This is a genomic window from Agromyces sp. NPDC052230 (assembly GCF_040679595.1).
Classification (GTDB): Bacteria; Actinomycetota; Actinomycetes; order Actinomycetales; family Microbacteriaceae; genus Agromyces.
On sequence record NZ_JBFAVC010000009.1, the window covers coordinates 55,964 to 171,306 of the forward strand.

The 115,343-nt window shown below is 68.2% G+C and carries 98 protein-coding genes, 3 tRNA genes and 1 pseudogene (2 of these 102 running past the window's edge); 32 read left to right on the forward strand and 70 right to left on the reverse strand.

Features of this window, described 5'->3' with window-relative positions:
- Positions 1–1,047, forward strand: partial view of an FAD-binding protein gene (locus AB0K73_RS18435; RefSeq protein WP_360517983.1) — the 3' portion only. It extends 606 nt beyond the left edge of the window; 1,047 of the gene's 1,653 nt are visible here — the last part of the coding sequence; its start codon lies off the left edge, out of view; the stop codon is at positions 1,045–1,047.
- 61 nt (positions 1,048–1,108) lie between these two features.
- Here AB0K73_RS18435 and AB0K73_RS18440 read toward each other — a convergent pair whose 3' ends face one another.
- The gene (locus AB0K73_RS18440) at positions 1,109–2,821 is read right to left on the reverse strand and encodes a class I adenylate-forming enzyme family protein (protein WP_360517986.1); all 1,713 of its coding nucleotides are present in this window, start codon (positions 2,819–2,821) and stop codon (positions 1,109–1,111) included.
- Positions 2,822–2,990: 169 nt separating this feature from the next.
- Between AB0K73_RS18440 and AB0K73_RS18445 the strand changes: the two genes are divergently transcribed.
- Positions 2,991–4,376 (forward strand): MFS transporter, encoded by a 1,386-nt coding sequence (locus AB0K73_RS18445; RefSeq protein WP_360517989.1) that lies wholly within the window; start codon positions 2,991–2,993, stop codon positions 4,374–4,376.
- 1,098 nt (positions 4,377–5,474) lie between these two features.
- On the opposite strand, the gene AB0K73_RS18450 is transcribed toward AB0K73_RS18445, so the two are convergent.
- From AB0K73_RS18450 to AB0K73_RS18475, 6 genes are all read right to left on the reverse strand, one after another.
- Positions 5,475–6,158, reverse strand: coding sequence for an SDR family NAD(P)-dependent oxidoreductase (locus AB0K73_RS18450; protein ID WP_360517992.1), 684 nt, complete (start codon positions 6,156–6,158; stop codon positions 5,475–5,477).
- Positions 6,158–6,997: an ABC transporter ATP-binding protein gene (locus AB0K73_RS18455; protein WP_360517995.1), complete on the reverse strand. Its 840-nt coding sequence runs from the start codon at positions 6,995–6,997 to the stop codon at positions 6,158–6,160. The genes AB0K73_RS18450 and AB0K73_RS18455 overlap by 1 nt, the downstream gene beginning before the upstream one ends.
- Before the next feature lie 95 nt (positions 6,998–7,092).
- Complete coding sequence (locus AB0K73_RS18460; protein ID WP_360517998.1) at positions 7,093–8,121, reverse strand: ABC transporter substrate-binding protein; 1,029 nt, start codon at positions 8,119–8,121, stop codon at positions 7,093–7,095.
- Between the two features lie 56 nt (positions 8,122–8,177).
- Complete coding sequence (locus AB0K73_RS18465; protein ID WP_360518001.1) at positions 8,178–9,080, reverse strand: ABC transporter permease; 903 nt, start codon at positions 9,078–9,080, stop codon at positions 8,178–8,180.
- Between the two features lie 289 nt (positions 9,081–9,369).
- Positions 9,370–10,242: a crotonase/enoyl-CoA hydratase family protein gene (locus AB0K73_RS18470; protein WP_360518004.1), complete on the reverse strand. Its 873-nt coding sequence runs from the start codon at positions 10,240–10,242 to the stop codon at positions 9,370–9,372.
- Positions 10,243–10,259: 17 nt separating this feature from the next.
- The gene (locus AB0K73_RS18475; protein WP_360518007.1) at positions 10,260–11,990 is read right to left on the reverse strand and encodes an FAD-dependent oxidoreductase; all 1,731 of its coding nucleotides are present in this window, start codon (positions 11,988–11,990) and stop codon (positions 10,260–10,262) included.
- A 178-nt stretch (positions 11,991–12,168) separates the two neighbouring features.
- Here AB0K73_RS18475 and AB0K73_RS18480 point away from each other — a divergent pair, with 178 nt between their 5' ends.
- Complete coding sequence (locus AB0K73_RS18480; protein ID WP_360518010.1) at positions 12,169–13,425, forward strand: MFS transporter; 1,257 nt, start codon at positions 12,169–12,171, stop codon at positions 13,423–13,425.
- Between the two features lie 5 nt (positions 13,426–13,430).
- On the opposite strand, the gene AB0K73_RS18485 is transcribed toward AB0K73_RS18480, so the two are convergent.
- From AB0K73_RS18485 to AB0K73_RS18505, 5 genes are all read right to left on the reverse strand, one after another.
- Positions 13,431–13,871, reverse strand: coding sequence for a MaoC family dehydratase (locus tag AB0K73_RS18485; protein ID WP_360518013.1), 441 nt, complete (start codon positions 13,869–13,871; stop codon positions 13,431–13,433).
- Positions 13,872–13,948: 77 nt separating this feature from the next.
- Positions 13,949–14,809 (reverse strand): 3-hydroxyacyl-CoA dehydrogenase family protein, encoded by an 861-nt coding sequence (locus tag AB0K73_RS18490; RefSeq protein ID WP_360518016.1) that lies wholly within the window; start codon positions 14,807–14,809, stop codon positions 13,949–13,951.
- Positions 14,806–15,993, reverse strand: a complete 1,188-nt coding sequence (locus tag AB0K73_RS18495) for a thiolase family protein (protein WP_360518019.1) — start codon at positions 15,991–15,993, stop codon at positions 14,806–14,808. Before AB0K73_RS18495 ends, AB0K73_RS18490 begins: the two co-directional genes overlap by 4 nt.
- Before the next feature lie 14 nt (positions 15,994–16,007).
- Positions 16,008–16,844, reverse strand: coding sequence for an enoyl-CoA hydratase-related protein (locus AB0K73_RS18500; RefSeq protein WP_360518022.1), 837 nt, complete (start codon positions 16,842–16,844; stop codon positions 16,008–16,010).
- Positions 16,841–17,818 carry a nitronate monooxygenase gene (locus AB0K73_RS18505; protein WP_360518025.1) on the reverse strand — a complete coding sequence of 326 codons (978 nt, stop codon included), beginning with the start codon at positions 17,816–17,818 and terminating at the stop codon, positions 16,841–16,843. The genes AB0K73_RS18500 and AB0K73_RS18505 overlap by 4 nt, the downstream gene beginning before the upstream one ends.
- Positions 17,819–18,163: 345 nt before the next feature.
- Between AB0K73_RS18505 and AB0K73_RS18510 the strand changes: the two genes are divergently transcribed.
- Positions 18,164–18,448, forward strand: a complete 285-nt coding sequence (locus AB0K73_RS18510; RefSeq protein WP_360518028.1) for a metalloregulator ArsR/SmtB family transcription factor — start codon at positions 18,164–18,166, stop codon at positions 18,446–18,448.
- 213 nt (positions 18,449–18,661) lie between these two features.
- Here AB0K73_RS18510 and AB0K73_RS18515 read toward each other — a convergent pair whose 3' ends face one another.
- A complete protein-coding gene (locus AB0K73_RS18515; RefSeq protein WP_360518031.1) occupies positions 18,662–19,435 on the reverse strand; it encodes an SDR family oxidoreductase in 774 nt (257 codons plus the stop codon).
- Positions 19,432–20,751 carry a histidinol dehydrogenase gene (gene hisD / locus AB0K73_RS18520; protein ID WP_360518034.1) on the reverse strand — a complete coding sequence of 440 codons (1,320 nt, stop codon included), beginning with the start codon at positions 20,749–20,751 and terminating at the stop codon, positions 19,432–19,434. The genes AB0K73_RS18515 and hisD overlap by 4 nt, the downstream gene beginning before the upstream one ends.
- A 129-nt stretch (positions 20,752–20,880) precedes the next feature.
- Between hisD and AB0K73_RS18525 the strand changes: the two genes are divergently transcribed.
- Entirely contained in the window at positions 20,881–21,897 is a 1,017-nt protein-coding gene (locus AB0K73_RS18525; protein ID WP_360518037.1) for a LacI family DNA-binding transcriptional regulator, read from the forward strand.
- On the opposite strand, the gene AB0K73_RS18530 is transcribed toward AB0K73_RS18525, so the two are convergent.
- From AB0K73_RS18530 to AB0K73_RS18560, 7 genes and pseudogenes are all read right to left on the reverse strand, one after another.
- The gene (locus AB0K73_RS18530) at positions 21,889–22,566 is read right to left on the reverse strand and encodes a TetR/AcrR family transcriptional regulator (protein WP_360518040.1); all 678 of its coding nucleotides are present in this window, start codon (positions 22,564–22,566) and stop codon (positions 21,889–21,891) included. The genes AB0K73_RS18525 and AB0K73_RS18530 overlap by 9 nt on opposite strands.
- 447 nt (positions 22,567–23,013) lie before the next feature.
- Positions 23,014–23,973 (reverse strand): alpha/beta hydrolase, encoded by a 960-nt coding sequence (locus AB0K73_RS18535; protein ID WP_360518043.1) that lies wholly within the window; start codon positions 23,971–23,973, stop codon positions 23,014–23,016.
- A 277-nt stretch (positions 23,974–24,250) separates the two neighbouring features.
- A pseudogene (locus tag AB0K73_RS18540) lies at positions 24,251–24,771 on the reverse strand (helix-turn-helix domain-containing protein); the annotation flags it as partial.
- 418 nt (positions 24,772–25,189) lie between these two features.
- Positions 25,190–26,872 carry a fucose isomerase gene (locus AB0K73_RS18545; RefSeq protein ID WP_360518046.1) on the reverse strand — a complete coding sequence of 561 codons (1,683 nt, stop codon included), beginning with the start codon at positions 26,870–26,872 and terminating at the stop codon, positions 25,190–25,192.
- Positions 26,869–29,406, reverse strand: a complete 2,538-nt coding sequence (locus AB0K73_RS18550) for a GH116 family glycosyl-hydrolase (RefSeq protein ID WP_360518049.1) — start codon at positions 29,404–29,406, stop codon at positions 26,869–26,871. The genes AB0K73_RS18545 and AB0K73_RS18550 overlap by 4 nt, the downstream gene beginning before the upstream one ends.
- Entirely contained in the window at positions 29,403–30,923 is a 1,521-nt protein-coding gene (locus tag AB0K73_RS18555; RefSeq protein WP_360518052.1) for an FGGY family carbohydrate kinase, read from the reverse strand. The genes AB0K73_RS18550 and AB0K73_RS18555 overlap by 4 nt, the downstream gene beginning before the upstream one ends.
- Positions 30,924–31,034: 111 nt before the next feature.
- Positions 31,035–32,024 carry a LacI family DNA-binding transcriptional regulator gene (locus tag AB0K73_RS18560; RefSeq protein ID WP_360518055.1) on the reverse strand — a complete coding sequence of 330 codons (990 nt, stop codon included), beginning with the start codon at positions 32,022–32,024 and terminating at the stop codon, positions 31,035–31,037.
- A 117-nt stretch (positions 32,025–32,141) separates the two neighbouring features.
- Between AB0K73_RS18560 and AB0K73_RS18565 the strand changes: the two genes are divergently transcribed.
- Positions 32,142–33,284, forward strand: coding sequence for a glycoside hydrolase family 172 protein (locus AB0K73_RS18565; RefSeq protein WP_360518058.1), 1,143 nt, complete (start codon positions 32,142–32,144; stop codon positions 33,282–33,284).
- 122 nt (positions 33,285–33,406) lie between these two features.
- On the opposite strand, the gene AB0K73_RS18570 is transcribed toward AB0K73_RS18565, so the two are convergent.
- The 9 genes from AB0K73_RS18570 to AB0K73_RS18610 form a co-directional block, all read right to left on the reverse strand.
- Positions 33,407–35,443: a DUF4185 domain-containing protein gene (locus AB0K73_RS18570; RefSeq protein WP_360518061.1), complete on the reverse strand. Its 2,037-nt coding sequence runs from the start codon at positions 35,441–35,443 to the stop codon at positions 33,407–33,409.
- Between the two features lie 53 nt (positions 35,444–35,496).
- Positions 35,497–36,363: a carbohydrate ABC transporter permease gene (locus AB0K73_RS18575; RefSeq protein ID WP_360518064.1), complete on the reverse strand. Its 867-nt coding sequence runs from the start codon at positions 36,361–36,363 to the stop codon at positions 35,497–35,499.
- Between the two features lies 1 nt (position 36,364).
- Positions 36,365–37,330 (reverse strand): sugar ABC transporter permease, encoded by a 966-nt coding sequence (locus AB0K73_RS18580; RefSeq protein WP_360518067.1) that lies wholly within the window; start codon positions 37,328–37,330, stop codon positions 36,365–36,367.
- 76 nt (positions 37,331–37,406) lie between these two features.
- On the reverse strand, positions 37,407–38,747 hold the full coding sequence (locus AB0K73_RS18585; protein WP_360518070.1) for an extracellular solute-binding protein: 1,341 nt from the start codon (positions 38,745–38,747) through the stop codon (positions 37,407–37,409).
- A gap of 185 nt (positions 38,748–38,932) precedes the next feature.
- Positions 38,933–40,105: a DUF4185 domain-containing protein gene (locus AB0K73_RS18590; RefSeq protein ID WP_364775675.1), complete on the reverse strand. Its 1,173-nt coding sequence runs from the start codon at positions 40,103–40,105 to the stop codon at positions 38,933–38,935.
- Between the two features lie 191 nt (positions 40,106–40,296).
- Entirely contained in the window at positions 40,297–41,631 is a 1,335-nt protein-coding gene (locus AB0K73_RS18595; RefSeq protein ID WP_360518076.1) for a DUF4041 domain-containing protein, read from the reverse strand.
- On the reverse strand, positions 41,628–43,040 hold the full coding sequence (locus tag AB0K73_RS18600; protein WP_360518079.1) for a hypothetical protein: 1,413 nt from the start codon (positions 43,038–43,040) through the stop codon (positions 41,628–41,630). Before AB0K73_RS18600 ends, AB0K73_RS18595 begins: the two co-directional genes overlap by 4 nt.
- Positions 43,041–43,154: 114 nt before the next feature.
- Positions 43,155–43,228, reverse strand: a tRNA-Met gene (locus AB0K73_RS18605).
- 37 nt (positions 43,229–43,265) lie between these two features.
- A tRNA-Thr gene (locus AB0K73_RS18610) sits at positions 43,266–43,337 on the reverse strand.
- Between the two features lie 236 nt (positions 43,338–43,573).
- On the opposite strand from AB0K73_RS18610, the gene AB0K73_RS18615 reads away from it, so the two are divergent.
- Genes AB0K73_RS18615 through AB0K73_RS18625 form a run of 3 tightly spaced genes read left to right on the forward strand, consistent with a single transcriptional unit; the run spans position 43,574 to position 46,287 of the window.
- Positions 43,574–45,610 (forward strand): hypothetical protein, encoded by a 2,037-nt coding sequence (locus tag AB0K73_RS18615; protein WP_360518082.1) that lies wholly within the window; start codon positions 43,574–43,576, stop codon positions 45,608–45,610.
- A 39-nt stretch (positions 45,611–45,649) separates the two neighbouring features.
- Positions 45,650–45,901 carry a type II toxin-antitoxin system prevent-host-death family antitoxin gene (locus tag AB0K73_RS18620; RefSeq protein ID WP_360518085.1) on the forward strand — a complete coding sequence of 84 codons (252 nt, stop codon included), beginning with the start codon at positions 45,650–45,652 and terminating at the stop codon, positions 45,899–45,901.
- The gene (locus tag AB0K73_RS18625; protein WP_360518088.1) at positions 45,886–46,287 is read left to right on the forward strand and encodes a PIN domain-containing protein; all 402 of its coding nucleotides are present in this window, start codon (positions 45,886–45,888) and stop codon (positions 46,285–46,287) included. The genes AB0K73_RS18620 and AB0K73_RS18625 overlap by 16 nt, the downstream gene beginning before the upstream one ends.
- A 27-nt stretch (positions 46,288–46,314) precedes the next feature.
- Here the strand turns inward: AB0K73_RS18625 and AB0K73_RS18630 are convergent, their stop codons facing one another.
- The 4 genes from AB0K73_RS18630 to AB0K73_RS18645 all read right to left on the reverse strand — a co-directional run bounded on the left by AB0K73_RS18630 (position 46,315) and on the right by AB0K73_RS18645 (position 52,107).
- Positions 46,315–48,180 (reverse strand): glycoside hydrolase family 13 protein, encoded by a 1,866-nt coding sequence (locus tag AB0K73_RS18630; RefSeq protein WP_360518091.1) that lies wholly within the window; start codon positions 48,178–48,180, stop codon positions 46,315–46,317.
- 11 nt (positions 48,181–48,191) lie between these two features.
- Positions 48,192–49,175, reverse strand: a complete 984-nt coding sequence (locus AB0K73_RS18635; protein ID WP_360518094.1) for a sugar ABC transporter permease — start codon at positions 49,173–49,175, stop codon at positions 48,192–48,194.
- On the reverse strand, positions 49,175–50,794 hold the full coding sequence (locus AB0K73_RS18640) for an ABC transporter permease subunit (RefSeq protein ID WP_360518097.1): 1,620 nt from the start codon (positions 50,792–50,794) through the stop codon (positions 49,175–49,177). The genes AB0K73_RS18635 and AB0K73_RS18640 overlap by 1 nt, the downstream gene beginning before the upstream one ends.
- A gap of 77 nt (positions 50,795–50,871) precedes the next feature.
- The gene (locus AB0K73_RS18645; RefSeq protein ID WP_360518100.1) at positions 50,872–52,107 is read right to left on the reverse strand and encodes a maltose ABC transporter substrate-binding protein; all 1,236 of its coding nucleotides are present in this window, start codon (positions 52,105–52,107) and stop codon (positions 50,872–50,874) included.
- Positions 52,108–52,375: 268 nt separating this feature from the next.
- On the opposite strand from AB0K73_RS18645, the gene AB0K73_RS18650 reads away from it, so the two are divergent.
- Positions 52,376–54,061 carry a glycoside hydrolase family 13 protein gene (locus AB0K73_RS18650; RefSeq protein ID WP_360518103.1) on the forward strand — a complete coding sequence of 562 codons (1,686 nt, stop codon included), beginning with the start codon at positions 52,376–52,378 and terminating at the stop codon, positions 54,059–54,061.
- Positions 54,062–54,128: 67 nt separating this feature from the next.
- Here the strand turns inward: AB0K73_RS18650 and AB0K73_RS18655 are convergent, their stop codons facing one another.
- The 6 genes from AB0K73_RS18655 to AB0K73_RS18680 form a co-directional block, all read right to left on the reverse strand.
- Complete coding sequence (locus AB0K73_RS18655; protein WP_360518106.1) at positions 54,129–55,088, reverse strand: type IV toxin-antitoxin system AbiEi family antitoxin domain-containing protein; 960 nt, start codon at positions 55,086–55,088, stop codon at positions 54,129–54,131.
- A 235-nt stretch (positions 55,089–55,323) separates the two neighbouring features.
- Complete coding sequence (locus AB0K73_RS18660; protein WP_360518109.1) at positions 55,324–57,474, reverse strand: peptidoglycan DD-metalloendopeptidase family protein; 2,151 nt, start codon at positions 57,472–57,474, stop codon at positions 55,324–55,326.
- A gap of 223 nt (positions 57,475–57,697) precedes the next feature.
- On the reverse strand, positions 57,698–58,537 hold the full coding sequence (locus AB0K73_RS18665; RefSeq protein WP_360518112.1) for an inositol monophosphatase family protein: 840 nt from the start codon (positions 58,535–58,537) through the stop codon (positions 57,698–57,700).
- Positions 58,538–58,650: 113 nt separating this feature from the next.
- Positions 58,651–58,732: transfer RNA gene (locus tag AB0K73_RS18670), tRNA-Tyr, on the reverse strand.
- A gap of 152 nt (positions 58,733–58,884) precedes the next feature.
- Positions 58,885–59,715: a PH domain-containing protein gene (locus tag AB0K73_RS18675; protein WP_360518115.1), complete on the reverse strand. Its 831-nt coding sequence runs from the start codon at positions 59,713–59,715 to the stop codon at positions 58,885–58,887.
- Between the two features lie 2 nt (positions 59,716–59,717).
- Complete coding sequence (locus AB0K73_RS18680) at positions 59,718–59,882, reverse strand: hypothetical protein (protein ID WP_360518118.1); 165 nt, start codon at positions 59,880–59,882, stop codon at positions 59,718–59,720.
- 286 nt (positions 59,883–60,168) lie between these two features.
- On the opposite strand from AB0K73_RS18680, the gene AB0K73_RS18685 reads away from it, so the two are divergent.
- The 5 genes from AB0K73_RS18685 to AB0K73_RS18705 all read left to right on the forward strand — a co-directional run bounded on the left by AB0K73_RS18685 (position 60,169) and on the right by AB0K73_RS18705 (position 64,198).
- Positions 60,169–61,191: a LacI family DNA-binding transcriptional regulator gene (locus AB0K73_RS18685; protein ID WP_360518121.1), complete on the forward strand. Its 1,023-nt coding sequence runs from the start codon at positions 60,169–60,171 to the stop codon at positions 61,189–61,191.
- A gap of 201 nt (positions 61,192–61,392) precedes the next feature.
- Positions 61,393–61,881 carry a YajQ family cyclic di-GMP-binding protein gene (locus AB0K73_RS18690; protein ID WP_360518124.1) on the forward strand — a complete coding sequence of 163 codons (489 nt, stop codon included), beginning with the start codon at positions 61,393–61,395 and terminating at the stop codon, positions 61,879–61,881.
- Between the two features lie 8 nt (positions 61,882–61,889).
- Positions 61,890–62,624, forward strand: coding sequence for an NUDIX domain-containing protein (locus AB0K73_RS18695; protein WP_360518127.1), 735 nt, complete (start codon positions 61,890–61,892; stop codon positions 62,622–62,624).
- Positions 62,625–63,002: 378 nt separating this feature from the next.
- Positions 63,003–63,395 (forward strand): hypothetical protein, encoded by a 393-nt coding sequence (locus AB0K73_RS18700; protein WP_360518130.1) that lies wholly within the window; start codon positions 63,003–63,005, stop codon positions 63,393–63,395.
- A 74-nt stretch (positions 63,396–63,469) separates the two neighbouring features.
- On the forward strand, positions 63,470–64,198 hold the full coding sequence (locus tag AB0K73_RS18705; RefSeq protein ID WP_360518132.1) for an HTTM domain-containing protein: 729 nt from the start codon (positions 63,470–63,472) through the stop codon (positions 64,196–64,198).
- Here AB0K73_RS18705 and AB0K73_RS18710 read toward each other — a convergent pair.
- The 12 genes from AB0K73_RS18710 to AB0K73_RS18765 form a co-directional block, all read right to left on the reverse strand.
- Positions 64,161–65,210 (reverse strand): alpha/beta hydrolase, encoded by a 1,050-nt coding sequence (locus AB0K73_RS18710; protein WP_360518135.1) that lies wholly within the window; start codon positions 65,208–65,210, stop codon positions 64,161–64,163. The genes AB0K73_RS18705 and AB0K73_RS18710 overlap by 38 nt on opposite strands.
- Before the next feature lie 60 nt (positions 65,211–65,270).
- On the reverse strand, positions 65,271–66,143 hold the full coding sequence (locus tag AB0K73_RS18715) for a type II secretion system F family protein (protein WP_360518138.1): 873 nt from the start codon (positions 66,141–66,143) through the stop codon (positions 65,271–65,273).
- 8 nt (positions 66,144–66,151) lie between these two features.
- The gene (locus tag AB0K73_RS18720) at positions 66,152–67,105 is read right to left on the reverse strand and encodes a type II secretion system F family protein (protein WP_360518141.1); all 954 of its coding nucleotides are present in this window, start codon (positions 67,103–67,105) and stop codon (positions 66,152–66,154) included.
- Positions 67,102–68,613, reverse strand: a complete 1,512-nt coding sequence (locus AB0K73_RS18725) for a CpaF family protein (protein WP_360518144.1) — start codon at positions 68,611–68,613, stop codon at positions 67,102–67,104. The genes AB0K73_RS18720 and AB0K73_RS18725 overlap by 4 nt, the downstream gene beginning before the upstream one ends.
- Entirely contained in the window at positions 68,610–69,635 is a 1,026-nt protein-coding gene (locus tag AB0K73_RS18730; protein WP_360518147.1) for an AAA family ATPase, read from the reverse strand. The genes AB0K73_RS18725 and AB0K73_RS18730 overlap by 4 nt, the downstream gene beginning before the upstream one ends.
- A gap of 293 nt (positions 69,636–69,928) precedes the next feature.
- On the reverse strand, positions 69,929–70,681 hold the full coding sequence (locus AB0K73_RS18735) for an RcpC/CpaB family pilus assembly protein (protein ID WP_360518150.1): 753 nt from the start codon (positions 70,679–70,681) through the stop codon (positions 69,929–69,931).
- Positions 70,682–70,727: 46 nt separating this feature from the next.
- A complete protein-coding gene (locus tag AB0K73_RS18740; RefSeq protein WP_360518153.1) occupies positions 70,728–71,723 on the reverse strand; it encodes a TadE/TadG family type IV pilus assembly protein in 996 nt (331 codons plus the stop codon).
- Complete coding sequence (locus AB0K73_RS18745) at positions 71,711–72,109, reverse strand: TadE family protein (protein ID WP_360518156.1); 399 nt, start codon at positions 72,107–72,109, stop codon at positions 71,711–71,713. Before AB0K73_RS18745 ends, AB0K73_RS18740 begins: the two co-directional genes overlap by 13 nt.
- A 67-nt stretch (positions 72,110–72,176) precedes the next feature.
- Positions 72,177–72,374 (reverse strand): Flp family type IVb pilin, encoded by a 198-nt coding sequence (locus AB0K73_RS18750; protein WP_364775683.1) that lies wholly within the window; start codon positions 72,372–72,374, stop codon positions 72,177–72,179.
- 217 nt (positions 72,375–72,591) lie between these two features.
- Positions 72,592–73,242: an A24 family peptidase gene (locus AB0K73_RS18755; protein WP_360518162.1), complete on the reverse strand. Its 651-nt coding sequence runs from the start codon at positions 73,240–73,242 to the stop codon at positions 72,592–72,594.
- 27 nt (positions 73,243–73,269) lie between these two features.
- A complete protein-coding gene (locus AB0K73_RS18760; RefSeq protein WP_360518165.1) occupies positions 73,270–74,649 on the reverse strand; it encodes an FAD-dependent oxidoreductase in 1,380 nt (459 codons plus the stop codon).
- Positions 74,650–74,663: 14 nt separating this feature from the next.
- Positions 74,664–75,788: a polyprenyl synthetase family protein gene (locus AB0K73_RS18765; RefSeq protein ID WP_360518168.1), complete on the reverse strand. Its 1,125-nt coding sequence runs from the start codon at positions 75,786–75,788 to the stop codon at positions 74,664–74,666.
- A 109-nt stretch (positions 75,789–75,897) separates the two neighbouring features.
- On the opposite strand from AB0K73_RS18765, the gene AB0K73_RS18770 reads away from it, so the two are divergent.
- The 3 genes from AB0K73_RS18770 to AB0K73_RS18780 are packed head-to-tail and all read left to right on the forward strand — an operon-like array spanning position 75,898 to position 79,263.
- On the forward strand, positions 75,898–76,578 hold the full coding sequence (locus AB0K73_RS18770) for a TetR family transcriptional regulator (RefSeq protein ID WP_360518171.1): 681 nt from the start codon (positions 75,898–75,900) through the stop codon (positions 76,576–76,578).
- Positions 76,579–76,618: 40 nt separating this feature from the next.
- Positions 76,619–77,587: an ABC transporter ATP-binding protein gene (locus AB0K73_RS18775; RefSeq protein ID WP_360518174.1), complete on the forward strand. Its 969-nt coding sequence runs from the start codon at positions 76,619–76,621 to the stop codon at positions 77,585–77,587.
- Positions 77,584–79,263 (forward strand): ABC transporter permease, encoded by a 1,680-nt coding sequence (locus tag AB0K73_RS18780; protein ID WP_360518177.1) that lies wholly within the window; start codon positions 77,584–77,586, stop codon positions 79,261–79,263. The genes AB0K73_RS18775 and AB0K73_RS18780 overlap by 4 nt, the downstream gene beginning before the upstream one ends.
- A gap of 58 nt (positions 79,264–79,321) precedes the next feature.
- On the opposite strand, the gene AB0K73_RS18785 is transcribed toward AB0K73_RS18780, so the two are convergent.
- Positions 79,322–80,026 carry a class I SAM-dependent methyltransferase gene (locus AB0K73_RS18785; protein ID WP_360518180.1) on the reverse strand — a complete coding sequence of 235 codons (705 nt, stop codon included), beginning with the start codon at positions 80,024–80,026 and terminating at the stop codon, positions 79,322–79,324.
- Positions 80,027–80,181: 155 nt separating this feature from the next.
- Between AB0K73_RS18785 and AB0K73_RS18790 the strand changes: the two genes are divergently transcribed.
- Together AB0K73_RS18790 and AB0K73_RS18795 are read left to right on the forward strand one after the other, a co-directional pair.
- Complete coding sequence (locus tag AB0K73_RS18790) at positions 80,182–80,475, forward strand: DUF427 domain-containing protein (RefSeq protein WP_360518183.1); 294 nt, start codon at positions 80,182–80,184, stop codon at positions 80,473–80,475.
- A 132-nt stretch (positions 80,476–80,607) separates the two neighbouring features.
- Positions 80,608–81,900 carry a chorismate-binding protein gene (locus AB0K73_RS18795; RefSeq protein WP_360518186.1) on the forward strand — a complete coding sequence of 431 codons (1,293 nt, stop codon included), beginning with the start codon at positions 80,608–80,610 and terminating at the stop codon, positions 81,898–81,900.
- Positions 81,901–81,925: 25 nt separating this feature from the next.
- Here the strand turns inward: AB0K73_RS18795 and AB0K73_RS18800 are convergent, their stop codons facing one another.
- From AB0K73_RS18800 to AB0K73_RS18810, 3 genes are all read right to left on the reverse strand, one after another.
- A complete protein-coding gene (locus AB0K73_RS18800) occupies positions 81,926–82,720 on the reverse strand; it encodes a PPK2 family polyphosphate kinase (RefSeq protein WP_360518360.1) in 795 nt (264 codons plus the stop codon).
- Positions 82,721–82,940: 220 nt separating this feature from the next.
- Positions 82,941–84,698 carry a 2-succinyl-5-enolpyruvyl-6-hydroxy-3-cyclohexene-1-carboxylic-acid synthase gene (gene menD / locus AB0K73_RS18805; protein WP_360518189.1) on the reverse strand — a complete coding sequence of 586 codons (1,758 nt, stop codon included), beginning with the start codon at positions 84,696–84,698 and terminating at the stop codon, positions 82,941–82,943.
- A gap of 55 nt (positions 84,699–84,753) precedes the next feature.
- Positions 84,754–85,191, reverse strand: coding sequence for a PLDc N-terminal domain-containing protein (locus tag AB0K73_RS18810; protein WP_360518192.1), 438 nt, complete (start codon positions 85,189–85,191; stop codon positions 84,754–84,756).
- A gap of 73 nt (positions 85,192–85,264) precedes the next feature.
- Between AB0K73_RS18810 and AB0K73_RS18815 the strand changes: the two genes are divergently transcribed.
- Complete coding sequence (locus tag AB0K73_RS18815; RefSeq protein ID WP_360518195.1) at positions 85,265–85,555, forward strand: DUF4229 domain-containing protein; 291 nt, start codon at positions 85,265–85,267, stop codon at positions 85,553–85,555.
- Positions 85,556–85,671: 116 nt separating this feature from the next.
- On the opposite strand, the gene AB0K73_RS18820 is transcribed toward AB0K73_RS18815, so the two are convergent.
- Together AB0K73_RS18820 and AB0K73_RS18825 are read right to left on the reverse strand one after the other, a co-directional pair.
- Complete coding sequence (locus AB0K73_RS18820) at positions 85,672–86,637, reverse strand: 1,4-dihydroxy-2-naphthoate polyprenyltransferase (protein ID WP_360518363.1); 966 nt, start codon at positions 86,635–86,637, stop codon at positions 85,672–85,674.
- A gap of 46 nt (positions 86,638–86,683) precedes the next feature.
- Entirely contained in the window at positions 86,684–87,130 is a 447-nt protein-coding gene (locus tag AB0K73_RS18825) for a helix-turn-helix domain-containing protein (RefSeq protein ID WP_360518198.1), read from the reverse strand.
- A gap of 96 nt (positions 87,131–87,226) precedes the next feature.
- Here AB0K73_RS18825 and AB0K73_RS18830 point away from each other — a divergent pair, with 96 nt between their 5' ends.
- The 3 genes from AB0K73_RS18830 (at position 87,227) to AB0K73_RS18840 (ending at position 89,484) form a co-directional block, all read left to right on the forward strand.
- Entirely contained in the window at positions 87,227–88,717 is a 1,491-nt protein-coding gene (locus AB0K73_RS18830) for an MFS transporter (protein WP_360518201.1), read from the forward strand.
- 63 nt (positions 88,718–88,780) lie between these two features.
- A complete protein-coding gene (locus AB0K73_RS18835) occupies positions 88,781–89,050 on the forward strand; it encodes a type II toxin-antitoxin system prevent-host-death family antitoxin (protein WP_360518204.1) in 270 nt (89 codons plus the stop codon).
- Positions 89,047–89,484, forward strand: a complete 438-nt coding sequence (locus tag AB0K73_RS18840) for a type II toxin-antitoxin system VapC family toxin (protein ID WP_360518207.1) — start codon at positions 89,047–89,049, stop codon at positions 89,482–89,484. Before AB0K73_RS18835 ends, AB0K73_RS18840 begins: the two co-directional genes overlap by 4 nt.
- On the opposite strand, the gene AB0K73_RS18845 is transcribed toward AB0K73_RS18840, so the two are convergent.
- Both AB0K73_RS18845 and AB0K73_RS18850 read right to left on the reverse strand, forming a co-directional pair.
- Positions 89,481–90,635, reverse strand: coding sequence for an AMP-binding protein (locus tag AB0K73_RS18845; protein ID WP_360518210.1), 1,155 nt, complete (start codon positions 90,633–90,635; stop codon positions 89,481–89,483). The two genes, AB0K73_RS18840 and AB0K73_RS18845, sit on opposite strands and share 4 nt — an antisense overlap.
- Positions 90,636–90,651: 16 nt before the next feature.
- Positions 90,652–91,587, reverse strand: coding sequence for a 1,4-dihydroxy-2-naphthoyl-CoA synthase (locus AB0K73_RS18850; RefSeq protein ID WP_360518213.1), 936 nt, complete (start codon positions 91,585–91,587; stop codon positions 90,652–90,654).
- 136 nt (positions 91,588–91,723) lie between these two features.
- On the opposite strand from AB0K73_RS18850, the gene AB0K73_RS18855 reads away from it, so the two are divergent.
- Complete coding sequence (locus tag AB0K73_RS18855) at positions 91,724–92,632, forward strand: LLM class F420-dependent oxidoreductase (protein WP_360518216.1); 909 nt, start codon at positions 91,724–91,726, stop codon at positions 92,630–92,632.
- Positions 92,633–92,656: 24 nt separating this feature from the next.
- Here AB0K73_RS18855 and AB0K73_RS18860 read toward each other — a convergent pair whose 3' ends face one another.
- On the reverse strand, positions 92,657–92,881 hold the full coding sequence (locus AB0K73_RS18860) for a hypothetical protein (protein ID WP_360518219.1): 225 nt from the start codon (positions 92,879–92,881) through the stop codon (positions 92,657–92,659).
- Between the two features lie 74 nt (positions 92,882–92,955).
- On the opposite strand from AB0K73_RS18860, the gene AB0K73_RS18865 reads away from it, so the two are divergent.
- From AB0K73_RS18865 to AB0K73_RS18880, 4 genes are all read left to right on the forward strand, one after another.
- Entirely contained in the window at positions 92,956–93,957 is a 1,002-nt protein-coding gene (locus tag AB0K73_RS18865) for an o-succinylbenzoate synthase (protein ID WP_360518222.1), read from the forward strand.
- Positions 93,958–94,075: 118 nt separating this feature from the next.
- Positions 94,076–94,489, forward strand: coding sequence for a hypothetical protein (locus tag AB0K73_RS18870; protein ID WP_360518225.1), 414 nt, complete (start codon positions 94,076–94,078; stop codon positions 94,487–94,489).
- A gap of 131 nt (positions 94,490–94,620) precedes the next feature.
- Positions 94,621–94,869, forward strand: a complete 249-nt coding sequence (locus AB0K73_RS18875; RefSeq protein WP_360518227.1) for a DUF4242 domain-containing protein — start codon at positions 94,621–94,623, stop codon at positions 94,867–94,869.
- A 63-nt stretch (positions 94,870–94,932) separates the two neighbouring features.
- A complete protein-coding gene (locus AB0K73_RS18880; protein WP_360518230.1) occupies positions 94,933–97,917 on the forward strand; it encodes an AAA family ATPase in 2,985 nt (994 codons plus the stop codon).
- Between the two features lie 30 nt (positions 97,918–97,947).
- Here the strand turns inward: AB0K73_RS18880 and pulA are convergent, their stop codons facing one another.
- Complete coding sequence (gene pulA / locus AB0K73_RS18885; RefSeq protein WP_360518233.1) at positions 97,948–103,998, reverse strand: pullulanase-type alpha-1,6-glucosidase; 6,051 nt, start codon at positions 103,996–103,998, stop codon at positions 97,948–97,950.
- 199 nt (positions 103,999–104,197) lie between these two features.
- On the opposite strand from pulA, the gene AB0K73_RS18890 reads away from it, so the two are divergent.
- Together AB0K73_RS18890 and AB0K73_RS18895 are read left to right on the forward strand one after the other, a co-directional pair.
- Positions 104,198–105,337 (forward strand): epoxide hydrolase, encoded by a 1,140-nt coding sequence (locus AB0K73_RS18890; protein ID WP_360518236.1) that lies wholly within the window; start codon positions 104,198–104,200, stop codon positions 105,335–105,337.
- A gap of 60 nt (positions 105,338–105,397) precedes the next feature.
- On the forward strand, positions 105,398–105,919 hold the full coding sequence (locus AB0K73_RS18895; protein WP_360518239.1) for an ACT domain-containing protein: 522 nt from the start codon (positions 105,398–105,400) through the stop codon (positions 105,917–105,919).
- Positions 105,920–105,937: 18 nt separating this feature from the next.
- Here AB0K73_RS18895 and AB0K73_RS18900 read toward each other — a convergent pair whose 3' ends face one another.
- The 8 genes from AB0K73_RS18900 to AB0K73_RS18935 all read right to left on the reverse strand — a co-directional run bounded on the left by AB0K73_RS18900 (position 105,938) and on the right by AB0K73_RS18935 (position 114,556).
- On the reverse strand, positions 105,938–106,168 hold the full coding sequence (locus tag AB0K73_RS18900) for a hypothetical protein (protein ID WP_360518242.1): 231 nt from the start codon (positions 106,166–106,168) through the stop codon (positions 105,938–105,940).
- Positions 106,169–106,217: 49 nt separating this feature from the next.
- Entirely contained in the window at positions 106,218–106,460 is a 243-nt protein-coding gene (locus AB0K73_RS18905; protein WP_360518245.1) for a LuxR C-terminal-related transcriptional regulator, read from the reverse strand.
- A 593-nt stretch (positions 106,461–107,053) separates the two neighbouring features.
- Positions 107,054–109,624 (reverse strand): AAA family ATPase, encoded by a 2,571-nt coding sequence (locus tag AB0K73_RS18910; RefSeq protein WP_360518248.1) that lies wholly within the window; start codon positions 109,622–109,624, stop codon positions 107,054–107,056.
- Between the two features lie 156 nt (positions 109,625–109,780).
- Positions 109,781–110,761 carry a c-type cytochrome biogenesis protein CcsB gene (gene ccsB / locus AB0K73_RS18915; protein ID WP_360518366.1) on the reverse strand — a complete coding sequence of 327 codons (981 nt, stop codon included), beginning with the start codon at positions 110,759–110,761 and terminating at the stop codon, positions 109,781–109,783.
- A 51-nt stretch (positions 110,762–110,812) separates the two neighbouring features.
- Entirely contained in the window at positions 110,813–112,534 is a 1,722-nt protein-coding gene (locus AB0K73_RS18920) for a cytochrome c biogenesis protein ResB (RefSeq protein WP_360518369.1), read from the reverse strand.
- 10 nt (positions 112,535–112,544) lie between these two features.
- Positions 112,545–113,300, reverse strand: coding sequence for a cytochrome c biogenesis protein CcdA (locus AB0K73_RS18925; RefSeq protein ID WP_360518251.1), 756 nt, complete (start codon positions 113,298–113,300; stop codon positions 112,545–112,547).
- A gap of 24 nt (positions 113,301–113,324) precedes the next feature.
- Positions 113,325–113,912, reverse strand: a complete 588-nt coding sequence (locus AB0K73_RS18930) for a TlpA disulfide reductase family protein (protein WP_360518254.1) — start codon at positions 113,910–113,912, stop codon at positions 113,325–113,327.
- The gene (locus AB0K73_RS18935; protein WP_360518257.1) at positions 113,912–114,556 is read right to left on the reverse strand and encodes a histidine phosphatase family protein; all 645 of its coding nucleotides are present in this window, start codon (positions 114,554–114,556) and stop codon (positions 113,912–113,914) included. Before AB0K73_RS18935 ends, AB0K73_RS18930 begins: the two co-directional genes overlap by 1 nt.
- Before the next feature lie 99 nt (positions 114,557–114,655).
- Between AB0K73_RS18935 and aspS the strand changes: the two genes are divergently transcribed.
- On the forward strand, positions 114,656–115,343 hold the 5' portion of the coding sequence (gene aspS, locus AB0K73_RS18940; protein WP_360518260.1) for an aspartate--tRNA(Asn) ligase. Its footprint extends 656 nt past the window's final position; only the first 688 of its 1,344 coding nucleotides appear in the window; it begins with the start codon at positions 114,656–114,658; its stop codon lies off the right edge, out of view.

Genomic DNA, 115,343 nt, shown 5'->3' on the forward strand with positions numbered 1-115,343 from the left:
GGCGCCGGAATCATGGCGAACTTGATCGCGATGGCCCTCGAGCAGGGCATCGAGTTCCGGGTGAACACGGCCGCTGTCCAGCTCGTCGGCGCGGGCAGAGTCGAGGGCGTCATCGTCGAGACACCCGAGGGCCGTCGCGCGATCGGCGCACGCCGCGGCGTGGTGCTGGCGATGAGCGCCTACGACTGGGATCCGACGTTCCGCGAGACCTTCGAGCACATGCGGAACCTCTACAGCGTTACGCTGCCGACCGTTACGGGCGACCACTTCCGACTCGCGTCGCGGTTCCGCGCCGCGATCGCGACGACGCTTCCGGCGGCGAACCCCACGCATCTCGGCATCCACGTGCCCGGAGAGACGTGGGGCGGCCGCCCGATGTACCGACACATGATCCCGGCGCTCCCGCACAGTGTGGTCGTCAACCGGGCAGGCTCTCGTTTCGGCGACGAGTCATTCTTCCACAGCTACGTCGCGGCGATGTATCACTTCGACGGCGACCGACAGGACTTTCCCAACTGGCCGGCCTGGCTCGTCTTTGACGAGTCGTTCCGAACGAAATACTCGCTCGGTCCGATCGCGGCCGGGCAGGACCTTCCCGAGGGCATGGCGGTAAAGGCGGACTCACTCCGGGAGCTCGCGGCGATCTGCGGGATCGATCCGGAAGGTCTTGAACGGACCGCCGAGCGGATCGGCGAGTTCGCTCTCTCTGGCATCGACGAGGACTTCGGACGCGGCTCCCGCAGCTTCGTCCGCAAGGTTCTGGGCGATCCCGAGATGCAGCCGAACCCCAACATTGGGCCGATCGACCACCCACCGTACTACGCAATTAGCCTGGAGCGCGTGGGCACGGGCCTCGCCTCCGCCGGCCTCAAGACGAACGCTTCCGCACAGGTCATCGACGTCGAGGGCGAGCCGATCCCGGGACTCTTCGCGGTCGGAAACTCCGTCGCCCGCCTGGAGTTCGGCGCCGGCTACAACAGCGGCATGGCCGTCGGTCGCAGCCTGGTCTTCGGCTATGTGGCCGGGAAGATGCTCGCGACGGCTTGACCCACGCGAAACGAGAGGGGGCGGCCCGCACCGCGAACCTCCCCCTCCTTCCTGGCACGACCTAATCGGCGGAAGCGCGGATCGCGTCGTCGCGGAGGACCCGCTTGTTGACCTTGGTCGCCGACAGCGGCCAGCCGCCAGCCTCCACGAAGTGGACCCGCCTCGGGATCTTGAACGTCGCAAGTTCCCCAGCGCAGTAGTCCAACACGTCCTGCACCGACATCTCAGCCCCGTCGACCAGCTCGATGAATGCGACGGGCACCTCGTCGAGGCGCGGTTCGGGGACGCCCACGACCTCGGCCGTCAGGATGTCGGGGTGGCCACACAGGTACGCCTCGATCTCGATTGCGGGGACGTTCTCGCCACCGACCTTGAGCATGTCCTTGATCCGGCCCTCGTAGACATAGTGGCCGGACTCAAGCCGCGTGTAGAGGTCGCCAGTGTGCATCCAGCCGTCGGAGTCGATCACCTCAGCGGTGCGCTCCGGTTCGCGGAAATAGCCGTCCATCAGCGTGTAGGTGCGGACGAGCAGCTCTCCGCGCTCCCCCGCGGGACGCTCTTTCCCAGTCTCCGGGTCGACCACACGCAGTTCCGCACCCGCGACCGGCGTACCGGACGTCGTGCGCCGGTGCAGGGGCAAATCGCCACGCGGCGTGATGCAGAACCAGCCCGTAGTCTCGGACATCCCACCTCCGGAGACGAGCTCGGCCTGCGGAAACAGCTCCTGCAGCTCGATCATCTCCGCCTCGGGCCCGACCGTCCAGATCGAGTGAACCCAGCTCAACTCGGCAGCATCGAACCCGTTCGCCGTACGCAGCGTCCGCATCGGCGGCATGAACCCGCTCCATAGCGAGTTGGCTCGATGCCGGCGGATGAGGTCGAGGGCGCGGTCCGCGTCGAGGTGGACGTCGGTAACGAGGGTCGCCCCCGTCGCAACGACGTAGACGAAGGCCTGCAGGGCGGCGATGTGGAAGAGCGGGAGTGGATGCCACATCACCAGAGGTCCCGCGATCTCCGCAGGCGGCACCGCGGCCGAGATTCGTGCAACCGATCCACGGCTGATCGCCTCGTGGCTGATGACGCAGCCCTTCGGGTTCGAGGTCGTTCCCGACGTGTAGAGGATGAGGGATGCGTCGCGGATGCGAACGCGCGTTCGCACGCGCGCGACGTCCGCGGCGGTGACCAGTTCGACCGCCTCGTTGAATTGGGTGCGGCCCAGTGCACCGCCGCCTGCGTTCCCCCTCAGCATCACGACGTGCCTCAGGAGCGGCGCGCCCGAAAGGTCGAGCGGGCGCGACGCATCGCTCTCGGCGAGTCCACGTAGCGCGCCGTGCATCCGTTGGCGGAAATCCACGTGCTCCGAGATCCTGTCGGTCGTGAGGATGACCCTCAGCTCGGCGTGCGGGATGAGGTAGGCCAGCTCCCGACTGGTGGCACGGACGTGCAACGGCACCACGACGGCACCGATCAGGGATGCGCCGAACAGTGCGGCAACGTACTCGATGGAGTTCGGCGCGAGCACGCCGACGTGGTCGCCGCGCTCAACGCCGAGGCTGAGTAGTCCGCGCGCGACGTCGATGGACTCAGCGCGGAGTTCTGCGTACGTGAACTCCTCCGTCGGGATGACGAGCGCGGTAGCCTCCGGCGTTCGCTCGGCAGTCCTCAGCAGTAGGTCGGCGAGCGGAAGCGCCTCGCTCAACACGGTCCAGTCCGGCTCGTCGTGTGCCCACTGCGCGCGAAACCCTTCGCGTGCGTCGCTTACCACAGCAGTCACGGTACTCCTCTCATCCTCGGGTGAAGTAGCCCAAGTCTACGTGATTGTTGATACGCGTCAATATTCCTGTTGACGTAACCGCATCATGTTGAATAGACTCACGGACGGCATCGTCAACGCTGACGTAGAACGTACGGTGATCCTGAAGACGCCCGAAGGAGTGCGCCCCATGTCCACTGAATATCTGCCTACATCAAGCCTTCCGGCGACCGACCAGCGTAGGCGGGCCCGCCGTCGGCTGCTCGGCGGCGCCGTAGGAACCTTCGTCGAGTGGTATGACTTCCTGATTTACGGACTGACCGTCCCGATCTTCGCGTCACAGTTCTTCCCGGGAGGTGACCCCACTGTCGCCCTCCTCAGCACGTTCGCGATCTTCGGCGTCGGATTCGTCGTCCGACCGCTCGGCGGCATCCTCTTCGGCTACCTCGGAGACCGTATCGGACGCATCAAGGTCCTCGCGATCACGATCATCCTGATGGGTGCTGCGACCGGCCTCATCGGCCTGCTGCCCGTCTACGAGGCAGTCGGCGTCCTCGCGCCGCTCCTCCTTCTCTTGCTTCGCCTCGTGCAGGGATTCTCCACCGGGGGCGAGCATTCGGGAGCCTTGAGCTTCGTCGTCGAGTCCGCTCCGCAGCATCGCCGCGGCTTCTGGATCGCGATCGTCTACTCGGTCTCCATTCTCCCGGGCGTGCTCTTGGGCTTCGGCCTGATCGGACTCCGTGCGGCTCTCGGCGAGGCGGCCTACATGGAGTGGGGCTGGCGCCTCCCGTTCTTCCTCGGAGCAGTGCTCGCGGTCGTCGGCCTTTGGTTGCGACTCCGGCTCAGCGATCCAGAGGAGTTCACGCGTGCACGGGAGGAAGCAGGCTCCGAGAACCCGTTGAAGACCGCGGTGATGAAGGAGTGGAAGTCCCTCCTCGTCGTGCTGGTGATCATCATCCCGAATCTCGCCGGGTACTACTTCCTGGTCACCTACATGTACTCGTTCGCGATCACGACCGTCGGCGTTTCGCAGGAACTCGCTCTCCTGTCGAACACGATCGCGTCGGCTGTCATCATGCTCGGCTCGTTGGTCGGCGGCCGGCTCGCGGACCGAGTCGGGCGGAAGCCACTCATGATCGCGGGCGCGATCTGGATGGCGCTCTCCTCCTTCCCTGCCCTGATGCTTCTGAGCTCCGGCACGGCGATCGGCGTCATTACTGCCCAGCTGGTCGTGGCAGTCGGCGTCACACTCTACGTCTCGGGCGCCGTCGTCACGATGCTCGAGTTGTTCCGCACATCGTCGCGGTACTCCGCGCACGGTTTGTCCTACGGCGTCGGCACGGCGATCTTCGGCGGCGCGACCCCATTCGTCGCCACCTGGCTCGCTTCGAACATCGGCCCAGTTGCTCCGGCGATCATCTTGGTCATTGCGGGTCTACTGAGCGTCATCGTCCTCTTCTTCACGCCAGAGACACGTAACGTGAATCTCTCCTCAGGTGCGGTCGCGCTTAACGGCGACGACGAAGCCTCGGCCATGGCCGCAACTCCAGCGACGCAGGAGCGAGCGCGCGTCTGACACTGGCGCACACCGGGTACGGCGCCAGTGCGCCCGCGCGGCTCTTGATTCTCGGGGCCCTCGAGCCGCGTGGTTCCCGCCGGCTGCGGAAAATTGGTTTGAGCCGTGTTCGGCGCCCTGTTTCCGACGCTGTTCTGATTGCTCGCGGCGAGCGCAGAGCAGGATCGGAGGCTTGACGGCCGCCATTTCTTGTTCCTCATCAAGTGAGGCGTGTAAGGGGCGACGGCCTACCGGGCACGGCAGGACGCGACCGTGCGTTTGACGATCCGTGGCATGCTGCCACCGGTCTGGTTGGTGGTGTGGCGGACCGCCAATAGTTTGAAGGCCCGACTCATCCCGACCGCAATCTTCTGGAGTTACGAGGCTCACCCCGCCCCCGTGCGCGACCCGCTGGCGAGAGGCAGGCGCGAGCTGCGGGTCCTGGATCAGGCGGCGACGATCCGGCGTCCTATCCAGCCCAGGCGCGCACGCCGGAGGGAGCGCTTGTGACATACCTGCGTAGGTTCGGCGAGGACCGACGCGAGAAGCGTCGCGATCACCGGGGATACCGCCCAGGACGATGTCACACAGGTTCACTGCATGGGCCCCGACGAGCCGGTCGCGGAGCCGACAATGCCCGCCGGGTTCGACGACGATCTCCTCGCCCGGATCGCTGCTCGCCATCGGGATGAGAGGTTGCTCACCCAGAGCGTTCAGCTCCAGAACGGGTGTCGGGTCGTGTCGGGTCCTATTCAGCAGAAATGCCACTGCGACCGGCACAGACACGCTCACGCTCGCGCTGCCACGCGTCAAGGAGCGCCATGCCCCATTCTCTGCGACGCCGAATCAGGCGCCTAATAGTGCTAGGAATCCTTCAGGGAAATCGTCAGAGCGGAGCCCTCATCAGCCACGCCCATCCGAAGTTCCGTCCGCAGTGGTCCCTGACGGTACCCGAAGAAGTCCCGAGCGGTTCGAACGCCCTTGCCGCAGGGAGCCCTAGGCTTGGAGACGGTGTGCGCTAGAGAGATAGACGGGGCATGCCAGAGAAGGCAGCGTTTGCGACAGCCAGCCGCGATCCTTCGCGAGGACGACCCTGCGTCGGGCATGGGCGCGCTGACGTCAGTACGTCGCGCGGCCCCCGCTGATGTCGTAGACGGCGCCGGTCGAGAAGCTCAAGGCGTCGCTCGCGAGCCACGCCACGAGCTCGGCGACCTCTTTGGGCTGCCCGGTGCGTTTCATCGGGATGAGGCTCATAGTGTGCGCAATGACGCCCGCCTCCGTCGTACCCAACATCGGCGTCTGGATCGTGCCGGGCGCGATCGCATTGACCAGTACACCGGTTTCCGCCAGCTCCTTGCCGATGGACTTCGTCGCGGCGATGAGGGCTCCCTTGGAGGCCGAGTACGCCGCGAGTCCGGGAGTCCCCTCCTTGCCGGCCACGGATGCGATGTTCACGACGCGACCCCAGCCACGCTCCACCATCCCGGGGATGAACGCGTGCATGACATTCACCGCGCCGAACAGGTTGACCTCCATCGGAAGTCGCCACGCGGCCGAAGTCGTCTGGAGGAAGGGCGCGCTCAGACCAACGACTCCCGCCGAATTCACGATCACGTCGATATGCGGCGCCTCGCGGACGACGCCGGCAAGTGCCTCGAGATCCGTTACGTCGGCCACGAAGTCCGCCGACGGATCGCGGTCGAGCGTCACTACCTCGGTGCCAGCTGCGCGCAGGCGTTCGACACAGGCGAGGCCAATCCCGCTGGCCCCGCCAGTGACCAGTGCGGTGCGTCGCCCCGCCATCAGGTGGTCGGAGACCCGGCGTCGGCGCCGTGCAGCACACCCATGCGCTCGAAGTGGGTATAGATGCGATCGGCGTACTTCGCGAATTCGGCAGACTCGACGAGTGCGAGCGGGCGCGGGCGCGGGAGATCGACCACGATCTCGTCGACGACCTCGCCAGGGCTCGGACTCATGACGAAGATGCGGTCTGAGAGGCCGACGGCCTCCTCGACGCTGTGCGTGATGAACATCACGGTGGGACGGCGGCTGAGCCAGAGGGTTTCGAGGTCTGAACGAACCTGCAGGCGCGTCAGAGCGTCGAGGGCTCCGAACGGCTCATCCATCAGAAGCACGGCCGGGTCGTGGATGATTGAACGTATCAGCGACGCGCGCTGCCGCATTCCGCCCGACATCTGCCGCGGATACTTGTCGATCGCCTTCTCCATGTGGAGCTTCCCGAACAGCTCCCTGGCTCGCTCCCGCATCTCTCTCTTGTCGAGACCCCGAATGTCCGCCTGGAGGAGGACGTTGTCCATCGCTGTGCGGAATTCGAGGAGGAGATGGTCCTGGAATGCGATGCCGACGTCGGTGAATGGCTTGGTGATCGACTGGCCGCCGATCGAGATCTCCCCGCTGGACCTCGCGAGCAGGCCCGCCACCATCAGCATGAGCGTGCTCTTACCGCAGCCCGACGGCCCGACAACGGATACGAACTCGCCCGGTCGCACGTCCATGGTGATCGGGCGCAGGGCTTGGAAGGGCTTGGTTGTGTCCTCGCCGAACACCTTGGTCACGTTGTCGATGTGGATGCCGCTGCCAACCGAGGTCTCTGCGGCCGTCGAGCTCACCAATGAGTTCATGGTCTTCGCTTTCTGTCGTGTCTTGCCGGCGGCCGCGTCGCGGCCTTGGGTGACGCTGCGGAGCGGGAAATGGCCCGCTCCGCAGCGACCGACGATTAGCAGGCGTACCGGTCCGCCTCGGCGGGCAGGAACTCCCAGTTGGTGAAGGTCGTCGTGTCCTGCTTGGCCTTGATCAGACCGGCCTCGACGAGCAGCTCGTTCGATGACTCCATGTACTCCGTCGTGAGTTCGCCCATGAAGTCCAGGTGGCACATGAGGGTCTCGAGCGGCTCGAGTTCGCCCTTCGTGACGGACTCGACCGAGTCGGGGAGCAGCTTCTTCACGACCGCGGCGGCGTGGTCGGGGTCCTCCATGGCGGACTCCCAGCCCTTCAGCGTTGCAGCGACTACGGCTCGGACGCTCTCCGGGTTCTCCTTGAGGAAGTCCTGCGTCGTGAACATGGACTGCGAGGGCGTGGCGACACCGTAGTCGGCGAAGATGAATTGATCCCAGTCGGCACCTTGGTTGGTCAGGTTCATGGCGTTGACCTGGATGTCACCGACCATCGCGTCGACGTTGCCCTCGAGGAGGGACGGGACCATCGCCGTCGGCGCCATATTGACGACCTCGACGTCGGCCTCCGACAGTCCGTTGCGCTCGAGGAAGAGCGGGAAGAGGAATGCGCCGGAGCCTCCGCCCTGGGGAACCGCGATGCGCTTCCCCTTGAGGTCGTCGACCGACTTTATGCCGGACTCGTTCAGGTAATTGATGGAGATCACGGAGATCTGATTCTGACCGGCGACGATGACGAGCGGGGCGCCCGCCTCGACCTGTTGTGCGATCACGGTTGCGTCGGCGATGCCCATGTCGGCGCCACCTCCCGCGACGAGTTGCGCGGCCGGCCCGGAGCCCGTGCCCTGCTCGACCGTGACGTCGATTCCGGCGTCGTCGTATAGTCCATCCTCGAGGGCGATCGCCACGCCGGCCGTCGGGCCGGACCAGGTCCACTGCATCTGGAACTTGACGGGCGCGAGGGTGTCGTCGTCGGGGCCGGCCGCCGGCGCTGCCGAGGACGAGCATCCGGAGAGGGCGAGCGCGAGGACGGCGACTGACGTCATCGCGAGCTTGACCATCCGTCGTTGCATAGCTGTGCTCCTTGTTGTTGGGGTGTTTGGTGGGTGAAATGAGGTGGGAGTCGGTGTCAGCCGCGCTTGCCGTGGCGCTGCCATGGCGTGACGAACCATTCGACGGCCTCGATGATGTAGTTGAGGACGACGCCGACCACGGTCATGACGACGATGACGGCGAACATGTACTCCGTGTCGAGGACGCCGCTGGCCCGCAGCAGCGCGTAGCCGAGGCCATTGTTCGAGCCGAGGAACTCGGCCACGATGACGGCCGTCACGGCCATCGTCGCGGTGGTCTTGAGCCCGGAGAAGATGACGGGCATCGCCGCTGGCACGCGCAAAAACCAGAACGTTTGCCATCCGGTCGCGCCCATCGACTTGGTCAGATGGAGCAGACGGTCGTCCATGATCGAGAATCCGGTCATGCTTGCGAGCAGGAGTGGGAAGAACGAGATGAGGACAACGAGCATGACTTTTGTTTCAATGCCGAACCCGAGCCAGACGAGTAGCAGCGGCGCCATCGCGATCTTCGGGATGAGCTGCATCACGACGGTTGGCGGGTAGAGCACCTGGCGCGCCACGCGCGACAGTGAAAGCAGCAGGCCCAGCGGGATTCCGATGAGGACGCTCAGGATGAACCCGATGGCGAGTGCACCCAGGGTAGCCAGCGTGTGGTTCCACAGGCTCTCTGCGTCCGTGAACATGCGGGCGAACACGTCACCGGGCGCCGGGAGCAGGTAGGACGGGATATCAAAGAACTCGACGGCGCCTGCCCACGCGGCGATGAGAACCACGAACACGACGGGCGGGATGCACGTCCACAGGATCTGGCGGACGTGCCGCTTCGCGATGCGACCCCGGGTGCGTCCGGTGGTCATGGACGTCGCGAGATTCGTGGTCGAGATGTCCTCCATGGGAGCTCCAGCAGCAACGTCACGAGCCATGGTCTCGCGCTGGTCTTCGGTGGTCGCGCTCATGCCGGGCTCCTCCTCGAGTGAAATGAACGGCAGCGACTTCGGTGTCGCCTTATGCAAGCGAAGCAGAATGACACGACGGTGTCAACTTCTACGTTGACATTGATACAACCTTGTCGGTTGTGGGTCAGCCGGCCGAAGTGCCGAGGCAGGCTGTTTGACAGGACGACCGACGCCTGGGCCCGGCGTACCTGGATCCAGGCTGTTCGGATCGCACGCCAGGACGACTCCAGAGGCGCGCTCTTGTCGCTCACGCGGTCCATCGGGGCGTGATGACCCGCTGACTCAAACGTCAGTCGGCAAAGATGCGGGGAATGTCCGCCGTCGTGGCGGTGAACCTCGGATCGCGCTTCTCGAGGAACGCTGCAACGCCCTCCTTGCCGTCGCCGACGGACGTGTGGAACATCGCCAGGGAGTCCGCCAGGTGGGCGTTGAGCGGATCCGCGGCCGCAGCGTTGCGATAGATGAGCTGCTTCGCGAGGCCGAGCGCGACGGTCGAACGGTTTTTCACGAACGACCGGGCGAGCTCGGTCGCCACCGCCACGAGTTCGTCGGGCTCATGGACGGAGCGCACAAGACCGTACTCCTTCGCCTGATCCGCCGTGATGATGTCCGCGCTGTAGATGAGCTCGAGCGCGTTCGGCAGCCCCACGATGCGTGGCAGGAACCAGCTCGAACAGGCCTCGGGGACGATCCCGATTCGGCCGAACACGAAGCCGATCCGCGCGGACGTCGACGCGAGGCGGATATCCATCCCCAGTGTCATCGTGGCGCCGATTCCCACCGCCGGCCCGTTGATCGCGGCGATGACCGGCTTGGGGAGCGCATTGATCGCGAGGGTCACCTTGCCACCTGTGTCCCGGACGCCGGCCTGGAACGGATCCTGGTCGTATCTCGCGCGGAACTCTTCAGGTGTCGGAGCAAGCGACTCGTCGAGCCCGAAGACGTTGCCATCCACGGTCAGGTCCATGCCTGCACAGAAGGCCCGCCCCGTCCCCGTCACAACGACGGCGCGGACCCCTTCCTCGTGAGCTTCCACCGTGAAGACCCGTTCGAGTTCGCGCGCCATCGGCACGTTGAACGCGTTGAGCACTTCCGGACGGTTGAGCGTGAGCGTGGCCACCCCGTCCTCGTCGACGTCCCATGTCAGGGTCTCAAAATCCATGACTCCACGTCCTGCCGTCAGGCTGTCGCGCTCGCCAGCGCGTCCGAGCGGTCCATGGACTGGGCAGCAGATGCAGCGTCCGTGGCAGCGAGGTACCCGAACGTCAGGGCCGCACCGAGCGTCGCACCCGGGCCGGGGTAGCAAGACGTCGGACCGCCGCTTGAGCAGTTTCCGGCCGCATAGAGTCCGGGAATGGGCTGCTGGGTCGCCGCTGAGTAGACGCGGCCGCGGTCGTCGACGCGCAGGCCGCCGCGCGTGGAGAGAGCGCCCGCGTACATGCGGACGGCGTAGAACGGTCCCTCGGCGAGCTCACCCAGGCAGGGGTTCGGCGTGTTCGCGGGGTCGCCCCAGGCGCGGTCGTATGCGGTCTCGCCGCGCTGGTAGTCCGCGTCGATGCCCGTGCGCGCGAAGCCGTTGAACCGATCGACAGTGGCTTCGAATCGCTCGGGGTCGACCTCCATTGCGCGTGCGAGGTCCGCAAGGCTGTCGCCGATCCGCAAATATTCGGGCACCTCAGCCCCTTCATCGGGCACTTTCCACGCGAGCACCGCGTATCGCTTCGCCGCGTGGCTGTCGAAGACCAGCCAAGCGGGGAAGTTCTGTTCCCATCCGCCGACGACCGAGTCGAAGTACTTCCCGACGTCGTGGTAGTTGATGGACTCGTTCATGAAGCGCTTGCCTTGATCGTTCACGATGATGACGTGGGGCAGCGACCGGTCCTCGCGGCTGCCAGCCGTGTTCACGATCGAGTTGTCCGAGCCGAGCGGGACATGCGGCATCCACCATGCGTCGCCAATTCCAGCGGTCTGCGCGCCGATCGCCATGCCCATGCGGTGGCCGTCGCCGCTGTTCGACTCGAGCTCACACGAGTAGTCGATCCGCCGCGACAACCAAAGTCGCTTCAGTTCCTCGTCGTGCGAGTATCCTCCTGTCGCGACCAGGACACCCGCCGAGGCGCGGAGCACCTGCGACTCGCCGTCCGATCCCGTCACGCGGACGCCCACAGCTCGCCCGTCCTCGACGAGGATCTCCTCGGCACGCGTGTCGACGCGGTAGTCGACGCCGTGCGCGAGCCCGCCGCGCACCAGTTGCGCAACGAGCGCAGCACCGCGCGCGATGTCCTCCGGTATCGGCGCCTCCTCGCCGGTCGGCGGCACGAAGACGCTCGCACCCGGACGCTGCGTCCCCGGCGCGTCGAGGTGCATCGCCTCCGAGTTGTAGTCACGCGGATCGAAGGTCCAGGCGGAGGTGTGGCTGATACGTAACCTCTCGGCGAACTCGCCGAACGGCGCGGTCGACGTCTTGCCGACGATGAGCGCACGCCCGCCGACCTTCGCGCCGGGGAGCCACGAGCGGTAGTCCATACTGGATCCGCCCGGACGGGTCGCGAGGAACTCCATGCCTCCCTCGTCCTCGAGGAACCGAATCACCTCCGGGCCATAATCGACGAGCGCATTGATGTGCGTCGGATCTCCCGTGCCCACGATGCACGCCTGAAGATAGGCGAGCGCCTCCTCGCGGGAGTCGGGGACGCCGACCTCTTCCTCGTGATGGTTGTTGGGAATCCACGACGTGCCACCCGAGACAGCGGTCGTGCCGCCGATCAGGCCCGTCTTCTCAAGCACGACCACCCGCAGGCCCTTGATCGCAGCCGTCAGCGCACCGGTCAGACCAGCGCCGCCGCTGCCGATGACGATGAAATCGACATCCAGGCCATCACGGATAAAGCTCGCTCCGTCGGTTTCCATCTGACGCTTCCTTCCACGGGCGTTCGCGTAGTTGAGCCCCCCGTTGCGTCCGACGATATTCGGGTGTGCAAGTTTCGTCAACATTGACGTTGAAGTTGATGAATGCCAAGCTGATCTAGAGTCCGGTCCGTGGGCTCGCGCAAGGGAGCGATCATATGCACCGGCCGACGGCATCGTGATGACTGCACCGGAACCCACTCTCACCGACTCGACCAGCGCCCCGGCCCGGCGAGGGTGGATCATCGCCCTCCTCGGCATCGTGCTCTATGCGCTCTCACTGCGCACCGCTGTGGCCTCGTTCTCGCCGCTCATCTACTACGTGCGTGCGGACTTCCCACTGCCGGCCGTCCTCGTGGGAATGATCGGGACCGCGCCGCTCGTGTGCTTCGCCGTGTTCGGGATGCTGACCCCCGTGATCGAACGGCGGATGGGTCTGAATCGCCTCGCTGCGGCCGTGATGGCCGCCTGCAGCGTCGGGCTGATTGCGCGAGGTCTCGCCATCGACGGCGTGACGCTGCTGCTCGCGAACCTCCTCGTGTTCGCCGCAGTGGGCGTCGCCAACGTCCTGATCCCGGCACTGGTCAAAGCGCACTTCCCGAACCGCGTCGGACTGATGACCGCCGTCTACTCGACGCTGATGGCGGTCTCGGCGACGCTGCCCGCGGCGCTTGCAGTGCCGATCGCCGAAGCGGTGAATTGGCGGTTCTCGATCGGATTCTGGGCGGCCTTCGCCGTCGCCGCAATAGCCCCGTGGATCATCCTTGCAATGCGCGGCCACCGGCCTGACGACGCCGAGTTGCTGCCTGCGCCGGTCAACGGGCGTGTGTTCGGCCGATTGTGGCGGATGCCGCTCGCCTGGGCGCTGACCGTCACATTCGCGACGGCGGGCGGCGTCGCCTATGCCACCTTCGCCTGGCTGCCCGCCATCCTCGCAGACCTCGTGGGTCTCCCCCCTGCAGGCGGGGGCGCAATGCTCGCACTGTTCACCGTTGTGGCGGCCGGGACCGCGTTGCTGGCACCAGTCCTCGTGGCGCGGTTCAACCTCACCCTCCCGCTCGCCCTGCTCTCACTCGCGTGCGGCTTCGTTGCCGTGGCAGGCCTGATGTGGGCGCCCGGATGGAACACCTGGCTTTGGGTCGTGCTCCTCAACCTCAGCACCACGACGTTTCCCATCACGATGGTGCTGCTCGGACTGCGCACGAGGACAGCGGAGACGGCCGTCGCCCTGAGCGGGTTCGTCCAGAGCTTGGGCTACCTGATTGGCGCAGCCTTTCCACTCGTGTTCGGGATCCTGCACGAGGCGACCGGGTCATGGACCGTCCCCCTCCTACTGTGGGCGGCGCTCTTCATCGCGGGCATCCCGGCGGTGATCATCGCGTCGCGGCGCCGCACGATCGAGGATGATTGGGAACGAAGCGCAGGAGAGCCGTGGTAAGCGCCTCAGCCGTGGACGCGGGTCCGACTTCGCAGGACAAGCGCAGGTCTGTCTCCGCCCTCGATCTCCATGGAGGCGTCGACTGCGAGTTCCAGCCCACCGGGAACCCGGGTGACCGATGCGATCGAGCTCGTGAGACGCACCCGTGACCCTACTCGCACGGGCGAAAGGAACCGCACACGGTCGATGTCCCATTCACCGGAGCGTATCCCGGGCACCAGCTGGTCCCACAATGGGGCGACAAGTGAGAGCGTGAGATAGCCGTGCGCAATCGTCCCCCCATATGGACCCGTCGCCGCACGTTCAGGATCGACGTGAATCCACTGATGATCCGCGACCGCGTCAGCGAAGGTGTCGACGCGGGCCTGGTCGATCGTCACCCAATCGGTGTGCCCGAGCACCTGCCCCGCGAGCCGGGGCAGGTCCTCGTAGGCGATGGCTGTCATCTACGCGACCTTACTCATCAGGATGGAAAGCGTCTCCTTTGATCGTCACTGTCTTCGCTCAGGCTCGACGCCCGCCTTCACGAATGGTCGAAAAAGCCCTTGCCGGTCTTGCGGCCGAGATGGCCGGCGTCCACCAGTCGACGCACATTGTTCGGAACGATGAGGGCAGCGTCTTTCGTCTCCGCGTACATGGCGTCGCCGATGTCCCGCAGAACGTCGAGGCCGATGAGATCGCTGAGCGCGAGGGGGCCCATTGGATGTCCAGCACCGAGCTTCATTCCGTCATCGATCTGGGCGGACGTCGCGTAGCCGGCCTCGACCATTCGCGCCGCCGCGAGGAGCAGCGGCACGAGGAGCGCGTTGACGACGAACCCCGGCCGGTCATCGACCACGAGCGGGGACTTTCCCATCCCGGTGGCGAGGAAGCCGACCAGGCCACGTTCGAGTTCACGGTCGGAGAGCGGGCTGCGGATCACTTCGACGAGGCTCATCCTCGCCACGGGGTTGAAGAAGTGGACGCCGAAGAATCGCTGACGCCCGTCGACGCTCGTCGAGAGGCGCGTGATCGACATCGACGAGGTATTGCTTGCGATGATGGCGGACGGGGCGGCCGCTTCGGAGATGTTCCGCAAGGTGGCCTGTTTGACCTTGTCGAGCTCAGGTACGGCTTCGATGATGAGGTCGCACGTGGTGAGATCCTCGAAGGAGGTCGAGCAAAGGACTGCAGCTCCTCGACGCTCCCGCTCCCGTTCGTCGATCAGACCTTTCGCCTGCAGGCGGCTCAACTCTGACGACAGTTCGGCGCGGGCAGAGACGAGCGCCTCCGCCTTCGCATCGAGCAGGACGACCCGCGCGCCCGGCACGCCAGCAGCGACCTGGGCGATCCCTCGGCCCATGGTGCCCGCACCGACGACACCAATCGTGCCGATGTCGTTCACACATCCCACCGACGCAGGAGGGCGGCCAACGCCTGTCCGCCACCGATGCACATCGTGACGATCGCGAATTCGTGGTTGTTCCGCTGGAGTTCCATCGCGGCCCTGACCGTGAGAATCGCGCCGGTTGCACCGACCGGATGGCCGAGCGCGATCGCCCCTCCGTACGGGTTCGTGCGGTCCGGGTCGAGGTCGGCGTCGCGGATCACCGCAACTGCCTGAGCAGCGAATGCCTCATTGAGCTCAACAACCCCGATGTCATCGACGCTCAGGCCCGTGCGCGCGAGGAGCTTGGCGATCGCGGCCACCGGGGCATACCCCATCAGACCGGGCTCGAGCGCCGACGTAGCGACATCTTCGAGCGTCGCGAGCGCGGTCAACCCCTCTGCCCGGACGTCGCTCTCCCGCATGAGCACCACGGCGCCGGCGCCGTCATTGATGCCTGATGAGTTGCCGGCCGTCACGGAGCCGCCCTCACGGAACACGGGGCGCAGTCCCGCGAGCGTCTCGACTGTCGTCCCAGGGCGGGGATGCTCATCCTCTTGCACCAGGATGCCACCCTTCCCCTCCTGCATGACGGGCACGATCTCTTCAGCGAAGACCCCTCGCGCCACTGCGGATGTTGCTCGTCTCTGGCTCTCCGCGGCGAAGGCATCCTGCTCGGCGCGTGAGACGACATACTTCTCGGCGACGTTCTCGGCGGTTGCACCCATGTGCTGGCTGCTGAACGGATCGGTGAGCATGGCCACCGTGCCGTCGACCAGAACACGATCGCCGAGGCGATCGTTGAACCGCGCATTGAAATCCAGGAATGGCATCCGACTCATGCTCTCGTCGCCACCAGCCAGGATGACATCGGCGCCTCCCCAGAGCAGCTCCTGCGCGCCCGACCAGATCGCCTGCAGCCCGCTACCGCAGAGTCGGTTGACATTGAACGCCGGCGTCCGGTTCGGCATGCCGGCTTCGATGGCCACGCGGCGCGCGTTGTAGGCGTCGGGACCCACCTCGCCGATGCATCCCATAATCACTTCGTCCACCCGGTCTGCGCCGATTCCCGCACGTTCGAGGGCCGCCGATGCGGCGCGCGCACCGAGCACATGGGCGGGGACGGATCGCAGCGCGGAGCCGAACGAACCGATCGGGGTCCGGGCTCCTGCCACGATGGCGATGCGTTCTTTGGGTGCCATGATCCTTTTCCAGGTCAATCAGATGTCGTCGTTGAGAGATCGGTGGTCGCCGGGACTCGGTACTCCTCGATGACCGCCCGGAGGCCGCCATCGGCGATGCGCTCCTTAATCTCGGCCACCTCGGGAGTGGTGTGGGCGAGCGCATCGAATTCCGCGAGGGCGGAGAGCGCCTGACGATGACCCATCGCCTCGGCAGAACTGTTGATCGCAGCCTTCTTGATGGCCAGAAGGCTGGACGGAGTCATGGCGATGCGCTGAGCCAGCGAGCGCACGCTGTCGAGCAGGCGCTTTTCGGGGACGGCATGATTTGCCCAACCCCACTCCACTGCGGTGCGTCCGTCGATGCTGTTGCCGGGCACGAAGGCGAGTTCCTTGGCCCGCTTCGGTCCGATGAGTGTCGACCATACGGGCGACACATAGCCCGCACCAACCGGGACGGTCACGATGCCGATCTTCGCAGTTTCAGCCACGATCGTGATGTCCGTCAGTGTCACCAGCTGCGTCGCCCCAGCGATACAGTATCCGTGAACCGCCGCGATGATGGGTTTGGGGTGATCCCACATCGCAAGGTAGCGATCGAGGTTTCGTCGAAGGCGGGTGCGATCGGCGACCGGATCCACACGAGCATTCGGAGCCACCTGTCCGAGGTCGTATCCCGCACTGAACCCTTTGCCTTCACCTCGAATCGCGATGACCGGCTCGCCCTCGGTCCGAAGCTGCTCCAATGCTGCCGAAAACTCCTCGAGCAGTTCGTTGGACAGGGAGTTCGCCTTCTCGGGGCGATCGAGCACGATCCAGGAGATTGGCGATTCGTGCTCGATTCGGATGTGCTGATAGGCGCGGTCGATCACGAGACGAGGCTCCTCAGCCTCGTCCGGATGATCTCATCTGCCTCGGCGACGACGGTCTCGACGACTTCCTTGCACGTCAGGACCTCGGTGATGAGGCCCTGCGACTGCCCCGCCCACCAGAGACCGTCCTCCATGTGGCCCTCGGCGAGTACGCGCTGACGGCCCCGTGCCCCGGAAGCGAGATCTGCGATGTCGTCGAAGGTGGTTCCCTCATCGGACTCGATCTCGCGGATTCGATCGGACGTGGCATTCTTCGCGACGCGTGCGGAGTTCCGGAATTTCCTGAACACGATGTTCGTGTCGCGTTCTGTGTTGGCGACGATCTGGTCCTTTACGTTCTGGTGAACCGGGGCTTCCGCTGTTGCGACGAACCTGGTGCCCATGTTCACGGCATCCGCGCCGAGCGAAAGCGCCGCAGCGAGCCCTCGGCCTGTCGCGAATCCACCGGATGCGATGATCGGCAGCCCGACCTTCGCCGCCACGGCCGGGATCAGCACCAGGCTCGGAATGTCGTCCTCACCCGGATGCCCAGCGCACTCGAATCCGTCGACCGAAAGGGCGTCCACACCGATCCGCTCCGCCGTGAGCGAGTGGCGGACTGCGACGGTCTTGTGTACAACCTTGATGCCGGCGGCTTTGAGCGCGGGAAGGTAGGCTGCGGGGTTGGAGCCGGCCGTTTCGATGATGGGAATCCTGTTGTCGATGATCACCTGAATGTATTCGTCGTACGGCACGGGACGGATGGTCGGCAGCATGGTGAGGTTCACGCCGAACGGCCGGTCGGTGAGGCTCCGGGTCCGCTGGATCTCGGCGTCGAGATCCGACGGAGTCGGCTGGGTCAGCGCAGACAAGAACCCCAAGGCACCCGCATTCGCCACCGCAGCGATGAGCTCGGCCCGGCCGACGCCGGTCATGCCCCCGCACACCACCGGATGCTGAATCCCGAACTCGCGGGTGAACCTGGTTTCGATCACTTGCGTGCCTTCCTCGCCTCTAACTGGATCGCGCCGGCCGTTCGGACGCTCGCCTTCGCCGTGGGCCGCCGTCCTCGTCCGAGCTCTCTGCTTCGAGAGTGAACGGCGTTCGCAATCTTGCTGCGACGGCCTCTCCTTTCTGGAGCCTAGGTCGCCGTCGCAGCTTTGTCAACGCGCGCGTTGCCGAGGTATGCTGGACGTCAACAAAGATGTTGAACATGAGTCTTGCGTGATGGTTGCTAAGGCAACCAGATCGTCCCACCCCCTCTGGCTTGCCCGTCTGACGACTGCCAGCCGTGACGTCGGGCTGGTCTCTGGCGTTGGCATTGAATAGGAAACCTCGGCATGCTGAAACCCTCCGGCTCCGTCTTCGGCGCCATCGCCCATCCGGTGCGACGAGACTTGCTCGATGTGCTTCGGGAATCGTCGCGGCCATTGTCAGTCACCGATCTCGGGTTGCGATGCGAGGTGTCACGATCGACAGCCTCTCGTCACCTGGACGTGCTCAGGGGCGCTGGATTGGTTGTCGGCCGAAGGTCGGGGACCGCGATTCGACACGAACTCGATCGAAGCGCCTTCGCTCCGATCGAGGACTGGCTTTGGTCCTACCTCGAGAGTCAATGCCAGTGACACGTCGGGCGCCACGATAGATTGGTCGCCACCGCGCATGAAGCGAGGTCTCCCTGGTGGCACGCGGCGCACCGTCTTCAAACCGGCCCGTGGAGCCCCGTCAACGCGCTTCGCGAGCGTTTCCGTTACTCTCAACGCTCATGAACGTTAGTGGCGTCCAATAGCATGGACGCTCCTATTGTCGGAGCAGCCGACCGCGCAGGAACTGGCGGCTCAGCGGGCGATCATTCCGGCAGTGAGGTCAAGGTCGGCGCCGATCAAACCGCTCATTCCGAGCATCCCGACGACTGCCCGCCCGACCTCGCCTTCAGTGACCATTCGCTTGGATGCGGCGCGAGACACGTACTCCTCTTCAGCCTGCTCGATAGGAATGCCGCGACGGGCCGCCTCCAGCGCGAAGTTCCGGCTCATCCTCGGGCCCGCGATCGGTCCCGGAGAAATCGCGTTCACGCTGACGCCGAGCGGCGCGACCTCCACCGCCAGCGTCGCGGTCAATCCCAGTAACGCGGCCTTGGATGCGCCGTACGGCGTGCGAGCGGCCAGTGGCCGCTTTGCAGCAACGGAGGAGACGTTGATGATGTCACCCCGACCGCGCGCGATCATCTGCGGCAGGAATTCACGGCACATGAGGAAGACACCGCGAACGTTCACCGCGAACACGTCGTCCCAGTCGCTCGGATCGATGTCGACGAGCGGCGCCACGGGCCCGGCGACCCCGGCGTTGTTGATCAGGATGGAGACCTCCTCATCCGTGAGGGCGTCACGCGCGACATCGACGGAAACCGGATCCGACGTGTCACACTGAACGACGATGGCCCGAGCCCCCATCTGTTCGAGTTCGCGGGCAACCGACTCCAGCTTCGGGCGCTGCCGGCCGATCAGTGCCACGGTCGCCCCTTCGCGAGCGAGTTCGATGGAAATGGCTCGACCCAACCCGTTGCCCGCGCCGGTGACGATTGCGGTGCGTCCGGAGATTGAGAGCATCATGCAACCACTCGCACGGGCCAGCCATGCGCCCAGCTGAGTTCGGCTCCGGCGTACTTGGCGGCTCGCACGTCACCGGAGCGCGCGTGGCCCTCGAACGACTCCACCCGGGCCGCCCGCCCGAGGAGCTCGCCGAGCGCCGCACTCGATGCCCGGTCAGTGATCTCCTGATAGGTCACGGTCTTGAGGTACTTGCCGACCCAGAGCCCGCCGGTGTAATTTGCGGCTCCTCGAGTTGGGAGCGTGTGGTTGGTGCCGATCACCTTGTCGCCGTACGATACCGCAGTGCCCTCGCCGAGGAAGAGGGCTCCGTAGTTGCGCATCTTCTGCAACGCTTCGCGCGGGTTTTCGGTGAGGATCTGGACGTGCTCGCTCGCAAACCGATCCGCAATGGCGTACGCCTCGTCGAGGCTGTCAGCGATGACCACCTGTCCGTGGTCGCGCCACGCCGGCTCAGCGAAGTCTTTCGTCGACATGCCGGGCAGGAGATCATCGATGATTCGGATGACCTCGCGGGCAAGCGCCTCACTCGTGGAGATGAGCACAGCAGGCGAATCGGGGCCGTGCTCGGCTTGGGAAAGCAGGTCCACGGCCACGATGAAGGGGTCGGCGTGATCGTCCGCCACGATCAAGATCTCCGTCGGACCGGCGAGCAGGTCGATTCCGACCTCGCCGAAGAGCTGCCGCTTGGCCTCTGCGACGTAGGCGTTACCGGGGCCGGCGATCAGGTCCACCTTGCGGATCGTCTCGGTGCCGACAGACATCGCTGCGACAGCCTGGACACCGCCCAAGAGGAGGATCTCGTCGGCTCCGGCAATATGCATGGCGGCCACGGTGGCAGCAGGGACCTCTCCTCGGATCGGAGGAGTTGCCGCGGTGACCGAGTCGACACCTGCGACCTTCGCAGTGACGATCGTCATGTGCGCCGAAGCCACGAGTGGGTAGCGCCCTCCGGGGACGTACGCACCGGCTGCCGCGACGGGGATGTTCTTCTGCCCGAGGAAGACCCCGGGTTCCGTCTCCGCTTCGAAGTCGATCAGAGAATCGAGCTGAAGCTCGGCGAAGTTGCGCACCTTGGCCTGCACGGTCTTGATGTCTTCGATTGTCTGCGAGGGGACCCGGCTGACGATGTCCTCGATCGCGGCCCGGTCGAGGTGAAAGCTCTCTGGGGACCAGCTGTCGAATTTCTCGGAGTGCTCGCGGACCGCGACGTCTCCTCGCTCGCGGATATCGGCAATGACGTTCTCCACGGTTTCGCGAACCGCGCGGTCCTGCTGCGGGCTTTTAGCGGCCTCGATCGGCGCTTTGATTGTGAACATGGCCGGTTCCTCCCCGTTGCAGTCTGGCGGATCCTATGCTCATCCACATACGTATACTTTGTCAAATTCTGGACAGATGCAGGCGTAGGCTTGGATCAGCGCATACGTAAGCGGTTCCGAGAGGTCCGAATGGTCACCAGTCATGATGTCGCCCGGCTCGCCGGTGTCTCCCAACCGACCGTTTCGCGCGCACTTCGTGGGATGTCGGGCGCGTCGCCTGAGACAATCGCGCGCGTGCGTGCCGCTGCCGAAGCGCTGGGATACGTCCCGAGTGAGGCAGGACGCACTCTCTCGACTCGTCGAACGCGATGCATCGGAATCGTCGCGGGAGATCTCACCAACCCCTTTTACCCCGAGCTCATCGAGCCCATGCGCGCAGAGCTCGAGAATCAGGGCTATCGAGCGCTGCTCATTCCGGATGCGGACGAGTCCCCCGTCGAGATCGAGCGTCTTTCGGATGGAACACTGGACGGGGTGCTACTGACGACGTCCACCGTGCACTCGCAGATCCCACGCGAGCTCGCCAAGCGAGGTATTCCATTCGTCCTGGTGAACCGCACGGTCGATGGTGCGGAGTGCGACACGTGTGCCTTCGACAACGCGAGCGGCGCAGTAGCAGCGAGCCGCCTCCTCCTCGACCGCGGACACCGTGTCGTTGGAATGATCGGGGGCCCGTCAGACACCAGCACCGGGCGGGATCGGGCGCAGGCATTCCTCGACGAGATGAGCGCGAACGGCGCGTGGGTGGACCCCATGCTCGTTCATCGCGGACCATTCAGCTTCATGACCGGATATCGCGCTGCCCTTGAGCTGATGTCACATCCCGAGCCACCCACCGCCGTGTTCTGCGGCAACGATGTCATTGCTCTGGGGGCGAGTGACGCGATCCTCACTGCTCGACGTGACCGCGGCCGGGGTATGGAGGTCGTCGGCTTCGACGACATTGCCATGTCATCTTGGGATGTGTTCCGCATCACGACCGTTCACGGCGACCTCGGCCTAATGGCTCGAGAGAGCGTGAAGCTTGTTCTTCGCCGCATCGAGGACCCTGAGGCACCCTTCGTGCAGACGGTGCTTCCGACGACGCTTGTCGATCGCTTCCCCCCTGAGATCAGATCACCGCCTGGTGGCAGGGCATCAAGCTGAAGGTGTCTCGCTCCCGTCGATGTCGATTCCCTCGAAGAGCACGGCAGAGAACACCGCTATGAGGTCGTCGGCAGAGAAGCGGCTCGTTCCGGGAACGAACCAGCGGTGCGTCCACTGCGTCATCCCGAAGATGCTGTTTGCGATAAGGGTCGTCGACAAGTCCGTACGAAACTCCCCCTTGGCCTTTCCTTCCGCGATGGTGTCGATGAAGATCTGCTCGATTTGGCGTGTGATCTCGATCATGTCTCCAGCCCACTCCGCCTCGATGGATCGAATCCGCGCCATGTCCTCCCCGATGTAGAGATACATGTATGGATAGTGCTCGACCTGAGATTCGATGAGCATCCGGATGAGTGCCGCAATCCTGGCACGAGGCGAAGTCTCCCGTGCGGCAATGGCCTCCGCACGACGAAGATTCGTCTCAGTGAGCCCTCGGATACACGCCTGAAAGAGCTCTTCCTTGCTGGAGAAGTAGTAGTAGAGGGAGGCACGATCCGTCCCGAACGCCGCCGCAACATCGTTCAGCGTCGCGCCGGCGTAGCCCTTTTGACGGAATACATCTGCCGCCACTTTGATGAGTTCGTTGCGTTTCGCCGCGTAGTCAGCACTGCCGTCATGCAGAGCAGCGGCACGGCGCTTGCCGATCCCGCTCAGACTGCCATCCGCCATCCTGGGGCACCTCCGGTATGTGGGATTGTCATGCCGACGATAGCAGCGCCTCAAGAGCTCAAAGCGACGCTCGCCCAGCTCGGCGTCAGTGCGGGACATCCTCACGCGCAACAACCCTGGGAGGAGTCCACGCTGGGGATGCCCCTGGTTCGGCGACGTCTTTGGCGCCCTCAACCCGGTGGGAGGGATTACGAACCGACCGTTCATCACGCCTTGAACTGCGCGCCGGTAAGACACGCCGTGACAGCCCGCGGGCCCCAACGCATCGAGTGGTGGAGACGCGACTCGCGGTCGCACCTACCGACCAACGTCAATTGGGTAGCTCCCGCAGGTATGTTGCTGGCGGCCCAGGTCGAGTCCGACTCGGCTACACCCTCCCGCAGAATAGCGTCCACGGAAGTGCGCCAACTTCGGACCGGAACAGTATGTCAGGACGATGCTTGTCGACTACAGCCCTGCGATAACTCGGGCGCGATCCGCCTTCCACCGCTCTGCAAGCGGAGACGTCGGCGCGAGCCAATCATGGCCGTGCGGCGCACCGGGGTGTACGTGCAGCTCGGTTTGCACACCGGCTCGAAGCAAGTTGAGCGCATACAAGATGCTCTCGTCACGAAAGATGTCGAGTGTACCTACCTCGATGTATGCCGCGGGAAGGCCACCGAAGTCTTCAAGTCGGGCTGGCGCCGCGTACGGCGATACATCGTCTGTGCCCAGCTTCTCGCCCAGGACAGCGCTCCAGCAGGTGTGGTTCTTCTCGTATGTCCACATCGACCGCTCCAACAGCAGGGGGGCGATATGCGGGTCGGGCTCAGTATTCCGGTCGTCGAGCATGGGGAAGATGAGTATTTGTGCGGCGATCGTGATCCGTCTGTCGCGCGCGAGTATCGCAGCGCCGGCTCCGATTCCGCCGCCACCGGAATCGCCCATGATTGCGATCCGTTGGGGATCGATGTTCAAGGCGGCAGCGTGCAGAATGAGCCATTCGAGCGCGGCCATCACGTCACGCGCCGATGCGTCGCCAGTGACATCCGGTGCAAGTCGATATTCCACGGAGAGAAACGGAACGCCCGTCGATTGCACGTAGTGACGAACGATCGGATCGTAGAACTCAGTAGTGCCAGCGATCATCCCCCCGCCGTGCACGTAGACGACAGCTGATCCGGGGCTGTCGGTTGCCCTGGTGTACCACCGAAGCGGGATCCGCGCTCCGTCCTCTGCAGTTGCCTCGTACGATTCGTAGGTGACGTCAGGCGACACCCCTACCTGGCTGTATGCAGTGGGGAATCCCGCATTCAAGAACGACCGAAGTCCGCTGGCGTCGCCGCGAGAAGGGACATTCGCGTCCCGACTCGCGGCGAGGTCTTCCTTCTTCCTCAGCGCGGAGGCCAACACTGGATCGAGCTTCATGACAGTTTGCCTCCCGCAGCGTTCGGAGATCGACCGACAGCAATTCCCGACTCTGATTGCCGGCCCTCCGACGCCATCCTCAACTCTTCCCGAGTCGCGTACTGCTTTGCGTGGTGCCATGCGGTGATGGCTTCGACGGGCGCGAAGTCGGCGTGGCCCGTGTACTGACTCATAGCGTGTGTTGCCACCGCTCCACTATCCGCTCACTTCCGACAACAGGGGACCAACGACACCATGGAAGCCGCAGTCAACACCAACATTGATGAGACTCCAAGGATAGATGATTCACGCCGTGCTCACGCAGGATCCAATCGAACAGCATCTCCACCGGCGGCCGGTCGGACCGGCCCGTGAACTTCATCCCGTCGCGGTACCACAGCTCCATCGCCCGGCCCCGCTCCCACCGCTTCCACTTCCGATCCCGCGGCCGCCTCGCCGCCGGATCGATCAACCCGAACCGCAGCAACGCCCGATACGCCGCGGACTCACTCGGCACCGGCTCGACCCCGGCCCGGCGCAGCTCGTAGACCAGCCGCCGCGGCCCCCACGACGGATGCCGACGCCGCAGGCCCACGAGCGCGACCTCGACAACCGCGGGCATCTGCAACGGCGACGACCTCGGCCGATGCGAACGATCCGCCAACCCCTCGAGCCCATCGGCCTCATACCGGGACAACCACTGATGCACGGTCTTCCGCGACACGCCGAACCGGGCCGCGACCGCACCACCGTCTCACCGTCCTTGATCACGGCGAGCACGGCCTGATACCGCTGCTCTGACACGCTCAACTCCCGCATACTCGGGAGTGTCACCCATCAACCGAAACAGGTGTAACCCATCAACCGGAACACCGTCACCAATCACCCGAATGCCGAACGGCACCAACCAGGCGAAGTAACACAAATGTTCAGCAGCGAGGGCGGGACTCGAACCCGCGACACCACGATGGCGACGGGGCGATGTTCGAGTCTTTCCTCACGATCCGGAAACCTCGGATGGTCTCGGACTGGCCCGGGATTCCCTGCGAGAACGGATGTTGCGGCGTCGAGTCTATTCGAGACAGCTGGGAACGACTGCGGTCACCTCGGACCGATATCCGTTGAACATGCGTGCCCGCATCGAATGCCTTCGACCCGTCCAATCTGAATACCTAGATAGGCACCCTTCCATCACCTGAGTAATAACAGCGTTGCGTAGCCCAACTCTTGCGAAGCGCTACGCCTCGGAGTACGCGAGTTCGTCGGGTCGGGCGGTGACGTCGTCGACCCGCACGTCGCCGCACAGGTGCACCTGCACGCCGAGCCCGTCGAAGAAGGCGGCCTTGGCGATCAGTGCACGGTCGGCGGTCTCCGCGTCGCGCGCGTAGGCGACATTCAGGTGGTTCGCCTTATGCCGTGCCATGAACTGGTCGCGTGAGATGCCGTGCAGCACCGCGTGCATGATCGGCCACTCGGGATTCGTCGCCTGCCAGCGACGCTCGGTCTCCTCGGGTGGCAACGAGATGGCGCTCGCGCGTCCGAGATCGATGTGCAGGCGACCTTCGGCGATGTACACGCGGGACCAGACGACCTCACCTGGACGGGACACGCCCTTGATCGTTGATCCGCCGAGCGGGAAGTAGACGGGGTTCTGCCGCCAGCCGACGGCACCGGCGTACCCGCCCTCGAGGTGCGACGGCGGCACCGAGCCCGAGATCTCGAATACCCACACGAACTCACCGTCGTAGTCTTCGCCCCAGCGCACGTCGTGCAACGTCGTCGCCGGGTCGAGGCCCATCGCCGACCACAGCCGGTTCGTCACGAGCGCGTCGACCGCGACACCCTCGTCGGCCTCGTTGAAGTGCGGCATCGCCTGCCCCTCCCAGAGCACGCGGGAACCATCGCGGCTCGTCACAGGCGGGCGGTCGACGTTGTTGAGCAGGCCCTCGGCGAGATCCGACGCCGGCGAGAGGTCCTTCAGGCCCTGCTGGTACTGGATCCCGATGGCGTCGACCCCGAAGTCGTCGGCGATCCGCAACGCCGCGACATACATCTTGAACTGCCAGCGCAACTGCGCCTCGGTCAGCTCGGTCGCCTCGTCCGTGCCGAGCCGGAACGTCATACCGCGGTCGGTCAACCAGCTGCCGACGGCGTCGGCCTCCTGGTCGCTCACTCGCTGCATCTCCGCCCAGAGGGCGCTCTGCGACATCCGCTCCTTGTGGATGCCGATCGGGTTCAACAGCTCGTCGTCGATGATCGCGTTGTACATCCCCATGCAACCCTCATCGAAGACGCCGATGATCGCCTTGTCGGTCAGTAGCTTGGCGGCGAGCGCCTTGCCGAGCCGGGTCTCGTCGCTTGCGGGCAGCTTGGGCAGCGGGCGCACGTGCGAGGCGTCGTGGGTGATGCGTCCGGTCTCGACCCACTCGCGCAGTCCCGCTTGGAACCACTCGTCGGTGAAGTCGACCGACCAGATCGTCGAGTACTCCTTGCCCATCTTCGTCAGGCCGGCGTTGAGTCCGAGGAGGCCCACGAGTCCCGGCCAGTCGCCGGCGAAGTTCGCAACCGTGAGGATGGGGCCATGATGCGTGCGGAGCCCGATGAGCACATGGTGCGAGTACTGCCACACGGCCTCGGCGACGATGAGCGGCGCATCGACCGGGATGGACTTGAACACCTCGATGCCCATGCGCTGACTCGAAATGAATCCGTGCCCGGTGGCCTCGTCGACGGCGTTCGCGCGGACCACGCGCCATCCGAGTTCCTCGAACGCCGCGGTGATGTCGGCCTCCATCGCGGCCTGCGTCGCCCAGCCGGCGGTGTTGGCCGACTCGCGAAGGTCGCCGCTCGCGATGAGGTAGGCGGTCTTCGGCTCGGCTTTCGGTCGCTGGGCGACCGCGGGGAAGATGTAGCTCGTCATGGTGTCTCCTGGTGTGAGTGGTCGGCAGTCGCCGCGCGGGCGGTGTGGCGTGCACCTGAGGGCAGGTGCAGGGCAGCGGATGCCTCGCGTCCACGCAGCATGAGGCGGTCGAGGTCGAGGGTGCCGCCGGCGATCTGCAGCGTGAGGTCGACGCCGTTGATCTCGACGCGCCCCCACGCGTCGCCCGTCGTGAACAGGAAGCGCCCGTCTGCCCGTGGGTCGAACGAGAGCGTGCGGCTCGGGGCGTCCCATTGGGCACCGCTGAACGCGAGCAGCAATGCCCACGACGCGAGCGAGCGGGCGTAGTGGTTGCCGCACTCGATCTCGTTCCATGGGTTGCGGACGGTTCCGTCGTACCGAGCGCGAAGCGCGCGCTCGACGATCAGTGCCTCGTCGACGAGGCCGGCATAGACGAGGGATGCCGCGACCTGGTGCTCGATGCCGGTCCAGACCTCGTCGGAGTAGACGAACGGGATCGCGGGGCGCCCGCCGCGCGGCCAGGACGCGATCAGCAGGCCACCCTCGTCGTTCAGGGCGTAGACGCGCTGCGTGCTCTCATGGGGGGTGAGGTCGCCGCGGAAGTTGTGCGTGAAGATCGCGCGGAGCGCGGTGCGCACCTGGTCGGCGGGCAGGACGTCCCCGAGTCCGTTCACGTACGCGTGGAACTGACCGAGCAGCTGATCGGAAAGCACGCCGTCGCCGTACTGGTAACGGTGGCCGTCGATCTCGTCGATCACCTGCCGGTAGTACTCGCCGTTCCAGAGCACGTCCTCCATGCCGGCCGCGCACCGCTCCGCACGATCGAGCCAGTCGGCAGCGAGTCGCGTGTCGCCGAGGTGCGCGGCCATGCGGGCGCCCGCACGCAGCGCGGCGAGGAACACGCCGTTCGCGAGCGGCTCGATGCCGTGGAACTCGATGTCGTAGGTGTTGTGCAATTCGCCGTCGAGCAGACCGTCGCCGTCGCGGTCCCACTCGCGGATCGCGTACTCGAGCGAGCGTGCGGCTGCGGGCCAGAGCTCGCGCAGGAAGTCGTCGTCGCCGGAGAACCGCCACTCGCGGTGGAGCCGCAGGAAGGTGCCGAGCTGCCCGTCGACCGCGGGACCCATGAACCATGCCGGGCCGCCGAAGACCCGGTTGGAGCGGAACTTCTGCGCGCCCGAGGCATCCGTCTCGAGCAGGAACTCGACCCTGCGGGCGCTGCGTTCGAGCGACGGGAACAGCCATGCGGCGGTCTGCGCGTACGACCACACGTGCGTGCACGTACCCTCGCACGAGCCGCCGTGGTCGAACGAGCCCTCCCACGCGGCGAACACCGGTCCCTCGCCGAGCTCGGGGTTCGGGTTCTCGACGACGAAACACGTCGTCGAGCGAAGCGCCGCGATGTTCGCGCCGACCGCATCGGCGATCACCGGGTCGAGCGTGCCGCCGTAGAGCGCGTCGACGAAGGAACGGGTGGATGCCTCGAGCGCGGGCAGCGCGCGATGGAGATGGGATGCCGCGGCCCACGCGTCGGGCCACAACGTCGCGTAGTGGTTCGCCACGATCTCACCGGGGTGGTCGTCGCCGAAGACGATGTGGCCGTACCAGCCGCGTCGTCGGTTCGGGAAGCTCCACGCCAGCACGAACTCGAAGTCGCGCGACTCGCCCGGGGCGAGTTCGTGCACGATGCCGAGCGTTCCCGTGCGGAGCCGCGGGAGCTTCTCGAACAGCGCCTCCTCGGTCAGCGGCGCGCCGTCGTCGGATTCGGCGAAGAGCCCGCGTGGGCGGTCTTCTAGCGTCAGCCGCGGTTCGGGCTCGAGCAGGCCGTCGCCGAGGTCGTTCCAGAACAGGCGCGGGCCGTCGGGCCAGAACCCGGTGACCCACTGCGGTTTCGCGGTGGTCGAGGCATCCGTCGTGGTGAGGCTCATCGTGCCGTAGCCGGGGTCGTCGCTCGGCAGTCCGATGCCGAAGTCGAGCCCGCGCACCTCGCCGTCGTCGCGCCAGCGCACGGACTGCGTGGCGCGCATGCCGAACGGACCGTCGCCGCGACCGGCGGTGTGGCTGAGCGAGCCAGCGACGGTGACGGCGACCGGCACGTCGCCCGGGTTCGTCACGCGGTAGCGCAGCACGGCCGCCGGGATGCCGGAAGCATCGACGTCGAGCGGCACGAGCGGGGTGAACGCGGTGAGCGAGACGTCGACGGGCAGCGCGTCGTCGGCGAAGTCGATGTCGACGATCGGGTACTCGCCGTGCATCGTGGCGCCCGCGAGGCGAGGCAGACCCGCGAGCCGATCGAAGCCGTAGCCCGCATCCCAGTCATGCCGCCCGGTGATGCGGGCCTCGAGCACGCGGGTGACGGCCGTGCGGCCCTCGGGCGCCGCATGGATCGCGAAGAAGGTGTTGGGGTTCTGTCGACCCTTGTCGGGCAGGTTCTCGAGCTCCCAGTCGCGAAGCTCGCCGCGGGCTCCGAGCGAGACGTTGCCTGTGCCGATGCCGCCGAGCGGGAAGGCAGCGCGCTCGGCGGTGTGCGGGATGCCCCGTGCACGGCGCGTCATCGAGCGACCTCTGGCGAGGCACCGCGCTGAGCGTCGGCCAACTCGTGCACGAGGTGCTTCGTCGACGCGTAGAGCTGCAGGTAGCGCTGGAAGAGCACGTCGTAATCGGCGGCGACCGCTGCGTCGGGCCGGATCGTCTCAGCAACCGGGTTCCAGTCGGTGATGCGCGGCGAGATGCCGTCCGCAGTCGCGACCGCCGCAAGGAACGCGGCCCCGTAACTCGCTCCGATCGTGGTCTGGGGCACCTCCTGCGCGAGCCCCGTGGCGTCGGACACGATCTGGAGCCAGAGCGAGCCCTGCGTGCCGCCGCCGACGGCTACGATGCGACGGATGTCGGCGCCGGCGGCGCGCATGGTCTCGATGTTGTGCCGCACGCCGAGGGCCGTGGCCTCCAGCGCCGCGCGGTAGAGGTCGCCGCGCGTGTGGCTGAGGGTGAGCCCCGCGACCACACCCCGTGCGTCGGGATCGAGGATCGGTGTGCGCTCCCCTGCGAAGTACGGCAGCATCACGAGCCCGCGTGCGCCGACGCCGGATTCGGCGGCCTCGGCGAGGAGGGTCGGATAGTCGGCGTCGGTGAGGTCCTTCAGCCATGCGGTGAGCGCGCCCGAGGTGGCAAGGCCGCCGGCGAGGTTGCGGGTGCCGGCGAAGGCGCCGACCGTCGTCCACATCGATGGCGTGCGCAGGGTCTCGTCGCCGGTCGCGATGAGGAACATGGTCGTGCCGTACATGAGCATGAGGTCACCGGCATCGTGTGCGCCGGCGCTCACGGCCTCGGTCCAGGCGTCGATGGTGCCCGCGATGACGGGCGTGCCCGCCGGAACGCCGGTGGCGGCGGCCGCGGCATCCGTCACCGTTCCGACGACGTCGCCGGCCCATGCCAGCTGCGGCGTCTCGATGCCGTCGGCGAAGCGGCTCCACCACGGCTCGTGCCACGCTTCGGCCTCGATGTCGTACAGCGGCGAGACCTGGCTGGCGGACTGGTGGTCGAGCACGTAGGCACCGGTGAGCTTGCGCGCGAGCCAGGATGCGGGCATGAAGAGCCGGCGGGCTCGCGCGTACGCCTCGGGCTCCTCCTCCGCGATCCAGCGGATCTTCGGCCCTCCGGCCTGCGAGGTGAGTATTGAGCCGCCGATCCGAGTGATCTCGTCGACGCCGAGCTCGTGCGTCATCCCATCGACCTGGGCCGACGCCCGGGTGTCGACCCCGTACAGGATCGCCGGGCGAACGGGCTCGTCATGCTCGTCGGCGAGCAGGATGCAGGGACCCATGCCGCTGACGCCGACCCCCGCCAGCTCGATCTCGATTCCCCGATCGGATGCGTCCGCCAGCAGTCGTCGCGAGAGCTCGACGAACTCGCTCCACCAGACACGACCGTCCATCTCGACCCAGCCGGAGCGGGGGCGACTGACGTCGTGGACGACCGTCGCGATCGCGAGGATCATGCCATCTGCGTCCACCAGCGTGCCCTTGCTGCTCGAGGTGCCGATGTCGACACCGAGCGTGCACCGCTGTGGCATGGCATTTCCTCCTCGATCGCCGCCGGCTGAACGTCCTCGGCCACTCTAAGCGAAATCGATTTCATGAGCAAACAACGCTGTCTGAGCCGCTTTCCGCACAGCAGCGTTCGACTAAGCGTCGGGCCGGTCTCGCGCGGGCAGTAACTCGCCCCGCAACACGACGGTGCGGGCCTGCTGGTCGTCACCGGAGATGCGCTCGAGCAGCATCTTCGCCGCCGTCACGCCCATGTGCCGGGCGGGTAGCTTGACGACCGTGACCGCGCTCGGCGACAACGTGGTGAACGGCAGCGAGCCGACGACCGCGACACCGAGCTTCGGCGGGGTGAGTCCGTGCTCGGTGAGCACCTGGATGGCGCCGACGCCGAGGAGGTTGTTGCCCGCGACGATCGCGTCGGGCGGCTCAGGCAGCGAGAGCAGCTCCTCCATTGCCTCGCGCCCGCCATCGACCCGGAACGTCGAGTACCGCAACAGCTCGTCGGGGTCGGCGTCGGGGAAGTGTCGCGCCACGACGGCGCGCCACCCCTGGGCACGCTCGTCGGCCGTCTCGATGTGCTGGGGGCCGGTGATGCACGCGATGCGCCGATACCCGGCCTGCACGAGGTGCTCGGTCGCGGCCTGGCCCGCCGTGCGGTTCGCCATGATGACCCCGTCGATGTCGTAGCCCGTGCCGCGGTCGACCGCGACCACGGGACGGCCCGCCGCCTGGATGTCATCGAGATTGGTTTGATCGGACGCCGCCGCGAGGATCACGCCCGCCATGTGCTCCGAGATCGCGATCTGGAGGTACGTAGCCTCCTTCTCGAGCTGGGCGTCGGTATTGCACAGCACGACGGAATAGCCCGCGCTCTGCGCGACATCCTCCACGCCCCTCGCGAGTTCGGTGAAGTAGGGGTTCTCGATATCGGGGATCACGAGGGCGATGACCTCGGACTCCTGCTTGCGCAGCGTTCTCGCGGTGCGGTTCGGCGTGAACCTGAGCTCGCGCGCGGCCTCGCGCACAGCGCTCACCTTCTCGTCGGAGACAGCCACGCCGTTGAACACCCGTGAAACCGTCGCCGGCGACACGCCGGCGAGCTTCGCCACCTCGTAGATCGTCGCCATGCGCCCTGCCCTTGCGCCGGCCCGCGTTGACATGCCGGTACGGCAACCTTACAGTGTTGAAATCGATTCCAAGCGGTGCGAGCACTGCGCCGCGCCGACACGAGGAAGTGGCCGAACGTGAACTCCCTGCCCCCATCGAGTCCCGATCTCTCATCGATCGCGACGATGCGAGCGCTGCAGACGCGGTCGATCTCCCCCGAGAACTTCGACGGCTCGAAAGGCGGCGGCGGCCGCGCGACCGAGGGCACCGGGGCATCCGCTGCCCGCGATCTCGGGCCCGGCTGGAAGATCTCGCCCAGCGTCGATGTCAAGGCCGGCGAGACCTTCGAGCTCGCGACGATCGAGGGCGCCGGCAAGATCACCCACATCTGGATCACGACGCACACCGACAACTGGCGCACCCTCGTGCTGCGCGCGTACTGGGATGGGGCCGACGAGCCCGCGGTGGAGGTGCCGTACGGTGACTTCTTCTGCAACGGTTGGGGCGTCTTCGCACAGGTGAACTCGCAGACGGTCGCCGCCAACCCGCACGGCGGCTTCAACTCGTACTGGCCCATGCCCTTCAAGGCTGGCGCCCGGCTCACGATCGAGAACACCTCGGTCGTCGACGTGCGGGTGTACTACCAGGTCACCTACGAGGCCGGCGGCAACTACTCCAACGACGGCTACTTCCATGCGCAGTGGCGGCGCTCGAACCCGCTCGAAGAGCAGGTACCGCACACCATCCTCGAAGGCATCGAGGGACAGGGCCAGTACGTCGGCACGTACCTCGCATGGGGCGTGAACACGAACGGTTGGTGGGGCGAGGGCGAGATCAAGTTCTACCTCGACGACGACACCGACTACCCGACGATCTGCGGTACCGGTACCGAAGATTACTTCGGGGGCGCGTGGAACTTCGACATCCCGGGCCAGGGCTACACCGAGTTCACGACGCCGTACCTCGGCATGCCCCAGGTGATCCGCCCCGACGGCCTCTACGTCAGCCAGCAGCGCTTCGGCATGTACCGGTGGCACCTGCTCGACCCGATCTACTTCGCCACGGGGATTCCGAAAGTCGACATTCAGGCGCTCGGCTGGCGCAGCGGATGGCGTTACCTGCCGCTGCGCGACGACATCGCCTCGACCGCGCTCTTCTACCTCGACCGGCCCACGGCGCGCCGCCCGAAGTCGCCGTCGGCCGACGACATGGAGGTGCACCTCGGCAGTGCCCCCGTGCCCGATATCGGGGCGACGCCGCCGCGCGCACCACGGGATTGACATGGCCGACGCGCACGCCGGATGCCTCGAAGGCAGATCCAGCGGAGCAACCCCGCCCCGCCCGGCGTCAGGCCGGGCGGGGCGGAGTGTAGGGCTCCGGGATGCTTCGCTTTCAACCCAGTTCAGGAGCGACCTGGTTTGTCGGGCTTGCCCGGCTTGTCGGGGAAGTCGGGACGCGGCGGCCTTGGGTCGTATGGCACCGCATCGAGGCTGAGGTCGCACCCGTCGCACGAGGTGAGGATCGCCCGTTCTGCCTCTGCCGTCGTCGTGACGACGAGTCCCGAGTCCCCACGGTACGCGTCGCGCCGCACGGTCGCGGCGAAGCCGAGCGTCAGCGTTTCACCCGGGGCGATCTGACCCGACCAGCGCAGCGTCGTGCCGTCGAGCACCGGTTCACCAGTCGAGGAGCGCACCGATGCGGCATCAAGGTCTGCATCGTCGAGGAGTCCACTGAGGTCGACCGCGAGGCTCACGGTCTCGGCGGTCGAGCTGTCGGTGGAAGCGGACATCTCGTACGAGACCACATCGTCGCGCACCACCTCGGAGCCCGCCGCCGGGTCGGACGAGACCGCGACGGTCAGCCCGGGAAGCTGCTCCCTCGCCTTCACGAGCGAGAGGTCGTCGATCTGCACCCAGCGGTCGCCGTTCAGGTTGGTGCCGACGAAGGCCTGCACCGCCGTGCGATCCCCGCTGTGGAAGGTCACGGTGAATCGCGTGTACGCCCCCACGGACTCGAAGGATGTCTCGGCGAGCGTCATGCCGCCGGCCCCGAGTTCGCGCACGCCGATGGATCCGGGCGCCGGGGTGCCGCCGGTCACGACGAAACCGGTGAAGGTGTACGTGGTGTTCGGCTCGACCGCGACGTCCTGGTGCACGTCGATCCACCCGGCGTTGTGGCGCATCCAGCCCTGCTTGATTCCGCCATGCGCCCAGGCGTGGTTGATGTCGATGCCGCAGTTGCCCGTGCACGCCCATGGCGCCGGCATGGTGCCGTCGACGGCACGTTCGAACCCGGGGTCCTCGATCAGGTTCGGGTTCACGACGGTGCCCGTCTCGTCGATCTCGGCGCGCATCAGGTACACGTTGTACGGATCCCATTGCGAGAGCGCGAAGTAGAGTTCGCCGTCCTCCGACGAGGGGTGCAGGTAGCCGCCGTACAGGCCAGGGTGGTCGGCGAAACTCGCAAGTCGTTGCGCTTCGCCCCACGGCCCCTCGGGGGCCGGCGCAGTGCGCAGGACCAGATCAAGGTCTTCGTTGAGGTAGGTCATCAGCCAGCCGCCCGTGTACTCGCTGTACTGCACCGAGAGCTCCGCCGTGTTCGGCGGCACGATCGGCGCGGCGACCGTGTCAGCACCGAGTACCCACGTCGTGCCGTCCCAGTACGAGTACGCCGTCTTGTCGAGCAGGGATGCCTCGGGCACTCGGGCGACGTGTGCCGCACCGAAGCGGCCGTTCGGCGTGCCGAACATGTAGACGTAGCCGTCGTGGCGCTCGAACGCGACCATCTGGAACGGATGCTGTCCGTCGGCGGTGTTGGCCCATTCCGGTCCATCCGTCGAGTTCCAGGTCTCGCCGTTGTCGTCCGAGAAGGCGATGCGGCTGAAGTTGGTGTCCCACGCGCCGGGCGCGCCCCACTGGCGCACCGACATGAAGGCGAGGTACTGCCGACTCCCGACGGCGATGCCCGCTGTCGGGATCGTCGTGATCTCGTCGCCGTTCACCTTCTTCGACGGGATGATCTCGGCGGCGTGGCCCGGCGCGTCCTCGACCGCCGAATCGAAGGTCATGCCGTCGGCGAGGTCGGTGTCGCTGCTGCGCAGCAGCACGTTCGACCGCCAGTCGCCGCCCCCGCCGCCCGGCCCGTTCCAGTCACCGAACGTATCGCCGAAGGCGGTGAGGATCTCGCCCGAGCCGTTGCCCCACATGATGCCGAGGTCGGTGCCGGTGACCGCCCAGCGCGTGTCGGTGGCGCTCAGCGACTTCGGCCCGGTCATCTTGCTGACGAGCACCGCCGGTGAATGGTCGGCGGATGCCTCAGCGACAGCGTTCTCCGCTGACGCGTCCGTCGTGGCGGATGCGCCGGTCGGCACGAGCACGCCGACGACGAGCGCGCCAACGGCGGCGAGGACTGCGGTGTTCCTTCGGATGGGTTGCATCATTGCATCTCCCTCTCGGTGGATATGGCTGATGAATCAGGTGCCGAGGGCAAGCGTCATTTCAGGCCGGCCATCTTGATGTTTCCGATGATCTGACGCTGGAAGATCAGGAACAGGATGATGACCGGCGCCGCCGCGAGCACCGACCCCGCCATCAGGAGACCGAGCTCGGTCGACCGCTCGGAGCGGAACGTGGCGAGGTACTGCTGCACCACGAACTGCTCTGGCGTCGTGATCGTCATGATCGGCCAGACGTAGGAGTTCCAATAGGCCAAGAACGCGGTGATCCCCATCACGACGAAGGGGGGCTTCGAGAGGGGAAGGAAGAGTCGGATGAAGATGGTGAACCGGTTGCAGCCATCGAGCATGGCGGCCTCTTCGAGACTCGACGGAATGCTCAGATAGAACTGCCGGATGAAGAACACCATCGCTGCGCTCGCCGCGCCGGGGATGACGAGCACCGCCAAGCTGTCGAGCATCTGGAGGTTCGTGACCACGATGAAGCTCGTGAGCAGGATGGTCATGCCTGGAATGAACAGCGTCGTGATCAGGATGACCCACAGCGTGCGTTTGAACCGGAAGTCCAGGCGCGCGAACGCGTAGGCGGCGAGCGAGTTGACCGTGAGGCTCAGCAGAGTGAACAGCACCGCACCGAGGAAGGTCCAGGCCATCGTTCGCAGGAACGTCGGGTCGCCGAGGATCTGGACGTAGTTCTCCCATTTCCACACCTCGGGGAAGAACTGGAACGGCGTCTTCAGCACCTCGGTCTTCGTCTTGAAGCCTGCGATGAGCATCCAGGCGAGGGGGAAGAGCGCGGTGACGACGAACAACACACCGACGATGCCCTTGCCGGTCGCGAAGAGCCACCACCTCGTGTCGCGCTGGGGTCGTCGGACGGAAGTGAGTACGGGGGTTGCAGCCACGTCAGTCCACGAGCCTTTCGGAGTTGACGAATCGGAACACGATCGCCGAGACGCTGCCCAGCACGACGAAGAGGAGCATGGCGGCCGCGATCGAGAAGCCGACATTGATGTCGTTGCGGAAGTGGATGAAGATGAACAGGTTCGGCAGGGTCGTGGAGTTGAGGGGTCCGCCGTTGGTCATGATCAGTGGCAGCTCGAACTGCTGGATCGCCGCGACGAATCCGGTGACGACGAGGTAGAGCAGCACGTTCTTCATCTGCGGCAGCGTGATGAAGAACGTCTTCTGCCACCAGTCGGCGCCTTCCATGGCCGCCGCCTCGTAGAACTCCGTCGGGATGTCGACCATGGCTGCGACCATGATGAGCGAGGTGAGCCCCATGCCGAGCCAGATGGCCGGCACCGCAATCGCGAGCAGCGCCAACGACGGGTCGCCGATCCAGGCGGCAGGGTCGATGCCGAACAGTCCCAAGAACCAATTGAGTAGTCCGCCCGAATAGTCGTAGATCAGCACGAAGATGATCGAGGTGATCACCGTGGAGATGATGGTGGGCACGTAGATGCTGACCTTCAGCAGGCTCGCGAACCGCCGCGAGATGCTCACGACGAGCGAGGCGAAGAGGAACGCGAGCACGAGCATCGGCGGCACGGTGAGCAGCACGAAGAGGAAGCCGCGAGCGATCGCCTCGAGGAAGAGCGGGTCGCCCAGGACATCGACGTAGTTCTTCAACCCGACGAATGCCGGGTCCTTGTAGAAGCTCCAATCCTGGAATGACAGGTAGGCGGCGTAGATCGCCGGCCAGATGACGAAGATGCCCAGCAGCACCATCGCCGGCAGGATCAGCCAATAGGCGAGCTTGCCGTCTCGATATCGATAGCGGTCGCGTCGGAGCCGCTGTTCCCGGCGGCCATCGCTGTCCTCTCGGGTCTCCGCGACCCCGACTCCCGCGCGCACCAATTCGGTGACCATGATCCGTCCTGTCGTTCCGTGCCGGGCTCGACTGGTCGGAAGCCGGTTCACCCGCCTCCGACCAGTCGAATTCCGATCAGTTCTGCGGCGCCTTGCTCGGCAGATCGTTCTTCTCGATCACCTTCTGGATCGCATCGGATGCGGTCTTCAGTGCGTCGTCGATCGATGCCGCGCCCTTCATGCCCGCCTCCACCGCAGTGCCGACCGCGAGCGAGACATCCCACGGGTAGGTCGGCTCGGGGATCGCGGTGGGGGCGATGTCGTTCACGATGATGCTCGACCATGGGGCATCCCCTGCTGCATCGCTTGCGGCGACCGCCTCTTGCACCGCGTCACGCACGGGGACCTTCGTGAATTGCGTGTCGACGAAGAACGGAACGAGGTTCTCGGGGTCGCCGGCAAGGGCCCATTCGAGGAAGGCTCCCGCTGCTTCGGCGTTCTTCGTCTTCGCGTCGATGACCCACTTGAAGTTGCCGAGGGTCGTTGCGGTACGGTCATCGGACCCGGAGGCCGAAGGGAAGGCGCCGATGCCGGTCTTGGCAAGCAGGTCGGGGTAGTCGGAACCGATCTCCGACATCATCCACGAGCCCGAGACCTTGAACGCCGTCTTCTGCTCGCCGAAGTCCTTGCCCTCGACATAGGCGGCGAGGGGCTGCTTGGGCATGTATCCCTTGTCCCACAGTTCCTTGTAATTGCCGATCAGGGCTTTGTACTCATCATTCTCGACGTCAGGGGCGGTCCAGTCGTCGGTCAGGGCCGTGTGGCCGGCGAAGTTGAACTGCTGGCCAACCGACGACCAGGCGAAGGTGATCGCGTCCTGCGCGGGCGAGATGCAGTACTGGCCGTCCTGAAGTGTCGGCTGGATCTTCGCGCACGCGGCAAGCAGGTCGTCCCATGTCTTCGGTCCCTGCTCTGCGTCCACACCTGCCGCGGTGAGCATGTCCGTGTTCCAGAACAGCACGGACTGGGGCTCGAGTAGCAGCGGGTAGGCGTAGTACTTGCCGTCGAGCTGCGAGACGGGCTTGGCCGCGTCGATGATCTCGCCGAGCGCGTCCGCGGATACCACCTGGTCGAGTTCGTAGAGCTGACCGGCGTTGACCGCATCCTGGATGCTGCCGGGATGGGTGTAGATGTCCGGCGCCTTGCCCGCGGCCTGCGCGGACTTCATTTTCTGATCCCATGCGTCGGCCGGCACTTCGGTGTCGACCACCTTGACCTCGTCCTGGGCCGCGTTGAACTTCTTCACGATGTCCGCATACCACTCGTTCTCGACGGGCGTGAATGTGCGGTGCCAGAACTCGATGGTGGTGGTGCCGTCGGCAGCTTCGCCGCTCGATGGCGCACACCCGGCGAGCATTGCCCCGACGGCCGCGGCAGCGATGCCGACGGTGGCGAGCCTCGTGATTCTCTTGTGCATTCGTCCCTCCTCAGGAACTCGACTCATCGGTGAGTCGTTGCTGTGGCCGGTCAGGAAGCCCGGTCCGATTCGATCAGACCCGCGCGTCCGCACACTGCGGATCGCCGCCGATCTCGTCTCGGCGCCAGCGTACGCGAAATCGATTTCATGCGCAACGATGTCGGATGCCCTCGAGGCGACGCACCTCACTCGACGCGCTCGAGGTCGACCGAGAACCAGAACACGTTGTAGGGCCCCCACAGCGAGAGCGTGAAGTAGATACGCTTGCCGCCGTCAGCGACGTACCGGGGGTTCAGGTACGGCGAGTAGAGCCCCGGATAGTCGGCCGCGGAGACCATCTCAATGGCCTCGCCCCATGGGCCCCAGGGAGTGATGCCCTCCCGGATGTACGCATTGCCGCGGTCGGAGTAGGTCAAGATCCAGCGATCGAGGTAGTCCGACCACATGACCGAGAGCTCGCCGATCGTGCCATCGACGATCGTCGTCGCGGCATTCATATCGGAGCTCCACTCTGGCGTTCCGTCGACGGCCGCACCCGCGAAGTACGTGTACGCCGAGGCATCCTCGACCGCTTCGACTGTCGCCGGCACCCGCATGAGCTGCACACCGCCGAACCGCCCCGCCCGGATCGACCAGAAGTACACGTAGTCGACCCCGGCGTCGCGCACCGTCGCGGTCGCCACCTGGATGAAGTTCGAATCGCCCGGCCACCGTGGCGAGTCGAGCGCAGCCCAGGTCTCGCCCTCGTCGGTCGACCTCGCGAGACCCCCGTAGTTCGCGTCCCACGCGCCCGGTTCGCCCCAGAACTTCACCGACATGTACGAGAGGTAGAGCGTGCCGTCGATCGCGAACCCGTGCGTCGGGATCTTCGTCACCTCCCCCGTTCCGTCGTTCGCATCGTGCTCGCCCTCGACGAGGGCGGTGGCCCAGCCGAGTTCGTCGGCCGGTGTCCAGCCGTCGAATGTGATGCCGTCGCTCGGGTCGTCATCGGTCGTCCAAGCCGAGACGTTCGAACGCCAGACGCCGCCCTGCCCGCCGTACGATTCGGGCGCGCGGTCGCCGAAGGTGTCGCCGAAAAGGAAGAACGTCTTGTCGCCGAGGTTGACCATCGACCCGAGGTCGGTGCCGGCGACCGCGGCGAGCTCGGTGTCGTTGATCGAGTCGGGGCCAGTGAGCTTCGCGATCTCGGTCAGTTCGTCGACTCCCTCGAGCACGAAGGGCTTGTCGGGGTCGGCGTCGACGGCGACCGGGTTCATCGGGCTGCCTCCGGCTCCCCCTGTGCAGGCGCAGAGTGCAAGGGCAGCGGATGCCGCGACCGCGGCGATTCGCAGAATTCGTGTGGTGGGGGCATGACGCATGATACTCCTCGATCATCACCGCAACGATACGGGGGCGCGGGCGAAAACGAAATCGATTTCACACATACCCGACGTGTCTCTACGACGGCTTCGTCCCCATCGAAATGGACTACGCGACCAAGACCAGCGTCCTCGTCATCGATGACTGAACCATCAGGTGAACCGCCCGCGAACCGGATTCAGGGACGTGGCTACCACTCTTGAGGGCGGGTTGGCCAGAGCCCCACCGACTGCCGGTACTCGGTCGCTTCAGCTTCCTCGGTGAACTCGAGCATGTTTCCGACCTTGTCGAGAAGCACCGCACGTACTTCTGCTGGTGTGGCGAAGAAGAATTCTTTACGCGAGTTCGCTCGATTGAGGGCGCGATCGGAGAAGTGGCGATGCAACTCGGCTTCGAGTGTCACCGCGTTTTCAGAGAAGAAGAGCGTGTGGGTGTCGAAGCGGAACGGAACCGACGCGCCACCCAGTTCGAAAATTCGCTCGCGTGGCTCAAGTCGACGGGTCAGGCCGATCTTCACGACATTCGGACCGAACGCTCCCGGGTTCGAGATCACGTACACATATCCTGCACGGATGTTCGCTGCCCGGAAGTCGTTCTGTGCGATCGCGTCATTGACTTGGTTGAGTCGTTCCAACAGGTCACGGTCGTTTTCGCCCCTCTCCCGCAAGGCGGAGAGCATGTTCTCGAGGTGTGCGCGTTCCTTGTCTAGCCGAGCTCGCTCTTCGGCGAGTTCACGCTCGACGCGGCGCTCCTCCCGCAAGCGGGCGCGTTCCTCTCGCTCGGCTTCACGTTCCTCTTGCTTCTTCATGAGCCAGTCGGCGGTGAGTTCGATCTCCTCAATGCGGAGACCGTGGAATTCGTCGCTGATGCGCATCTCCATGAGGGACCCGAGCTTCGCAATTGCGATTTGGGACCCCTCTAGTCGCTTCTTGGCGATGACCACGTTCCCGACCCGCAGGGTGCGGATCGCGTTGTCGGCTTCGGCGTTGTACGCACGCAGCATGAGTTTCGCGAGATCGTCGGTCATCCTGCGACCTTGAGCGAGCGAGTTGTTGAAGGTGAACAGTTCCGACTTGACAATCGCTCGCCCGGATCTGATTATTTCAGCGATCCGCGACTGCAGGTCGGACAGGGCGCCCTGATAGGCAGCTGCGGTCTCCAACGGATGGTGGTATCTGTAGATGCCGACATCTTGCAGAATGCGGGCATCGTTCAGCTCGACGAAGTCATCAGTTTGGGCTTCGGCGAGTTGGGCCTTCAAGGCGGCGTTTTCCGCCTCGAGATACGCAACCCGACCCCCGTCCTCTGATTGCGGCCGTTCGGCTGCGACTGTCGTGGCCGCAGGCGTCGGCGGCCTCGTCGTTTCACCTTCCAGGGATGGTCCTCCGGGTTGTAGCCAGAGTTGCCAGCCCACCGGGGGTTCAGGCCAGTTCGGATCCGGCGTCCAGCCGGCCGGAGGAACCCATCCCGCGGGCGGCTTGGGCCAACCAGGTGGGGGGTTGAAGACCAGGGACGGGTCGCTCATCGTGCTCGCCTGACGCCGCCCGCAGCAACTGGTGCAAGCCCCTGCGGGTTCTTCGAAACGGCGGCGCCCAAGTGATCCAGCGTGGCGGCAGGAACGACGGCAGATAGGTCGAGCTTGTCGAACTCCGAACGGCTAGACGCGACCGCGACGAACGGGACGTAGGTAGGTTGCCCCGTCGCAGGGCTGATCGTCTCAGTGCCCAACTCGAGAGAGATGGTCTTTATCAAGGCCCTGCGGTCAGCTTCGAATACCTCGTGAAGCGATCGGAGCGCGACGTTGGTGACGATGCTGGAGTATCGCTCCTTTGCGTCCTTCTGGGTGGCAGCGACCGGCGCGATCTCGTCACTCGACCTCGTGTACTTGTAGTGCTTAATGGATGGGACTTTGTCGGGCGCAGGAATGAGGACTCGAAGTTGAAGCTCAGCCGTGCTCGGCTCGAATGTCGCCGCATGGGTCACTGGGAACCACTCTGGGTACACCGAGTTCGCCAGCACGATCGACACGTACTCTTGGACGGCTTCAACGGTGCCGTACCCCAGCCCTGCGATTAACCCGTCGAGTTCCTCGTTCTGCTCTGCGACCTCTTTCTCACGAACCGCGCACTCCGACTGGTACTTCTGCGTTTCGGCAGCGAGCAGCGCTTCGCGACGCGCCGCTGCGGCTTGGTATTCGGCAGCTTGCGCGTCACGACGTGCAGGGAGCGCGTCCGCCGCTTCTTTCCACGCCCAGTAGTCCCGGGCGTACTGCTGTTCAGCAGCTGCGACCGCATCGGCCTCCTTCTGCTTGCGACCGAACAGCGCCTTGACGGGGGCCGGCTCTCGCTTGACGGGGAGCGGCGGATCAGGAATGGGCGCCGGCGCAGGAAGCGGTGAGCGCAGGTCCTCGCGCGGGAACGGCGGATGCTCCACCGTTACGCGCAGTGATTCGAGGTCAACGAAATCATCGACGTCGAGCGTGTCGCTGAGCAATGCGTCCAACTCGGCATACTGGTCCTGCAATATCGCGCTCAGCTCGTCCGCTTCAGCTTGACGTGCTTCAGCGTGAGCCTGCGCAGCCTCTCGCTCGAGTCGCTTACGGTCCTGTTCGGATGCTCGTGCAGCGGCAGCCTGCGCCCGATCAGCTGCGCGCTGCGCCTGCTCAGCCCGCTTGATCGCCGCAAACTGCTGCCGTTGATCTGCCAGCCTCTTTTGTTCAGCCAGCTTCGCCTGATGTTGCATCTCCGCGAAAAATCCCCGACGCTTTGCCATGAGTAGCCCTCCCTGACCCACTCCGAAGTGTATTGATGCCCCGCCGACACCTCGACAGGGCGACACACCGAACCGGGCCGCGACCGACACCACCGTCTCACCGTCCTTGATCACGGCGAGCACGGCCTGATACCGCTGCTCTGACACGCTCAACTCCCGCATACTCGGGAGTGTCACCCATCAACCGAAACAGGTGTAACCCATCAACCGGAACACCGTTACCGATCACCCGAATGCCGAACGGCACCAATCAGGCGAAGTAACACACATTTCCAGTAGCGAGGGCGGGACTCGAACCCGCGACACCACGATTATGAGCCGTGTGCTCTAACCACCTGAGCTACCCCGCCGGGAAGGTTGTTCGAGCATACGCCCCGAACGAACCAGAGCCCCGAGTCAGGATTGAACTGACGACCCCTTCCTTACCATGGAAGTGCTCTACCACTGAGCTATCGGGGCATGTGCCGCACTCGGCAACCGTACGAGGATATCATCTCGACACACGTGCTTCGAACCGGCGCCGGACCGGCGTCCGACCTGTGTGAACCCGCCCAGCATCGCCATCCAAGCGGCCGCCAGACATCCGGAAAAGGGCCTGGGAACGACGCCCAGCGCACCGCCATGCGCATCTTCACCTTCCCGGCTGTCGGAACGGCGCACTCGCCGATGCGCACCGGCCGACGTACCTTCGAACTATGGACACGGTCGTGGACATCGAGCCCGCGTCGTTCGCGGTGACCCCGGGTCGGGCTGAAACCGTCACCCTGACCGTCCACAACCATGGCGAGGACGTGGAGGCGTACCACCTCTCGGCCGCGGGTGAGGCGGCCGACCAGATCGTCATCGAACCCGAGACGCTGCTTCTCCACCCTGGCAAGTCGGGCACCGCGGTCGCGACGATCGCCCTCCCGGCCGAGGCGCGGTGGCCCGTCGGGCACCTCCTCCTCCGGTTCGAGATCGCGCCTGCGGTGCACCCCGACGATCTCGTGGCCGTCGAGGCCATCGCCTCGGTACGGCCGTTCAGCGAGGTGGACGCGGCGCTGTCATCGCCGGACCTCGACGGACGCCGCGGCGATACGACGGGCATCCTGATCGCGAACTCCGGCAATGCGCACGTCTATGCGGGTCTCGCGGTCGCGGCCGGCGAGCTCGCGGTGGCGGTGGAGCGGAGCCGTGTGACGATCCCGGCCGGCAGCACCGAGAGCGTCGAGCTCGGTCTCCGCGTCCGCAGGCTCCTCTGGCGCGGCGACCCGGTGGAGCATCCGTTCGCCGTCACGGTCGCACCCGAGACTGCGCCGGCAGTCCGCCTCGAGGGCACCTTCACCCAGCTGCCGGTGTTCTCGCCACGAGGCTTCACGGCGGCGCTCGCGGTCGCCGGTGCGCTCATCGTGCTCGTCGTCGTCTGGCTCGCCGCGCTCGCCTGGAACGTGTTCAGCCCGGTTGGCGCGAGCCCGTCCCAGACCACCGCAGCCGAGACATCCGAACCCGTGAACGTCGCCGTTGCACTCGCCGCCGGCGACCTCGGTCAGGCCGGGGATGCCGCGGTCGCGACGCTCAGCGCTGAGGTCGCGAACGCCCCCGACGGCGCGTTGGTCGCCATCGCGGTGCAGTGGCCCGCAGAGCTCGCCCTTTCCGACTCGACGTGCGAGCGCTGGGTCGGCCCCGAGATCGACCGTGAACTGCAGGGGCCGCCGCGCTCGGGCGACGAGTGCCTCATCGACCCGTCCGGCAGCGACGGCAGCGCCCAGCTGACCTTCGCGACGCCGCCCCCGGGCTTCAACGGCCAGGTCGACGCCACCGCGACCCGACTTCTCACGCTCGAAGACGGCGAGGTGCAGGAGCTCGAGACCGCAGACGGATCGAGCTTCGGCCAGGCAGGCCTGCCCATCGAGCTGCGACCGTATCCGTTCTGGCTCGACCTCGCCATCACCGAGCCGTCGGACGCCGACCAAGGTGAGCGCCAGGCGACGATCGGCGTGCACCGGACCCTCTCGGGCGACGGCTCCGACGAGTCGGCGCGCATGGCCTTCGAGCTCCTGTTGCCCGGCTTCGCCGAGCTGGACTTCTTCGACGGCTGCGACGCCCTCGGCGACAACGACGCGACGTGCGTGGTGTACTTCGGTGCCGACCTCGATTACTGGGAGGTCACGGCGACGTTCGAGACGGACGTCGATCCGCCCCGAGCCGGACCGGTGTCCGTACAGGGCGTGGAACTCTCGGTCGACGACGTGGAGGTGCCGCCCGCGCAGATCGGCCCGCAGATCCGGGGCGCGGAGCAGCTCCTGATCGCGGTCGACGACCTGTTCCCCGTTGACGTCGAACTGGATTCCGAGGAGGCCGAAGCCGGCGAGACGGTGACGGCGAACGTCGAGATCACGCATACGCCATTGCCGAGCGACGTCCAGACCCTGCGCACAGGCTCGTGGGCGCTCGCCGTCGAGCTCACGTGGCCCGAGTCGCTCATCCTGAACGGGGGGCCTCGCGGTTGCATCTCGTTCGATCGTGGGATCTGCGGGCTACCCGGTCCGGCCGAGGGCGGCCGCGCGGTCATCACGCTCCAGTTCACCGTCGCCGACGACGCCTTCGACAGCGGTGATGTGGCCGCGAACGGCGCAAGGCTCCTCTACGACCCGACGACCGAGGCCGACGAGCGCGACGATCGCGAGCAACCCCCCGTCGAGCTGCCGGCCGAGTGGATCGGCAGCGACACCGCCGAGTTCTTCCCCTTCTGAATGCTGGCCTTCGTCACCTATCTCAGATAATCTGATTCCATGCGCACGATGACCGCCACCGAGGCCAGCAGGTCGTTCGCGGCGCTGCTCGACGAGGCCGAGCGGGGCGAGACCATCATCATCACCCGCGCCGGCAGACGCATCGCCACCGTCGGTCCGGTGGACCTCAGCAACGGCTCCGACGTCGTGGCGCTCCTCCGGTACAGCCCGCTCGATGACGACTTCGCGCACGATGTCGCCGCCGCACGGGGGGCGGTCGAACTCACCGAGCCGGCATGGCCCGCCGACTGATCCTCGACACCGGCGTGCTGGTCGCCGCTGAACGCCAGCGGCGGAATCTGGCCGCCGCCGTCGAACCCGACGACGACATCGTCATCAGCGCGGTCACCCTCGCCGAACTCCGAACCGGCATCGAGCTCGCCTCTCCCGAACATCGCGAGCGACGCACCGAGTTCCTGGTTCGCGTACTCGAGACGCTGCCGGTCGAACCCTACGACCTCGCAACAGCAGAAGCGCACGGGCGTCTTCTGGCGCATGTCTCACGAACCGGCACGAAGCGCGGAGCACACGACCTCATCATCGCCGCAACCGCCGTGGCGACGAAGCGCATCGTGTTGACGACCGATCGCGCCGCCCGCTTCGACGAACTGCCTGGCGTCGACTGCATCGTCGTCTGATGGGTGACCGGCCGCTCGCGCGATGCCTCACCAGGCGGGCGCGCCGACCCCCGGCAGCCGCCACGCGGTGAAGCACGGCCCCTCGGCGATGAGGTGCACGAGACCGTCGGATGCCTCGAGCCGGGCATCGCCGTACGCCCGCGCCGCGGCATCCGTACCCCCGATCGCACTCGCCGCAATCTCGAGCGTGGCAGCGTCGCGCGCCGCGAGCACAAGGACGCTCTCGGAAGCCGACTCCCGCACGAACGCGACCGCGGCCTCCCCAACCGCGAGCCAGCGGATGCCGCCCGTCGCGAGCACCGGATGCGCCCGCCGCAGCGCGATGAGTGAGGCGTACGTGTCGAGCACCGGCGCGACCGCGGCATCCGTCTCGCTCCCCCACGGAATCGGGGTGCGGGATGCCTCGCCGTCGACGCCCGTGAGTCCGAACTCGTCGCCCGCCCACACCACCGGAATGCCGGGCAGCGTGACCGCGAGGCCGAACGCGACGGGCACCGTGCCAGGCCGGGCCGACGTGGCGAAGCGGGGCGTGTCGTGCGTGTCGAGCGCGTTCATGGTCGCGAGCCGCGTGCGCCACGGGAAGCCCGCCGCGAACCGCGTGTGCGCGGCGTGGAAGTCGTGGCCGTCGTACGTCGGCACGCGGTGCAGCGCGAAGCCGATGCCGCCGGCCGCTGCGCTACCCGGCTGCTGCAGCCAGCTCCACAACGGGCGCGTGAACGGCGTGTACGTCATGGCGCCGTGCCACGCGTCACCCTGGAAGTCGGATGCCGCGTCGTTCGTCGACTCCCCCAGCAGGATGGTGTCGGGGTTCACCTCGAGCATCGTGCGGCGGATCGTCTGTCGCACCTCGGCGTTGAGGTCGATGCCGCCGAGGCGGCCGGTCATGTTCGCCACGTCGATGCGCCAGCCATCGAGGGAGAACGGCGGCTTCAGGTAGCGGGCGACCACCGAGTCGGGGCCCTCGATGAAGCGCCGGCGCAGCTCGGCCGAGCTCCAGTCGAACTTCGGCAGGCTCGGCACTCCCAGCCACGACTCGTAGCCGCCGCCCCGCTCCTCGCCGTGGAAGTAATAGAAGGAACGCTCGGGCGCCGCCGGGTCGGCCCGTGCCGCGCGGAACCACTCGTGCGCGTCGCCCGAGTGGTTCGACGTGAGGTCGCCGATGACGCGGATGCCACGCCCATGCGCCGCCTCGACGAGCCGCACGAGCGCTTCGTCACCGCCGAGCAGCTCGTCGACGTGGTCGAAGGTCGACGCGTCGTAGCGGTGGTTCGACCGCGCCGGGAACACCGGCGTGAGGTACAGCAGGTTCACGCCGAGCCGCTCGAGGTGGTCGAGCTTCTCGCGCACGCCGTCGAGGTCGCCGCCGTAGATCTGCGCAGAACGCGCGGGCGGCACGGGGTCGAGTGGGTCGCCCCACTCGGCCGGGATCGCCCACTCGGGCAGCGGGCGCGCGGCCGCGCCTGACCCAATCGACCCTGTCGACCTCGCGAACCGGTCGGGAAACACCTGGTACAGCACGCTGCCTGCCGCCCACTCGGGTGCGGGCTCGTGGGCGACGAGCCTGAAGTCGTCGTGGTCGCGCGTCTCGATCGTCGAGAGCCCGAGCTGGTTCAGCCAGTACTGGCGCCCGTCCGCGCCGACGAGCAGCCACCGGTAACCGTGCACGAGGTTCTCGACCTCGACGGGCGCCTCCCACCAATCCCACCCGTCAGCGGAGTCGACGACGGATGCCTCGCTGAACCGCGGTTCCCGGTTCGGGTTCGACCGCGTGCCGACCCACGCGAGCGGGCCGAATGCCGCGGGCACACGAAGGCGCACCCGCACGACCTCGCCGAGCGCGGGTGCCGGCGTCGAGACGTGCAGGGGCGAGCCGTCGTGGTGCGGGGTGAGCATGGTGTTCGAGGCTACTTGACCGCGCCCGCCGTGAGCCCGCCCACGATGTACTTCTGCAGGAACAGGAACAGCGCGACCACCGGCAGCGCCGCCATCACGGCGCCGGCCGAGAACGCGCTCCAGTCGGCGTAGCGCGGGTTCGACACGAGCTTCGTGAGGCCGACTGCGAGCGTCTGCTTCTCGGTGTCGATGAGCAGCACGGATGCCACGACGAACTCGTTCACCGAGAAGATGAACGACAGCAGCGCGACGACCGCGAGGATCGGCGCCGTGAGCCGCAGGATGATCGTGAAGAAGATGCGCGCGTGTCCGGCGCCGTCGATCTTCGCCGCCTCGTCGATCGACGCGGGCACGGTGTTGAAGAAGCCGTACATGAGGTACGTGTTCACGCCGAGCGCTCCGCCGAGGTAGACCATGATGAGGCCGATGTGCGAGTTCAGGCCGATCGCCGGGAACCAGTCGCCGATCGCACTCATGAGCAGGAAGATCGCCACGACCGCGAGCAGCTGCGGGAACATCTGTACGACGACGATCGTGATGAGGCCGACGCGGCGCCCCGTGAAGCGCATGCGCGAGAACGAGTACGCGGCGAGCGCCCCGAGGAAGACCGTGCCGACCGCCGTGATGCTCGCGATGATGAGCGTGTTCGCGAACCAGGCGGGGTACGGCACCTGCGGGTCGGTGAGAATCCGGATGTAGCTGTCGAGGCCGATCGCCGAGAACAGCGCGTTCGATCCGGTCAGTGTGCCCCGCGGGTTCAGCGACGAGGAGATCACGAACACGATCGGCATCAGCGCGAACGCCACCATGACGACGCCCACGATGTGTCGCCATCCGGTTGCGCGGAACCAGCGGCCGAAGTTGAAGGGGCGGCGCTCGAAGGAGCGCGGCGCGTCGCCGCCTGCGTTGCTCGGCCGCGACGAGGCATTCGCTCGCTCGTCGATCGCACCGGCGACGATGCCGGCGCCGCTTCCGGGTACGGGCTGCGTGGCCATCAGTTCAGCTCCTCGAGGGACTTGGTACGACGGAAGGCGATGATCGAGATCACCGCGACCACGATGAAGATGATGATCGAGTACGCGCTCGCGAGGCCATAGTCACGGGACTGGCCGGTGAACGCCACCTTGTAGACCATCGAGATCAGGATGTCGGTGAACCCGACGGGGATCGGGGCGCTCGAGTCACGCGGGCCGCCGTCGGTCAACATGTAGATGACGTTGAAGTTGTTGAAGTTGAACGCGAACGACGCGATGAGCAGCGGCGCGACGCTCACGAGCAGGAGCGGCAGCTTGATGAGCCGGAACACCGCCCACGGCTTCGCGCCGTCGACCGTGGCCGCCTCCTGCAGCTCGTCGGGGATCGACTGCAGCGCCCCGGTGGTCACGAGGAACATGTACGGGAAGCCGAGCCAGAGGTTCACCAGGAGCACTGAGAGCTTGGCCACCCATGGATCGGTGAGCCAGGGAACGGATGCCCCGCCGAGCAGCACCTGGTTGATGAATCCGAAGCTCTCGTTCATCATGCCGGCCCAGATCAGCGCCGAGAGGAACGACGGGATCGCGTACGGCAGGATCATGAGCACGCGGTAGTACCGGCGGCCCTTCATGCGCATGTCGTTGAAGACGATGGCGAGGAAGAGGCCGAGGAAGAAGGTCGACGCCACCGAGATGAGCGCGAACGCGAAGGTCCACAGCGTGACGTAGATGAGCGGCTCGGCGAGGCGCTGGTCGGTCACCGCGCGCACGAAGTTGTCGAAGCCGACCACGATCTGCCAGCCGGGCAGCAGCTCGTCGCCATCCTCGGAGGTGAAGGCGCCCGTGCCGACGTCGGAGTACACGGTGCCGGTGTCGAAGTCGGTCATCGTGCCGGCGACCTCGTCGTACTCGAGCGTCGAGATGTAGAGGTACGCGTTCGAGCCGTCGGGCGTGCGGATCGCGCCCTCGTTCGGATCGTCGGAGAACGGCACCGCGAGTTCGGTGATCTCGTCGGTGCGGGCGAGCACGTCGGCGAAGCTGAGGCTCGTCCAGCCCTCGATGGCGACGGCCTTGCCGCCCTCCATGTCGGCGTCGACCTCCTGCAGGGGCTGGTCGTTCGTGCCGACGAGCGCCTCGCCGTCGGGATCGGTGACGAGCAGGCCGAGCGTGCCGAACTGGTCGACGACCGTGACGGGGTAGGTCGGCGAGTCCTCGACGCGCTGGAGCGACGAGGCCATGAGCGACGACACCGCCTGCTCCTTGGAGCCGTTGTGGCCGGTGCCGTAGTTGGTGAAGGCGATGTACCCGGTGTAGACGAGCACGAACACCTGGAAGAGGACGAGGAAGATGATGCCGGGCGTGAGGTACTTCGCCGGCAGCTTGCGACGCGAGAAGTAGATCCAGTTCACGACCGCGGCCACGATGGCGACGATCGCGGCGATCAGCCACTGGCCGCCCATCACGAGGACGAAGGCCGCGTACAGCGCGATCGCGTCGAGGATGCCGAGCAGCAGCAGCTTGACGAGGAGCATCTTGATGCCACCGGATGCCGCGTCCGCGATGTTCGCGGCCTGTCGCTGCCGCTTGGTCGGCCGCTTCGGCGATGCCGTGCCGACCTCGTCGTCGATCATGGTGCTCATCTTGCCCGCTGTCCCGTCGAACGTGAGGGAACCGGGCCGGAGCCTGTTGGGGCATCCGGCCCGGTTTCGCTCAGTGCCTACTTGGTGATCGCAGCCTGCACGTCAGCGGTCAGCTTCTGCCAGGTCGCGACGGGGTCGGCACCGTTGATGATGTCGGCCTCGGCGATGCCCCAGTACTGCCACACCGAGCCCATGGCCGGGATCGCCGGCATCGGCACGGCCTCGGCACCGACGGCCGCGAAGCCCTCGATGATCGGGTCCTCGGAGGCGGTCTCGGCGGCGGCCTCGAGCGCGGGCAGCACGTTGCCGGCCTCGAACAGCTCGAGCTGCACGTCCTCGGTGCCCAGGTAGTTCACGAGGAAGTCGTTCGCGGCGACCTTGTTCTTCGACTCGGCCGAGACGAAGAAGCCCTTGACGCCGGCGAACGGCGAGGCGGGGTCGGCCGTGGGGCTGGGAACGGTGTCGATGGCGACGTTGATGCCGCCGTCGATCGCAGCGCCGACGTTCCACGGACCGGTGAGCCAGAAGGCCGCCGTGCCGTCGAGGAAGGCCTGCTTGGCGATGTCACCGTCGACGTCGGTGTTGAAGACGCCGGCGCCGTTCTTGCCCTGGGTGCCGAGCCACGTGGCGAACTGCTCGCCGCCGGCGCTGCCGAGCTGCAGGTCCTCGGGGTTGTAACCCTCGTCGTCGGTGCCGAAGACGGGAGCGCCGAATGCGGTCTGGAACGGGTACAGGTGGTACGGGTTGCCCTCGGCACCCTGCTCCACGACGAAGGGCTGCGCGAGGCCGGCGGCCGTGCCCTTGGCGATCATGTCGTCGAAGTTCGCGGCGGCCTCGGGGATGAGGTCGGCGTTGCGGAGCACCGCGATGTTCTCCACCGCGTACGGCAGCATGTAGACGGTGCCCTCGTAGGTGGACGCGTCGATGGCGACGTCGAGGTAGTCGCCGGCGGAGTCGCCGAGCTCGATCGGGGCGACAACGCCGTTCGTCGACAGCTCGCCGAGCCAGTCGTGCGCACCCATGGTGATGTCGGGGCCCTTGCCCGTCGGGACCTGCTGGATGAAGTCGTCCTTGATGTCGGCGTTGTCCTTGCCGACGAGCTCGACCTCGACCCCGGTCTTCTCCGTGTACGCCTCGGCTGCGCCCTTGAGCGCGTCGACGCGCTCGGCGTCGACCCAGACGGTCAGCGTGCCGCTCGACGAGGCGTCCCCGTCGGAGCCGCTGTCGCCGCCGCTCGCGCAGCTCGCGAGACCGAGCGTCGCGACGACCGCGACCGCTCCGGCGGCGAGGAGGCTCTTCCTGTTCACCCTCATTGGTGTGCCCTTCCCAGTGTGTGAGATCGGCGCCTTCGCCAGGTGTGGGAGCTGTGGTCCCCGTTCCGGATCGCGGAACCGAGCACCGTGCCCGAAAGGCCGTTCTTCCGTGAGTGCTGGCAGTTGTGCAAGCGATTACAGGTATACCCTGCGCACATGCTATTACCAAACCGGATGTTTCGTATCGATACCGGTTTGTGATCATCCTGTTGTTCGGCGCTTCTGCAAGCGTTTCCATGTCCTCGCCAGATGACGTACAGTTCTCCACATGACCTCCGAGTGGTGGCGCACTGCCGCGATCTACCAGATCTACCCCCGGTCCTTCGCCGATGCGAACGGCGACGGCATGGGCGACCTCGCCGGCATCGCCGCTCGTTTGAGCGACCTGCAGGAGCTCGGTATCGACGCGATCTGGCTCTCCCCGTTCTTCACCTCCCCGCAGCGCGATGCCGGGTACGACGTTGCCGACTACTGCGACGTCGACCCGCGGTTCGGCACGCTCGCCGACTTCGAGGCCATGCTCGCCGAGGCGCACGCCCGCGGCATCCGCGTCATCATCGACCTCGTGCCGAATCACTCGTCCGACCGGCACGAGTGGTTCCAGGCGGCCCTCGCGGCCGGGCCCGAAAGCGCCGAGCGCGCCCGCTACCTGTTCCGCGACGGACTCGGGCCGTTCGGCGACCTGCCCCCGAACAACTGGGAATCGGTCTTCGGCGGTCCGGCGTGGACGCGCGTCACCGAGGCCGACGGCACCCCCGGCCAGTGGTACCTGCACCTCTTCGACAGCTCGCAGCCCGACTTCGACTGGACGAACGAGGAGGTGCGCGAGGAGTTCCGGCGCATCCTGCGCTTCTGGCTCGACCGCGGGGTCGACGGGTTCCGCGTCGACGTGGCCCACGGCCTCGTCAAGGAGGAGGGCCTGCCCGACTGGACGCCCCCTGCCGACGCGGGCAGCATGGGCGGTGCCGGTGGCACCGCGGCATCCGGAGTCACCCTCGAACCCGAGATCAGTGACGAGCCCGACGACCACGCGCCGTACTGGGGCCAGGACGGCGTGCACGAGATCTACCGCGACTGGCGGGCGGTCCTCGACGAGTACCCCGGTGAGCGCATCCTGGCGGCCGAGGCGTGGGTCGACCCGCTCCCCCGCGTGGCCAAGTGGGTGCGGCCCGACGAGATGCACCAGGCGTTCAACTTCGCCTACCTCGAGACGCCGTGGGATGCTGCGGCGTTGCGCCAGGTGATCGATGCCTCGCTCGACGCATTCGGCGAGGTCGGCGCGCCCTCGACGTGGGTGCTCTCGAACCACGACGTCGTGCGCCACGCGACCCGACTCTCGGTGACGGAGCCGAACCCGCAGGGCCACGGCCTCGGGCCGCGCTCGAACGGCCTGCCGTCGTACGAGGCGGGGCTGCGGCGCGCGCGGGCGGCGACCGCCCTCATGCTCGCGCTGCCCGGTTCGGCGTACCTCTACCAGGGCGAGGAGCTCGGCCTGCCCGAGGTCATCCACCTCCCTGACTCCGCCCGTCAGGACCCCACGTGGTTCCGCACCGGCGGCGAGCGCTACGGACGTGACGGATGCCGCGTGCCGCTGCCGTGGGAGGCCGACGCGCCGAACTACGGCTTCGGCCCGGCGGGCGACCCGTGGCTGCCGCAGCCCTCGCAGTGGCGCGAGCTCGCGCGCGACCGCCAGCGCGGCGTGCCCGATTCGACCCTCTCGATGTACCGCTCGGGGCTTGCCCTGCGCCGGGAGCACGCGCTCGGCGCCGGCACGCTCGAGTGGCTGCCCGGATTCGGCGACGACGTGGTGGCGTTCCGCAACGGGTCGGTCGTCGTGGTGGCGAACGCGGGAGCGGCGGCGGTGGAGCTGCCTGCTGGCGACGTGCTCCTCGCGAGCTCCGAGCTCGACGGGCGCTCGCTTCCCGCCGACACGGCGGTCTGGCTCCGCGCGTAACGCGTGCAGCTAGTGCAGGAGAATTGCGGCGAGACCTCTCCTGGGCGGGGATAGCGCCCATTCTCCTTCACGAGCTGTGGGGCTCGAGCTGGGATGCCTCGAACGCGGGCAGTTCGCGTGCGGCGCGCCCCCAGCGATGCAGGCCGCGACGCACGAGTTCGAGCAATCGTCGGTGCGTGTCATCCCACTCGGCGGTGAGCATGCGATAGGACAGGCGCACGACGAGGTAGCCCCGCATCGCCAACTCGAGGTCCTGCGTGCGGTCGCGCTCGAAGTACTCGTCGGAGTGGAACGCCCGCCCGTCCAGTTCGACGATCAATCGATCGCCGACCAGGAGGTCGACATGCCGCACCCCCTCGATCAGCACCTGGGCTCGCACGGACACCCGGACACGATGGAACAGCAATCGCGCGATCGTCTCGAGGCCCGAGTCGCTGAGCGGCGACACGTGCGCCAGCTCGAACCGCACCCAGTCGGGCGCCAGCTTCCTGATCGACTCGAGCGCCTGCATCGGGAGGACACCTCGGTTCAGGGCCGACTCGAGCGCGATCATCGCCGGCACGGTGCCGACGCATCGGAACATCTCCGCAATGCTCCGCGGCAGGCCGTCCTGACCGAGACGGTCACCGAGGTCGGTGTCGCGGGAGGCATCCCGGTAGTGCACGCACACGCCGTGTGCCTCGCGATCGAGGCGGGTGCCGGCCTCGTCGGGCGACCGCAGCCGCGCCGCGGTCGCCGGGACCCGCACATGTAGACGCGAATCGTGGAGCAGCCAGAGCCCGCGCGCGGCGGCGACCGATCCGGCCGTGAGGGACCCGCCGACGCGAACCGCGCGGACGACTTGGGCATCGACGGGCGGCACGCCGTACCAGCCGCGCCGGATCCGGATGAGACCACCGAGCCGCACCGCATTCCGGATCTGCGCCTCCGTGAGGCCGGTCGACATGAGCCCCGACGCACGCAACACCCCGCCGTGACGCATCGTGAGTTCGGCCGGTGTCGGGTTCGAGGCATCCGATTCGCTCATGGGTCGACGATGGGACGGCTGACGCACTCTGCAGAGCGCGACCATGCCGCCGGTGCGAACCGATGACCCAGCGCCAGCTGTGGAGGACGAGTGCGCCAGCCTGCCTCAAGCTCGTGAAGGAGAATGGGCACCATAGTGCGCTGTCAGCGCCCCTCAGTGCACTTCTCCTGCACAAGCTCAGCGTGTAGCGCTGAGGGCCGCGGCAGCGACGTGCCGTCGCGCCCCCCTCCCGACGTCAGTTCGTGTTGGCGTAGAGCCACTCGAGCGGGTCGACCTTGGTGCCGTTGATGCCGCCGATGCGGATCTCGAAGTGGAGGTGCGGGCCGGTCGACATGCCGGTGTCACCCGTGGTGCCGATGGGGTCACCGACCTGCACGGTGTCGCCCACCTCGAAGCGCCGCGAGTCGTACTCCATGTGCGCGTACACGCTCGTGATGAGTTCCCCGTCGATGACGTGGTCGATCATGATGACGACCCCGAGCGAGCCGCCCGAGTCGGTCGAGTTGGAGACGACACCGTCGGCGATCGCCTGGATCTCGGCACCGAGACCGGGGTTGAAGTCCTGGCCGCCGTGGTTCGACGAGCATCCCCAGCAGTCGCGGTAGCCGAACCGGTCGCCGATGTGCACGCCGACCGCGAACGGCCACTGGATGGTGCCTGAAGGGTTGTTCGTGAAGGTCGCTTCGGGGCGGATGCCGGCGGCCCGCGCGTACTCCTCGATGGTCTGCGTCTCGTAGCCCTCGCGCTGCACGCTCTGCGCGACGATGTCGCCGTTCAACACCACGCGCTGGCCGTCGAGGGTCGGCCCGCCGGGGCTCGAGAGCGCGAGCGCCTGCACGTCGGAGGGCGTCAGCAGCGACAATGACGGGATCGTCGTGGCGACGGCGAGCAGGGCGGCGAAGCTCATCGCGACCAGGCTGGCCCCGAAGCGGCGGCCACCACGGCCGCGAGGGCTGGCGGATGCCACGGGGCGCGACTGGGGACGCGCCGGCACTCGCACCTGCACCTTCGCGGTGCGTGGCGCCGGCCCGGTGGTTGCGCGCGCAGCGTGCGGCCTGCGTCGGTCATCGCGGGGACGCTCGGCCCGGGTCGCGGGTGGCGGCGCCGACGCGACGGGCGGCTCGGCGGTGAGCCCGAACAGGTCGGTGGCGACATCCGTCGACAGGTCGAACGAGTCATCGCCGATCGGGCGAACCCTGCGGTCGAAGGTCAGCGGGGTCGCCGGCGTTGCAGAGGCCGTCGGGGTCGCCGCCGCAGGATGGGCGGGCTCGCTCGCAGGCGTGGCGGACGCATCCGTCGCGGACCACCGCGGATCGCCCGGGAGCGCGGAGGTCGACGCGGGCGGCGTGGGCACTGCGGTATGCGGCGCCGGGACAGCCGCCGCAGCGGAGAGGGCCGCGGCGAAGCCAGCGCTCGACCCGGCCGCTGGCTGAGCCGTCACCGACGTGGGGCCACCGGATGCCGCGGTTCCGCCGACGAGGGCGGCGAGATCAGCCGCGGTCGCAACAGGCGCGACCGGCATGTCCCCGCTCCGCCGGGGTCCGGCCGGAGCGGTCTTGCGGAACTTCATGGCCTTCTTCGACGAGGCGCCCTTCGCGCCCTTGGCAGCCTTGGCCGCCTTCCGGTCGGCGCGACTCCGGCGTTCGGAGCGTGACGAGGTCCCGCTGTCTGTGAGTTCGTCGTCGTCATCGCCGATGCCGGCGAAGAGCGCGTCGAAGCCGCTGTCCCGTTCGCGGCGCGGAGAAACGGAAGGAGCAATGGGAGAGGCCGAGCTGCGGCCGTTGGGGCGGTCGGCCTGCTCGGCCTCGGGAGTGCTGAATGGGGACTGGGTCTGCTGGTCGACGCGGCGCCGGGGAGCCGGCGCGGCCGGGGTGGCGGGTGCGGCGGTGAAAGCCGGATGCGACCCGGCAGGAGACGGATACGACGCGGCGGGAGTCGGAGGTGACCCGGCGGGGGTCGGACGCGACGCCGCGGGAGTCGGATGCGACCCGGCGGGAGTCGGATGCGACCCGGCGGGGGTCGGACGCGACGCCGCGGGAGTCGGATGCGACCCGGCGGGGGCCGCTCCGAAGAGCTCATCGAACCCGGGGCGCTGAGCCCGGGGCTGGGCCGCCCCGAACAGGTCTCGTCCCTCGGTGCGGGGCGTCTCGACCGGGCGTGCGACCTTCGAGGCGAACGCCTGCGGGGGCGCCGCCGACCACGCAGCCGACGGCGAGATCTGGACCGGGGCCGGGACGACGCCCCGTGAATCCTCCGCGGCACCAGCGTCGTGTCGCGCCGCCGCCTCTCGATCTCGGATCTCGCGTCGGGTCAGGGGTCGTTCAGGCCGCGGTGGGACCTGGGTGCCTGGCGCGAAATCGTCGGGCACGAGGGGGGACTCGGGCACGTAGGGGGCTTTCGGCGTTCGGGGACGGACGTGCGGAAGGAGGTGAGCATCACAGCCCTATGGCCGGGATAACGGATTGGTAAAGAGTAGCCGTTCTCAACAGAGTTCGCCATGCTCCGCGGCGTATTTCAGCGGTGGCCGGGCATTCCGGGTGCGGCATCCGTACTCGCACGGCTCCGTGGAGGGCCCGCAGAGGACTTAAGCCGCGCGCGTCAGCGGCCGTTCACGCGTCGACTCCGGCCGCCCGCAGCGCGGCCGAGAGCTCCTCATAGAGGCCCGGCGCCGCGCCGACGATCAACTCGGCGTTCTCCCGCCCTCCGCGGGGACCGCCGATGCGAGCACCCGCCTCTCGGGCGATGAGAGCCCCGGCGGCGTGGTCCCACGCGTTGAGGCCGCGCTCGTAGTACGCGTCGAGACGGCCGGCGGCCAGGGCGCACAGGTCGAGGGCAGCCGAACCGATCCGGCGGATGTCGCGGATGTGCGGCATCAGTTCGAGCAGCACGGCCGCCTGCTCGCGTCGCCGTTCGGCCGAGTACCCGAATCCGGTGCCGACGAGTGCCGAAGCCAGCGTTACGCCGGTGTTGACCGCCAGTTCGCGACCGGCGAGGCGCGCCCCTCCCCCGATGCTCGCCTCGAACAGCTCCCCGTTGACCGGGTTCACGACCACCCCGGCCAGCGTGGTGCCGCCCACGTCGCCGGCCGCCGCGCCCTCGACCACCGCGATGCTCACCGCCCACGCCGGAATGCCGTAGAGGAAGTTCACCGTGCCGTCGATCGGATCGACGACCCAGTCGAGGCCGCTGGTGCCGATGTGGGCCACGTCTTCCTCGCCGACGATCCCGTCGTCGGGCCGCGCCTCGAGGATCAACGAACGGATCAGCGTCTCGGTGTCGCGGTCGACGGCGGTCACGACGTCGGTCGGTGTCGACTTGGTGTCGGCGACACTCACGCCCGCGCGCCGGGCCTCCAGCGCGAACTCCGCGGCCCGTACGGAGATATCTCGGGCGAGGTCGAGTAGGGCGACTGATGCGGCGGATGCGGCGGATGCCTCGTGCTGGGTCATGCTTTCACGCTACCCTCGCCGCGGTCGACGACGAGCCCCCGCGCTGAGCCGCGGCAACGACATCCGAACCGCACGAACGACAACGGCCCCGGCGTGAACCGGGGCCGAAAACGTGGCGAGTGAGGGATTCGAACCCCCGAAGTCGTAGACAGCTGATTTACAGTCAGATCCCTTTGGCCGCTTGGGTAACTCGCCAGTCGCACCCGACCGCGTTCCTCACACAACCGGGGGCCTGTCAAGAATACCCGCGTTGCGGCGTGTCGAGAAATCGCCGCGGGAACGGCCGCGTCGCGGCATCCGCTCGCCTTTCGTGAACGCTGAGCGGATGCCTCGAGCCGCCGTGCGGGCTACGTTCCGTCGGGGTCCTCGGGCGGATGTGGGACGTCGCGGCGACCCCACGGCCAGACCCGGTTCGCGTGGAACGACGCCGGCGGGATGCCGTCGGACTCGGCTCCCGGCCACGTCTCGCTCCGTTCGGGCGGCGCCGGGGTCACCAGGATCGGACGGGTGCTGAGATCGTCCTGGTCGGCCGCCGGCCGGTGCGTCGCGGCGCCCGGCGACGGGGAACCGGGAGACGCCGCGTCGGATGCGGGTGGTGGCGGCGGCAGCGTGACCGACGCAACCACCGCCGGCTGGGCGGCCGGCAGGAACGTCGGCCGCGTGGGCTCGCGCACGGTCGTTCCGCGCACACCCGACCGCTGGATGACCCGCTGGATGGTGAGGCCGCGCCCGTTCGGGTCGCCGACGAACCGGATCTCCTTCAGGCCCTGGTCCTGCGCGGCGGACTCGAACACGAAGTGCCCGTACCCGAGGATCCGGCCGACGAAGGGCTTCAGCACCGACACGTCGAGGATCCGCGAGATCGGCATGGTCGCGATGTGCTGCGACAGGATGCCGTGCACGCGGAACACGCGCATGTTCGTGATGACGAAGCGATCCATGCGGACGCCGAGGATGCGCCAGAGCGCATGCAGGATGAGCGCCGGCGCTCCGAGCAGCGGGATCCAGTACAGCGCCTGCGGCAACCAGATGAGCAGCGACAGCAGCGGCAGCACGACCAGGAGTTCGAGGATCGGCTTGACGATCGCCGCCCAGTGCTTCATGACCTCGTCGATCACGACCTCGCCCTCATCGGAGATGAGGAACCGCTCGACCCGCGGATCGAACAGGCGTGCCATGGCTACGCGGCGAGCGACGTGAAGAAGCGTCCCACCGATTCGGCCGCGTTCCACACGGCGCCGAGCGCTCCCTGCACGGCGTTCGCCGCATCCTCAGGCCTGGTGACCATATAGAAGAGGGCGAACACCACCACGAGGCCGATTGCGATTCGCTTGACCCACTTCACGCGAACGTTCCTTTCGAGACGGCGATGGGGGCAGCCTGCCCCCATGGGCCAACCCTGAGCAACCTTTCTACCGCACGGATGCCCCGTCCGGGTGTCAACGCGCCGAATCGGCGGATGCCGCATCCGCGCGCTCGGCGGTGCCCTCGCCCGTGCCATGCCCGTGCCCTCGCCCGTGCCCCGGCCGTGCCATGCCCGTGCCCTGCCCGCCCTGCGAACGCCCGAACGGTAGGATCGAACGACGCCCACGCCCGCATCCTCGCGGTGCGGTGCGGCCGATTGGGAGCGCATGGCCGGCATCGAAGAGGTGGCGAAACTCGCGGGGGTCTCCACCGCGACGGTCTCGCGCGCGCTCAGCGGGCGGGGCCATGTGTCGTCCGCGTCGAAGGCGAAGGTCGTCGAGGCGGCGGCGCAGCTGGGCTACGTGGTCTCCTCGAACGCGTCCAGCCTCGCGTCGGGTCGCACGCGCAACATCGGCGTCGTCATCCCGTTCCTCAACCGCTGGTTCTTCTCCTCGGTGCTCGAGGGAGCGCAGCAGTCGCTGCTCCGAAAGGGGTACGACCTCACGCTCTACAACCTCTCGGGCGACGGAAAGGAGCGCGTCAGCGTCTTCGAGCACTTCCTGCTGCGCCAGCGCGTGGACGCCGTCATCGCGGTGTCGCTCGAGCTCACCGAGCGAGAGGTCACGCGCCTGCATGACCTCGGCAAGCCGCTCGTCGGCGTCGGCGGACCCATCCCGGGCGTGCGCACCCTGACGATCGACGACGTGGCGGTGGCCCGGCTCGCGACCGAGCACCTCATCGGCCTCGGCCACTCGCGCATCGCGCACATCGGCGGGCAGCTCGAGTTCGACCTCGACTTCCACCTGCCCACGAACCGCCGCCTCGGCTACGAGGCCTCGCTGCGCGACGCCGGCATCGACGTCGATCCTCGGCTCTTCGCCCCGGCCGACTTCACGATCAAAGGCGGGTACCACGCCGCAAAACAGTTGCTGGGCGTGCCGCGCGATCGCCCCACCGCGATCTTCGCGGCATCCGACGAGATGGCGATCGGGTCCATCCTCGCCGCCCGCGACCTCGGCCTCGTGGTGCCGCGCGACGTCTCGATCATCGGCATCGACGATCACGACCTCGCCGACTTCTTCGGCCTCTCGACGGTCGCGCAGTTCCCGCGACTGCAAGGCGAGAAGGCCGTCGAAATCCTGATGGAGCAGTTGGAGCCCGAAGCGGATGCCCCTGCGCCCGCCGCGACCCCGCTGCCCTACGAGCTCATCGTGCGCTCGTCGACGGCGCGGCCCGCTGACGCCGGCTGAGCCGGCGCGCGCCGCGGCGCCGGATCGACAAGTCGCAGATGCACGGTGGCACCGTGCTAACGCGCCCGTTCGATCCACGGGCCGCCCGCAGGGTTGGGTTGAGGGGCCGCAGCGCCGTCTCGACACCCGCGCCACGAGGCATCCGCCGCGCCGTGAAAGCGGCCCAGCCGCGACATCCGACCCCTCGATAGACTGGCGCGCATGGCAGATGCAACCTTCGACATCGTGAGCAAGGTCGACAAGATGGAGGCCGACAACGCCGTCAACCAGGCGCGCAAGGAGGTCGAGCAGCGCTACGACTTCAAGAACGTGGGCGCGTCGGTCGAGTGGTCGGGCGAGAAGGTGCTCCTCAAGGCGAACACCGAGGAGCGGGTGAAGGCCGTGCTCGAGGTGCTCGAGTCGAAGTTCATCAAGCGCGGCATCACGCTGCGGTCGCTCGACGAGGGCGAGCCGTACGCGTCGGGCAAGGAGTTCCGCATCGAGGTGGGGCTCAAGAACGGCATCGACAGCGAGAACGCGAAGAAGATCTCGAAGATCATCCGCGACGAGGCGCCGAAGTCGGTGAAGTCGCAGATCCAGGGCGACGAGCTGCGCGTCTCCTCGAAGAGCCGCGACGACCTGCAGGCAACGATGGCGCTACTCAAGGGCAAGGACCTCGACGTCGCGCTCCAGTTCGTGAACTTCCGCTGAGCGACGGCGTGATCGACGTGCCCGAGCTCGGGCAGTCAGGCGAGCCGACGGGCGAGCGGATGCCGCAGCCGGCGCAGCCCGGCGTCGACGTGCCCGACCGGCGCGGCCGCACGGGCCTCGACCTCGTCGGACGCGACCTCGACCGCAACCCGCGTGTGCGGGTGCGCGACGTGCGCGTGCTGACGTCGAACTGGTACGTGACGCGCGCGACCACGTTCGACTTCCAGCACGCCGACGGCCGGTGGACGACCGAGGAGCGCGAGACCTACGACCGCGGCGACGGCGCCACGATCCTCCTCTACGACGTCGCCGCTCGCACGGTGCTGCTCACGCGGCAGTTCCGCTTCCCGGTGTACGTGAACGATCACCCCGACGGCATGTTCATCGAGACCGCCGCCGGGCTCCTCGACGAGGATGACCCCGAGACCGCGATCCGCCGTGAGGCCGAGGAGGAGACGGGGCATCCGGTCGGCGAGGTCGAGCATGTCTTCGACGTGTATATGAGCCCCGGCTCGGTCACCGAGAAGCTCCACTTCTTCGCCGCGCCGTACCTGCGCGGCACGGTCGAGCACGGCTCGCGCACCGGACTCGCCGACGAGGGCGAGGACATCGAGGTGCTCGAGGTGCCCTTCGACGAGGCGCTCGACCGCATCGGCGTCGACATCGTGGACGCGAAGACCATCATGCTGCTGCACTGGGCGGCGCTGCGAGGGCCGTTCTCGTCTCAGCGTCCCGGGGCATAGCCCCGGCTAACCTGGCCACCGTTAACCTCCGGCGCGAAACGGATGCATCAGTCCCATCCGATGATGTCGACGGCGAGTGGCCGATCTCGGTGATGCGCGAGCCACTGGGCATCAGTCAATATCGAATGCAGTCACGACCGGAGTACCGTCACGGCGCCGGCATTCGCTTGAACGGTCAGTACCGCATCTGCTCAAGGTGAAAAATGGCGAAGTCGCACGATCCCATTCGGGTTGCCCGGCCCGATCGCCTTCGGCCGTGGCAGGACATCTGGCCACACGCTCGCGCCGGTGGCTACGCGGCGCGACTGACCGGCGAGCCGCGCGGGGCCCTCAAATGCGGGCATTGGCCAGGCGTCGTATCAGACCTAGTGTTGGCTTGTGAAAGCGCGACCCGAGGACGCCGGTGCGGATGCGTTGCCGGATCCGGCAAGGTCAGTCACACCTCGTCATCCCGGCGCCCCCTGGGGTGGTCTCGCTCTGGCGCTCGTGATCGCACTTCAGATCGCCGTCCCGACCGTTGCGCTGCTGCTTCCACCGCCCCAACGGTTCGGATTCCAGATGTATTCGGGCCTCGGGGGTGTCACGCTCAGCGTGGTCGACAGCGATGGCGTCGAGACCACGTTCGATGATACCGACCAGCTCGTCGGGAAATTCCGCCCTGAGATCGACTGGCTACCGTCCCTCCCCGAGGCGGTGTGCTACGCCATCCCTCATGCGGTCCGGGTGCACGCGGTGCAGGCGGACAGGGAGAGGACCGTGGAATGCGACTGACAGAGGTCCGAACCGACCCGCGACCCGTCGCGATCGCACGCATTGGCGTGGGCATGGCCACGATTCTCAACTCGATGGAGGCCTACGACATTCTCGAGTCCATCTCCCGGGGCAAGGTAGCGATGCCGGTCATCGAAGGCTTCCCCGCGCCGACGCTGCCCTGGCTGATAACGCTCCTGATGCTCGCGCTCGGTGCCGGAGTCGCGGTGACGGTCGGATGGAATACCGATAAGGCGGCGCTCGTCTCTCTGATGCTCGGCGTTCTCGTCTTGCTCTGGGACCAGCAGACCTACAGCAGTCATCGCCTTCTCGCGACACTCCTCATGACCTACCTCATCTTCGCGAAGTCGGGTACCGCCTGGTCGGTCCGACCCGATCCCGGGCGGCCGTCAGTCCCGTGGTGGCCACAGCTCCTCATGATGAGTCAGATCTCGGTCGTCTACCTCTTCTCGGCGCTCAGCAAGATGAACGTGATCTTCATCTCGGGCGGACCGCTCGCCGCATGGGTGTGGATCGAGTTGCCATGGCAGTTCTACACGGTCGCCGCAGCGATGACGGTGTTCGTTGAACTGCTCATCGCGTGCGGCCTGTGGTTCCCTGCCAGCCGGCGAATTGCGGTCCTGCTCGGACTCGGACTGCATCTCTCCATCGTCACGCTGATGAATCATGAGACGTTCGCGCTCCTCACATTCTCACTCACGTGTATCTCCCTCTACCCGCTCTTCCTGTTTCGGCCACGGCTTCGGGAAGCGAGACTCGCCACCGTCAGCGGCCCGGAGCGTAGCCCCGCAACCAGCGCGTGATGGCCGCGTACGCGGCGGCACGCACGGGCGCGGGTGAGAGGAACACGTCGTGCAGCGCGCCGTCGATGCGCGCGACCGACACCTCCGGGCCCAGCTTCAGCACGCGCTCAGCGATGTCGTCGACGACGAGCACGATGTCGCTCGAGAACATCGCGTCATCCCACCGCGGCTGGATCGTCGACCGTGCCGAGAGCAGTGTGAGTACCGGCGCACCGACATCGATGCCGGCTGCCACGGTCGCGTGCCCGGTGAGCACCGCCGTGAGCCACGCCGGGTACACCCGGAAGCTCCGGTCAGGGCGCCACTCACGCGAGTACTCCCATTCGCCCTCGTACTCCTTCGAGATGGTGCGCGTATAGAAGCCGAGGTCGATGTTCGGCATGGGTCCCATCGGGTTCACCCGGGCGCCCCAACCGACGACCGGCGCCAGCGCCTCGCGGCCGATCCGGCTGCCCTGGAACTCCAGCCACGGGCTGTTGAGCACGAGCGCGGCGGCGCGTCCCGGGTTCCGGGCAGCCCAGAGGCTGATCGTGAGCCCGCCGGTCGAATGGCCGAGCAGGATGAGGGGCCGAGCGGATGCCGCCGCGGCATCCGTCACCGTCTGCTTGCCTTCTCGCCCGTGCCCTATCACTTCAAGCGCGGCCTCGATGTCCGCGTCGTAGTCGGCGAGGTTCGTGACGTACCCGGGGGTCTGCCCCGGGCGAAGGCTGCGACCGTACTTGCGCAGGTCGAGCGCGAAGAAGCGCGCTCCGGCGGCGGACCAGAACTCGGCGAGCTCGTGGTTGAAGAAGTAGTCGCTCCAGCCGTGCACGTAGAGGACGTCGGTTCCGGATGCCTCCCCCACGGACCGTGCCTTCCAGGGCCACGTGAACCATGGCGCGGGCTTGGGCCGGTACCTCACGAGTGTGGCGACGACTTCGCCTTCATCGTCACTGCTGAGGCGTAGCGTGAGCTGCTCGAATGGCTCGCCGAGCACGTCCGGGCGCCATCCGTCGACGCGCTCCTCGGCCACGGCACCTCCCCTGCTCGTGTCTTCAGCCTAGGGAAGGCGGCGGCACCCCGCGGGCCTGGTCTACTCGCTGAAGGTCTCGATGAGGCCGACAACTGCAGGGTAGAGCAGCACTATGAAGAGCACGGGCAAGATCGCGAAGACGAGCGGGAACACGACCTTGATCGGCACCTTCATCGCCTTCTCCTCGGCGCGCTGGCGGCGGCGCACCCGCATTTCGCTCGCCTGGACGCGGAGCACGTCGGCGATCGCGATGCCGTACCGGTCGGCCTGTTGCACGGCCCGGATGAAGCGCTTGAGGTCGTCACAGTCAGTGCGCGCTAGGAGGGCCGAGTACGCGTCAGACCGGGACCGTCCAATCGACATGTCCTGAAGCGTGCGGATCAGCTCCTCGGAAAGAGGTCCGCTGCCCCCCTGTGCGGCCTTGGCCATCGCGCCCTCGAACCCCAAGCCTGCCTCGACGGCGATGGTCATTTGATCGAGCGTGTCGGGCAGGGCGATGAGGATTGCCTGCTGGCGGTCGTCGGCACGGCTGCTCAGTATGACCTCGGGAACCACGAAGATCAGGAGCGCGAAAACCACACCGACGGCCTTCTGGAGCGGACCGTCGCCGATGACCAGCGCCGCGACGGCGATGACAACGGCAACGAAGGTCAGCACAAGCCGCACAATGAGGAATCCACCGACGCTCCAGGAGCCGGCGCGGCCCGCGTAGATGATCTTCTTCTGAATCCAGCCCGTGTAGCCCGTCGGCATCACGGCCTCGAGGGTCTGCGAGAACGTCGCACGCTCGACGCGCTCTCGCTCGGCCTCGCTTGGTGGAGCGATGGCGGCGACCACATCGGCCTTCACGGGGATGAGCGAGAAGATCACGAAGGCCAGTACACCGAGGCCGATGGCCACGGCGGCGATTGAAACGATCGCGACGACGTTCATCGCTCCCCCTAGAATTTCACTCGCACGGCGAACATCATCCATAGCGTGCCGATGATCATGAGGACAACCGCGACGAACATCGCGATCCAACCGGAGATCGACTCGAAGAACGGCGCAAGGTAGGACGGCTGGAGCACCAAGATTCCGAGGAAGACACCGATCGGAAGCGAAATGAGGATGATCGCCGACAGACGTCCCTCGGCACTCAGCGCCTTGACCTGGCGGCGGATCTGGTTTCGCTCCCGGATGGTGGCTGCGGTTCTCTGCAGCGTCTCAGACAGGTTCCCACCGGTTTCGCGATTGATCGCGATCGCCTGCGCCGCCCACTTGAAATCGTCCGAGTGCATCCGCTCGGAAGTGCTCGCAAGTGCATCGCCGAGGTCCCGACCGATGCGCGACTCGTTCACTACCCGCGAGAACTCCTCCGACGTGGGGGTATCGGCGTAGCGAGCGACCGAGTCGATCGCCTGCGCAAGCCCATGGCCCGCCCGGAGGTTGCCGGACACGAGCTGGAGCGTGTCGTCCAACTGGTCAGCGAAGGCTGCGCGGCGTCGGCTTGTGCGCAACGACAGGTAGAGGTGCGCGAGCAGTGGCGCAAGAGCCGCGAAGACGATCGCCCACACGAGCGACCACCAACTTCCGAGGCCGACCAGGACGCCGGCGAGGGCGAGCACGGTGCCGAGGGCGAAGACCACGAGGACGAACGCCGAGGGCGTCATCCGAAGTCCCGCTAGTTCGAGTCGCGTCTCGCTGAATGCTCCACCTTGCCGACGGGACAATTTTGATTCGATAGTCGCGACGGTCTTGTCGGTGGCTTTCGTCAACGCCGAGACATGCTCGGTACCCGGCGCCAGGCGCCGTTCCAGCGCGACACGGCGGGCGGGCGGGGCGATCACGAGGAACACCATCGCGAACAACGCGAGGAGGGCGAGGATAACGCCAAAGGCGAAGAGGCTGTTCACTGGATTTCCCCGAGCAGACGACTCACGCGCGGGCGGTACTGGAAGATGCTCGACGGCACGTCGATGCCGAGGTCGATGAATCGGTCGACGAATCGGGGTCGCACCCCTGTCGGCACGGCGTGACCGCGAAATCGCCCGTCGGCGTCGACGCCGGCGGCGAAGTCGAAGGCGAATGCATCCTGCAGCGCGATCACGTCGCCCTCCATCGCCTGCACCTCGGTGACGCTCACCACGCGTCGCGATCCATCACGGAGGCGGGAGATCTGCACGATGACATCGATCGCCGACGCGATCTGCTCCCGGATCGCCCGGAGGGGGAGGTCCATTCCCGCCATGAGCACCAGGGTTTCCAGACGTGCCAGCGCGTCACGCGGTGAGTTTGCGTGAATCGTCGAGATCGACCCCTCGTGTCCCGTGTTCATCGCCTGGAGCATGTCGAGGCTCTCACCGCCACGCACCTCGCCGATGACGATGCGGTCGGGACGCATGCGCAGCGAGTTGCGCACGAGATCGCGGATCGTGATCTCCCCGCGCCCCTCGATGTTCGCAGGACGCGACTCGAGCCGGACGACGTGCTCCTGCTGCAGTTGGAGCTCGACGGCGTCCTCGATGGTAATGATGCGCTCGTCGCTGGGGATGAACGCCGAGAGCACGTTGAGGAGCGTGGTCTTGCCTGTCCCAGTTCCACCGGAGACCAGGATGTTGAGCTTCGCCCGGACCGCGGCGTCGAGCAGGGTCGACATCTCGCGCGTGAGGGTGTCGAACCCGATGAGGTCGTCGACCGTGTAGGGAGTTCGCGAGAACTTACGGATAGTCAGCGACGAGCCGTCGACGGCCAGCGGCGGGATGATGGCATTGACACGCGATCCATCCTCGAGGCGGGCGTCGACAAGCGGTGACGACTCGTCGATGCGTCGCCCGACGCGCGAGACGATGCGTTCGATGACCCTGCGAAGCTGCGCCTCGCTCGTGAAGCGGCTCCGGGACTCGAACAACTTGCCGTCGCGCTCGACGTAGACCTGGTCGAAGCGGTTCACCATGATCTCGCTGACCTGCGGGTCGTCGAGCAGCGGCTCAAGCGGGCCGAAGCCTAGGACGTCGGCCCCGATCTCCGTGATGAGGCGATTCCGCTCGCTCACGGTTAGCGCGACCTGCTCCGATTCCACGATGTGGCTGAGTTCCTCCCGCGCTAAGGCGTGAAGCTTCTCTTCTGTGAGGCTGGGATCGTTAAGCCGCGCGCCGATCCGGCGGAAGAGCTCTTGTGCCGCCCGCTCCTTCAGGTCGGCGAGTGCATCGACGACGAACTCAGGCTCCGGATTCCCGGCGAGCGCCGTCCACGTGGTCGTGTGCTGCTGCGGTGCAGCCGCATCGGTGTCGGGTTGCGCCCGTTCGTCGGCGATGTCGTCCACCAACGGTTCATGGGTCAGAACGGCGTCGAGGTTGGGTTCGGGCACTATGGATGCCCGATGTGCGCCGCGCACACGCTCGAGCCGATCACTCAGGCTCATCTGTTCCTCGTCTTCCTGTGAATACGTCGCCGCGTGGGCACGGCACTTGGTTCGATGCGTTGGACGACACTGCGGAGTGCCTTCGCTGCGGAGTCGCGCACGTCATGATGGATCAGCGGGATCCCGGAATTCGAAGCAAGCACCACGCCGGTGGAGCGCGGCACCTCGACGTCGATACCCGTCCCGAGAATGGCCTCCGCGTCTTTGCGCAGCAATCCCGTGTTCTTCTCCACGAAGTTGAGGATCACGTGCCGGTTGGCCGGCACGAGCCCTAGTGCGAGGAGGAGTTCGAACTCCTTGCGCAGCGCCCGGAGACTCGTGACGGTGAGGCTCGTCACAAAGACTCCGTCGGTGGCGTGTTCCAGAGCGGTCAGGGTGTGGTCGCCAAGTCCGGGCGTCGTGTCCACGATGACGTACCGGAACATCGTCGCCAACCGATCGAGCAGAGCACCCAGTGCGTCGCTTGTGACACCGTCGGCAAGTTCGGGCGACAACGGCGCCGGGAGCACGAAGAAATCGTCGTCGTGATGAACGAGAAGCGCCTTGAGTGCCACCTCCTCGTTTCCCGCGTGCACTGCGTCGGCGAGCGAGTACTGGGAGGTGAGCTCCAACGCGTTGGCGATGTCCCCGAACTGCACATCGGCGTCGACGAGGACGACGGAGTTCGGTTCGACCTCGGCGAGCCCCGCCGCCAGATTGATGGCAGTGGTCGTCTTGCCCTGGCCACCCTTGGGTGCGGCGACCACGATGACCTCGGTACGAACGTTCTCGGCGATCGGCGGGAGCACCCATTCCTGGGCAGGAGCCGCCTCCATGACTTCCTCGCTCGCATCAGATGCCGCTTCCGACATCGTCAGCTGGTCGGCCGCGAGATTGACGAGCTCGACGGGCTCATCCGTCGCCGCATCCAGCTCTGTTTCGCCGGCGTCCAGGTCAGGAAGCCGCCCCGACGCGGTGAGCCACCCGTCGAGGCGGTCAATCAGGCTCTCGGTCGTCGCGTCACTCGCTTCGGGGCTCAGCACGGCATGGATCTCGATGCCGTCGACCCAGTCCTCGAGATCTGATCGTTGTTCGCGGACGACGATCAGGCCGATGCCCGGGTGCTTCTCGCTCAGCGCGGTGGTGAGCGACTTCGTCTCCTCGAAGCTGAGGAGCGGGCCGAGCAGGGCGACACGAGGCTGCCGCTTGATCCGATCAACGACTGCATCGGCACCGAAGGTGAGGTACTCGCCGGGCACCGACTGCAGTTTCGCGCGCAACAACCTGCGGAGTCGCGTCTCGTACTCCGCGCTGCGGCTGACCAGGAGAAACCGAGTCACCCGTAGATGTTCTCTCCGGTACGACGCGTCGACCCGGACTGGTCGGCAGTCTCGGGCTCGAGCGTAAGCCAGAGACCGCCATTGCCGTCCGCCTGCTGCTCGGCCGCGTAGGCCAGCTTCTCGATCTGAGGTGTGGTCGCGGCGAGCGTCACCATGAAGGCACTGACCACCGTGACATCAGGCTCGGACTCGCCGCTCCCAGCCGCAGCGGTCGTTCCTGGCGCCACCCGCGTGACGAGCATGCGATGGAACATGAACTGCGTCTCGGCAGTCTGCGTGTTGATGGCGTTGCTGTTGGTGTTCGACGTGTAAACCACACCGACCGTGCTCCCCGGGGTCACACCACCAGCCACGACGCGCTCGACCGAAAGCGCGATCGTGATTTCCTGCATGCCTCCCGGCACGAGGACCTCGCCGCCGGCCGCGAGTTCCTGCGGGTCCGAGAACCGAGCTTCGATGAGTTGTTCGCCGGGGAGGAGCGAAGCGTTGGCCACGAGCCCCTCGAGGTCGACGAGATTCGTGACGATGCCCGGCTGGATGGCTATCGCAGGAAGCTGATCGATCTCGATGAACTCGGTGATCGACTCGCCGGGCGTGCCGTGCGGAACCGCGGTCGTCACGACATAGACGTCGCGGAATTCGGCACCGTTGGCGGCGCGCTGGTCCGCTCCTTGGACGTAGAAGAACAGCGCCGCCGCCCCGGCGACTGCGAGGATGATCGAGACGATCGCACCGATGATCCGGGTCATCCGAGTGCCTTTCTGTAGGGAGGGTGGTCGGGCGCACGACCCGGGCTCACGAAGTGCGGAGGGTCAGCCTGACGATCGCTGCTCCGGTGCCGGGGCCGGAGCCGCTCCCGAGCGCAAAGGCGTCGCTGACGGAAACGAACTTCATGAAGTAGCCCTGAAGGCCGCGACAGGAACCGGCACAGCTCGGGGCATCGGGGTCGATGTACGCGTTCCCACCGCTGAGCTTGAATCCTGTGATCTTGAATGCCGCGAACTGCTGGATGTGGAACTCGACGTTCGAACCGCCCGCGCCCCTGAAGTCGTCGTAGATCGGGATGAAGACGGTATCGGCTCCCTCCTCCAGGTAGGACGCGAGGTATTCATCGCTGCATCCCGTGTTAGCTGTGCTGTTGCCCGGCTTGCTGAGAACCCACGGGTCCGCGACGTCGATCTCGATCGAGCAGTTCGTCGAGGGCAGCCAACCGAATCCGCCCGGGGCAAATGCGCCGGGGCAGTTACGCCTCGTATCGGTCTCGTACTGGACGAGGATCTTCGTAGGATTCAGAACACCCTCTTGAGGCGGGTGTTCGGCGAACTCGCAATAGCCGATCGCCAGAGCAAGCGTCGGACCGCGTACCGGCACGCCCCACTCCGCGGCTCCCTCGGCGTAGACCACGGTCGAATCACCGATGCCAGGAATCATGGAGGCCAGCGGATGCCGCACGCCGAGGTCTTCGGTCTTCGTCACAGCGGTGACGAGGTCTGTCGTCGTGTTCACCTGGACGTCATGAACCACGGCGATGCCGTCGTTCGAATCGTTGCCGCCCGCGATCGCGCTCGGATCCCCCGACAGGCAGGCGGCTGCCGCCTCGTCTGAGGCGCACGCGATGGCAATCTGGAGCGCCGCCGCATCGGCGCCGTTCTGGAGCTCCGCCTTCTCGGCGTATAAGGCACCGACGTCGACAGCGATGCCGCCGAAGCCAAGAATCGGGATCAGCAGCAGCCCGAACATCACGGCGCTGGCACCGCGCTCCTGACGCACCCATCGGATCATCCGCCGCATGGCATCGCTCCCTCGCCCGTAAGGGCGAATGTCGTTCCGAACCAGCCGGTCAACAGGCTCGCGTTGTAGTTGATCGTCACCGTCATCGTGGCTCCGACGGCGCACGCGGTAGGGCTGAACGCAATGTTCGCGGCCGTCAGCGCCGGATTCAGCGCCGGGGACGCGGCGATCGCGGCATCGACCGCGTCGGCTTGATCGTTGCTGATCGCCATCACGCGAACGGCCGACCGCGCGGCGTTGGTCAAGGAGATCTGCTCGTTGTAGAGCCGGCTGAATTCGATGATCCCGAACAGGATGAGCAGGAGCGCAGGCACGATGAGTGCGAACTCCACAGCGGCAGCGCCAGAGTCGCGGCTCGCGCGGAACGGTCGTCTCTTGTGCTTCATGCTCACTTCTCCGAACGGCGATGCGGACCCCGAATGCTCGGGGTCCGCTTCGACTCGCTTGATCTGATCAGGTAGCAGGAACGCCACCGAGCGAGGTGCCGACTCGTCCGAACATGCCGTTCAGCGCGGCCACGAGCACGCCGAGACCAACGATGATGCCGAGGGCCACAATCGCAATGATGAGTCCGTACTCAGCGGCGTTGCCGTCTTCCTCGGTACGCAGGGAGTTGATGAGCGCATGCATGCGCGAATATGCCTTGAGCATTTGCAGGTCCTTCGGGGGTTCGGGGGAAACGACGTGCCACCGGCGACCACCGGCGGCTGATTGAAGCTATCGGCGTGATCGCGTGCTGTACCACGCCCCCCTTCGGGGGACGAACGGGGAGATCTCTCCGCCTCCGGCCAGGATCCGCGGAAACTCGGGCCACAAGGGCCGTCATGTCACCCGCTCTGGGGGCAGGCCCATGTACCCCGAACGGTATCTATCCCCCGACGAAGAGGATCGCGATCAATGCCCCCATCAGCATCGACGGCCCGAAGGGGATCGACCCTCGAAGGGTGACCCGCCGCAGCAGCAGCGCCGCGATCGCGAGGACCCCACCCACCACGAATGCCGCGAGCAGGCCCACGAGCCACGCGCTCAGCCCGAACCACCCCAGCACGAGGCCGATCACGAGCGCGAGCTTCACGTCGCCCATGCCCATCCCCGATGGCGCAATGAGGGCGAGCAGGAAGTACAGCGCGAACATCCCCGCGGCGCCCGCCACCCCCCAGAGCAGCGGCCACCACGTGCCGGCCGCCCACGTCGCGGGCAGCAGCAGCACCCCCACAACGCCCAGAGTGGGGAACACGACCGCGTTCGGCAGCCGCTTCTCCGCGAGGTCGACGAGGGTGAGCACGGTGGCGGATCCTGCAAAGGCGAGCAGCGCGGGCAGGATCCACGAGACGCCGAAGCGCAACGCGAGCACGCCGAACGTGAGCGCGGTGAGCGCGGCGCCGGCGATGCGGATGGTGCGCAGGGGCATCCGCTCGCCCTTCATCGAACGTGCCGTCCATGCCGCGAGCGGCCACCAGCCGAGGAGACCACCGACGAGGGCCGCGCCCAGCGTGAAGAGAACGTGGGCCACGGGCATGAAGTGCAGCGTACTGGCCGAAGCCCCCTACGCCTCGCCGCGCGAAATCGTCACCATCTCGTCGCGGGGCACGACCTTGATGCGCTTGCGCCCCTCGGCCGACCCGAGGGCCTGCTCGTGCTCGTCGAGGCGGTGCCAGCCGTCGAGGTCGGTCCACGCGATGCCGCGCGACTCGAGCATCTCGATCACCGACTCCTCCGACGGCGCCTCGGGGCGCCACCAGTTGCCGAGGTCGTTGATGACGTGCTTGATGGTCTCCATCGCGTCGGACTTGGTGTGACCGATGAGGCCGACGGGGCCTCGCTTGATCCAGCCCGTGGCGTAGACGCCGTACATCTGCCGAGGCTCGCCGGTCTCCTTGTCGCGCGTGAGCACCTGGCCCTCGTGGTTCGGGATGACCCCGAACCTCTTGTCGAAGGGGATGCCGGGGAGGGGCGAACCGAAGTAGCCGACCGCGCGGTACACGGCCTGAACCGGCAGCTCGCGGATCTCGCCGGTGCCCACGACGCCGCCCTCACCGTCGGGCGCGGTGCGCTCCCAGCGGATGGCGCCCACGTGCCCGTTGCCGTCGTCGACGATCTCGAGCGGCTTGGCGAAGAAGTGCAGGTGCAGGCGTCGCGAGGCTTCCCCGACCGATCGCTGGCGCCACTGCTGCAGCACCTTGTCGATGACGAAGACCTGCTTGTTGCCCGCGACGGCCGCGCGAGCGGCCTCGTCGTAATCGAAGTCCTCGTCGTAGAGGATCATGTCGACGTCTCGCAGCTCGCCGAGCTCGCGCAGTTCGAGCGGCGTGAACTTGACGGAGGTCGGGCCGCGGCGTCCGAAGACATGCACGTCGGTCACGGGTGAGTTCTTGAGCACCTCGTAGACGTTCTGGGGGATCTCGGTCGGCAGCAGGTCATCGGCGTGCTTCGCGAGGATACGCGAGACGTCGAGTGCCACGTTTCCGTTGCCGATGACCGCCACTTCCCGCGCGTCGAGAGGCCAGTCGCGCGGGTAGTCGGGGTGTCCGTCGTACCAGCTCACGAAGTCGGCCGCGCCGTAGGATCCGTCGAGCTGAACGCCCGGCAGGCTGAGTGACGCATCGCGCACGGCGCCGGTGGAGAAGATCACGGCGTTGTAGTGCTTCTTCAGGTCGGCGAGCGTGATGTCGGTGCCGAAGCGCACATTGCCGAAGATCCGGATGTCGCCGCGGTCGAGCACCTCGCGGAGGGCCGAGATGATGCCCTTGATGCGCGGGTGGTCGGGGGCGACGCCGTATCGAACCAAGCCGTAGGGTGCGGGGAGCTGATCGAACAGGTCGATCGAGACGTCGAAGTTGCGTTCGGCTTTCAACAGGATGTCGGCGGCGTAGATTCCGGCGGGGCCGGCGCCCACGATCGCGAGCCGCAGTCTGTTCCTCGTCACGTTCCTGGTCTCCATCAGCTCTGTCGCTCCACGATCGTCTCAGCGAATCGTGTGAGCGCCTTCTTCACGCTTCCCTCGGGCAATGGGGCGAGCGCCGCGACGGCGTCGCGGGCCCAGCGGTGGGCCTCGGCGAGCGTAGCGCGAGTGGCTTCGTGTTCCCGCAATTCGGCCACGATCGCGTCGACCGTCGCGCGCGAGGGCACGATCCGCGAGGCGAGCGTGTTCGTGTCGTGCGGGTCGCCGGCGTCGGCGGGGTTCGCGGCCACGATGACGTCACGGCGGATGCGGGCGAGCAGGTCGGCGGATGCGGCATCCGTCTTCGCGAGCTCGGCGAGCCGCAGGATCGGCAGCGTGACGACGCCGGCGCGCAGGTCGGTGCCGGGCACCTTGCCGGTCTCCTCGGGCTGCGGCGACAGGTCGATGACGTCGTCGATGAGCTGGAAGGCCACGCCGATCTTCTCGCCGAACTCGACGATCGGGGCTTCGAACCCGGGGTCGGCGCCCGAGAACACAACACCCGACTGGGCCGCGGCGGCGATGAGCGATCCGGTCTTGTCGGCGAGCACCTGGATGTAGTGGGCGATCGGGTCTTCGCCGCCGGTCGGGCCGACCGTCTCGTGCAACTGCCCGAGCACGAGCCGTTCGAACGTGTTCGCCTGCAGGCGGATGGCCCGCTCGCCGAGGCTCGCCATGAGCTGGCTCGCCCGCGCGAACAGCAGGTCGCCCGTGAGGATCGCGACCGAGTTGCCCCACACCGTCTGCGCGCTCGGCACGCCACGGCGTCGCTCGGAGTCGTCCATCACGTCGTCGTGGTACAGCGAACCGAGATGCGTGATCTCGATCGCCTCAGCTGCCATCACGACGTCGTCGGTCACGCCGGCGCCGAGCTGCGCGGTGAGCAGCGTCAGCATCGGCCGCACCCGCTTGCCACCCGCCTCGAGCAGGTAGCGGGTCGAGACATCCGCGATCGAGTCCGCGAAGCTGACCTCGCGCATCAAGCCCTCTTCGACCCGTTCGATGCCGGCGTCGATCGCCTTCGCCATCGCCCGGTCGGCGGATGACGCGAAGACGCGTTCGCTCAGGCCCAGGTTGGCGGCGAGCGCGGAGCCTCGACGGGCGACCGGGTGGCTCGGTTTCACGCGGTCAAGCCTACCGGTGCCGACATGGCGGGTTTCGAGACGCTGCTGTGCACCTCCTGCGAGGAGTGGGTCTTGCGGCCAGAGTAAACATGCGTTTACTCTGGTGAACATGCGTTCGCAGCAGTTGCTCTCCGAGGGCGACCTCTCGACCCGGGCGAGGATCCGCCAGGCGGCCGTCGCCCGGTTCGGCCGCGACGGGTTCGATGCGAGCCTGCGCACGATCGCACGTGATGCCGGGGTGAGCGCCGCTTCGGTCGTGAAGACCTTCGGCTCGAAGGAGGCGCTGCGCGACGAGTGCGATGAGTACGTCTTCGCGGTCATCCGCGACGGCAAGCGCTCCGTGATCGCCGCACCGTCTGGTGCCCCCGGCGCGTTCATCGGCCAGTTGGCGCGCATGGACGAGTACCGGCCGCTCATCGCCTACGTGCTTCGCACCATCCAGTCGGGGGGCGACACGGCCCGATCCTTCATCGAGCACATGGTGGAAGACGCCCTCGGCTACGTTGCCGACGGCGTCGCTGCGGGCATGGTCGTGCCGAGCCGTGACGAAGAGGCACGCATCCGATTCCTCATCGGCGCCACCCTCGGCAACCTGCTTCTCGCGCTCGCCACAGAGCCCGACCCGAGCGCCATCGAGCGCGCCGAGTTCTGGGACCGTGCGCTCAACGCGCTCACGCTCCCGGCGCTCGAGGTCTACACCGAGGGCTTCCTCACCGACCGGGCGATGCTCGACGCCTACCTGCTCTACGTTCCCGATCCGCCGACGGATTCCTCAGGCGTCCCCGCCTGACCGTTATCCGACTCCGACACGATCGAAAGAGCGATTTCCCATGACCAACGCAACCCCGGGCACGGCTGTGCCCGCAATCCAGATCTCCGGCCTCCGCAAGCACTACGGCTCCGTGACCGCCCTCGACGGGCTCGACCTCCGCGTCGAGCGGGGCGAGGTGCACGGCTTCCTCGGCCCGAACGGCGCCGGAAAGTCCACCACCATCCGCATCCTCCTCGGCCTGCTGCGCGCCGACGGCGGGGAGGCCCGGGTGCTCGGCGCCGACCCGTGGTCGTCGGCGGTCGGGCTGCACCGCCGGCTCGCCTACGTACCCGGCGACGTCGAGTTGTGGCCGAACCTCACCGGTGGTGAGGCCATCGACCTGCTCGGCCGACTGCGCGGCGGCATCGATCGCGCCCGACGCGACGAGTTGTGCGACCGCTTCGACCTCGACCCGCGCAAGAAGGGCCGCACGTACTCGAAGGGCAACCGCCAGAAGGTCGCCCTGATCGCCGCTCTGGCCAGTGACGTCGAACTCCTGCTGCTCGACGAGCCGACGGCCGGGCTCGACCCGCTCATGGAGGCGGTCTTCCAATCCTGCATCCGGGAGGTGACCGCCGCCGGACGCACCGTGTTGCTCTCGAGCCACATCCTCGCTCAGGTGGAGGTGCTCGCCGACCGGATCTCGATCATCCGGAAGGGCGCCGTCGTCGAGAGCGGAAGCCTGCGCGAACTGCGGCACCTGACCCGGACGAGCGTGTCCGTGATCACCGAGCAACCCGCCGACCTGATCACGGCCCTGCCGGGCGTGCACGAGGCGCGCCACGACGGCGAGCAGCTGTCGTTCGACGTCGATGGCGACGCCATGCCCCAGGTCATGCGGGAGCTCGCGTCGCTCGGCGTCACCACCATCACGGCGACTCCGCCGACCCTCGAACAGCTCCTGCTGCGCCACTACGGCGACGAGCTGGCGGCCGGCGTCGGCAACGGCGGCGCGGGTTCGGTCGCAGCGGCGGGGGTGGCACGATGAGCACACCCACCACGACGGCCGCCGGCACGCGCCGGTCGTCGCCGTCGCCTGCCCCGGCCAAGCTCCCGGCGCGGCCACTTGCCGGGTTCCGCTCGCTGTTCCGGTTCATGCTGCGACGCGACCGCATCCGGTTCTTCGGCTGGACGCTGGGACTGACGCTCCTGCTCGCGTACTTCGCGAACGTGCTGCAGATCGTCTTCCCGACACCCGAGGACCTGCAGGCATTCGCGGCGTTCTCCTCGAACCCGGCCGCCACCCTGCTCATGGGCCCGGGGTTCGGCTCCGAGGCGATCACGCTCGAGCGATTCCTCGCCGGCACCTACGGAATGTACCTCATCATCGGCGCGTCGCTCATGAACATCCTCACGGTCACCCGGCATACGCGGGTCGAGGAGCAGTCGGGCCGAGCCGAGCTCGTGCGCGCCAACGTCGTCGGCCGCCACGCTCCACTCACGGCGGCCCTCGCCGTGGCCGTGCTGATGGACGTCGTGGTCGCGGTACTCATGGGCGGGATGCTCGCCGGCATGGGGTTCGACGCCGGCGGTTCGATCCTGTTCGGCGCGAGCGTCGGCGCGGCCGGCCTCGCGTTCGCCGGCATCGCCGCGACGTGCGTGCAGCTCACCGAGTTCTCGCGCACGGCGTCGGGCATCGCCGGCGCCATCATGGGCGGCGGGTTCCTGTTGCGCGGCCTCGGCGACATGTCGGCCGCACAGGGCGGTGGACTCGACTGGATCTCGTGGCTCACTCCGATCGGGTGGTCGCAGCAGACCGCACCGTACGTACATGACCGCTGGTGGCCGCTCGCGATCTCGATCGCCTGCTTCGTGGTGTTCACCGCGATCGGGTACGCGTTCTCGGCGCGCCGCGACCTCGCCGCGGGCCTCGTGCCCGCCCGTCGCGGATCGGCGTACGCCCCGGCCTGGCTGTCGAGCCCGTTCGCGCTCGCGTTCCGGCTGCAGCGGGCGAGCCTCATCGGCTGGAGCCTGTCGTTGTTCGCCGGCGGCCTCGCGTACGGAGCATTCACGCAGGCGATGATCGACGGATTCTCGGATGCCCCGCCGGAGCTCCTGGTGCTCTTCGGCGGCGAGGAAGACCTGCTCACGGGATACCTCGGGCTCATGGGCCTCATGTTCGCGATGTTCACGACCGTGTACGCGATCCTCGCCATGCAGTCGCTCCGCAGCGAGGAGTTCGACGGCCGCACCGAGCCGGTGCTCGCAACAGCGGTGAGCCGGCCGGCGTGGCTCGGCTCATGGACCGCAGTGACGGCGCTCGGCGTCGCCTGGCTGCTGTTCGCGGCGGGCCTCGGCGAGGCGATCGGCGCCGCGACGAGCACCGGCGAGGGCGCCCTGTTCGGAGACGTGCTGCTCGGACATGTGGCCCACGCGCCGGCGGTGTGGACGACGCTCGCGATCGCGGCGCTGCTCTACGCGGTCGCGCCGCGCCTCGTCCCGCTCACGTGGGCGGTGTTCGGATACGCGTTCCTTTTCGGGTTCTTCGGGCCGATGCTCGACGTTCCCGACGCCATGGTGCAGGCATCACCGTACGAGCACATCGGTGAGTACCCCGCCGAGGAGATCTCGGTGTCGGCGGTCCTCGTGCTCACGGCGATCGCCGCCGCGATCACGGCACTGGCGCTCGCCGCGTTCCGGCGCCGCGATCTCGTCACGGCCTGACCGGTCGGATGTCCCGACGGCATCGGCCGCGTCGCTTCGGCGGCGCGGCCGGTAAGTGTCAGGCCGGCTTGCGGCCGCGGTGCAGGGCCACGATGCCCAGGGCGAGGTTGCGCCACTCGACGTCGACCCATCCCGCCTCGCGCAGCCACCCGGCGAGCGTGCGCTGGTCGGGCCACGCCTCGATCGACTCATGGAGGTACTCGTAGGCGGTGTCGTTCGAGCTCGAGAGCTTCACGAGCGGCGGCATCACGTAGCGCTGGTACGCGTGGTATCCGGCGCGCACGAATCCGACCGGGGGGTGCGAGAACTCGCACACCACGAGCCGTCCGCCGGGCTTCGTGACCCGGAAGAACTCGGCGAGCGCTTTCTTCGGCTCGTTGACGTTGCGCAGTCCGAACGAGATCGTGACGGCGTCGAATTCGCCGTCGCCGAACGGCAGGTTCGTGGCATCCGCTTCGACGAAGACGAGGTTCGGCACGCCGGCCTGGCGGCGACGCCCGACCTCGATCATGCCGGGCGAGAAGTCGGCGGCGACCACGGATGCCCCGGACCGCGCGAGGCTGGCGCTCGAGGTGCCCGTGCCGGCCGCGACGTCGAGGATCCGCTCCCCCGGCTTCGGCGCGACGGCCCGGGTGGTGGCGACCCGCCAGAGCGGCGCGTTGCCCATCGAGAGCACGGTGTTGGTGCGGTCGTAGCGAGCGGCGACCCGATCGAACATGGCCGACACCTGGCTGGGATCCTTGCCGAGATCTGCGCGCGTCATCTTTCGAGTCTACGGTCGACACCCCACCGCCGACCGATGGAACCTGCGAGGGCCCTGTGACGTTCCATACGCAGGAATGCATCTCGTCGCCGGTGCGTTTGCCCTGACAGGCACGTATCGAGACGGGCGACCCCGCCCGCTGAGGAGGAAACCACATGCAGGCCATCTGGAACGGCGCGGTCATCGCAGAATCCGACGAGACGATCGTCGTCGAAGGCAACCACTACTTCCCGCGCGAGTCGATCGACCCGAGCTACTTCGTGTCGAGCGAGAACCACACCGTGTGCCCCTGGAAGGGCACGGCGAGCTACTTCCACGTCGAGGTCGACGGCAAGCGCAACCCGAACGCCGCCTGGTACTACCCGACCCCGTTGGCGGCCGCCTCCGAGATCACCGACTACGTCGCGTTCTGGCACGGCGTCGAGGTGCGCGAGGAACTCGCCGCCTGATCCCGAAAGTGCCCACGACGGTTTGACGGCTCACGACGTCATGCGCGCGTCCTCCAGGCGCCGAAAGGTCGTCACGATGTGGGCGAGGCCCGCACGTCCGGCCCCGCGGACGGCGCGACGTAGGCTGGTGCGGTGAACCACACGGATGCCTCGGCGTCGCACACTGCCGTCACCCGGCTCGTCGTGCGCACCGAACCGGTCGACGAACTCGCCCCGCTGATCCCACGCGCCGACCCGCGGCATCCGCTGCTCTGGATGCGACGTGGCGAGGGCATCGTGGGCCTCGGCGAGACGCTCCGCATCGAGACGAGCGGCCCGAGCCGCGTCGAGGACGCCGCCGCGGCGTGGACCTCGCTCGCATCCCACGCCGACGTCGACGACCGCGTCGGCCTGCCCGGCACGGGCCTCGTGGCGTTCGGCGCGTTCGCGTTCGCCGACGACTCGGCCTCGACGAGCGTGCTGGTGGTGCCCGAGCTTGTGCTCGGCCGGCGCGAGGGGCGCACGTGGGTGACGCGCATCTCGCTCGCGACGGGCGGCGACGGGGCAGCGGATGCCGCGGCATCCGTCGCCCTCGAGATCCCCGAGCCGACGCCCAAACGCCGGGTGCCGCGCGTGACATTCACGCCGGGCGCCCTGCCGCCCGACGCCTACGAGGCGGCCGTCGCCGAGGCCGTACGCCGCATCGACGCGGGCGAGCTCGCGAAGGTGGTGCTCGCGCGCCAGCTCGTGGGCGAGCTGCACGAGGAGGACGGCCTTCGCGCCGTCATCAACCGGCTCGCCGAGGACTACCCCGACACGTGGGTGTTCGCCGTCGACGGGCTCATCGGCGCGAGTCCCGAGACGCTCGTGCGCGTCGACCACGGCACCGTCTCGGCGCGGGTGCTGGCGGGAACGACCTCGCGGGGTGCGGGCGAGGCATCGGACCGCGAACGCGCGGCCACGCTCGCGGCCTCGCCGAAAGACCTGGCAGAGCATGCGCTCGCCGTCGCGAGCGCCGTCAAGCGGCTCGCGCCGCACACCGCACGTCTCGACGCGAGCCCCCAGCCGTTCACGTTGCAACTGCCCAACCTCTGGCACCTCGCCACCGACCTCAAGGGCACGCTGGGCGACGGGTCGAGCTCGCTCGATCTCGTGAAGGCGGTGCATCCGACCGCGGCCGTGGCCGGCACTCCCCGACGCATCGCGCTGCGCACGTTGGCCGAGCTCGAGGGCTTCGACCGCGGGCGGTACGCCGGCCCCGTGGGCTGGATCGACGGCGGCGGCGACGGCGAGTGGGCGATCGCGCTGCGATGCGCGCAGGTCGATGCCTTCGGCACCGTCTCGGCATATGCCGGATGCGGCATCGTGCATGACTCGCTGCCGGCCGACGAGCTCGCCGAGTCGGTCATCAAGTTCCGGCCCATCGTCGAGGCCTTCGGCGGCTGAGGCTCCGGGCCGCCGACGGAGCAGGTCAGCTCGCCTCGAGCCGGGCCTTCTCAGCCTCCACATCGAAGTCGGCCAGCGGCCAGTCGAGTCGCATCGCCTCGAGCGCCTCGATGAGCAGGTGCTGCACCGCGAGGCGCGCGTACCACTTTCGGTCGGCCGGCACGACGTACCACGGCGCGTGCGGCGTGGTCGTGCGCTCGAAGACGGTCTGGTACGCCTCCTGGTACATGGGCGCGTGCATGCGCTCGTCGATGTCGCCGGGATTGAACTTCCAGTGCTTGTCGGGACGCTCGAGCCGGTCGCGCAGGCGCTCCCGCTGCTCGTCCATCGAGATGTGCAGCATGACCTTGATGATGGTGGTGCCGGATGCCGCGAGCTCGGCCTCGAACTCGTTGATCGCGTCGTAGCGGCGCTCGATCTCCTCGGGCGGCGCGAGCTCGCGCACCTTGGCGACCAGCACGTCCTCGTAGTGGGAGCGGTCGAAGACGCCGATCATGCCGCCGTCGGGCACGCGCTTGCGGATGCGCCACAGGAAGTCCTGCGCGAGCTCCTCCTCGGTGGGCTTCTTGAAGGCCGCGAACTGCACACCCTGCGGGTCGACGGCGCTCATCACGTGCTTCACGATGCCGCCCTTGCCGGCGGTGTCCATCGCCTGCAACACCAACAGGATGCGGCGCGGGTCGTCGCCCATCTGGTTGCCGGCGAAGAGCTTCTCCTGCAGTTCGGCGAGGATCACCGCGCCATCGGCGAGTGAGGTCGTGGCATCGGACTTGTCGCCCTCGAACCCGGGTGTGGCTCGCGTGTCCACATCGGCGAGCATGAATCCCTGTCGCACCCGCAGCACGTCGGACGGATCAGTCGCCCAGTATGTCTCGAGACCCACGGTGTTCCCCTCGTCGCGGCGTCGTCGCCCCGTCTCCGCGACGATCACCGTCCCCTATCCTGACGGACCGCACCGGTCCGGCGTCAATGGCTTGCGCGCGTCTCGATACGCTCGCTGCGTTCGCCAATCGACCGTCGGAGGCATCCGACCACCGGGATCAGCGGGCGAGCGGCACCTCGACGATGCCCGGACCGGTTACCGCCGTGCCGAGCGCCTCGTCGAGTTCGCCGCGCGTCGCGGCGCGGGCGTAGCTCCATCCGTACGCCTGGGCGAGCGCGGCGAGGTCGACGTGCTGCGGCGTGAACTGCACCCGGTCGAACGCTTCGGTCGACGCCGACGCGGCCACCTCGAGTGCGTCGAAGATGGTGCCGCCGCCGTCGTTGCCGACGATGACCTGGATGCGCGGGCGCGGCTCACCGTCGCCGAGCAGGAGCGACCCGACGTCGTGCAGCAACGTCAGGTCGCCGACGATGGCCCGGGTCACGCCGACGGCGGCGGACTTCGCGCTTCGAGAAGGCGACTGGCTCGCGACTGCGATGCCGAGCGCCGTCGCGATCGTGCCGTCGATGCCCGCGAGCCCGCGGTTCGCGTGCGCCCGGATGCGCCGTCCGGGCACAGCGCGATCGGCGTCGCGGATGAGCCGGGATGCCCCGAACACGAGCCGGTCGTGGGGCCAGGTCGCCGCCCACACCGCGTCGACGAGCATGCGCCGCGTCACGGGCGCGCGCACCACCTCGAGTTGGGCGCGCATGTACTCGCGTTGCGCCACGAAGTCCGACACGTGGCCGGTCTCGTCGATGCCGCTCTGCACGGATGCCGCCTGCGGCAGCCCCTCGGCGACGAGCACGCGGCTGGCGCGCACCCATCGCCCGACCCAGGCTCGGTCTTCGGCTGACTGGGGCTGGGCCTGCGGGCGCCTGCGCACCGCGCGCTCGAAACGCTTCACCCGCCGCCCCGGGTTGAACCACTCGATGCCCGACGGGGCGACGGCGATGGTCTCGACGCCGTCGCGTTGCACGAGCGCCGGCACCTCCCGCGAGAGCGTCGGATGCCCGAACACGACGACGCGCTCGACGAGATCGCCGAAGCCCGGCTCGCGCAGGAGCTCGCGGTAGGCGACGACGAGGTTCGGTCCGAAGTGCGCGCCGCTCGTGACCTCGGCGATGAGCGGCCAGCCCCCGTCGCGCGCGAACTCCTCCGCAGCCGGTCCGGCACCGGCTCCGGCCACGACGATGGTGCGCGGACCCGGCTCGATGAGTGCCCCGGCCACGTGCGGAGCGTCCACGACTCCCGCGGATCGCGGAGCGGCCGAGGCATCCGGCCGCTCCTCGGAATCCTCCGCCACCAGGGCCGCGTCCAACGTGATCACGGCCGACAGCGGCTCGCGGTACTGAAGGTTGAGGTGCACGGGCCCCGGCCCCGGGTGCGGTACGAACTCGCCCGCCGAGTCGCGGCCGAGTGCCGCGGCGACGGCATCCCGCGCGAGGGCGGCCGCGGCATCCGTCTCGCCTGGCTCACCCTCGGGAGCGCCGACGTCGCGCTCCAGCCGCAGCGCTCCCGCGAAGATGCCTGGCTGCATGGTCGTCTGGTTCGAGCGGATGCCGCGGAGTTCCGCCGGGCGGTCGGCCGTGCACACGATGAGCGGTACGCCCGAGTGGTGCGCCTCGAGCACCGCAGGGTGCAGGTTCGCGACGGCGGTGCCCGAGGTGGTCACGACGACCGCCGGATGCCCCGACTCCACGGCGGTGCCGAGGGCGAAGAACGCCGCGCCTCGCTCGTCGATGCGCACGTGCAATCGGATGCCGCCGACGCGCTCGAGTTCGGCGGCCGCGAGCGCGAGGGCCTGCGAGCGGGAGCCGGGCGCGACCACGACGTCGCGCACACCGGCCTCGACGAGGGCGCGGAGGAGCGCCATGGCGGCATCACTCGCGGGGCTCCGTCGAACGCTCGGCGTCGTCGGAGCCTCGGGATCAACCATTCGGTCGTCCGGCAGGTCCCGTCTCGCCCGGGGCGTCGGGGGCGTCGGGCCGCTTGCGATCCTCACCCTTGGTCGTGCCTGCGGCATCGCCGAGATGCGGTTCGTCGTCGGCGTCGAGGTCGGCGAGCTCCTGCTCCATGCGGCGGATGCGCTCGTTCTGTGCGGCGTCTTCGCGGAGCTGACGGAGGAACTCGGCGTCGTCATCGGGAGCGAGCGTGCCGCCCGCCCGAGAACCGACCCGATCGATGCGGCCACGCCCGATGACGAACCAGAGCGCGCCGCCGATGATCGGCACGAAGATGATGACGACGATCCACCATCCGCGGCTGAGGCCGCGGATTCGCGTGCGGTCGAAGAAGGCGCAGTCGGCGATGGCATAGATCGTGAAGACCACGGCTGCAATGCCGAGCACGAAGAGCCACCGGACCATCTCCCCAGTCTAGGCGCGTCGGCCCGCTCGCGGCTGTGAGAGTACTCAGCGGAAGGCGACCTACACTGTGAGGGTGAAGTCCCTGCCCGTCTGGTTCTGGTACACCGTGCTGCGCATCGTGCTGTTCGCGGTGCCGCTCGCCGTGCTGCTCATCGCCGGCGTGGACCCGTGGGTCTCAGCCGCCGTCGCAGCCGTGTTCGGTTTCAGCGCATCGCTGATCTTCCTCCGGCGCCAGCGCGAGTCGATCGCGACCGACCTGTACGCGGCTCGCCACCGGGAGACCCCGGTCGTGCACGTCGACGACGAGGTGGAGGACGCCGTCGTCGACGCCGCCCCCACCGAGCGTCGCGACCCGGCGGCCTGACCGCCCGGCCCCCAACTCGTGCGTTAGCTTGTGCAGGAGAATTGCGGCGAGGGCTCCACTCAGGCAGGCACGGGGCCCATTTTCCTGCACGAGCTTCAGCCATCCGGCGCCAGCGGTCAGAGGGCGAAGACGAGCCCCATCCCGACCCCGTAGGCGAGTGACGTGATGCTCGCGAGTTGGAGCGCGAGGAGCAGTTCGCGAGGGGTCCGCCCCCAGAGCACGATGACGCACGCCGGCACCGCGATGAACAACGCGAACAGCACCAGCACCGCAGTGGGGTAGAGCAGGGCGAAGAACCCGGTGATCCCAAACGGCACGAGCATGAAGATCGTGAACAGGATGCGACCCGCGAGCGGCCCGACGAGCACCGCGAGGGTGCGCTTGCCGGCCGCGCGGTCCTGCTCGACGTCGCGGAGGTTGTTGGCCATGAGCACGGCGCACGCGATGAATCCGACGCCGGCCCCGCCCAGCCACGCCTCGGTGTTCACCGTGAGCGCCTGCACGTAGGCGCTGCCGATCGTCGCCACGAGTCCGAAGAACACGAACACGAAGAGCTCGCCGAGCCCGTAGTAGCCGTACGGCCGCTTGCCGCCCGTGTAGAACCAGGCCGCGACCATCGCCACGGCGCCGAGGGCCAGCATCCACCACTGCCCGGTCACGATGACGAGCGCGAGACCCGCGATGGCGGCGAGCGCGAAGAAGCTCAGCGCCACGGCGAGCACGTGCCGCGGCTTGGCCGCGCCCGAGCCGGTGAGCCGCGCCGGGCCGACCCGATGCTCGTCGGTGCCGCGCACGCCGTCGGAGTAGTCGTTGGCGTAGTTGACCGCGATCTGCAGCGCGAGGGCGACGACGAGGGCGAGCAGGGCGCGGGCCGGATGCCACGGCCCGTCGGGTATGGCCACGACACCCGCTCCCGTGCCGAGCGCGACGGGCGAGATCGCGAGCGGCAGCGTGCGGATGCGGGCGCCGGCCACCCAGTCGGCGACCGTCGCCGGGCCGCGTGCGGCCGTCGGAGCGGTCGTGCGCTTGGCGGGGTTGCCCGAGCGTCGGCGCGCGTTGGCGCGGACGTCGGCGGGATTCATGCGCTGCGGTTTCGGGCGTGCCACACCGACATGCTAGTTGCGCCGGTCAGCGCACGTCCTTCACGGCGTCGAGGTATCGGGCGACCACTTCGAGCTCGTCGACCGTGAACTGCTCATGCACGCGCTGCATGCCCTCGAGGATGGCGGCGTACGGGTCGTCGTCGCCGCCCCGACCCACGCCTTCGGCGAGCTCGGGACGAACCCGCACGACGACCCGCCTCCGATCGCTCGGGTCGGTCATGCGCTCGATGTAGCCGTGGCCCTCGAGCCGGTCGAGCACGCGCGTGGTCGTGCTGGTCGGCAGCTCCGTCTGCTGGCTGACCTCCCCCGCGGTCATCGGGGCGCCGTTGCGCGCGATGAACCCAAGCGCCTGCAGGTCGACGACGTTGATTCCCATCGCACGGGCGATGCGCTCGTTGGTCATCACCGACGACGCGATCACGAGCTGGAGAAGGCCGACGATGCGCCCGCTGACCTCGGCCTTGCTTGACATCGGTGCTCGCACTCCTTATCGTTCCCGTAGTGGGATAATCCCATCACGGAAGTTTTCCAGATCGGAATGAATTCAGCATACGAAAGGACGGCCGGAATGGCCACCACACCGCGCCGAGGCCTCGCCATCGGCGTCCTCCTGTTCGCCTCCTTCATGGACCTGCTCGACGTCACCATCGTGCAGGTCGCGCTCCCCTCCATCGGCGCCGACCTCGGGGCATCCGAGGCCCAACTCGAATGGATCGTGAGCGGCTACCTGCTCGCCTTCGCCGTGGCGCTCATCACCGGCGGTCGGCTCGGCGACCTGTTCGGGCGCCGTCGCATGTTCCTGATCGGAATCGGCGGGTTCACGCTCGCCTCTGCCGCGGCCTCGTTCGCGTGGTCGGGCGACGTGCTCGTCGTCACGCGCATCGCCCAGGGTCTCTTCGCGGCGCTCATGGTGCCGCAGCTCCTCGCCTCGGTGCAGGCGCTGTTCTCGCCGCGCGAGCGCGCTCCGATGTACGGCCTCATCGGCGGAGTGGCGGGCCTCGCCGCGGTCGCCGGGCCGGTGCTCGGCGGGTGGCTCGTCGACGCCGACCTGTGGGGCCTGGGATGGCGGACCGTGTTCCTCATCAACGTCCCGGTCGGGATCGTGATCATCGCGCTCGCTGCGCGGGTCGTGCCCGAGACGCGCTCGCCCCGGCCGATGCGACTCGACCTCGTGGGTGTCGTGCTGCTCAGCGCCGTGGTGCTGGCGTTCATGGTGCCACTCGTCGAGGGCCAGACGCTCGGCTGGCCCGCCTGGCTCTGGCTGCCGGTGGCCGCCGGCGCCGTGCTGCTCCTCGGGTTCATCGGCTACGAACGGCGGCGCATGCAGCGCGACGGCTCGGCGCTTCTGCCCATGCCGCTGTTCGCCGATCGCGGCTTCTCGGCGGGCATCGTCACGCAGGCCGCCTTCCAGGGCGCCCTGAACGCGTTCACGCTGCCGTTCATCATCTACCTGCAAGCCGCGCTCGGTTTCGATGCGCTCGCCGCCGGACTCAACCTGCTCGCCTTCAGCCTCGGGGCGCTCGTCGGCACGGGCGCGGTCATCCCGCTCGTCCCGCGCATCGGCAAGTGGCTCGTCACCGCGGGGTCCGCGCTGCTTGCGGCGGGTGTGCTCTGGGTGTTCACGATCGTCGCCGACACCGGAAGCACGTTCACCGGCTGGGCGGCGGTCTGGCCCATGCTCCTGGCCGGTTTCGGCCTGGCCCTGCTCATCATCCCGCTCATCGACGTCGCACTGGCCACCGTGCCGGTCACCGATGCGGGCGCGGCATCCGGTGCCTTCAGCACCTTCCAGCAGCTCGGCGCCGCGTCGGGCATCGCGGTCTCGACGACCGTGTTCTTCACCGTGGTCGGCGATGACTGGAGTCGGGCGCACGTGCTCGAGGCGCTGCAGGCATCGGTCTGGGTGTCGGTCGCGGGGTTCGGGATCGCCGCCCTCGCGAGCCTGCTGCTACCGAACCGCCGGCAGGTGCAGGCGCACCTCGATGAGGCGAAGCGCCTGGCCGAACTCGACGCCGAAGCGGATGCTGTGCAGACGGTGCGGGCGGCGCCTGTGGTGTGACCACCGCCGCCCGCCGCCGTCCCGCCGCCGCCCCGCCGCCACGCTTGTGGCTACAATGAGCACATGAATGTGGCCACATCGAAGATCGGGATCCGCGAGCTGCGCGACACGCTCAGTCGGCAGCTCGCACGGGTCCGGGAGGGCGAAACGGTCGTCGTGACCGATCACGGCAAGCCGATCGCTCGCATCGTCCCCATCGAAGCCGAGTCGCCGATCGAGCGGATGATCACCGAGGGGTTCGCCCGGCCGCCGTTGCGCCCGAAGGCAACGCTTCCGACTCCGATCACCGCAGCGGGCATCGTCTCCGATCTCATCGCCGAGCAACGGCGGTGATCGCGTACCTCGATACCTCGGCGATCATCCCGTTGATCATCGACGAACCCACCTCGGCGCGGTCTCGGCGGGTGTGGCTCTCGGCCGACGAGGTGGTCGTGAGCCTCCTGGCCTACGTCGAAGCAGCGGCCGCGCTCGCTCGCGCCGAACGGATGGGGCGCCTCGACGCAGACCAGCATCGGGCTTCGATGGTCACGCTCGAGAGCGTCTGGGGCTCTGTCGTCGTCGTCGAACCCCGCGAGGACACGGTGCTCCATGCGGCCGCACTCAGCCGGCGCTTCGGACTTCGAGGGTACGACGCCGTGCACTGCGCGACCGCGGTCGAGGCGTCGAGCGACGACTTCGTGGGCGTCTCCGGAGATCGCGACCTGATCGCGGCCTGGCAAGAGCTCGGCCTCGCGACCATCGATACCAACGGTGCCCGATCCCACTAACTCGAGAGCAGCGACTCGAGAGCGCGACGGTCTGGCTTGCCAGAGGCGAGCAGCGGCATTCGGTCGACGAGTTCGAGGCGCACCGGGCGGGCGGCGGGCGGGAGACCCGCGGCGTCGGTCGCGCCGGTGAGGGCGTCCAGTGAATCGGATGTCGCGGCGGCTTCCGTGCGCGACGCAACGACCGCCGGCCGCTCACCCCACTCGGCATCGACCACGCGCACGACGACGGCGTCGGCGAAGCCGGGCAGGGCTCGGACGGCCCGTTCCACCTCCCCGAGCCCGACCTTCACGCCGCCCGAGATGATCACGTCATCCGTGCGTCCGAGGATGCGGAGCGTGCCGTCGTGCTCGAGTCGGCCGAGGTCGCCCGTGCGGTACCAGCGCGTCCCGTCCGCTTCGGTCGCGAAGGCAGCCGCACTGCGGTCAGGATCACCGAGGTATCCGTCAGCGAGCATCGGCCCCGACAGCTCCACGGCGCCGTCGACGATGCGCACCACGACGCCGTCGAGAGGACGCCCGTCGTAGACGCATCCGCCCGACGTCTCGCTCGAACCATATGTGCGGGTTACCCGCGCGCCGAGCAGGTCGGCGGCGACGATGAGCGAGGGCGGTGCGGCCTGACCGCCGAGCAGGATGCGATCGAACGACCGCAGCGCCTCGGCGACCTTCGGATCCGTCTTCGCCGCGTCGACGAGGCGGCTGAGCTGCACCGGCACGAGCGACGTGTACCGCGGTTGCGCGTCATCGAGCCGAGCGGATGCCGCCGCGAACGCGATCGGGTCGAAGTGCTCGCCGTCGAGCACCACGGGTTCGGTGCCCGCGACGAGGGACCGAACGAGCACCTGCGCGCCGGCGATGTAGTGCGCCGGGAGCGCGAGCAGCCACTGCCCCCGGCCTTCGAGCGCCGCCTCGGTCGCCTCGGCGCTCGCGCGCAGCGCCGGCGCCGAGAGCAGCACGCGCTTCGGGGCATCCGTCGATCCGCTCGTCTCGACGACGAGGGCGATCGCGTCGTCGACCCCGGTACCGACGTCGGTCGAGGAGCGACCCCCGGGCGCGACCGGCCAGACGGCGGGTCCGCCGTCGAGCGCGGCGTGCAGCGCACTCGTCACCGCCGCGACATCCGACGCCAGAACCCGTCTGAGCGGTTTCATCGGGAGCCGCGTCCGATCAGAAGTGCCACGGGTACGGGCCCCAGTCGGGGTCGCGCTTCTCGAGGAACGCGTCGCGGCCCTCGACCGCCTCGTCGGTGCCGTACGCCAGGCGCGTCGCCTCGCCCGCGAAGACCTGCTGGCCGACCATGCCGTCGTCGACCGCGTTGAACGCGAACTTCAGCATGCGCACGGCCGTCGGGGACTTCGTGAGGATCGTGCGGGCCATCGCGATCGCCTCGCGCTCGAGGTCGGCGTGCGGCACGACCCGGTTGACCGCGCCCATCGCGTAGGCCCGGTCGGCCGAGTACTCCTCGGCGAGGAAGAACACCTCGCGCGCGAACTTCTGCCCGATCTGGCGTGCGAAGTAGGCCGAGCCGTAGCCGGCGTCGAAGCTGCCGACGTCGGCATCCGTCTGCTTGAACCGGCCGTGCTCGCGGCTCGCGATCGTGAGATCGCAGACCACGTGCAGGGAGTGCCCACCGCCCGCCGCCCAGCCCGGCACGACGGCGATGACGACCTTCGGCATGAACCGGATGAGCCGCTGCACCTCGAGGATGTGCAGTCGCCCGACCTGGGTGTGCCCGCCGTGCTCGCCCTCGACGATCGCCGTCTCGGCATCGGAGTACCTGTAGCCGTCGCGGCCGCGGATGCGCTGGTCGCCGCCGGAGCAGAACGCCCACCCGCCGTCCTTCTCGCTCGGCCCGTTGCCGGTGAGCAGCACGACGCCGATGCGGGGATTCGTGCGGGCGTCCTCGAGCGCGCGGTAGAGCTCGTCGACCGTGTGCGGCCGAAAGGCGTTGCGCACCTCGGGCCGGTCGAACGCGATGCGGGCGATGCGCCCGTCGACGGAGTGGTGGTACGTGATGTCGCTGAAACCATCCGAGCCGGTGACGGATGCCGCGGCATCCGCCCACTCGCTCGCGTCGAACAGTTCCGAGACCTCGCGTGACATGCCCACCAGCCTAGGCGTGCAGGATGCGCGGCCGGCGTCCCCGGCCGATGGTGCCGTGGGGCACGGACACCCCGCTGCCCGTGCCCGTCGCTCCGACCCGGTCACGGATCGAGTCACTTCGCGGCAGACTGTGGGAATGGATACCGCCGAGCCGGGCATCGCCCCCACCGGCACGCGAGACGTGTCGGCCACCGTCCACCAGCCCCGCGCCGACCGCCGCGCCCGCGTCGCCGTGCAGGTGAAGCCGCAGCACGCCACCTATCCCGAGCTGCGACGGGCGGCGCTCGCCGCGGAAGAGGCCGGCGCCGACGTCCTGTTCGGCTGGGACCACTTCTTCCCGCTCTCCGGCGACCCCGACGGGGCGCATCTCGAGGCGTGGACGCTCCTGGCCGCGTTCGCCGAGGTGACCGATCGCGTCGAGCTCGGCGTGCTCGTGTCATCCACCGGGTACCGCAACCCGCAACTGCTCGCCGACATGGCGCGCACCGTCGACCACATCAGCGCTCGCGACGGCCGTCCCGGACGGGTCATCCTCGGCATCGGCGCCGGCTGGTTCGAGCGCGACTACACCGAGTACGGATACGAGTTCGGCACGGCCCCCGACCGGTTGCGGGGATTGCGCCGCGATCTGCCGCTCATCCGCGACCGGTGGGCGAAGCTCAGCCCACCGCCGACGCGTGACATCCCCGTGCTCATCGGTGGCGGCGGCGAGCAGGTGACCCTGCGCATCGCCGCGCAGCACGCCGACATCTGGCACGGATTCGGCGACGCCGAGAAGATCTCGCACAAGCATGCGGTGCTGGATGACTGGTGCCGCCGCATCGGACGGGATCCCGCCGACATCGAGCGCAGCGCCGGCGTGAACCCGCTGCCCGGTCGCTACCCGGAGGGCGGCGTCGACTACGCCGCGAACGCCGAGGCGCTGCACGCCGTCGGCACGCGGCTCTTCACGGTCGGCTTCGAGGCCCCGGCGTGGGACCTCGGCCCGATCCGCGACCTCGTCGGATGGCGCGACGAGGTGAACACCGCGGGACGGTCCAGATGACGGATGCCGCGGCATCCGTGTCGTTCAGGTGGCGACCGACGACCCCTCGGGCGGCAGACCCGCCCCACCGGTCAGGAACCACACGGCCGCGGCGTACGCGAGCGAGCCCACCCAGATCGCGCCGTACGTGAGCGGGATCAATGCGCCCACGACGAGCACGAGTCCGATGACGGCGATCAGCACGTTCCGCCCGGCGGAATCGCGCACCTCGGTGGCTTCGACGCCGAGCGAGTCGTATCCGTCGGACATGTGCACCCCCAAGTCCGTCCACGCTAACAGACCGGCATGCACCGATGGGGCTCGCGCGGTGACACGATGGGAGGGTGACCGACGATGCCGCATCCGTGCCGCCCCTGTCCGACCTGCTCGCCACGGCACGGGTGGTCGCGCTCCCGCTCGTCACGCGGTTCCGCGGCATCGACGTGCGCGAGGCGCTGCTCCTCGAAGGACCGCAGGGATGGACCGAGTTCTCGCCCTTCGCCGAGTACGACGACGCCGAGGCATCCGCCTGGCTGGCCGCCGCGATCGACTACGGCTGGAACGCGCCGCCGCCCGCGCTGCGCGACCGGATCGCGGTGAACGCCACCGTACCCGCCGTCGACCCCGACAGCGTGCCCACGGTGCTCGAGCGATTCCCCGGATGCCGCACCGCGAAGGTGAAGGTCGCCGGCGGCGACGAGACCCTCGAGCAGGAGATCGCCCGCGTGCGCGCCGTGCGCGAGGCGCTCGGCCCGGAGGGACGCGTGCGCCTCGACGCGAACGGCGGCTGGAACGTCGACGAGGCCGAGCACGCCATCCACGCCATGGCGCCGTTCGACCTCGAGTACGTCGAGCAGCCGTGCCAGACCGTCGACGAGCTCGCCGAGATCCGCCGCCGCACGAAGTACATGGGCATCCCCATCGCTGCCGACGAGAGCGTGCGCCGCGCCGACGACCCGCTCGCGGTGGCCGCGGCCGGCGCCGCCGACCTCCTCGTCATCAAGGCGCAGCCGCTCGGGGGGATCCGCCGGGCGCTCGACGTCGTCGCGCGCGCCGGGCTGCCGGTGGTGGTGTCGAGCGCGCTCGACACGAGCGTCGGCCTCGCGATGGGCGCGCAGCTCGCGGCATCCGTGCCCGAACTCGACTACGATTGCGGACTCGGCACCGCGGCGCTGCTGGCGGCGGATGTCACGCGCGACCCGCTCGTGCCCCGCGACGGCGCCATCGACGTGCGCCGCATCGATCCCGATCCCGCGCTGCTCGAACGGTACGCCGCCGACGCCGAGCGTACCGCCTGGTGGCTGGCCAGGCTGGAACGATGCCACGCACAGCTCGCCGCCGGCTGATGCAGGGCTGACGCTGAACCGCGATGCGGGTCAGCACCGATGCCCGCCGCGTGGCGTCCCGGCACGGTTGGTGAGGTCGGCCCGTTTCCGCCGACCAAGCCGATCGAAAGGGACACCAATGTTCTCACGCACTCTCACCAACATCACCGCGGGCGTCGCGCTCGCCGCCGCCGGCGTGCTCGGCACGGGCGTCGCCGCCTACGCGCACGAGTGCTACAACCCCAACCGCTCCGAGCAGGGCAACGCCGGCGCGTCGCACTCGCAGGCGTGGTACACGCTCGACGTGGCCCAGGCGCTCACGGAGGAACTCCCGGCCGACCTGGCCGAGTGCGTGCTCACGGAGTACCAGGCGAGCGGCGCCCCCGCCACCTTCACCATCATGGTCAAGGGAGCCGTCGGCCAGGACGGCACCATCGCCTCGAACAACCCGCACGAGGAGAAGGCCGGCGATGGCAGCGGCATCGACGAGATCTTCGCCGCGTACGGTGCGGAGATCCTCGGTAGCTACGAGGCCTGCGGCCTGGAGTTCTGACACTCCCGGGATCCGACCTCCGATGAGGAATGCGTGGTCGCGGCATCCGGAACTGCGTGGTTCCCCGTAACCGGCTCGACGACCCGACCTCCACGCTGGTGGTACCACCACCCACCACGCAGGAGGATGAAATGGCACTCTTCATGGATGTCCACGACCGGGTCGAAGGACTCACCGCAGAGGCGGTGGCCGGCGCCCACGCGAAGGACCTCGAGGTCCAGGACCGCTACGGCGTCGACTACCGGCAGTACTGGTTCGACGAGGGCTCGGGCAAGGTGTTCTGCCTCGTCGATGCTCCCGACGCCGAGGCCGCGGCGCAGGTGCACCGCGAGGCGCACGGGCTGGTCGCCGATCAGCTCGTGCCGGTGCAGGAGGGATGAGGCTCCGGATGCTTCGTCCAGATTTCTGCCCGAGCATTCCTCGAATCGCGCGATAATCCCATTATGGCGATGACCGGCGAGGTCACGACGAATCGCGCGACAAGTCGACGCCTGGTCGGACGCGAGCGCGAGCTCGCCCGACTCGAGGCGCTGCTCGACGACGCGATCGCCGACCACGCGGTGCAGACCGTCTTCGTCGAGGGCGAGGCGGGAGTCGGCAAGACGCGTACCGCACAGGAGTTCGCGTCCCGGGCTGCGGCCCGGGGCGCGAATGTCCTCGTCGGGCGCTGTGTCGCGTTCGGGGAGCAGATCCTGCCGTACGCCCCGCTCGTCGAGCTGCTCACCGACCTCGTGCGGCGTCTCGGTGCCGCGGAGGTCATCCGGCTCGCCGGTCATGCCGCGCCCGAACTGACCAGGTGGATCCCGGCTCTGGCCGATTCCATCCCGGTCCCCGAACCCACGCGCGCGAGCGCGAGCCTGCTGTTCCAAGCGGTGAGCGCGATGATCGACGGGCTCAGCGCCGACGCCCCCGTGATCGTGATCGTCGAGGACCTGCACTGGGCCGACCGGTCAACGCTCGAGTTCATCACGCTCCTCGGCAGCCACCTGCGGGGCGACACGCTGCTGGTCTTCACCGTTCGCACCGACGAGCCCCCCGGTGATGCGGCCGTCGGGCGCTTCATCGCGGAGTCCGGCCGTCGGTCGGGCCAGCACGTCGTCATCGAGCGCTTGACCCGAGACGAGCAGGCCCTGCAGCTCAGCGACATCCTCGGCGTTCCTCCCCGCACGGCCCTGCTCGACGAGATCTACGAACGAGCCGAGGGCAACCCGTTCTTCGCCGAGGAACTGCTCGTGCTGGGTTCGAGCGGAGAGCTTCCCGCCACCATCCGCGACCTGCTGCTCGCGAGGCTCGAGGAGCTCGCACCCGCGACCCGGCAGGCGTTGCGCGCCGCGTCCGTCATCGGCCGCCGTGTGCCGCACCGCCTGCTCGAGCGGGTCGCCGACATCCCGGCCCCGGCGATCGACGCCGCGTTGCGCCCGGCGGTCGAACACCACGTGCTCCTCACCGAGGTCGCCGACGGCGGCGCATACGTCTTCCGGCATGCGCTGCTCCAGGAAGCCATCGCCGGTGGACTGCTCCCCGGCGAGGCTGCCCGGCTCCATCGACGGGTGGCGGAGGCGTTGACCGAATCCCCGGACCTCGCCAATGATCTCGTGTCGGTTGCCGGCCGGATCGCGCGGCACTGGGACGCGGCCGGCGACGGCCCCCGTGCGCTCACGGCCGCCGTGATCGCCGCACGGGTCGCCGCGCGAGCGCTGGCCTTCAGCGAGTCGTTGGCCCAGTACGAACGCGCGGTGTCACTGCTCGACGCTCTGCCCGATGAGGACGTCCACCTCGATGAGCCTTGCTACCTGGTGCTGTGGTCTGCCGCAGAGGTCGCCCACCTCGCGGCGCGGCCGGAGCGCGCCGGCGAGCTGATCCGTCGCGCCATCGCCGCGGTCGATCCCGCCGAACAGCACCACCACGGCTACATGTACGAGCGTCTCGGACGGTACCTCTGGATGGCCGCCGAGGGGGAGGACGCACTCGTCGCCTACGAACGCGCCGTCGAGCTCGTGCCGGCCGAGCCGGTCACCTCGTGGCGCGCCGCCGTACTCAGCGGGTACTCGCAGGTGCTCATGCTGGCCGGCCGCTTCGAGGAGTCACTCCCCCTCGCCCGTGAAGCCATCGAGCTCGCCCGTCAAGTGGGTGCCCGATCGGTCGAGGGCCACGCCCGCAACAACCTGGGCGTCGACCTTTCGTACCTCGGCGAACTCGAGGAGGGCATCGCCGAGCTCCGGATGTCGCGGCGCATCGCCGAGGAGGAGTTCGAGGACGTCGACGACATCGCCCGCGCGATCGTCAACCTGCATTCGGCGCTCTTCGACGCCGGGCGCATGACCGAGTCCGCGGACGTGGCGCTCGAGGGGATCGGCGTGGTCGAGAGCCTGGGCCTCAAGCACCGAAAGGGCGTGTGGTGCCGGTGCGACGCGGCTGAGGCGCTGCTGCACCTGGGCCGGAACCTCGAGGCGACGCGCCTCCTCGACGAAGCCGACGCCCTGGAGCCGGCGGGCATCGACGCCGTGCGTGTCGACCTCATCAGCGGCATGCTGCTGTTCCGCCTGGGCGACCTCGATCGCGCGCGCTCCCGCCTCGAAGCCGCGCGTCACGCCGGCGCGCGGCTCCTCGACGGCCAGATGCTCGGGCCGCTCTACGCGACGCTCGTCGAAGTGCTCGCGGCCGTGGGCGAGCTCGATGAGGCGCTGGCCACGGCCGACGAGGGCCACGCGAAGCTGCACGGCGAGGAGCACGCGGTGTTCTCGGTGCCGCTGTTCGCTGCGGCGGCGTCCGCCGCGGCCGCCGCGGCGACCATCGGCGGGCGACGGGGCGGCCGAGCCCGCGTCGACGACGTGCTGATCTGGGTCGCCCGTTCTGAAGCGTCGATCGCCCGGTCGCGTTCGGTGAATCCGGTCGCCCTTGCCGAATACGCGGTCGCGAAGTGCGAACTCACGGATGCCGCGGGCGACCCGGATTCCGCAGCGTGGCTCGCCGTGGCCGAGCAGTGGCAGGACCTCCAGGATCCGTTCCGCGAGGCGCAGGCGCGACTCCGGGCTGCCGGAGCGCTGCTCGCCACGGGCGGCGATCGCACGACCGCTGCACTGGAGTTGCGCACCGCGTGGACGACCGCCGAGCGGGTCGGCGCGGCGCACGTCGTGCACCTCGCCGAGGACACGGCGAAACGCGCCCGGATCACGCTGCGCGACGACCCACCCGAGACGAGCGACGACGACCCGTATCACCTCACCCGCCGCGAGCAGGACGTGCTCGCGCTCGTCGCCGAGGGACTCACCGACCGGGCGATCGGCGGCCGCCTCTTCATCAGCCACCGAACCGTCGAGCGCCACGTGTCGAACCTGCTGGCGAAGCTCGGCGCCGGCCGGCGATCCGAGCTCACCGCCATCGCCTACCGCGACGGCCTCGCCCACCGCACCCCTGCCGCGGGTTGAGGAGGGCACGCCCCAACCCGCGGGGGCGCGCTACCAGAGCACGATCACGATGGGCACCGACTGGGAGTCGGCGTACCCCTCACCACCGTCGAACGTGACCGTCAGCACGTGCAGGCCGGCGTCGAGCTTCGGCAGCTTGACCTCGAACCCGCCCGCCTCTGCGGTGCCGACGAGCGCGGTCGCGATCGCCTGGTCGCCGTCGAGCACGGTGACCGTGCCCACCGGCGAGGCACCGTCGGCGGACGACACCTGACCAGCCAGTTTCACCGACGACCCCGCCTTCGCGAACACCTTGTTCGGCACGGCGACGACCGACGTCGCGATGGCCGGCGGCTCCTGCTCGTCGACGAGCACCGCCGCGGTACGAGCCGGCAGGGTGAGCGACCCGGTCGCGGCATCCCACTCCGTGGTCTTCACCACCGGGTCGGCGCCGTTCGCGAGTGCGTCGGCGAGTTCGAACGACCGGCCGGCGAGCCCGTCGACCGACTCCGTGATCGCAGCGGGCGACGCGTTGAACACCACGAGCGCGCCCTCGAGCGACGGGTCGACATCCTCGCCGACGAGATCGTCGATGAGCATTACGATGAGCCCGTCCGTGGCATCCGCCCCGCTGTTCGGGAACGACACCTTCTCGTTGATCAGCGACGCCGAACCCAGCTGCAGCAGGTCGACCTCATCGCGCACGCGCAGCAGGTCGAGGGCGGATGCCTCTGCGGCCGCGATGTCCGCCGCGGTCGGCTTCAGCGCGGGGTCGGCGAGGAGCGGCGCCATGATCGACCAGTTGTCCTCGTTGTCGGCGGCGGGCGGCAGGCCCGATCCGAAGGTCGACTCCTGGCCGGTCCAGTCGATGCGGTTGAACCAGTCGCCCGAGTTGTAGCTGTTGCGATCGAGCGACTTCGACCGCAGGAGCTCGGTGCCGGCGTGCCAGAACGAGGGCGTCTGCGCGAACGTCACGGTCGCGAGCGACAGCGTGTTCATGCGCACGCGGTCGGCCATCGACGTGTCGACGGGCAGCTTCAGCACGCCGAGGTCGTACAGCGTCTCGTTGTCGTGCGCGTCGACGTAGGTGATGACCTCGTCGGGCTGGTCGGCATAGCCGGCCGGGGCGCCGTTGTAGTCGACCTCGGCGCCGGTCTTCGTCGCGCCGTCGGAGCCGACGAGCTCGAAGTCGCGCAGGTTGCCCGCAAGGCCGACCTTCACGAGGTCGGTCTGCTGGCCGAGGTTCCGCGTTCCGTCCCGCACGGGCCTGCCGTTCAGGTCGCCCGCGAGGCCGGTACCGAAGCCCTGGTCGAAGATCGACTCGCCGACCACGGGGCTGCCGCCGTGCACGCCGTCACGCAGCCGGTCGTTGAACGTGCCGATGCCGGTGCCGCCGAGCTGCCCCTGCGTGGCCTGCTCGAACCGCGCATTGTCCGCGACCTCGCCGAAGTTCCATCCCTCGCCGTACAGGTACACCTGCGAGCCGTCGATGCCGTCGGCCTCGACCGTGAGTTCGTCGAGCGCGGCCCGCACCGCGAGCATGTTGTCGCGGGAGTGGTGACCCATGAGGTCGAAGCGGAAGCCGTCGACCTTGTACTCCGCGGCCCACAGCACCACCGAGTCCACCATGAGCTTCTCGGCGACCTCGTGTTCGGTCGCCACGTTCTGGCAGCACGTCGACGTCTCGACGGCGCCGAGAGCATTCAGGCGCTGGTAATAGCCGGGCACGATGCGGTCGAGCACCGACTTCTCCCCCTGCCCGGATGCCGCGGTGTGGTTGTACACCTCGTCGAGCACGACCTGCAGCCCCATGCCGTGCAGCGCCCCGACCATCTCGCGGAACTCGCCGACGCGGGCGCCGCCGTTCGGATCCACCGCGTAGGAGCCCTCGGGCGCCTGGAAGTGGAACGGGTCGTAGCCCCAGTTGAAGCCGTCGAGGTCGCGGATCGCCTCGAGGCACGCCTGCTGCTCGGCCGACGCCGGACCGAACGACCCGAGGTCGCACGTCGGAGCCGCCTGCGCGGCCCGGTCCTCCTCGATCGTGGCGATGTCGAACGTCGGCAGCAGGTGCACGGTGTTGATGCCGGCCTCGGCGAGCTCGCGGAGCTGGGCGGTGCCCGCGGAGTCCTTCGTGAAGGCGCGGTAGGTGCCGCGCTCGGCCTCGGGTACGGTCTCGTCGGTGATCGAGAAGTCGCGCACGTGCAGCTCGTAGATCGCGCGGTCGACCGGGCGCTCGACGACGGGTGCGGGCGTCTCGGCCCACTGCTCGGGCACGATCGACTCGTCGTCGAGATCGACGATCACCGTGCGCGCCGAATTGGTCGTGAGGGCCACGGAGTACGGGTCGGTCACCGAGTTGGTCTCGATGGCGCCGGTCGTGGGCGCGAAGACCTCGACCGACCAGCGGTACTCGTCGCCGACCGACGGCCCGTCGACGCTCCACGTGCCATCAGCGGCATCGAATGACGCCGGGATCACGGTCGGGTCGCCGACGCCGCCCGAGGGCCACACCTCGAGCGACACCGCCTGCGCCGTGGGCGCCCAGAGCCGCACGGTCGAGTCCAGGCCGGTCACCGTCGCCCCGAGCGGCACGGGTGCCACGGCGTCGGCGTAGAGGTCGTCGAGCACGCCGGGCACCTGCACGCCGGTGAACGCGGTCAGCGACCCAGCCCCAGTGGACGCTGTCGTCGTCTGAGCGACCGCGAGCTGCTCGGTGAGGAGCTGCTGCACCGCCGCGCGGTCGAGGCCCACCGGATGCAGCGCGAGGAAGCCGTCGAGGTGCGGGAACTTCGCCAGCTGCGACTCGGTGAGGCCCGCCGGGTCGAGGGCGAGCTCGACCGGGTCGCCTCCGCCCGTGACCGCGCCCTCGGCGATCACGAGACCTGCCGTGGCCGAGTGCTCGAGCGTCCAGGCGGCCGAGTCGGCGGATGCCCCGCCGAGCAGTTCGGCCGGCCAGGCGATGGTGTCCTCGCTGACCCAGTGCGCGCGCAACTGCCCGGTGCCCACGAGGGGCGGGTCGGTCACGATGATCTCGAGCACGTGCGTGGCGAGCGTGTAGCGGAATTCGACGAGCTTGCCGTCGGTCGCGGTGAACGCGTAGTTCGCACCCCCGGGCGCGCCGCCGACGCCGTAGTTCTCGTCCCAGCTGAGGCCGTGCGCGACCTTCGCCTCGTAGTTGCCACTCGGGATCGACGACGTGGCGAACGTGAAGACGCCGTCCTTGTCGCCGTCCTGCATGAGCGACGCGAGGCAGTCGGGCTGCCAGTCGCCGGGGCATCCGATCTCCGACTGGAAGCTGCCGGGCAGCGTGACGACCGGGCCCTCGGCCGACGACGACGCCACCTTGGTGACCGGGTTCCAGTAGAACGTGACCGGCCCGCCCGCGTGCGAGTAGGTGATGTTCGGGCCGTTCTGCTCGCCGTTGGCGCCGTAGTTGAGATCCCAGCTGCCGTTGAGTGCGACCTTGTACTCGTAGTCACCGGCGGGCACGTCGAACGTGCCGGCGTAGATGCCGTCGGCGCGCAGCGTGAGCTTCGCCGCTTCGCAGCCCGGCGTCCAGTCGCCGGGGCAGCCCATCTCGGAGTTGTGCGATCCGGGCACCGTGACGAGGTCGATCGGCGGCTCCGGGTCCTCCTCCACGACAAGGTTCACGGCGTTGCCGACCGACGCGTAGGTCGATGCGGCGGCGCCGTTGCCCGAGGCATCCGTCGACACGGCGCGGTACTCGATGAGCGTGCCGTTGGCGATCCCCGTGGTGTCGTGGAAGACGCGCGGGGTCGTGTCCTCGGCGGTGCCGAGCGCCTGCCAGGCGTCGTCGCCTGCGCCGGCGACCCGCCACGCGAAGCTCGTCTCCTGCCAGGTGGCGTCGGCCACGTCGGCCGCGACCGGGGTCACGCCGGTCACGCCGGCTCCCGCAACGGGGACGTCGACCGAGATGGCGGATGCCGCGGCCGGCGCCGACACCTGCCGGTCGGCCTTCCACACCACCGTGCCGAGCGGCGGCACGGTCACCGACAGGACGCCCGCGGCATCCGCCGTGACCGACTGACCGTCGCCGTAGAGCACCTGGAACGCGCCGTCGCCGGTGAGCGTGGGCACCTGCACGGTGCGCGACTCATTCGCGTTGTTCGCGGCGACGAGATACTCGACGCGCTCGGTGCGGTCGACGCGCGAGAACGCGTACACGCCCGCTCCGTTGTCGACGTGGCGCTCGATCTGGGCACCGGTCTCGAGGGCGGGGTGGGCCGCGCGCAGGTCGGCGAGCGCAGCGATGTGCTGGTAGAGCGGGGCGTCGGTGCCGAAGCGGTCGACGCTGCCTGCCGTCTCGCCGGTGACGAGCGGCTGGTTCTGGTATTCCGCCACCTGGCTCGCGAAGAGGGTCTGACGGGCGCTCTGGTCTCCGCCGATGCCCGCGAAGCCCTGCTCGTCGCCGTAGTAGACCACGGGCTGGCCGCGCGTGAGGAAGAGGAGCTCGTGCGCCAGCTCGTCACGCGCGAGCGGGGCATCCGTCGACTGCAGCATGTACCCGACGCGGCCCATGTCGTGGTTGCCGAGGAAGGTCGGCAGCGCCGTGGCCGACGAGTCGGGCGTCGTGTAGTAGTCGTCGCCCGCGAACAGCGACTGCAGGTTCTTCGCCGAGTTGCCGGCCGCGAAGCTCACGGTCTGCGACTGGAAGGTGAAGTCGAGCACCGAGTTCATGTCGGTCTTGCGCACGTACGGTGAGAGCTTCTGCGGGTCGGCGTCGTAGACCTCGCCGAACATGAAGAAGTCGGGCTTGCCGGCGTCGTGCGCGTAGTCGAGCACCTGCGTCGACCACTGCTCCCAGAACTCGAAGTTGACGTGCTTGGCGGTGTCGATGCGGAAGCCGTCGATGCCGAGGTCGATCCACTGCCGATACACGTCGACGAAGCCGTTCACGACCGTCGGATGCTCCGTCATGAGGTCGTCGAGGCCGACGAAGTCGCCGAACGTGACCGACTCGCCCTCCCACGTCGAGTCGCCGCGGTTGTGGTAGAGCGTCGTGTCGTTGAGCCATGACGGCACCTTGAGGTCGGCGTCCTCGGGCGTCACGACAGGCGTGTACGGGAAGCTCGTGGCGGGGTCGAGCGCCGGGAAGGGAGGTGCGCCTGCCGCGGCGTAGTCGGCCGGATCGAAGGCGGTGCCCGAGGCATCCGTATAGGGGCTCGTGGCCTGGTCGATGTAGGCGTGCTGGCCCTCGGCGTAGTCGATGACATCGGCCGTGTGGTTCGTGATGATGTCGAAGTAGATCTTGATGCCCCTGGCGTGCGCCTCGGCGATGAGCGCCTCGAGCTCGGCGTTCGTGCCGAGGTGCGGGTCGATCTGGGTGAAGTCGGTGATCCAGTAACCGTGGTACCCGGCGCTCGCGTTCGCGCCCTCGCCCTGCACCGGCCGGTTCTTGAAGCTCGGGGTGAGCCAGATCGCGCTCGTGCCGAGGCCGTCGATGTAGTCGAGCTGCGAGCGCAGGCCGGCGAGGTCGCCGCCGTTGTAGAAGCCCTTGTGGGTCGGGTCGAAGCCGGTCGTGAGGGCGTCGCCGACGAGCCCGCCTGCGTCGTTGGCTGGGTCGCCGTTCGCGAATCGGTCGGTCATCACGAAGTAGAACGTCTCGTCGCTGCCGGGCTGACGCACCGGGTCGGTGACGAGCGGAGCGTCGGATGCCTCGTCGTACGCGCCGCGCAGCCCGATGGCCTCGAGGCCGACGCGATGCTGGTTGTCGTCGAAGACGATGCGCACGGGCGTGTCGCCGGCGACCGTGAGCGGGATGTTGTCGGCGCCGCCGTTCAGGCCGTAGGACTCGTCCCACGTGTCGTTGACCGCGACCTTGTACTGCCACGTGCCGGCGGGCACCGTGAAGTCGGCGGCGAAGACGCCGGGCGTCGCCGTCGCGATGAGCTCGGTCGCAGCGCAGTCGGGCGACCAGTCGGCGGGGCATCCGAGTTCGGACTGCAGGTCGCCCACGAGGGCGAACGTGCGCGGCTCTTCGGCTGCGGCCGGCATCACCGTGCCGACGATCGCGGCGGATGCCGCGAGCACCCCGGTCAACAGCAGGGCGATCCCGTTTCGGACACGAGCGCGTTGCGTCATCCTTGACTCCCCGAATTCCGGCACGACCACGTGCCACCGACGTTGCTCGCGACGGTAGCAGCGCGACGCGTATGAATGCAAGCGCTTACAGATGCGAATGCGCGGAGACGACGTACCACGCACGTCGGTTCTGCGCCGTTGCTGGAAACGCTCTCAGCATCCGGGGTTGAGGCGGCGAGCCGCAGCGCGATAATCGAGCATGACCGCAAACGCGCACCGCCCCGCCCCGATCAACGTCGCCGACGAGGAACTCGCCGAACTTCGCGAACGGCTGCGCCGCACCCGCTGGCCCGAACCCGTACCCGCGGCGCCGTGGGCGGCCGGCACCGACCTCACCGCCCTGCGCGAGCTGTGCCGGGTCTGGGCCGATGAGTACGACTGGCGACCGCACGAGGCGTGGCTGAACAGCCTCGACCCGATCGTCGTGCCCATCGACGGCGTGGACCTGCAGGTGTTCCGTGCCCCGTCGGGCCTGCCCGACGCGATCCCGCTGCTGCTGATGCACGGATGGCCCGGGTCGATCGTCGAGTTCCGGCACGTGATCGAGCCGCTGACCGACCCGGCTGCAGGGCACGCGGCGTTCGACCTGGTCATGCCGTCGCTGCCCGGCTTCGGCTTCGGCGGCAAGCCCGCCGAGCCCGGTTGGGGCGTTACCCGGATCGCCGAGTCCATGCACACCCTGATGACCTCCGAACTCGGTCATGCGCGGTACGGCGTCGCCGGAGGCGACTGGGGTGCGATCATCGGTTCGCGGCTCTCGCAGCTGCACGCCGATTCCGTGATCGGCTACCACACCAACCTGCCCCTGGTCAGCGTGCACCGCACGCCCACGTGGGCCGACGGCGCCGACGAGCGCGAGCGCGAACTCCTCGCCCGATGGGATCAGACGGATGCCACGGGCCGCGCGTACGCGCAACTCCAGTCGACCAAGCCGCAGTCGCTGGCGATCGCGCAGACCGACTCCCCCGCCGGGCTCGCCGCGTGGATCCTCGAGAAGTTCGAGGGCTGGAGCGACGGGGGCCTCGACGCCTTCACGACCGAGGACCTGCTGACGAATCTCATGTTCTACTGGGTCCCGCGCTCGGTCGCGTCATCCGCCATGATCTACTACGAGTCGCGGCTCGACCCCGAAGGGCGGGTGCACCCGGTTCCCGAGGTGCCGACCGGGGTCGCCGCGTTCCCCGCCGAGATCAACCCGGCCACGAGGCGGTGGGTCGAGCCGAACTACCGCCTGGCGCACTACACCGACATGCCCCGCGGCGGCCACTTCGCCGCGCTCGAGCAGCCTGAGCTCTACGCCCGGGATGTCGGCGAGTTCTTCGCGGGTCTCGCGCGCTGAGCGGGGTCCGAGGCGTATGGCGGCTCGACCGCGGCACCTCTGCCGTGATTTGATGCCGACATGTCCAGACTCGTGCTCACCGTCATCGGCGACGACCGCGCCGGATTCGTCGAGACGCTCGCTCAGACGATCACCGCCCACGACGGCAACTGGGAGCAGAGCCAGATGGCCGAGCTCGCCGGACAGTTCGCGGGGATCGTCGTGGTCACCGTGCCGAACGAGCGTGCCGACGAACTCCGGGCCGCGCTCGACGGGCTCGAGGGGCTCATGGAGGTGACCGCGCATCCCGGCGTCGAAGAGCCGGGCACGCCGACCGAGAGCTGGGCGCACCTGCGCATCGACCTCATCGGCAGCGATCACCCCGGCATCGTGCGCGACGTGTCGGCGGCCCTGGCACGGAACGGCCTCAACATCGAATCGATGACGACCGAACGCCGCGATGCGCCGATGGCCGGCGGGCGGCTGTTCGAGGCGCACCTGGTCGTGCGCGTGCCGCCGGGCGTCGATCCGGTCGACGTGCACGACGACCTCGATCGCACCGCGGGCGAGCTGTTCGTCGACCTCACCGTCGGCGAGGCGTGAGCATTCGACGCGCTGGCGTCAGATGTTCCGAGCGAGCATGAGGTCGCGCTGGAGCTCGGTGCGCAGGCGTTCGGCCTCGCGCCGACGCTCGTGCAGTTCGGCGAGGTGCTCACGACTGTTGCGCTGCTCCGCCCTCCGGCTCCACGCCACGAGCGCAAGCCCCGCGCGGAGCGAGATGCGCTCGACGAACGTGGCGTCTCGGTGCGGTACGACCGGCAGCGGGCCGGTCGCGATGAGTGGGGTGGCCATGATGACTCCTGGGGTTCGACCCTGGCCCGCTTCCGGGCCTGATTCCGTTCTACGGCGAACCACCGTCGCCGGGTATCCGTGTAACTACGGAGATGTCATCGGCGGGTTGCCGAGATGACGCGAGCACGTCGCCCGCAACTCGGGCGGCCTCATGCCGTGACGCGACCCCCAACTTCGCGATGATCGCCGCCACGTGGCTGTCGACCGGTCGAACGGAGAGCACGGGCCGCTCGGCGATCTCGGCGATCGTGCGCTCTCGGCCAGGACCCGCAACACTAACGGCCCGGGACAACCGGGAGCAGAGTCGGAGAGCGATCAGAACAGCCGGACGACGGGGACGGTCGGAGATCCCTGCTCGCGGAGCCGGGCGGCTTCGCGGCGCAGCTCATGGAGGCTGCGGGCGTCGAGCTCCTCGGCCCCCGTCGGCCCGCGCCCGGCGAACGCGAGCGCGACGCGGTGGAGGAACCGTTCGGCCGGCGTCCGGCGTCGGAGCGGGCGGCTGGCTGCAGGCGAGGTAGCGACTGCGGTGTTCGTGGCGACTCCTTCGGTGGTGGAATGCGAGGTGGAACGGGTTGAGCCGTGGCGGCACCGGGACGGGGTCAGCGCGGCAGCGTGGGCGTCCGGCGGTAGCCGTCGCGGCGGAACTGCACCAAGGCGGCGGTGATCGCCGCGAGGGCGAGCAGACCCAGCGCGATCATGGTGGCGAGCATCATGTCCCTCCTCTCCTTCTGGTCCTGGCGGCCCGGTTGCGGGCGCATTCCAGTTCTACGGCGAGGGGTCCTGCGTCTCGTCGGTGACGACTACCGAGATCGCGTGGCCGGGCTACCGAGATCGGCGGCACGGGCTGCCGACGCCGGGGAGGACGGCGCGCGTCATTGCGCGGGCTCAGCCGACCTGCTCGAGCACCTCGGGCGCGAGTCGTGCGGCGTCGACGCGCGTCGCGGTGCCGAGCTTCGCGAGCACCGCGGCGACGTGCGTGTCGACCGTGCGCACCGACAGCACCAGGCGATCAGCGATCTCGACGTTGGTGAGCCCCTCGGCCACGAGCCGCAGCACGTCGACCTGCCGGGCGGTGAGGCCGGCCGGGTTGCGACGGGTCAGGGTCGTCGGACCCCGCGGGATGCTTCGCGTGCCACGCTCACGCAGCCGGGCTCGCACGAGCCGTGCCAGCGGAACGGCCTCGATCGCGTCGAGGATCGCGAGCGCCGCCAGCAGGTCGGACTCGTGCGGGCTCTCGGCCAGTGCCGACGCCTCGTGGTACGGACATCCGATCGCCCGCCACAGTTCGGACGCGCGCTGCCAGTCGCCGCGCGCCTGGACGGCGAACGGATGATCGCTCTCGGGAGGCTCGACCACCACGCCCGCCCGGCGCAGCAACGATGCGAGCTCGGCCTGCAGGTTCATGTTCTGCAATCGCACGGCCTCGTCGTACGCGGGTCGGGCGATGGCGCGCGCCGCGCCGTCATCGCCGCGTAGCAGGGCCGCCTCGGCGAGGGCTGCCGCCGCAGGGCCGATGCGCTGCAGTTCGCCGAGGCGATCGGCAAGGCTGCGCGCCTCCTCGAGCGTCGCCTCGCCCCCCGGATCACCCCGGCGGACGCCGGCCAGGCCGATCACGGTGAGCGCAACGCAGTGCGGCTGCGGCAGCGACTCGTTCGTCTGCTCCGCCGCGGCCACCGCCTCGTCCCAGTGCGCCCTGGCGAGCTGCAGCCGCGCCTGCTCGACCTGCTGGTAGGTCCAAAGTCCGACGACCTCGGTTCGCTCCGAGAACTCCAGCGCCGGCTCGAGGTAGCACTCGGCGAGATCGAGCCGGTACTGATCGAGCAAGCTCCAGACGAGGTTCACGTGGGCGCGCGCCGCGTCCTCCGTCAGGTTCGCCGCGATCGCGATGTCGGCCGCCTCGAGGAGTTCCTCGATCCCCTCGTCGCGGTTCTGCAGCATGTGGGCCGCGCCGAGGTTGTTGAGCGCGTGCGAGAGGGCCCTCGGCTCATCCAACCCCTTCGCGAGCGCGATGGCGCGGGTGGCGAGGTCGATCGTTCGGGCGAGATCGCCGCCGAGCACCGCGAGCTGCGCCTCGTTGCTCAGCGCGATGGCCAGGAGTGCGCCGTCATCGAGCCCGGCGACGACGGCCGACGCCTCGCGCGCCGCCGCCTCGGCCTCGGCTCGGTTGCCCGCCTTCCACTGGAATCGGGACATCCACCGCAGCCCGGCGCCGAGCGCCGCGGAATCCGCCTGCTGCCGCCGGAGGCGGATGACCTCGGTCTGGGACTCGACCGCCTCCAGACCACGGCCGAGCGTGTAGAGCTCGATCGCGTAGTTCTCCAGCACGTCGGCGCGTTCGGCGGCGCCGCTGTCCCCGGGATGCGCCAGGGCGACACGGTAGTGGTCGGCCGCCTGCCGGTGCGCGCCGCTCACCGCTGCGTCGCGTGCCGCCCGCGGCGCCCAGCGCGCGATCGCACCGACGTCGCCGGCTTCCACCGCGTGCGAGACAATGCGTCCGGGGTCCCCGCCGACCTCGAGCAGCATCGCGAGCACGCGGCCGTTGAGCTCGATGCGCCGAGAGACGGGCAGGGTGTCGACGACGGCACGGCGTGTCAGCTCGTGCCGGAACTGCACGGCCTCGGGGCGCACCGTGATCAGCCCGGCCTCCTCCGCCGCACTCAGTGCGCCGACTCCGCCCGGCACGAGGTGCCCCAACTCCGGGATGCCGACCGCCGAGGGCACCACGGCGAGCTGCTCCACGTTCGCCTGTGTCACACGATCGAGGCGACGCAGCCGTGCGGTGACGGCGTCGACCACCGTTCGCGGCACGACGGCGGCATCCGCCGACGCGATGAGCTCACTCGCGAAGTACGGATTCCCACCGGTCAATGCGAAGACCCGAACGGCGTCGACCCCGGTCCGAGCGGTGAGCTCGCCCACTGCCGCCGCCGACAGCCGTTCCAGCGGGACGTGCCGCACATTCACCCGCAGGTCGCCGAGCAGCCTCGTGAGCGGATGGTCGCGGTCGAGTTCGTCGTCGCGGTAGGTGAGCACGAGCACGGACCGCAGCGCATCGATGCGCCGCCCGAGGAATCGGAGCACGTCGAGGGTCGCCTCGTCGGACCAGTGCACGTCCTCGACGACGAGCACCGTGCCCGGCGCGGCGGTGAGTTCCTCCTGCAGGGCGGCGAGGACCTCCTCACGATCGCCGCTGCCGAGCGCCTCGCCGAGACGGGGCCCGACGAACGGCGTGAGGTCGCGAAGCGGCCCGAGCGTACGCGGCGTCGACAGCGCATCGCAGGCACCGACCAGCACGCGGGCGCCGGCCGGGGGTTGGTCGCGCAGCGCGCCGATGAGGCTCGACTTGCCGATGCCGGCCTCGCCGTGCACGAGCAGCACCGAACCGCTCCCGTCGATTGCCGTGCGCACCGCACCGGCGAGTTCGGCGAGCCCGTGCTCGCGCTCGAGCAGCCTCATACGTCGATCGTGCTCCCTCCGGCATGCGAGTGCAAACCGGGCGCGGCTGCCGCACGGGGCCCGACCGGCGCACCAGGGCCGTGGTTGGAGCGCCGTGGCCGGCGGGCGGCTGTTCGAGGCGGCCTGGCTGCTCGCCAGCGCGAGCGCAACGAGGGATCAGAGTCCGGAGTAGGCGTGCAGTCCCTTGAAGAACAGGTTCACCACGGTGAAGTTGAAGAGCACCGTCGAGAAGCCGATGATCGCGAGCCACGCCGACCGAGAGCCGCGCCAGCCGCGCGTCGCGCGCGCGTGGATGTACCCGGCGTAGACCACCCAGATGATGAAGGTCCACACCTCCTTGGTGTCCCAGCCCCAGTACCGACCCCACGCGGCCTCGGCCCAGATCGCGCCGGCCATGAGCGTGAACGTCCAGAGGATGAATCCGATGATGGTGACGCGATACGCGAGGTTCTCGAGCGTCGCCGAGTCGGGCAGCGTCGCGAGGAACGACTGCTTCGCCGCCTTGGCGGAGGCCACGATGGCCTCACGCCGCGACTGCAGGAGCTGCACGACCGACAGGGCGAAGCCGAGCGCGAAGAAGCCCACCGACGAGGTGGCGACGAACACGTGGATGACGAGCCACGCCGACTGCAGCGCCGGAGGCAGCGGCACGACGCTCACGTAGAAGTTCACGGTCGCCACACCGAGGAGCACGAGCACGAGGCCGGTGACGAACGTGCCGAGGAACCGCAGGTCGTGCTTCGAGACGACGAGCACGAGCAGGTAGACCGTGGTGATGACGAGCGTCCCCGTGAGCGCGAACTCGTACATGTTGGCCCACGGCACGCGCTCGGCGGCGATGCCGCGCGTGACGTCGGCGGCCAGGTGCAGCAGCCACGCGACGACCGACATCGCGACGGCGACGCGCAGTGACGGCGAGCGGCCGTAGGCGACGGATGCCCCGGACTTCACAGGTGCTCCGGGCTTCGCAGCGGGCGCAGGCGTGACCGGCGCGGCATCCGATTCCAGAGAGGCTCCGGATGCCGCGACCCCGACGACCACCGGCGCCTTCGCACCGTCGGCCGCCTTCGTCGCGGCCGCCGACCGACGCGCCAGATCGATCGCGTACGCGATGAATGCGATCGCGTACACGGCCATGGCCGAGTACACGAGGGTGATGGAGATCTGGTCGAGCGTCACTGTTCTACCTTACGTCGAAGGGTTCGCGCGGTCGTCGGCAGTTCGGGAGTGCCTGTCGGCGAAGGCCGCGACGGCCTCCTCCAGCCCGGGATCCTCGCCGCGTGCGAGGCCCGCGTACTCGAGCACCATCGTGCCGTCGGACCGGCGCGCGGCCTTCACCCACATGCGCCGGCGCGGCACGAACAGCGAGACGAGCAGTCCCGCGAGGATCAGGATCGCGAACGCGAGCACCCACCCCTGCGACGGGTCGTCGTGGATGTCGAAGCTGGCGAAACGCGAGACGCTCTGCGAATAGTCGTCGGCCGCGGCATCCGGAGCACCACCCGTTTCGGCAGACGCATCCTCGAACGTGATCGACCCGAGGCCGTCCGGCAGGTCGACGGTCTCGCCGGGCATGAGCTCGATCGAGTCCACACCCGTCGTTCCGCCCGTGAGCTGCTCCATGCCCGACGGGTCGAGCGTGTACACCGAAGTCGGGGTTCCCTCGTTGATGCCGAGGTCGCCCTGGTACACGTTGAGCGTCAGGACCGGGTAGACGAGGTCGGGGTAGCTCGACGTGTAGGCGCCCGAGCCGAGCGTGGACTGCGTGGGGTAGAAGAAGCCGACCATGCCGAGTTGCTCGTCGAGGCCGTCGGGCACCTTCACGACGCCGATCGAGGTGAGGTTCGCGTCCTGCGGCAGGAACGGCACCGAGTCCGTGAACACGACGTCGCCGTCGGGGTTCCGCACCGTGATGGTCGGCGCATACCCGTTGCCGAGCAGGTACACGTCGGTGCCGTGCACCCGAAGCGGCTCGTTGACCTTGACCACACCAGGCTCGGCCGCGCCGCCCTGCCCCTGCACCGACACGTTGGCGGTGAAGTCGATCGGCTGGCCGATGGCCTCCTGGTTCTGCGTCTCGTACACCGCGTCGAGCTCCTCGAGCTCCAGCCGGTACGGTTCGAGGTTCGCGTCGTCGAAGAAGCGGCCGGGGTTGAACGAGTCGTAGGCGGCGAGCGTGTTCACGAACGACTGGCCCTCGACCACGACCCGCTGGCCCGAGAAGCCGAAGCCGCCGCCGATGCCGACCGCGACGAGCACGCCGAGGAGCGCGGTGTGGAAGACGAGGTTGCCGGTCTCGCGAAGGTAGCCGCGCTCCGCCGACACGGATGCCTCGCCGCGCAGCTCGTAGCGCTCGACCCGGTAGCCCGACTGCTGGAGCTGCTTCGCCGCGGCGTCGATCGCGGCATCCGCCGCCGCCTCGGTGGTCGAGCCCGTCGGGACGGCGAGCGCCCGATCGGTGTATCCGGCCAACCGTGACAGTCGCGCGGGCGTGCGCGGCGGACGCGCCCGCAGCGCCTCGAAGTGATGCTTCGTGCGCGGGATGACGCAGCCGATGAGCGACACGAACAGCAGCAGGTACACGGCAGAGAACCACGCCGACGTGTAGACGTCGAACATCTGGAACGACTCCAGCACGGGCGCGAGGTCGGGGTTGTCGGCGAAGTACTGCGTGACGCCGTTCGGGTCGCTCGACCGCTGCGGCACGAGGGAGCCGGGCACCGCGGCGATCGCGAGGAGGAGCAGCAGCAGCAGCGCCGTGCGCATACTCGTCAACTGCCGCCACGCGAAGCGCAGCCAGCCCGTGAAGCCGAGCTTCGGCTGGGTCACGACGCCGTCCTGGGCCGATCGGGCGGATGCGGCATCCGTCGACCGCTCAGGAGCGTCGATGTGGTCATCGGGACGCGACAGCGCGTCGGGGTCAGATCGCGGGGACAAAGCCGGTGATCACCGCCTGCAGCTCGTACATCCAGATGCTCCAGAGGCCCGACACCATGAGCAGGCCGATCACGATGAGGAGCGCGCCGCCGATGATGTTGATGGTGCGGATGTGGCGGCGGAAGAACGCCATCGACCCCGTCACCCAGCCGAAGCCGAGGGCCACGAGCAGGAACGGGATGCCGAGGCCGATGCAGTAGGCGAGGCCGAGCAGCACCGCTCGGCCCGCCGAGGCGGAGTCGGCGCTGAGGGTGAGCACGACGGCGAGCGTCGGGCCGATGCACGGCGTCCATCCGAGGCCGAACACGATGCCGAGCAGTGGCGCGCCCGCGAGTCCGGTCGCGGGCCGCCACGTCGGCTTCACGGTGCGCTGCAGGAACGTGAACTGGCCGATGAACACGAGGCCCATGGCGATGAGCACCACGCCGAGGACGCGCGTGATGATCTCGCCGTAGGCGTTGAACCACGCTCCGGCGACACCCGCGAGCAGGTTGAACGTGACGAACACCACCGTGAACCCGGCGATGAACAGCAACACGCCGAGCACGAGTCGCCGACGGTTGCGTCGTTCCTCCGCAGCGATGGCCGAGGCATCCGTGAACCCGCCGAGGTAGCCGAGGTAGCCGGGCACGAGCGGAAGCACGCACGGCGAGAGGAACGAGACGAGTCCCGCGGCGAGCGCGATCGGCACGGCCGCGAGCAGCTGCCCGCTGAGCACGATGTCGCCGATGCCGCCCACTCCGTCGCCGCCTTCGCCCCGGGCCTACGCCTGCTCGGCGAGGAGTCCGTCGATGATCGACTCGAGGATCGACGCTTCGGTGAGCTGGCCGAGCACGCGCGCGGCGACGCGTCCGTCCTTGTCGAGCACGATCGTCGTTGGCACGGCCGCGGGCGGAACGTCGCCCGCGAAGGCGAGCTGCGCGGTGCCCGACTCGACGTCGAGGATCGATGGGTAGGTCACGCCGTAGGTCTCCTCGAAGGATGCCGCGGTGCCGGCCTGGTCGCGCACGTTGACTCCGACGAAGCTCACGCCCTGCCCGGCGAACGACTGCGACACCTCTTCGAGGATCGGCGCCTCCGCCCGGCAGGGGGCGCAGCCCGCGTACCAGAAGTTGACGACGGTGACGTCGCCGACGGTCTCGGCGGAGTCGAACGCGTCGCCGTCGACGGTCGCGCCCGAGAACTCGATGGCCTCGCCGCGCTGCGACTCGGAGAACTCCGAGATCGTGCCGTCACCGGCGATGTAGTTCTTGCCGCTGCCCTCGCGGTACTGCTCGGCGAGCGGGTCGCTCGCGCAGCCGGCGAGCAGCAGGGCGGATGCCGCGACGAGCGCGACGAGCCGACGGCGCATCACACCGCCCCCACGTCGGTCGCCTGCGCGGCGAGGCCCGCCGCCGGATCGCGGTACCCGACCTCGACGAACCGGCGACCGCGGAGCTCGAACGAGGTGATGCTCGACAGCGCGCACCGACGTCGTCGCGGGTCGTGCGCGAGCGACTTGCCCGCGACCCGGCGGTGCACCATCCAGATCGGCAGCTGGTGGCTGACGATGACGGCATCGCCGGTGGCGGTGGCATCCCACGCGTCGTGCATGGCGTTCAGCATGCGCCGCGTGATCGAGCGGAACGGCTCGCCCCAGCTCGGCTCCCACGGGTTGACGAGGAACGTCCAGTTGCGCACGTCGCGGAGCGCGGAATCGCGGCCGTGCATCTTCATCCCCTCGAAGCGGTTCTCGGGCTCGATGACGCGCTCGTCGAGCTGGGCTTCGAGATCGAAGACCTCCGCGATCGGCTCCGCCGACTGCTGGGTTCGCTGCAGCGGTGAGGAGATGAGCAGCCCGATGGGTCGGTCACGTGCGACGAGGTCGTCGGCTGCGGCCTGCGCCATCTGGCGGCCGAGGTCGGAGAGCCCGTAACCCGGGAGGCGCCCGTAGAGCACGCCCTGGGGGTTGAAGACCTCGCCATGGCGCACGAGATGGATCTGCTCGGCAGGCACGGCTCCAGTCTAGAGAGGCGTTCCCTTTGAATCCGCCGAGGGTCCGGCGTCGCGGACCGTCGGATGTCGCGAAACGACCCGCGGGTAGGATGGTCGATCGTGACCTCACGCACCCTGATCAAGAACCTCGCCGCGCTGCCCGACGGCCCTGTGTCCGTCTCCGGATGGGTCGAGACCGTGCGCGATCAGAAGAAGGTGCAGTTCATCATCCTGCGCGACGAGTCGGGTGCGGTGCAGCTCGTGAACCCGGCTGTGCGCGAGCTCGACCCCGAGGGCGTCAGCGTCGGCGCCGCCGAGGCGCTCGCGCTCACCGAGCAGATCTCGGCCCTCTCGCACGGCACGTTCCTCACCGTCACCGGAGAGCTGAAGCACGACGAGCGGGTGAAGCTCGGCGGGCTCGAGGTGAAGATCGGCTCGCTCGACGTCGTGTCCGCGGCACTCGAGACCCCGATCGCGGCCGACTCCAGCCTCGACAAGCGCATGGACTGGCGCTTCCTCGACCTGCGGCACCCGAAGCAGCACCTCATCTTCCGCATCCAGACGACGTTCGAGCACGCGCTCCGCCAGTACTGGATCGACAACGACTTCATCGAGATCCACACCCCGAAGCTCATGGCGAGCGCCTCGGAGTCGCGCGCCGAGCTCTTCTCGGTCGGCTATTTCGACACCACCGCCTACCTCGCGCAGAGCCCGCAGTTCTTCAAGCAGATGGCCCAGCCCGCCGGCTTCGGCAAGGTGTTCGAGATCGGCCCGGCCTTCCGCGCCGACCCGTCGTTCACCTCGCGGC

Excerpts from the sequence above, each read along its gene's own strand:
- AB0K73_RS18445 (WP_360517989.1), top strand. The coding sequence starts at position 2,991 with ATGTCCACTGAATATCTGCCTACATCAAGCCTTCCGGCGACCGACCAG.
- AB0K73_RS18450 (WP_360517992.1), bottom strand. The coding sequence starts at position 6,158 with ATGGCGGGGCGACGCACCGCACTGGTCACTGGCGGGGCCAGCGGGATT.
- AB0K73_RS18455 (WP_360517995.1), bottom strand. The coding sequence starts at position 6,997 with ATGAACTCATTGGTGAGCTCGACGGCCGCAGAGACCTCGGTTGGCAGC.
- AB0K73_RS18460 (WP_360517998.1), bottom strand. The coding sequence starts at position 8,121 with ATGCAACGACGGATGGTCAAGCTCGCGATGACGTCAGTCGCCGTCCTC.
- AB0K73_RS18465 (WP_360518001.1), bottom strand. The coding sequence starts at position 9,080 with ATGAGCGCGACCACCGAAGACCAGCGCGAGACCATGGCTCGTGACGTT.
- AB0K73_RS18470 (WP_360518004.1), bottom strand. The coding sequence starts at position 10,242 with ATGGATTTTGAGACCCTGACATGGGACGTCGACGAGGACGGGGTGGCC.
- AB0K73_RS18475 (WP_360518007.1), bottom strand. The coding sequence starts at position 11,990 with ATGGAAACCGACGGAGCGAGCTTTATCCGTGATGGCCTGGATGTCGAT.
- AB0K73_RS18480 (WP_360518010.1), top strand. The coding sequence starts at position 12,169 with ATGACTGCACCGGAACCCACTCTCACCGACTCGACCAGCGCCCCGGCC.
- AB0K73_RS18485 (WP_360518013.1), bottom strand. The coding sequence starts at position 13,871 with ATGACAGCCATCGCCTACGAGGACCTGCCCCGGCTCGCGGGGCAGGTG.
- AB0K73_RS18495 (WP_360518019.1), bottom strand. The coding sequence starts at position 15,993 with ATGGCACCCAAAGAACGCATCGCCATCGTGGCAGGAGCCCGGACCCCG.
- AB0K73_RS18510 (WP_360518028.1), top strand. The coding sequence starts at position 18,164 with ATGCTGAAACCCTCCGGCTCCGTCTTCGGCGCCATCGCCCATCCGGTG.
- AB0K73_RS18515 (WP_360518031.1), bottom strand. The coding sequence starts at position 19,435 with ATGATGCTCTCAATCTCCGGACGCACCGCAATCGTCACCGGCGCGGGC.
- hisD (WP_360518034.1), bottom strand. The coding sequence starts at position 20,751 with ATGTTCACAATCAAAGCGCCGATCGAGGCCGCTAAAAGCCCGCAGCAG.
- AB0K73_RS18525 (WP_360518037.1), top strand. The coding sequence starts at position 20,881 with ATGGTCACCAGTCATGATGTCGCCCGGCTCGCCGGTGTCTCCCAACCG.
- AB0K73_RS18530 (WP_360518040.1), bottom strand. The coding sequence starts at position 22,566 with ATGGCGGATGGCAGTCTGAGCGGGATCGGCAAGCGCCGTGCCGCTGCT.
- AB0K73_RS18535 (WP_360518043.1), bottom strand. The coding sequence starts at position 23,973 with ATGAAGCTCGATCCAGTGTTGGCCTCCGCGCTGAGGAAGAAGGAAGAC.
- AB0K73_RS18545 (WP_360518046.1), bottom strand. The coding sequence starts at position 26,872 with ATGACGAGCTACATCTTCCCCGCGGTCGCCCAGCGACCGAAAGCCGAG.
- AB0K73_RS18550 (WP_360518049.1), bottom strand. The coding sequence starts at position 29,406 with ATGACGCGCCGTGCACGGGGCATCCCGCACACCGCCGAGCGCGCTGCC.
- AB0K73_RS18555 (WP_360518052.1), bottom strand. The coding sequence starts at position 30,923 with ATGCCACAGCGGTGCACGCTCGGTGTCGACATCGGCACCTCGAGCAGC.
- AB0K73_RS18560 (WP_360518055.1), bottom strand. The coding sequence starts at position 32,024 with ATGGCGACGATCTACGAGGTGGCGAAGCTCGCCGGCGTGTCGCCGGCG.
- AB0K73_RS18570 (WP_360518061.1), bottom strand. The coding sequence starts at position 35,443 with ATGATGCAACCCATCCGAAGGAACACCGCAGTCCTCGCCGCCGTTGGC.
- AB0K73_RS18580 (WP_360518067.1), bottom strand. The coding sequence starts at position 37,330 with ATGGTCACCGAATTGGTGCGCGCGGGAGTCGGGGTCGCGGAGACCCGA.
- AB0K73_RS18585 (WP_360518070.1), bottom strand. The coding sequence starts at position 38,747 with ATGCACAAGAGAATCACGAGGCTCGCCACCGTCGGCATCGCTGCCGCG.
- AB0K73_RS18590 (WP_364775675.1), bottom strand. The coding sequence starts at position 40,105 with ATGCGTCATGCCCCCACCACACGAATTCTGCGAATCGCCGCGGTCGCG.
- AB0K73_RS18595 (WP_360518076.1), bottom strand. The coding sequence starts at position 41,631 with ATGAGCGACCCGTCCCTGGTCTTCAACCCCCCACCTGGTTGGCCCAAG.
- AB0K73_RS18600 (WP_360518079.1), bottom strand. The coding sequence starts at position 43,040 with ATGCGGGAGTTGAGCGTGTCAGAGCAGCGGTATCAGGCCGTGCTCGCC.
- AB0K73_RS18615 (WP_360518082.1), top strand. The coding sequence starts at position 43,574 with ATGGACACGGTCGTGGACATCGAGCCCGCGTCGTTCGCGGTGACCCCG.
- AB0K73_RS18620 (WP_360518085.1), top strand. The coding sequence starts at position 45,650 with ATGCGCACGATGACCGCCACCGAGGCCAGCAGGTCGTTCGCGGCGCTG.
- AB0K73_RS18625 (WP_360518088.1), top strand. The coding sequence starts at position 45,886 with ATGGCCCGCCGACTGATCCTCGACACCGGCGTGCTGGTCGCCGCTGAA.
- AB0K73_RS18630 (WP_360518091.1), bottom strand. The coding sequence starts at position 48,180 with ATGCTCACCCCGCACCACGACGGCTCGCCCCTGCACGTCTCGACGCCG.
- AB0K73_RS18635 (WP_360518094.1), bottom strand. The coding sequence starts at position 49,175 with ATGGCCACGCAGCCCGTACCCGGAAGCGGCGCCGGCATCGTCGCCGGT.
- AB0K73_RS18640 (WP_360518097.1), bottom strand. The coding sequence starts at position 50,794 with ATGAGCACCATGATCGACGACGAGGTCGGCACGGCATCGCCGAAGCGG.
- AB0K73_RS18645 (WP_360518100.1), bottom strand. The coding sequence starts at position 52,107 with ATGAGGGTGAACAGGAAGAGCCTCCTCGCCGCCGGAGCGGTCGCGGTC.
- AB0K73_RS18650 (WP_360518103.1), top strand. The coding sequence starts at position 52,376 with ATGACCTCCGAGTGGTGGCGCACTGCCGCGATCTACCAGATCTACCCC.
- AB0K73_RS18655 (WP_360518106.1), bottom strand. The coding sequence starts at position 55,088 with ATGAGCGAATCGGATGCCTCGAACCCGACACCGGCCGAACTCACGATG.
- AB0K73_RS18665 (WP_360518112.1), bottom strand. The coding sequence starts at position 58,537 with ATGACCCAGCACGAGGCATCCGCCGCATCCGCCGCATCAGTCGCCCTA.
- AB0K73_RS18675 (WP_360518115.1), bottom strand. The coding sequence starts at position 59,715 with ATGGCACGCCTGTTCGATCCGCGGGTCGAGCGGTTCCTCATCTCCGAT.
- AB0K73_RS18685 (WP_360518121.1), top strand. The coding sequence starts at position 60,169 with ATGGCCGGCATCGAAGAGGTGGCGAAACTCGCGGGGGTCTCCACCGCG.
- AB0K73_RS18690 (WP_360518124.1), top strand. The coding sequence starts at position 61,393 with ATGGCAGATGCAACCTTCGACATCGTGAGCAAGGTCGACAAGATGGAG.
- AB0K73_RS18705 (WP_360518132.1), top strand. The coding sequence starts at position 63,470 with ATGGAGGCCTACGACATTCTCGAGTCCATCTCCCGGGGCAAGGTAGCG.
- AB0K73_RS18715 (WP_360518138.1), bottom strand. The coding sequence starts at position 66,143 with ATGAACGTCGTCGCGATCGTTTCAATCGCCGCCGTGGCCATCGGCCTC.
- AB0K73_RS18725 (WP_360518144.1), bottom strand. The coding sequence starts at position 68,613 with ATGAGCCTGAGTGATCGGCTCGAGCGTGTGCGCGGCGCACATCGGGCA.
- AB0K73_RS18735 (WP_360518150.1), bottom strand. The coding sequence starts at position 70,681 with ATGACCCGGATCATCGGTGCGATCGTCTCGATCATCCTCGCAGTCGCC.
- AB0K73_RS18740 (WP_360518153.1), bottom strand. The coding sequence starts at position 71,723 with ATGCGGCGGATGATCCGATGGGTGCGTCAGGAGCGCGGTGCCAGCGCC.
- AB0K73_RS18745 (WP_360518156.1), bottom strand. The coding sequence starts at position 72,109 with ATGAAGCACAAGAGACGACCGTTCCGCGCGAGCCGCGACTCTGGCGCT.
- AB0K73_RS18750 (WP_364775683.1), bottom strand. The coding sequence starts at position 72,374 with ATGCTCAAGGCATATTCGCGCATGCATGCGCTCATCAACTCCCTGCGT.
- AB0K73_RS18755 (WP_360518162.1), bottom strand. The coding sequence starts at position 73,242 with ATGCCCGTGGCCCACGTTCTCTTCACGCTGGGCGCGGCCCTCGTCGGT.
- AB0K73_RS18770 (WP_360518171.1), top strand. The coding sequence starts at position 75,898 with ATGCGTTCGCAGCAGTTGCTCTCCGAGGGCGACCTCTCGACCCGGGCG.
- AB0K73_RS18775 (WP_360518174.1), top strand. The coding sequence starts at position 76,619 with ATGACCAACGCAACCCCGGGCACGGCTGTGCCCGCAATCCAGATCTCC.
- AB0K73_RS18780 (WP_360518177.1), top strand. The coding sequence starts at position 77,584 with ATGAGCACACCCACCACGACGGCCGCCGGCACGCGCCGGTCGTCGCCG.
- AB0K73_RS18785 (WP_360518180.1), bottom strand. The coding sequence starts at position 80,026 with ATGACGCGCGCAGATCTCGGCAAGGATCCCAGCCAGGTGTCGGCCATG.
- AB0K73_RS18790 (WP_360518183.1), top strand. The coding sequence starts at position 80,182 with ATGCAGGCCATCTGGAACGGCGCGGTCATCGCAGAATCCGACGAGACG.
- AB0K73_RS18800 (WP_360518360.1), bottom strand. The coding sequence starts at position 82,720 with ATGCTCGCCGATGTGGACACGCGAGCCACACCCGGGTTCGAGGGCGAC.
- menD (WP_360518189.1), bottom strand. The coding sequence starts at position 84,698 with ATGGCGCTCCTCCGCGCCCTCGTCGAGGCCGGTGTGCGCGACGTCGTG.
- AB0K73_RS18810 (WP_360518192.1), bottom strand. The coding sequence starts at position 85,191 with ATGGTCCGGTGGCTCTTCGTGCTCGGCATTGCAGCCGTGGTCTTCACG.
- AB0K73_RS18820 (WP_360518363.1), bottom strand. The coding sequence starts at position 86,637 with ATGAATCCCGCCGACGTCCGCGCCAACGCGCGCCGACGCTCGGGCAAC.
- AB0K73_RS18825 (WP_360518198.1), bottom strand. The coding sequence starts at position 87,130 with ATGTCAAGCAAGGCCGAGGTCAGCGGGCGCATCGTCGGCCTTCTCCAG.
- AB0K73_RS18830 (WP_360518201.1), top strand. The coding sequence starts at position 87,227 with ATGGCCACCACACCGCGCCGAGGCCTCGCCATCGGCGTCCTCCTGTTC.
- AB0K73_RS18835 (WP_360518204.1), top strand. The coding sequence starts at position 88,781 with ATGAATGTGGCCACATCGAAGATCGGGATCCGCGAGCTGCGCGACACG.
- AB0K73_RS18845 (WP_360518210.1), bottom strand. The coding sequence starts at position 90,635 with ATGAAACCGCTCAGACGGGTTCTGGCGTCGGATGTCGCGGCGGTGACG.
- AB0K73_RS18850 (WP_360518213.1), bottom strand. The coding sequence starts at position 91,587 with ATGTCACGCGAGGTCTCGGAACTGTTCGACGCGAGCGAGTGGGCGGAT.
- AB0K73_RS18855 (WP_360518216.1), top strand. The coding sequence starts at position 91,724 with ATGGATACCGCCGAGCCGGGCATCGCCCCCACCGGCACGCGAGACGTG.
- AB0K73_RS18860 (WP_360518219.1), bottom strand. The coding sequence starts at position 92,881 with ATGTCCGACGGATACGACTCGCTCGGCGTCGAAGCCACCGAGGTGCGC.
- AB0K73_RS18870 (WP_360518225.1), top strand. The coding sequence starts at position 94,076 with ATGTTCTCACGCACTCTCACCAACATCACCGCGGGCGTCGCGCTCGCC.
- AB0K73_RS18875 (WP_360518227.1), top strand. The coding sequence starts at position 94,621 with ATGGCACTCTTCATGGATGTCCACGACCGGGTCGAAGGACTCACCGCA.
- AB0K73_RS18880 (WP_360518230.1), top strand. The coding sequence starts at position 94,933 with ATGGCGATGACCGGCGAGGTCACGACGAATCGCGCGACAAGTCGACGC.
- pulA (WP_360518233.1), bottom strand. The coding sequence starts at position 103,998 with ATGACGCAACGCGCTCGTGTCCGAAACGGGATCGCCCTGCTGTTGACC.
- AB0K73_RS18890 (WP_360518236.1), top strand. The coding sequence starts at position 104,198 with ATGACCGCAAACGCGCACCGCCCCGCCCCGATCAACGTCGCCGACGAG.
- AB0K73_RS18895 (WP_360518239.1), top strand. The coding sequence starts at position 105,398 with ATGTCCAGACTCGTGCTCACCGTCATCGGCGACGACCGCGCCGGATTC.
- AB0K73_RS18900 (WP_360518242.1), bottom strand. The coding sequence starts at position 106,168 with ATGGCCACCCCACTCATCGCGACCGGCCCGCTGCCGGTCGTACCGCAC.
- AB0K73_RS18910 (WP_360518248.1), bottom strand. The coding sequence starts at position 109,624 with ATGAGGCTGCTCGAGCGCGAGCACGGGCTCGCCGAACTCGCCGGTGCG.
- ccsB (WP_360518366.1), bottom strand. The coding sequence starts at position 110,761 with ATGGCCGTGTACGCGATCGCATTCATCGCGTACGCGATCGATCTGGCG.
- AB0K73_RS18930 (WP_360518254.1), bottom strand. The coding sequence starts at position 113,912 with ATGCGCCGTCGGCTCGTCGCGCTCGTCGCGGCATCCGCCCTGCTGCTC.